The organism is Stenotrophomonas thermophila, assembly GCF_001499715.1.
Classification (GTDB): domain Bacteria; phylum Pseudomonadota; class Gammaproteobacteria; order Xanthomonadales; family Xanthomonadaceae; genus Stenotrophomonas; species Stenotrophomonas hibiscicola.
Window position 1 is genome coordinate 1 of record NZ_CVIW01000003.1, and the last position, 112,959, is coordinate 112,959.

Consider the following 112,959-nt stretch of genomic DNA (forward strand, 5'->3'; position numbering starts at 1 on the left):
CTGGATCCGGTGTCGGACCCCGTTTCGCGTGCGGAGCGGGCTCTGACCCCATCTCAATCGCTTGGGTCGGAGCCCTTTCCTTCGGAAAGGAATTCGACCCCGCTGCTGGATTGCAGGCAAAAAAAATCCCCGCCGAAGCGAGGAGTTTTTTCGTTGGTGCCCAGGAGAGGACTCGAACCTCCACGGTTTTACCCGCTAGTACCTGAAACTAGTGCGTCTACCAATTCCGCCACCTGGGCGTTCCAGAGGCGCAATTGTGAAGATGAATCCGCAGGCTGTCAACGACTTCCTGAATATTTTTCACGCAAGGCCTTCAAGATGGCCACTGACCCGTTCTGCACGCCGTCAACGGCTACCATGTAGGGCGATGACTACCAAAAAACCAAGCAAGGGCGGGAGCACCTCCCGCAGCCAGGCCCCGAAGAAGGGCGCCAAGGCGGGCACGGCCCGCGCCACCAAGCCGGGCAAGCCGTTGCCGGGCTGGTTCCCCGAATTGAGTGAAGGCGGCGCACCGCCGCGTGGCCGCAAGGTCCGCAGCAACGACGTACCGGGCCCGGCCCCGGGCCGCAAGTTGCCGCCGACCGGCAAGGTGATCGACGATCCCTATGCCGCCCGCGAAGCCGAGAAGTACGAACAGCCCATCGCCAGCCGCGAAGCCATCCTGGCCCTGCTGGAGCGTTGCGAAGGGCCTCAGACGGCAGAGGAACTGGGCGCACGCTTGGGCCTGACCGCACCGGACCGGGCCGAGGCGCTGTCGCGCCGGCTCGGTGCCATGGTCCGTGATGGCCAGCTGGTGCAGAACCGCCGTGGCGGTTTCGCTCCGATCCAGACCCTGAACCTGGTCACCGGCGTGGTGATCGCCAACCCGGAAGGATTTGGCTTCCTGCGCCCGGTCGAGGGTGGCGACGACCTGTTCCTGCCACCGTATGAAATGCGCAAGGTCATGCATGGTGACAAGGTGCTGGCCCGTGTGACCGGCATCGACCACCGTGGCCGCCGCGAGGGCAGCATCGCCCGCGTGCTTGAGCGCGGCATGACCCGCCTGATCGGCCGTTTCAGTGTCGAGATGGGCATCAACTACGTGGTGCCCGATGACAAGCGCGTGCAGCGCAACGTACAGGTGCCGCCGGACCAGATCGGTGGCGCGCGCGACGGCCAGCTGGTGGTCTGCGAACTGACCCAGGCGCCGGACAGCCGCCGTCCGCCGATCGGCCGCATCATTGCCGTGCTCGGCGACAAGCTGACCGCCTCGCTGGTGGTGGAGACCGCCATCCACGGCCATGAACTGCCGTTCGAATTCCCGCAGGAAGTGCTGGACGAAGCGGCGTCGGTGCCGCTGGTGGTCGAACCGGCGATGATCGGCGACCGCGTCGATCTGCGCAGCATGCCGCTGGTCACCATCGACGGTGAAGATGCCAAGGACTTCGACGACGCGGTGTACTGCGAGCCGAACGTCGATGGCTTCCGGCTGGTGGTGGCGATTGCCGATGTCTCCAACTACGTCCGGCCCGGCACGCCACTGGACGAAGAAGCGCAGAAGCGCGCCACCTCGGTGTACTTCCCGGGCTTCGTGGTGCCGATGCTGCCGGAGACGCTGTCCAACGGCATCTGTTCGCTGATGCCGAAGGTCGAGCGCATGTGCTTCGTCTGCGACATGCAGATCGACCGCGACGGCCTGGTCACGCATTCGCGCTTCTACGAAGCGGTGATGAACTCGCATGCGCGCCTGACCTACACCCAGGTGTGGAAGGCGGTGGGTGAGGACGATGCCGATACCAAGGCCTGGATGGGTGACCTGCTGCCGCAGGTGCAGCGCCTGCACCAGCTGTACAAGGTCCTGTCCAAGGCGCGTGCCAAGCGTGGCGCCATCGAGTTCGAGAGCAGCGAAGTGCGCTTCGTGCTGGACAACCGCGGTGAAGTGACCCAGGCCGGCATGCTGGTGCGCAACGACGCGCACAAGCTGATCGAGGAATGCATGATCGCGGCCAATGTGGAGGCGGCGAAGTACCTGCTGTCGCGCCATGTGCCGGCCCCGTACCGCATCCACGAGAAGCCGCCGGAAACCAAGTACGCCGACCTGCTCGAATTCCTCAAGGAGTTCAAGCTGAGCCTGCCACCGTGGTCGAAGGTGCGCCCGGGCGATTACACCAAACTGCTGAAGAAGATCCGCGACCGCCCCGATGCCACGCTGCTGGAATCGGTGCTGCTGCGCAGCCAGAGCCTGGCCATCTACAGCCCGGAGAACCACGGCCACTTCGGCCTGGCGCTGGAGGCGTACGCGCACTTCACCTCGCCGATCCGTCGCTATCCCGACCTGCTGGTACACCGCGCGATCAAGCATGCGCTGTCCGGCAAGCCGCTGGACAAGTTCACCTACAACGCCCGCGAGATGGCCGCGCTGGCGCTGCAGTGTTCCGAGCGTGAGCGCCGTGCCGACGAGGCCGAGCGCGAGGTCGACGAGCGTTACCGCGCGGCGTGGATGGAAAAGCACGTGGGCGGCCAGTTCGACGGCGTGATCAGCGGCGTGACCAGCTTCGGCCTGTTCGTCGAGCTGGATGAGTCGAAGGTGCAGGGCCTGGTCCACGTGACCCAGCTGCCGCAGGACTATTACAAGTTCGACGCGACCCGCAAGACGTTGACCGGCGAGCGCCGCGGCGGCAGCTACCGGTTGGGCGACCGCGTGCGCATCCTGGTGCTGAAGGCCAGCATGGAAGAGCGCAAGATCGACTTCCGCCTGGTCGAGCACAAGGGTGAGGACGAGGGCGATGGCCTGCCGCCGCTGCCTGAGCGGGGCAAGCCGGCCAAGCGGAAGAAAGAGAAATATTGATGACCGTGGTAGTGCCGGCCGCTGGCCGGCATCCATGGCACCCTCGGCACCGACGGGTTGCCGGCCAGCGGCCGGCACCACCAGGAGACATCGCATGCAAGGCCAACCCGAATACAGCGGCGGCTGCCAGTGCGGCGCGATCCGCTTCCAGGCCCGTGGCGAGCTGACCCACAGCTCGATCTGCCACTGCCGCATGTGCCAGAAGGCCTTTGGTGCGTACTACGCGCCCTTGGTGTCGGTGCGGGGCGTGCAGTTCAGCTGGACCCGCGGCCAGCCGCGCTATTTCCAGTCCTCCAACGTGGTGCGGCGCGGGTTCTGCGCCGACTGCGGCACGCCGTTGACCTACGAAGCGCCCGATGGCGTGGCGGTGGCTGCCGGTGCGTTTGACGAACCCGAACGCCTGCCGCCGACGATCCAGTACGGAGTCGAGCGCAAGCTGCCCTTCGTCGACAGCCTGGCCAGCCTGCCGGCGCGACGTACCGAGGAAGACATCGCCGCGCTGGATTTCCTGGCCACGATCGTGTCCCACCAGCACCCCGACCACGACACCCCGCACTGGCCGCCGCGCAGCCGTTCAGCCGGGGGATGAACGGCCGGTAGCGCCGGGCCATGCCCGGCGAGCGCGAAGCGCGGCCGCCGCCGATGCTCTACCATAGCCACCCCCTTTCCGGTCCCCGCCCGCATGAGCAAGAACAGCCAGTGGATTGTCGGCGTCAACGCCGTCGCCTCCTCCATCGAGAACGACGCCGAGAACGTCCGCGAAGTGCTGGTCGAGGCCGGTGCGAAGAACCCGCGCCTGACCGAGATCGAGGAAAACGCCCGCCGCAAGGGCATCGACGTGCGCAAGGTGAACAGCCAGGCGCTGGACGGTGTCGGCGGTTCGGTACGCCACCAGGGCGTGGCCGCGCGCTATGCCGCCGCCCGCACTTACAGCGAGAACGAGCTGGAAGGCCTGGTCACCGCAGCCGAGGGCAAGGCCCTGCTGCTGGTGCTGGACGAAGTGCAGGACCCGCACAACCTTGGCGCCTGCCTGCGCTCGGCCGCTGCGGCCGGTGCAACCGCAGTGATCATCCCCAAGGACAAGTCGGCCACGGTGAACGCGACCGTACGCAAGACTTCGGCCGGTGCCGCCGATCTGATCCCGGTGGTGGCGGTGACCAACCTGTCGCGCTGCCTGAAGGACCTGCAGAAGCAGGGCGTGTGGATCTACGGCCTGGCCGGCGAAGCCACCGCTTCGCTGTACCAGCTGGACCTGAAGGGCAACATCGCCCTGGTGCTGGGGGGCGAGGCCGATGGCCTGCGCCGCCTGACCCGCGAGAACTGCGATGGCCTGGTCAAGATCCCGATGCCGGGTGAGATCGAGAGCCTGAATGTCTCTGTCGCCGCCGGCGTCAGCCTGTTCGAGGCCGTGCGCCAGCGCGGCTGATCTGTAGAGCCGAGCCCACGCTCGGCGATCGCATACCCGATCAAGGAAGCAGCCGAGCATGGGCTCGGCTCCACAGTAGCCGCTACCCCGCGCTGCCGCCCAGCGCCTTGAACAGGGTCACATCGTTGTTCAGCTGGCCCTGCCGCGCGCGCGCCAGTGACAGCTCGGCATCGCGCCGGGTCTGCTGCGCTTCCAGCCAGGTGCGCAGGTCGGTCGCGCCCACGCGGTAACGCACTTCCTGCGCGCGTTCCACTTCCACCGCTTCGTCATACGACGCCTGCGAGGCCGCCACCTGCCGCGCCAGCTGCTCGCGTGCCGACAGCGCGTTGTCCACTTCCGAGAGCGCGGTGTACAGCGTCTTGCGGAAGTTGGCCGCGGCGATCTGGTAGGCGGTGCCGGCGATGTCGGTATCCAGCTGCGCGCGCTGCAGGTTGAGGAACGGCAGTGACAGGCCCGCGCCCAGCGTGGCCACCGGATTGCGCAGCACATTGCCCAGTGAGGTGGCGCTGGAACCGAGGCTGCCGGTCAGGCTCAACGCCGGGTAATACTGGGTTGCCGTGACCTTGATCGTCTTCAGGCTGTTGCGCAGGCGCAGCTCGGCCGCGCGCAGGTCGGGACGGCGGCCCAGCAGGTCGGCCGGCAACCCCTCGACGATGTCCGGGCTGCGTGCGCCCAGCAGGTCCTGCGGTTCGTCCTGCTGCGGCCAGGGCGTGCCATCCAGCAGTACGGTCAGTGCATTGCGCACTTCCACCCGCTGCTGTTCCAGCGCGCTCTGCGCCGAGCGCTGCGACTGCAGGTTCTGCAGCGCCTGGCGCACTTCCAGGCGCGATACCGCGCCGGCGTCGAAGCGGGCCTGCACCAGTTCGCGGGTACGTTCCAACCGCTCCAGGTTGGCCTGGCCGGTGGCGATGGACTGGTTGAGATAGGCCAGGTTCCAGTACTGGGTGATGGTGTCGCCGATCACCAGCAGCGCGGTGTTCTGCCGGTCTTCCTCGCTGGCTTCGGCTTCCCAGCGGGCGATGTCGCGCTGGGTGCGCAGGCGCCCCCACAGGTCCACTTCCCAGCCCAGCGAGACGCCGGTGGAATAGCTGCGGCGCCAGTCATCGGCCTGGTCGGTGGCGCGGCTGGCACTGCCGCTGACGCCCGATGACGAAGGCTGCGGCCACAGCGCATTGCTGGCCAGGCCGGCCTGCAGGCGTGAACGCTGCACGGCCAGGCCGGCGGCGGCCAGATCGCTGTTGGCGGCCAGCGCCTGCGCCACCAGACGGTCGAGGCGTTCATCGCCGAAGCCGGTCCACCAGGTGTCCTGCCGGATGTCGCGGCCGGGTGTATCCAGGCTGCTGCGCGGGCCGTCGGCCGGTGCATTGAGGGTGGCATCGCCACGCCCATACTGCGCCGCCACGGCCGGGTCATGCACCGGATAGCGGCCGACGGAGGCGCAGCCGGACAGGGCGAGTACAACCGCACCGGCCGGCAGCAGGTGCCGGGGAGCGGGGAAGGGCAGTCGGATCATCTTCTTCATTCGCGGGCCAGGGCCTCCACCGGATCGAGTTGCGCGGCGTTGCGTGCGGGCAGGAAGCCGAACGCCACGCCGATCAAGGTCGAGCAGGCGAACGCGGCAACGATCGAGGCGGTGGAGAACAGCACCTGGAAATCGCTGGCGAAGCGGCCGATCATCGAGCCCAGCAGCAGCGCCAGGCCGATGCCGAGCACGCCGCCGAGCAGGCACACCAGCACCGCCTCGATCAGGAACTGCTGGCGGATATCACTCTGCCGTGCACCCACCGCCATGCGCACCCCGATCTCACGGGTGCGCTCGGTCACCGACACCAGCATGATGTTCATCACGCCGATGCCACCGACCAGCAGTGCGATGGCGGCGATGGCACCGATCAGCAGGGTCATCGTGCGCGTGGTCTGCTCGATGGTCTGGCGGATCTCCGCGCTGTTGCTGAGGAAGAAGTCCTCGGTGCCATGGCGCAGGGTCAGCAGGCGGGTGATTGCTTCCTGCGCCGCATCCATCGGTGTGTCGTCGTCCACACGTACGGTGATGCTGGAGACGTGGCTCTGGCCGAGCATGCGCGACATCACCGTGGTGTACGGCACCCACACGCTGAGGCTGGTACTGCCACCGAAGCCGAAACTCTGGCGCTTGGCCACGCCGACCACGCGTGCCGGCACGTTGCCGAGCAGGATCACCTGTCCGACCGGGTCGACATCGGGGAAGAACTGGGCCTGGGTGTTCTCGTCGATCACCGCCACCTGGCCCAGGCCCTTGACTGCATCGGCATCGAAGAAGCTGCCGCTGAGCAGAGTCACGCCCTTGACCCGGAAGAACTGCTCGCCGACGCCGCTGACCTGGGCGGTCGACGACTGGTTGCGATAACGCGCGGTGACCGAGGTCGATACGCTGGGGGTGGCGCTGTCCACGTAGCTCTGCTTTGCCAGTGCATCGGCATCGCTGGCCTTGAGCGTCTGCACCCGGGCCGAGCGCATGTCGCCGAAACCACGGCCGGGATAGACGTCGATGGTGTTGGTGCCGAGCGCGCTGATGTTCTGCAGGATCTGCTGCTGCGAGCCGTTGCCCAGCGCCACCACCGACACTACCGAGGCGATGCCGATGATGATGCCGAGCATGGTCAGGAAGGTCCGCAGCCGATGGGCGTTCATCGCCAGCAGCGCCATGCGGAACGCTTCGGTGAAGCGGTCTCGGGCCGCCCGCCAGCTGTTGCCGTGGGCGGCTCCGGTACTGGCTTCGCGCTGCGCACGGTAGGCCGGCGCATTCGGGTTGGCGCGGTCGGCGATGATCTCGCCATCGCGGATCTCGATGATGCGCTGTGCGTGCTGGGCCACGCTCATGTCGTGGGTGACGATGATGATGGTGTGGCCTTCGGCATGCAGTTCGCCGAGGATCGCCATCACTTCCTCACCGGATTTCGTATCGAGCGCGCCTGTGGGTTCGTCGGCCAGGATCACCTCGCCGCCGTTCATCAGCGCGCGTGCGATCGACACGCGCTGCTGCTGGCCACCTGACAGCTGGCCGGGCTTGTGATGCATGCGGTCGCCCAGGCCCAGGCGTTGCAGCAGCTGCTCGGCACGCGCATTGCGCACTGCGCCCGGGCTGCCGGCGTACACCGCCGGCACTTCCACATTGCCGCGCGCGTCGAGGTCGCCGAGCAGGTGGTAGCGCTGGAAGATGAAACCGAAATGTTCGCGGCGCAGTTCGGCCAGTTCGTCCGGCGCCATCTTTCCGGTCTCGCGGCCGGCCACCTGGTAGCTGCCGCGGGTGGGGCGGTCGAGGCAGCCGAGGATGTTCATCAGTGTCGACTTGCCCGAGCCGGACTGGCCGACGATGGCCACCATCTCGCCAGCATGGATGTCGAGATTGACGTCGCGCAGCACGGCGATCACATCATCACCGGCCGGAAACTCGCGTCGCAGGTCGCGCAGGCGCAGCAGCGGCGCCGTCGTGCTCATCGGCGCCCCATGCCCGGGCCACCGACCCGCATCGGCATGCCGCCGCGGTTGCCGCCGCCGGCACCGGCACCGGCGGCGCTGGCCTCGCCGACCACCACGCGCTCGCCTTCCTTCAACCCGGACAGGATCTCGGCGGAGGCGCCATTGTTGATGCCCACCGTGACCTTGCGCGGCTGCGGCTGGCCCTTGTCGTCCAGCACTCGCACCATGCGCTCGTCGCCACGGCGTTTCGGCCCCAGCGCCACCGCCGGCACCATCAGCACGCCCTTGGCCTGCTCGAGCAGTACTGAGACCTGCGCGGTCATGTCGATGCGCAACGTGCCGTCCGGATTCTCCACGTCGAACAACGCGTTGTAGTAGACCGCGCTGCTGGAACTGGAACTGGACGAACTGCTGGAGCTGGAGGAGCTTTCGTTGGCGATCGAGGCCGGCGCCGGATTGATCTGGCGCAGCGTGGCGTGGTACTTGCGGTCCGGGTCACCCAGCGTGGTGAAGTACACCGGCATGCCGGGCTTGATCTTGACCACGTCGGCCTCGGAGATCTCGGCATTGACGGTGACCACGTCCAGCCGTGCCAGCATCACGATGGTCGGTGCGGTCTGGTTGGCGTTCACGGTGCGGCCTTCCTCCGCCACCACCGCCACCACGGTGCCGTCCATCGGCGCGGTGATGCGGGTGTAGGCCAGGTTGGCGCGGGCGGTGCCCAGTTCTGTTTCGCGGCCCTTGATCTGCGCCTCGTAGGACTGCAGCTGGGCCCGGGCGGTCTTCAGCTGTGCTTCGGCGGCATCGTATTCCTGGCGCGAGGTGGCCTCGGCCGCCAGCATCTGCTGCTGGCGCGCGAACTCCAGTTCGGCCTGGCGCAGGGTGGCCTGCTGCACGGCGCGCTGCGCGGTGACCTGGTCCAGCGAAGCCTGCGCGTTGAGCACCTGGTTCTGCTGGGTGGTGGCATCGATCTCGGCGATCAGGTCGCCTTCCTTCACGGTGTCGCCCAGCTGTACCTTCAGCGACTTGATCTGGCCCGAGGCCTGGGCGCCGACGCTGACCAGCTTGTAGGCGTCGATCACACCGGTGGCCTCCACTGTCTGCTCGATGTCACCACGGCTGACGGGCGCGGTCGCCACCGCCGGGACGGCCGGCTTGCGCAGCAGCCACCAGGCGGCTGCAACGACGGCAAGGGCAAGCAGGGCGACCAGTATCAGGCGACCCCGGCGGGTCGCGGGCAGCAGGCGGAACGTCACGTCGTGGCTTCACTCTCGGGGCCGCGCGGGCGGCGTTGGTGGGCATTGTGAAGACCGGGCGACAGGCGGCTCAATCCTCGGGGTATGTCTCTATGTAACACTGTCGGCAAACAGGCGTAACCACAGGTATCCCGACCATCGGTGGATACACTGGTACGCATTGCCCCGGATGCGGTTCAGCTGCCGACACGGGATGATCGCGACATGGAGACTGAAAACACGATGCATCGACTGCTGATCGTCGACGACGACAATGACATCCGCACCCTGCTGGCCGAGCAGCTCGGCCGCGCCGGCTACCAGGTGAGCACTGCGGCTGATGGCACCGCCATGCGCCAGCTGCTGGACCGTGAGCACGTGGACCTGATCGTGCTCGACCTCAACCTGCCGCGTGAGGATGGCTTGACCCTGTGCCGCGACCTGCGCGCGCGCTCGAACACGCCGGTGATCATGCTGACGGCTCGTGCCGAGCCGATTGACCGCGTGCTGGGCCTGGAGATGGGCGCCGATGACTACCTGGCCAAGCCGTTCGAGCCGCGCGAGCTGCTGGCGCGCATCCGCAATGTGCTGCGCCGGACCGAGGCGCTGCCGGCCAACCTGGAGCCATTGGCGATTCGCCGTGCGCGCTTCTCGCGCTGGGTGTTCGACCTGGAACACCGCCATCTGGTTGACCCGGACAACCGCGTGGTGGTGCTGTCCGGCGCCGAGTTCCGGCTGCTGCGGGTGTTCATTGCCCATGCCAACAAGGTGCTGTCGCGCGAGCAGCTGGTCGCGCTCAGCAGCGGGCGCAATTACGAGGCACAGGACCGTGCCATCGATCTGCAGGTCAGCCGGCTGCGCAACAAGCTGGGCGACGACGGTGGCCCGGATGGGCTGATCAAGACCGTTCGCAACGAAGGCTATGTACTGGCCTCCTCGGTGAACCTGGAATAGGCCGCGATGAAACGCCTGCGCCATTTCCTGTCCTCGATGGTCGGGCGGTTGTTCGTGATCCTGCTGCTGGGCATGAGCGTGGCCGCGATCGGCGCGACCATGCTCGCCACCTCCAAGCGGCAGCAGGAGTTCGAGCGGCAGAACCTGAACCGCATCGCCGACCGCCTGCAGGGTTACGTCAACCTGCTGGACGGCAATCCGGAACTGCGCGAGCGCCTGCTCGAGATCGGTGGGCCCAGCGTCCGCGCCCTGCAACCCGGCGCGCGCCTGGGGCGGGCCGATACAGCTCTGATGGAAGTGCTGGATGACCGGCCAGGCCCGGTCGCACGCGCGCACGTGCACTTCGCTTCATTCCGCTCCTGCATCCCCAAGCTGCAGGAACTGCTGCCGCCGCCGCCGCCCGGGCATCGCAAGCACCCGCGCGAGCGTGATCCGGCGTTCATTCCGCCCAAGTGCCGCGCGGTGGACGTAACGCTCACCGATGGCACGCTGCTGAAGCTGGCGCTGGATTCGCCGGCGGTAGCGCACAACGGCATCCTCGCCGTTGACCCGTGGTTCCTGACCCTGCTGGTGTTGGCGATCGCGGTGCTGGCCTATATCGTCGCGCGCATTGCAAGCGCGCCGCTGCAGGAGTTGGCCGCTGCCGCCGAAGACCTGGGCGACGACCTGCAGCGCGATCCCTTGCCGCTGCGCGGGCCGCGCGAAGTGCAGCGCGCCGCCGAAGCCTTCAACGCCATGCAGCACCGGCTGCAGCGGCACCTGGCCGAGCGCACGCAGATGCTGGCAGCGATCACCCACGATCTGCAGACGCCGCTGACGCGGCTGCGGCTGCGGCTGGAGAATGTCAGCGACGAGGCCCTGCGTGAGCGCCTGATTGGCGATCTGGCCGCGATGCAGGCACTGGTACGCGAGGGCCTGGAGCTGGCCCGCAGTGCCGAGAGTGCCGAGCAGCGTGCAGCACTGGACCTGGATTCGCTGCTGGAGAGCATTGTCGAGGACACCGCCGAAGGCGGCGCCGATGTGGTCTTCGAAGGCGTCAGCGGGGCGGTGCTGATGCTGCGCCCGCTGGCCATGCACCGCCTGTTCTCCAACCTAGTGGACAATGCGGTGATGTATGCGCAACGGGCGCGGGTACGGGTCGAGCGCAGTGGGGGTGCGATCACCGTGGTGGTGGCCGATGATGGCCCGGGCCTGGCCGAGGAGCAGCTGGAGGCGGTGTTTGATCCCTTCGTGCGGGTGGAAACCTCGCGTTCGCGCCAGACCGGCGGGGCCGGGCTGGGCTTGACCATCGCCCGCGCCCTGGCCGAGAAGGATGGGGCGCGGCTGTGGCTGCGCAACCGTGCCGAAGGCGGGCTGGAGGCGGTGGTGCAGTGGCCGGCCAGCGCCCAGGTGACGCCGCCGGGGCGCGCCGGCTGAGCCTTCGCAGCTGGCGATGGTGACGCGGTGGGCCGGCTTTGGCCTATCATCTGCCCAACTTCCCAGTTCCCCCCCGATGAGCCAGCCCGTTCCCGCCGGCATGCCGCTCCGCGCTGCCCGGCTGTTCCCGCACGCTGCCAGGCACGGCAGCCCTGCCTGGCCGCCGCCGCTGCACTGATGGCCGCACAGGGGGACATCCGGCGCTGGGCGGAGCGCCGCGGATCAGATATCGGTCGATGGCTGCGACAGGGCCTGCTGTGCCTGCTGCTGGCCCTCGCGCTGCCGGTGGCTGCGCAGGAAGGGGCGCCGCCGCTGCGCGACTATGCCATTGATGTATGGACCTCGCGCAATGGCCTGCCGCACAACTCGCTGCGTGACATCGCGCAGACCCCCGAAGGCCACCTGTGGTTCGCGACCTGGGAAGGCCTGGTGCGCTACAACGGCCTGGATTTCACCGTGTTCGACCGCAGCACCCGCCCGGGCCTGCGCGACAACGGCATCGGCGCGCTGTTCGTCGACCGCCAGGGTGGCTTGTGGATCAGTGATTCGCGCGGCAACGTCAGCCACCGTGGCAGCGATGGCCAGTGGCGCGTCTGGGAGCACCAGGCCGATACGCCGCAGGTGCTGATCCAGTCCATGCAGATGGACAGCCAGGGCCGGCTGTGGCTGCTGTACGAGGGCAAGGGCATCGGCTATCTGACACCGGACAATGGCATCGTCTACCAGGCGCCGGCGGCCGACCTTCCGATGGCGATGAGTTTCACCAAGCTGGTGGTCGATGCGCAGGACCGGGTCTGGGTCGGTACGCTGGACGGCCTGGTGCTGCGCGACAACGACGGCGTGCTCAAACGCGCGCCCGCAGCCTGGGGACTGGGGGCCGGCAGTGGTCTTTCATGGCCCTACCGTGCGCCGGATGGTGCGCTGTGGATCGTCGCCGGCGAGCGCCTGTACCGGGTGGAAGATGACCAGCTGGTGCTGATGCACCGTCTGCCGGGACAGCTGCACATGACCTCGATGCTGCAGGATCGCCATGGTGACCTGTGGCTGGGCACCGAGAACCAGGGCCTGCTGCGCATCTCCGCCCATGGCCTGGAGCGGCTGCCGGCAGGCCTGAACCTGCCGGGCGGACGCGTGGTCAGCCTGCGCGAGGACGCCGAGGGCAGCATCTGGGTGGGCGCCAACGGCGGGCTGTACCGCCTGCGCGAAACGCTGTTCAGCAGTTACACCGAGCGCGATGGGCTCAGTGGCGACTATGTGCGCACCGTGTTCGAGGACCGCGACCGCCAGCTCTGGGTGGGCAGCGCCAGCGGCCTCGATCTGCAGACGGCCGACGGCCGCTTCCGTGCGATGCCCCTGCACAACCGCGGTGGCAAGGCACCTTCGGTGCTCAGCCTGGCGCAGGGACCGGACGGTGACCTGTGGGTCGGCACGTTCGGCGATGGCGTCTACCGTCTTGGTCCCGACGGCCGGCTGCGGCACAACTACGCCGCTGCCGATGGCATGCCGGGCGGCAACATCCGCGCGATCAGCGTAGACCCGCAGGGCGTGGTCTGGGCCGGCACGCAGAAGGGCGTGGTCCGCATCGACGGCGACCGTGTGCAGGTATCAAGCATGGCGGGCATGCCCGGGGGCCTGATCACCGCGCTTGAGCACGATCATCAGGGCAACCTGTGGATCGGCACCATCGAGGGAATCCGCGTGCTGCGCGGCGACCACGTGCAGTCGATCGACCTCGCGCCGATGGGCGGTGGCCGCAGCGTGTTCGGCTTCCACCAGTTGGGCGACGCGATGTGGATCAGCAGCGACCGTGGCCTGTACCGCTGGCGGAACGGGATGCTGGCGCGGGTGGGGCTCGAGCAGGGTATGCCGGTGGACGCGGTGTTCCAGCTGGTGCCTGATCGTCTTGGCAACGTGTGGGTCAGCAGCAACCGAGGCGTGCTGCGCACCGACATGGCTACCCTGAACGCGGTGGCCGATGGCCGAGCACCCCGGGTGATGGTGGAGCGCTACAACGAGATCGACGGCATGACCAATGCGCAGGCCAACGGCAGCTCGGGGCCTTCGGCGATCCTGCGCCAGGACGGCACGTTCTGGGTGGTGACTGCCGGTGGCCTGAGCACGGTTGATCCGCAGCGCCTGCAGCGCTTCCGCGAGCGGCCATCGCCGCCCGCCGCGATCGAGAGCGTGCAGGTGGATGGCGCGCCGGTGCATTGGGAAGGACCGGATCGCAACGCCATTCCCGGCGGCCGCCGCCTGGCGGTCAGCTATGTCGGCCTGAGCTACCTGATGTCTGACCGGATCCGTTACCGCACGCGGTTGGATGGGCTTGATGCCGGCTGGGTCGAGCGCGGCCCGCAGCGCAGCGTGGAGTTCGTCGGCCTGCCGCCGGGCGAATACACCCTGCACGTGGCGGCGGCACATCCCGGTGGCAGCTGGGGCCAGCAGGAGGCGGTGTGGAGCTTCACCGTGGAGCCGTTCTGGTGGCAGCGACGCAGCGTGCAGGTGCTGGGGGCACTGGTGCTGCTGGCCGGGCTGGTGGCGCTGTACCGCTTGCTGCTGCAGCAGTTGAAGGCCAGCAACCTGCGCCTGGCACGGCGGGTGGACGAAGCAACTTTCGACCTGCAGGCCAAGACCGTGCACCTGCAGGCGCTGAACCAGGAAAAGACCGAACTGGCCGAGCGCCTGGCACGCCAGGCTGAGGCATTTGAACGGCAGGCCCGCGAGGATGCACTGACCGGCCTGCCCAATCGCCGCGCCTTCGACGAAACCCTTGCCCGCGACTTCGCCCGTTCGCAGCGCAGTGGTCATCCACTGTGCCTGGTGGTGCTGGATATCGACCACTTCAAGGACGTCAACGACCGCCACAGCCACAGCATCGGCGATGCCGTGCTGGTGCAGGTGGCGCGCTTGATCGCTGCGGCCTGCCGCGATTCGGACCTGCCGGCGCGCACCGGCGGTGAAGAGTTCGCGCTGCTGCTCAACGACACCCGCCTGGAAGAGGCCGCACAGCTGTGCGCACGCCTGCGCGGCCTGTTCCATGACCACCCGGACTGGGCCGGTGTGGAAGGCCTGCGCGTGACCTTCAGCGCGGGCCTGGTGGAGCTCGATGCCGACGACCGCACCCCGGCGCTGCTGTACCAGCGCGCAGACCGTGCACTGTACCGCGCCAAGAGCGATGGCCGCGATCGTACGAGTATTGGTTGATCGCATCCACGCATGGCGTGGATCCACCGTGCGGTGAGTGGTGGGTGCGGACCGTTGGTCCGCACTGCGTGGATGCGGTTGCGCCGTTGGCTGCCTTACCGCGGCCAGGCGTTGGCGATGGTGCAGAACAGCCGCGCGGTCTGTTCGGTGTCATACACCGCGCTGTGTGCCTCGTTGGCATCCCAGCCCAGCCCGGCGGCCGTGGCGGCGCGCGCCAGCACGGTCTGCCCGTAGGCGATGCCGGCCAGGGTGACCGTGTCGAACACGCTGAACGGATGGAACGGGTTGCGCTTGTGACCGGTGCGGGCCACGGCGGCGTTGACGAAGCCAAGGTCGAAATGGGCGTTGTGGCCGACCAGGATCGCGCGCTGGCAGCCGTATTTCTTCATTGCTGCGCGCACCGGGGTGAAGATGTGGTCCAGTGCGGCCTTTTCTTCCTTGGCCAGCCGGAACGGATGGTCGAGGATGATGCCGGTCACTTCCAGCGACTTCGGGTCGATCTCCAGGCCTTCGGCCGGCACTACATGGGCGCTGGCGGTCTGGCCCGGGTACAGCAGGCCGTTCTCGTCCATCTCGATCGGCACTGCGGCTATTTCCAGCAGGGCGTTGCGCTGGCTGTCGAAGCCGCCGGTTTCCACATCCACCACCACCGGCAGGAAACCGCGGAAGCGTTGTGACATCGCGCGCTGCGCCTGGGATACTGCGGAATCGGGAGCGGCGGCAGGTGCGGGAATGGGGTCGGTCATGCGTGAATTCTAGCAGAGCGACCCTGAGCGCCCGGCCACGCAGCCCATGCCCGCCACCGTGGCAGAACCCGGTAGGTGCCAGCCTTGGTTCGCACGCGATGCGCCGACCAAGGTCGGCATCTACCGGACCGCGGGACGTGCCGTCGTACCCGACGGATGCCACCGCCACAGCAACGCATCCACGCTCAGCCTGCCTGCGCCGGTGAAGACCAGCGGCAGCAGCATCGCCATGAACAGCACCGGCAGCTTGAAGTTGCCGAAGCCCTGGTCAGTGATCGCATAGCCCATGGCGAGGTCGCCCAACGAGTTCCATTGCATTGGCCAGTGCACGGCGTAGGTGGCCACCACGGTCAGCACCAGCAGGCTGGCAGCGGCAAAACGGGTACCAAAGCCGAACAGCAGGCAGGCTGCGCCGAGCAGTTCAAACCAGGTGGCCAGTTGCCAGTTCAGGGCAGCGGGCAGCTGGTTGAACGGAAACGGGAAGGCGTCCTGCAGATCGGCGAACCAGTTCTGGCCTTGCAGTTTCTCGCGGCCGGATTCGAAGTATTCCCAGGCCAGCAGCAGCCGCAGGCCGAGCGGGGCCAACCAGGGGGCGAGACGGTCCAGCTGGCCACGCGCGGTGGCCAGGGGCGGAAGCTTCATCGGTGCATCTCCGGGGCGGGGAAGGGAGGCGTCAGGCAGGTGCGGTCAAAGGGCCGATCACGCCGGCCCGCAGGAACTGCTGCAGCAGCGCGGCACCGGGTTCGGCCAGCGTTTGTTCGGCCAGGCCATGCGCGGCGGCCAGTTGCTTCAGATAGGCATGTCCATCGAGGCCGGGCTGCTCCCCGATGCTGGACAGCAGGTACACCGCCAGCGGGCTGAGTACGGCGAAGCGCACCTCGCCATCGGCCTCGCGACGCACCAGCAGGCCGGTCGGCTCGGCCGGCAACTGGGTAGGTGCGTCCTCGGCGCCGAGGCGGTGCACCGGCCATTGGTACAGCAGCGGCCACGCCAGCGGTGAGCGCTGCAGCGGCACCCGCAGCGGGTCGATGTCCGCTACGACCGGCAGCGGTTCGGCGTCCAGTTGGTACAGCGCGGTTTCCACCCACTCGTAGTGGGCCAGTTCGGCCAGCGCAGGGTGTGGCAGCTGCGGCTGTGCCTGCAGCCACTGCACGAATTCGGCGGCCAGTTCGGTGAACAGCGGCGTCTGGCAGCGATGGGTTGCGAAGTAGTGGCGCACCAGTCCGCTCCAGGCTGATACGCCGAGCAGGCGCACGCAGACCGGAAAGCCGTTGCTCAACAGGCCGAGCAGGTTGTTGAACAGCAGCCGCTGGTAGACCGCGACGCGCCGTGGCTCCAGCCCGCCCGGTGGCGGCACGCCCTGGGGATCTCGCAGATAGGCGGTGAATGCGTGCTGCTGCGCACGCAGCGTGGCGGGGGTATCAGCCATATGCCGCCTCCGCGTGCACGGCCTGCAGGCGGCGGATGGTCTGCAGTTCGCCGCGCAGTTCGGCATAGGGCGGGAAATTGAAATCGCGTTCGAGCAGGGTGGGGCGAGCGCCGATGCGCGCATAGGTGCGTGCCAGCAGCTCCCAGACCGGGTCGATCACCGCGCTGCCGTGGGTATCGATCTTCAGGTCCGGTGCCTCGTCCAGATGCCCGGCCACGTGCAGGCAGACGATGCGGTCTGCGGGCAGGCCAGCGATGAACGCGTCGGCGTCGTAACCGTGGTTGCAGGCGTTGACGTAGACGTTGTTGACGTCCAGCAGCAGGTCGCAGTCGGCTTCGGCAAGCACGGCGTTGGTGAAGGCCAGTTCGTCCATCGCTGGTTCCGGTGCCAGGTAGTAGGACACGTTTTCCACCGCGATGCGGCGACCCAGCACGTCCTGCACGCGGGCGATGCGTGCGGCGGTATGGCGCACCGCTTCATCGGTGAAGGGGATCGGCAGCAGGTCGTACAGGTGGCCGTCGTCGCTGCAGTAGCTCAGGTGTTCGCTGTACAGCGGCACGCGGTGTTTTTCCAGGAACTGGCCAACCTGCTCCAACAGCTGCGTATCCAGTGGCGCAGTGCCGCCCAGCGACAGGGACAGGCCGTGGCAGCTCAGCGGATGGCGCTGTGCCAGCTCGGCCAGTGCGTCACCGGCGGGGCCGCCGACATGGATCCAGTTCTCCGGCGCGCATTCGAGGAAATCGAAATCGCTAGCCGGTGCATCGCGCAGCTCCTGCAACAGCGCCCGGCGCAGCCCCAACCCGACGGCCGCCGCACGAAGCGGCGACCGCAGGTTGGCGATGCTGGCGCGGACCTCAGTGCTTGCCACCGCACTTGCCTTCGCCACACTTGCCTTCGGCGGCCTTCTTGTCGCCGGCCTGAGCCTTGGCGCCTGCTGCCGCACCGGCAGCCTTGCCCTTGTCGGCGCCGCACTTGCCTTCGGCGGACTTGCCATCTGCGCCACACTTGCCTTCGGCATGCTTGGCGGCCTCTGCGGAGGTCTTGGCTTCGGCGCCCTTGGCATCGGTGCTGGCCTTGGCAGCCTGGCCAGCCACCAGATAGCCCTGGGCCAGGTCGCTCATGCTCAGCGCCGAGGCATTGGCGGTGATGCCAAGGCCGGCGGCCAGGGCGGTAGCAGTCAGCAGGGACAGGGTCTTGTTGGAACTGCTCATCGGTCGTGCTCCTGGGTGGTGAGGGCGGGTGCCCGGGTGGCCGGCAGGGATGCCGGTGGAAACGATGGTGCAGCGATCCTACTCAACGAATCCTCGCCAAGACCTCAAATTTTCGTGAGGTTTGTTACAGAAGGGGAACACGGTTCCCGGTGGATCCACGCCATGCGTGGATGAATCGCCGGAACGCCCAGAAACAAGAAGGCCGCTGTCACCAGGACAGCGGCCACCTTGGAGTCGACTCCGGTGTTGCAGTGCAGCGTCAGGGCTGGCCGGTGCTGGAGGTCTCGTCGCGCTTCTCGCGCGGCGGCAGCGGCTGCTCCCCGTGCACCAGGAACCATACGTTCTCGGCGATGTTGGTGGCGTGGTCGCCCACGCGCTCCAGGTTCTTGGCCATGAACAGCAGGTGCGTGCACGGGGTGATGTTGCGCGGGTCTTCCATCATGTAGGTCAGCAGCTCGCGGAACAGCGCGGTGTACTGTGCGTCCAGGCGGGCGTCGTCCTCGCGCAGTTCCAGTGCGGCGTCGGCGTCATTGTCGCGGTAGGCGGCAATGGCACGACGGACCTGCTGCGCGGCCAGGCGGCCCAGCGCACGCAGGCCCTGGATCTGCGGCAGCGGCGGCACCTTGCCCAGCGCGATCGAACGCTTGGCCACGTTCGCTGCATAGTCGCCGATGCGTTCGATGTCGGCCGGGATGCGCAGGCCAGCGAGGATCTCGCGCAGGTCGCGCGCCATCGGGCCACGCAGGGCCAGGCGCATCACGTCATGGCTGATCTGCTGCTCCAGCGCATCAATGGCTTCGTCGTTGGCGATGATGCGATGGGCGGCGTTCTCGTCGCGCTTCTCGATCACGTCCATCGACGCTTCGAGCTGGGCGACGGCCATCTCGCCCATGCGCACGATTTCGGCCACCAGGCGCTGCTGCTCTTCGTCGTAGCTCTTGACGATGTGGTCGTTGGGAAGGTTCATGGTCTGCAATCCGGGTGGAGCCAGGCCGTGCCTGGCTGGGACATGTGGCGAAGGATCAGCGTCGATCAGCCGAAGCGACCGGTGATGTAGTCCTCGGTCTGCCGCTGCGACGGCTGCGAGAAGATCACTTCGGTGCGGTCGTGCTCGATCAGGTCGCCCAGGTACATGAAGGCGGTGTAGTCGGAAACGCGCGCGGCCTGCTGCATGTTGTGGGTGACGATGACGATGGTGTACTCGTGCTTGAGCTCTTCCACCAGCTGCTCGATGCGGCTGGTCGAGATCGGATCCAGCGCCGAGGTCGGCTCGTCCAGCAGCAGCACCGACGGGCGCAGCGCCACGGCACGGGCGATGCACAGGCGCTGCTGCTGGCCACCGGACAGGCCCAGCGCGCTCTGCCCCAGCTTGTCCTTCACTTCGTCCCACAGTGCACCCTGGCGCAGTGCCTGCTCGACGCGGTCGGCCATATCGGCCTTGCTCAGCTTCTCGTGGTGGCGGATGCCGTAGGCCACGTTCTCGAAGATGGTCATCGGGAACGGCACCGGCTTCTGGAACACCATGCCGACCTTGCTGCGCAGGCGGTTCATCGGGTACTTCGGCGACAGGATGTTCTCGCCGTCCAACAGCACCTCACCGCGCGCTTCCAGCTTCGGGTACAGCGCGTAGATGCGGTTGAAGATGCGCAGCAGGGTCGATTTGCCGCAACCGGAAGGACCGATCAGCGCGGTCACGCGCTTTTCCGGGATTTCCAGGTTGATGCCCTTCAGGGCGTGGAACTTGTCGTAGTAGAAGTCCAGTCCACGCGCAGCCAGCTTCACCGGCGACGGCGTGTGCAGGCTCTCGTGCGAGGACGGCACGGCGATGCGCTGCATCGGCACGGCGTTGGAAAGGTCGTTCATGGCGTTGTCCACGGAAAGGTCAGTCATGGGAGATACGGTTGCGCAGCAGGATGCCGCGGGCGGCAAGGCTGACCAGCAGCACGAAGACAGTCAGCACCAGGGCACCGGCCCAGGCCAGTACCTGCCAGGATTCGTACGGGCTGCCGGCGAACTGGTTCATCACCACCGGCACCGAAGCCATCGGCTGGAAGATGTTGTTGTTCCAGTACTGGTTGCCGAAGGCGGTGAACAGCAGCGGAGCGGTCTCGCCGGAGATGCGGGCCAGCGCCAGCAGGATGCCGGTGATGATGCCGGCCGAGGCACTGCGGTACAGCACCTGCACGATCACCTTCCACTGCGGGATGCCCAGCGACAGGGCCGCTTCGCGCATCTGCGAGGGCACCAGGCGCAGCATCTCGTCGGTGGTGCGCACCACCACCGGCAGCACGATGAAGGCCAGCGATAGGGCGCCGGCGAACGCCGAGAAATTGCCGCCGGTCTGCATTACATACAGCGTGTAGACGAACAGGCCCAGCACGATGGACGGCGCCGACAGCAGGATGTCGTTGACGAAGCGAACCACGGTGCCGGCCTTGCGGGCGTTGCCATACTCGGCCAGCCAGGTGCCGGCCAGCACGCCCAGCGGGGTGCCGATGCCGATGGCCAGTGCACACATCACGGCACTGCCGAAGAAGGCGTTGGCGAGGCCGCCGTCCTGCATCGGCGGTGGCGTCATCTTGGTGAACAGATCCCAGTTGATGCCGGCCAGGCCCTTGGCAGCCAGGGTGAACAGGATCCAGCCCAGGAAGAACAGGCCGAACAGGGCGGTGGCGCAGGACGCAGTGATCGCAACGACGTTGCCGATGCGGCGGCGCAGGTACAGCGAATCAGCGGTGGTGGACATCAGTTGCCCTCCTTGCGGGACAGGCGCATCAGCATCAAGCGGGCGATGGCGAGCACCACGAAGGTGACGATGAAGAGGACGAAGCCGAGCAGCAGCAGGGCCGAACGGTAGGTTTCAGTGGCTTCACCGAAATCGTTGGCGATCAGCGCAGCAATGGTGGTGCCCGGTTCCAGCAGCGACGGCGACAGGCGCACGCTGTTGCCGATCACGAAGGCCACCGCCATCGTCTCGCCGAGGGCGCGGCCGAGGCCGAGGAAGATGCCGCCGATCACCGCCGAGCGGGTGTAGGGCAGGACGATGTCCCAGCTCACTTCCCACTTGGTGGAGCCCAGCGCATAGGCCGATTCCTTCAGGCGGGTCGGCACGGTCAGGAACACTTCGCGCATCACCGAGGAGATGAACGGAATGACCATGATGGCCAGCACGAAACCGGCGGTGAGCATGCCGATGCCCAGCGGCGGGCCCTGGAACATCGGGCCGATCACCGGCCATTCGCCCAGGGTCTCGTTGAGGAACGGGGTGACGTACTCGGTCATCACCGGCACCAGCACGAACAGGCCCCACATGCCGTAGATGATCGAAGGGATGCCGGCCAGCAGTTCGATGGCGGTACCGACCGGGCCACGCAGCCAGCGCGGCGCGACTTCGGTGAGGAAGAAGGCGATGCCGAAGCTGACCGGCACGGCGATGACCATCGCGATGACGGCGGTGACCAGGGTGCCGTAGATCGGAGCCAGAGCGCCGAACTTGTTTTCGACCGGATTCCAGTCGGCGGAGAAGAAGAAGCTCAGTCCCTGCATCTGCAGGGCATGGCGACCGCCCCACAGCATCGACAGCGCGGCGCAGGCCAGGGCGATCAGGACGAAGATGACGGTGCCGACCAGCACCCATCGGAACAGTGTGTCGTTGCGGGCATCACGCGCATCACGCGTGGACGGGGCGGCTACAGGCTGGGCGATGGCATTCATGGGGACGGCTGGGCCAGGAAGGGGCGGGGCGGCACGGCGTGGAACAAGCGGTGCCCGCGCGGGGCGGGCACCGTCGAGTCCCTCACTTCAGGTCGGTCGCCCAGTAGGCCTCGATCTGCTTGACCAGTTCGGCCGGCAGCGGCACGTAGTGCAGCTCGTTGGCCTGCGCCTGGCCGTTCTCGAAGGCCCACTTGAAGAAGGCCAGGGTGTCCTGGTTGCGCTTGGCATCCTTCGGCTTCTTCTGCATCAGCATGAAGTTGGTGGCGGTGATCGGCCACGCCTGCTCGCCCGGGGCATTGGTGATGACCAGGTTGAAGTCCTTGGCGCTGGCCCAGTCGGCGCTGGCGGCCGCGGCGGCGAAGGTTTCCGCGCTCGGCTCGACCCAGTTGCCGGCCGCGTTCTGCATGGCGGTGTACGGCATGCCGTTCTGCAGCGCGTAGGCCAGTTCGACGTAGCCGATCGAGCCCTTGATCTGCTTCACATAGGAAGCGACGCCTTCATTGCCCTTGCCACCGACGCCGTCCGGCCACTGCACCGAGGTGCCTTCGCCGACCTTGCTCTTCCACTCCGGGCTGACCTTGGACAGGTAGTTGGAGAAGTTGAAGGTGGTGCCCGAACCGTCCGAACGGTGGACCAGAGTGATCTTGCCGTCCGGCAGCTTCACGCCCGGGTTGGCGGCGACGATGGCCGGGTCGTTCCAGGTCTTGACCTTGCCCAGGAAGATGTCGGCCAGCAGGGCGCCGCTCAGGCGCAGCTTGCCGGCTTCCAGGCCTTCGATGTTGACCACCGGCACCACGCCGCCGATGGCCGACGGGAACTGCGCCAGGCCGGCCTGGGCCAGCTCCTCGCTGCTCAGCGGCTTGTCGGACGAACCGAAGTCGACGGTGCCGGCCTTGATCTGGGCGATGCCGCCGCCGGAGCCGATCGACTGGTAGTTGATCTTGGCGCCGGTGCTGGCGTTGTAGTCGGCCGACCACTTGGAGACCAGCGGGAAGATGAAGGACGCGCCGGCACCGGACACTTCGGCGGTCACCTTGGCACCGGTAGCGGCCGGGGCAGCGGCACCGTCGGTGGCCGGCTGCTGCGCGGCCTGCTTGTCGCCACCGCAGGCCGACAGGCCCAGGGCGATGGCCAGGGAAAGGGCGGCAAGGCCGGCCGAGTGCAGTTTCATGGTCACTCCATAGCGGGGAAGAGCCGACGCGGTCGGCGGATGCGGCTATGAAATGATGTTTTTGTTACAGCCGTATTACGACCATGACAGAGGTGCCCTGGATCACGTTCTGACAAGGGTTTCACAGGGTTGGCGCCGATCCGGCAGTTGCCCGGAAACCCCGGATCTGCGCACTGATATGACGGCCGGTGCAAGGTAGAGCCGAGCCCGCGCTCGGTTGTTCCCTGCCCTCGGTAGCTGCGGACCGTTGGTCCGCACGCTCCAGAGCGCAGCCGAGCGTGGCTCGGCTCTACAGAGTCAGGCGCATCCCCAAGAACAAGAAGAGCGCGAGATCTCGAGGATCTCGCGCCCGGGTGGGAGCGGCGGGGGAGAGAGGACCCGCCGCCCCCGTTCCTGCGGGGGAACGCGCTTACTTCAGGTTCTGCGACCAGTAGGTCTCGATCTGGCGGACCAGGCTGTCCGGCAGCGGCACGTAGTCCAGCTGGCGGGCCTGGGCATCGCCGTTCTTGTAGACCCAGCGGAAGAATTCCTGGGTCGCCTTGCCATTGGCAGCATTCTTCGGCGTCTTCTGCACCAGGATGAAGTTGGTGGCAGTGATCGGCCAGGACTCGGCGCCCGGCGCATTGGTCATCACCAGGTAGAAGTCGCGGGCGTTGGCCCAGTCGGCACTGGCGGCAGCGGCAGCGAACGAGGTGTCGCTCGGCTGCACGAACTTGCCGGCGGCATTCTTCATCGCGGTGTAGGAGAGCTTGTTCTGCAGCGCGTAGGACAGTTCGACATAGCCGATGCCGCCCTTGATCTGCTTCACATAGGCGGCAACACCTTCGTTGCCCTTGCCGCCGATGCCGGCCGGCCACTGCACCGAGGTGCCTTCACCGACCGAGCTCTTCCACTCCGGGCTGACCTTGGACAGGTAATTGACGAAGTTGAAGGTGGTGCCCGAGCCGTCCGAACGATGCACGACGGTGACCTTGGCGTTGGGCAGGGTCACGCCCGGGTTCAGCGCGGCGATGGCCGGGTCGTTCCAGGTCTTGATCTTGCCCAGGAAGATGTTGGCCAGCACGGCGCCGTCCAGCTTCAGCGCGCCCGGCGCGATGCCGGCCACGTTGACCACCGGCACCACGCCGCCGATCACCGACGGGAACTGCGCCAGGCCCGCAGCAGCCAGGTCTTCCGGCTTCAGCGGCGCGTCGGAGGAGCCGAAATCAACGGTCTTGGCCTTGATCTGGGCAATGCCGCCGCCGGAACCGATGGACTGGTAGTTGACCTTGTTGCCGGTTGCGGCGCTGTAGTCGGCCGACCACTTGGACATGACCGGGTAGATGAACGATGCGCCCGCGCCGGTGATGTCGGCGGCGTTGGCGGCGAACACGGACGATGCAGCCAGGATGGCGACAGCGGCGCGCGATTTGAAGGCGTGGATCACAGGGAGACTCCTGGGGTGGTGGTCGAAGGGCGGTTGCCCGACGTTTCGGTGCACATTCCATAACGGTTGCGTGACACGCCCGCGTCTGTCATATGACGCGGGCGTGACACGCGTCATGAGGGATGTCACGTCCGCTGCGCCGGCAGGGCGGCACGGGTACCGCTGCAACGACGAAGGCACGGCCGGGGCCGTGCCTTCGCGGTTCAACGCAGGTGGCGGGACTTACCAGAAGAACTGCGCGCGGGCTTCCAGGATGTTGGGATCGTCGTTGACGAAACCGCGCGCCGTGGAGCTGTACTTCTTGCTGTCGACCATCACGTAGTTGAGCATCAGCTTGAAGTTGGAACGCAGGTACCAGTTCGCGCCTACGGTCCAGATGTCCATCTTGCCACCCAGCACGCCATCGACGATCGGCGGGCGACCGGCGACCGGGTTGGCGGCGAGGTTGCCGTCATTGAGGTCCATGTGGTCGTAGCGCACGCCCAGCTGCCACTGACCGCCGGCCGGGTTGTTCGGCAGGCCGGTGCCCGGGGTGCCGCCCTTGTAGCTCCAGGTCTCGCCGGTCACGTTCCACACGCCGCTGATGTAGTAGCCGTCGCTGGTGTAGTTGTCGTGGTCGTAGCGCTTGGCCTTGCTGGTGTAGTACTCGGCCTGGGCCTTGAAGGGACCCTGGAAGTACATCGCTTCGGCACCGATGGTGCTGACGCGGTCGGTGTCGGTCAGGTTGCCGCTGTCGACCAGGCGGGCAGTGGCGAGGTCGGCATTCGGACGCGCACGCACGCGCAGGGTGTCGGCGTCGGCGTCGTAGTTGACGTAGCTCAGGCCGAAATGCAGGACCTGGCCCTTTTCATTGATCGGGGCCCAGGTGCCACGCGCGCCGTAGCCGCTGCCGTGGGCCAGGTTGCGGGTCAGCTCGCGGCCGAAGGCGCTGGCGGTCACCGACCAGTTGTCCTGGCCGTAGCTGTACGCGCCGCCCAGGCGGCGGGCGATGGCATAGGTATTGGTGACCGCTGCCTTGGAAATGAAATCGTTGTTCTTGGTGCTGGACAGTTCTTCCAGGCTGTTGGGCTGCTTGAACTGGCCCAGCTGCAGGAAGTGGTTGGCGTTGCCCAGCAGCTTGTACTTCACGTTGGTGTCGAGGAACTTGTCGGCCTTGGCGTCATAGCCGACCACCCACTCCACGTTGCCCGGGCCCTTGCCCTTGAGCACCAGCTCGGCGCGACGCAGTTCGAATTCGCTGTTCTTGCCGTTGCCGGCGTCGCCACCGTTGAGGTCCACCACATCGTTGTGGAACCAGTTGCCGTCGGCCTGGACCAGGCCTTCGAAGGTGATTTCCGAACCGCCGATCACGTCGATGGCGACTTCGGCGTGTGCAGCCGGCACATACAGCGCAGCAGCCACGGCCACCGTCAGGAGTTGGTGATGCAGTTTCATGGAGAGGAGCCTTGCAGGCAGGTGGGAAGATGCGCGCAGGCTAGAAGGTAAAGATTGCGTAAATGTGACAGTTCACGCGCGGCAGACATCCACCGCAGGCCCCGTCACGGCAGGGCCTGCCATTGAAACCGTTTGCGTATGACGCCCGGATTGCGCCTTGGTTGCAGTCGATCCACGCCCTGCATGGATGCGGCCGTCACTCGGCCGCGGTCTTGTCCTTGAACCGGCACAGGTCGGCGATCACGCAGCCCGGGCAATCCGGCTTGCGCGCCTTGCACACGTAACGTCCGTGCAGGATCAGCCAGTGATGCGCGTCGAGCAGGAACTCGGCGGGGATCACCTTCACCAGCTTGTCTTCCACTTCGCGCACATTCTTTCCCGGGGCCAGGCCGGTACGGTTGGCGACGCGGAAGATGTGCGTGTCCACCGCCATTACCGGCTCGCCGAAGGCGGTGTTGAGCACCACGTTTGCGGTCTTGCGGCCCACGCCCGGCAGCGCTTCCAGTTCTTCGCGATCGCGCGGCACTTCACCGCCATGCTTCTCCAGCAGGATCGCGCAGGTGGCGATCACGTTCTTCGCCTTGGCATTGAACAGCCCGATGGAGGAGATGTACTGCTTCAGCCCGTCCTCACCGAGCGCAAGGATCTTTGCCGGGGTGTTGGCGACCGGGAACAATCGGCGCGTGGCCTTGTTGACGCCGACGTCGGTGGCCTGCGCCGACAGCGCCACCGCCACCAGCAGCTCGAACGGCGAGCTGTACTCCAGTTCGGTCTTCGGGTGCGGGTTGAGTTCGCGCAGGCGGGTGAACATCTCCACCACGTCGGCGCGCGGCATCGTGCCGCCACGCCGCGCCGGGGCGCGTGCGGTTTTCTTCGTGGTCGCCATCACTGCTCCTTGCCGCTGGCGCGGGCCTTGGCCCGGGCGAGGATGGCGGCTGCCGCGGCGGGCAGGGCGGGCTTTACGTCCGGCGCCGGGGCGGGCGTGCGCCGCGCGTCACGTTCGGCTTCGCGGCGGGCCAGGCGCACCGCTCGGGCGCGGTAGCGTTCGCGTGCCGCCCAGGCCGTGCGGAGCTGCTGCTGAGCCTGCTGCAGGCGTGAAGGAAGTTCCGGGTGGCCGGGCAACAGCTGTTCGTCGCCGGCACGGACGACGTAGTCCATCAGCCCCGCCTGCAGGGCGCCATCAAGATCGTCTGCCTGGACCCGGGCGAACAACTGCGCGGGATTGGGTCGGGAAGCCATGGCGTCAGCGGTTCTGGAACGCCGGCGGGCGGCGCTGCAGGAAGGCGCTGGTGCCTTCGCGCATGTCCTCGGTGGCGAACAGCAGGCCGAACTGCGCGCTTTCGTACTCCAGCCCGGCGTCCAGGCTGCATTCGCCGCCCACGTGCACCGCATCGAGCAGGCCACGCAGGGCCAGCGGGGCCGAGCGTGCCAGCTGGCGGGCAATGTCCTGCACGCGATTGTCCAGCGCGTCGGCGGGCACCACTTCGTTGACGATGCCCAGTTCCAGCGCACGCGCGGCGGTGATCGGCGCCCCCAGCAGGCACAGCTCCAGGGTGGTGGCGCGGCCGCACAGGCGCAGCAGCCGCTGGCTGCCGCCGAAGCCGGGGATCAGGCCGAGGTTGATTTCCGGTTGGCCGACCTTGGCGGTATCTGCGGCGATGCGCAGATGGCAGGCCATCGCCAGTTCCAGTCCACCGCCCAGTGCGAAACCATTCACGCGTGCGATGACCGGCTTCGGCATCCGTTCAATCTGGCGCATCAGGGCCTGGCCCAGCAGCGAGAAATCACGTCCCTGAACCGCGCTGAGTGTGTTCATCTCGGCGATGTCGGCGCCAGCCACGAAGGCCTTCGGACCGGCCCCGGTCAGTACCACGACGCGCACCTCCGGATCGGCGGCGGCGTCGCTGAAAGCCCCGGCAAGGGCCTCCAGGGTCGCGGCGTTGAGGGCGTTGAGCTTGTCCGGGCGCTGGACGGTCACGGTGCGGATGGCGCCGTCGTCGTAGACAGCGATCAGGGCATCGGCCACGGGGAAAACTCCTGAAACGTTAAAAAAAGTGATATTGAACTCTGCAAACGCAGGCGGGTCATAGCCTGCATCGTGAGTAGCGGTTACACGTTGCGCCCGTTATCCTAACCCGTCGCCTCAGGGCGGCGCAGAACGTCCCTGAGTTACCACCCCTGGAGAACTGTTTGATGAAGTTGCGTTCTATCGCGGTCGCCGTCGCGGCCCTGGCCCTGACGGGCAATGCCTTCGCCCAGGACGTCTCGTCCGAAAAGGGCAAGCTGAGCTACTACTTCGGTTACGACTACGGCAACAACCTGGCGGAGCTGACCGGTCGTGGTGAGCAGCTGGACATCAACTCGGTGGTGAAGGGCCTGCAGGATGCCTACGCCAAGAAGCAGCCGGCGATCACCGCCGAGCAGCTGAAGCCGGCCGTTGAAGCGTTCCAGAAGCGCGAGCAGGGCCGTGCCCAGGCTGCCAAGGCCGAGTACGAGAAGGCTGCTGCCGAAAACAAGACCAAGAGCGATCAGTTCATCGCGGCGAACAAAGCCAAGGCCGGCGTGCAGTCGCTGCCGAGCGGCGTCCAGTACCGCGTGATCGAAGCCGGCAAGGGTGCCAAGCCGACCCAGGCCAGCACCGTGCAGCTGGAAGTGGCCGGTCCGTTCCCGTACGGCCAGCGCCCGACCGAAGCCCGCCCGGCCCAGCAGATCCCGTCGATCAAGGTCAGCGAAGTCGAAATGAAGGCCATGCGCGAGACCCTGCTGCAGATGCCGGCAGGCTCGAAGTGGGAAGTCACCCTGCCGCCGGACCAGGCCTACGGTGCGGACCCGCGCACCCCGTTCCCGCCGAACGTGGCTGTGCAGTTCGAGATCAAGCTGGTCAGCGTCAAGTAAATCGAAGCAGTAAACCAAACGCGCCGGTGACCCCACCGGCGCGTTTTTGTTTGCGCAGTGCTGACGGTAGAGACGACTGTCAGTCGACCGCTCTTGGGTCACATCGGGGAAACGCCCGCGCTGCGCGCGCGAGTCGACTGACAGTCGACTCTACCGTCCGGCCGGGCCACCCGCGCAAATTCAGCCCGATCGCGCTACTGTTGGCGGGTGCAAACAATGGAAGAAACGGCGCGTGTTGTCGCAAGTCCCTGCATCGGAGTGTGCACGCTGGATCCGGACCGGCAATGCACCGGCTGCGGGCGGCATCTCGAAGAAATCGCGCGGTGGTCGTCAATGAACAACGAGGAACGCAGCCGCATCCTGCACCGCGTGCAACCGTTGCGTGCACAATTGCAGCAATCGCTACGCGGATCGCTGGCCGACCACGAGCGCTTGGTGCGCGCACTGCATCCTTTGGCCGAACCGCCGGCCGGCGACGGCTGGAACCGCAGCGAGCTGATCGACCTGCTGCCACCGGGGCCGCCTGTGGAGGCGGCGGTGCTGGCCGGCATCGTGCCGCGCGCCAACGGCGCGCAGGTCATCCTCACCCGTCGCACTGAAACCCTGCGTACACATGGCGGCCAGGTCGGGTTCCCCGGTGGCCGCACCGAACCCGATGACCGCGACGCGCTGGCGGCCGCCCTGCGCGAGAGCCAGGAAGAAATCGCATTGGCGCCCGGCCAGGTGCAGCCACTTGGCTATCTCGACCCCTTCGTGACGATCACCGGCTACCGGGTCACGCCGGTGGTGGCGGTGGTCGATCCGGAGTTCGTGCCGGTGCCGCAGCCCAGTGAAGTGGCCGAAGTGTTCGAGGTGCCGTTGGACTACCTGATGGCCCCTGACAGCCTGCGCCAGGTCGAAATCAATCATCGCGGCCGCATCCGCCACGTCCTTGAGTATGGCTGGCCCGGCCAGCGCATCTGGGGGGCGACCGCGGCCATCCTCTACAACCTGCGTCGCCGCCTGGAGCAAGTGCAATGAACCCGATCAAGCAGCCGTGGACCACCCTGGTCGATGTCGACACCCTGGCCGCTGCACTGGGCGAAGGCGTACGCGTGGTCGACGCCCGTGCGACCGCCAGTACCGCCGTGCGCGTGGTCGATGCGCGTGCTTCGCTGGCGGACCCGCAGGCTGCGGGCGGCCAGTACCTGGCAGGGCACATCCCGACTGCGGTGCATGCCGATCTCAATCGCGATCTGTCCGATCTCGGCCGCATCGGCCATGGCCGTCACCCATTGCCCGACAGCGATGCTTTTGCCGCGAAACTGGGGCAGTGGGGCATCGGCCTCGACACCCAGGTGGTGGTCTACGATGGCAGCGACGGCAGCATGGCCGCCTCGCGCCTGTGGTGGCTGCTGCGCCTGATCGGGCACACCAAGGTGGCTGTGCTCGATGGTGGTATCGCCGCGTGGCAGGCCGCAGGGCATCCGTTGGCGACGGGACAGGGTGAAGTGACAGCGCTGCCTGCCTACCCGGGCCGCTTCGACACCACCCAGGTCGCCAGCGCCGATGAAATCACCGCGCGCCTGAAACATGCACCGGGCTGGTTGGTCGACGCACGCGCAGGTGAACGCTTCCGCGGCGAAGTGGAGCCGCTGGACCCGGTCGCTGGCCACGTACCCGGCGCGGTCAACCGCCCGTTTGCGTTGAACGTCGCCGACGGCCGCCTGCGCGATGCACAGGAACTGCGCGCCGAATTGCAGGGCGTGATCGGCAACCGCGATCCGCAGCAGGTGGTGCTGATGTGCGGCTCCGGCGTGACCGCCTGCCACCTGCTGCTGGCGATGGAAAGCGCAGGACTGAGCGGCGCGCGCATCTATGCCGACTCCTGGAGCGGCTGGGTGAGCGACAGCAGCCGCCCGGTGGCGACCGGCGCCTGAGAAGCGCGGGGTCGGAGCCGTTTTCCAACGGAAAACGGCTCTGACCCTATCGAGCGTAAATCCGGGTCAGAGCCCGTTGCGTCGCCACGGGATCCGACCCCGTGCCGACCAAGGTCGGCACCCACCAACAGCGGCAGAAATCTGTCGAAGGCGGGGTGGGTCCGGTTGCGGGGGCGTGAGCCGCATGGATGCGGCGACCGAGCTTACATGGACGTACTTGCAGCGTCCCCCGCAACCGGACCCACCCCGCCATCCCCCGGAATGCCAGCTCTTGACGTTGACGTTGACGTTGACGTTGCTTCTGCGGGTGCAGGGCGCAGCCCTGCCACTTACCCAACCGGCTGCAGTGGCACCTTCGCCAGCACCCGCGCCCACGGGAACAACGGCCCCGGATCACGCTTGCGCGCCACCATCAGCGTCGGATCATCGCTGGCCGGCACCTGCTCCCGATCCAGCTGGTCATGCCCGGCAATCCGCTGCAGCGACGGATAGCGCACCACCAGCGCCTGCAGCAGCCGCTCCAGCGCTTCCAGTTGCGCCTCGGTGTAGGCCTCGTCCATCGCCTGGTGACGGCTGTCGAACCAGTGCGGGTAGCGCCCGGTATTGACCAGCTCGATGCCCAGCGTATGCGCGTTCATGCCGCGCACGTGGTGGGCCACGCGTTCGGGCGCAACGTACTGCACCACGCTGCCATCGCGGTCGATGTAGAAGTGCCCGCTGTTGCCGGCACCGCTGTCATACAGCACGCGCTCGCCGTACTCGCGGGCCATCGCCAGATCGGGCAGCTCGGTGCAGTGGATCACCACCATCTCCAGCGCGGCCGGATCGCGCAGCGGCAGTCGGTCGTGGTAGGGCAGGGGCTGCAGCTGCAGGCCGGGCAGGAGCGGGTTGGGCATCCGGCGATGCTAGCATTGCGGCATGAACCTGCCTTCTCTTTCCTGGTTGGCCCGCGCCCACGGAGCACGCGCATGAGCCGCGGCCACTGCATCCTCTCCCATGGCTTCGAGAGCGGCCCAGAGGCGACCAAGGTCACCGCGCTGGCCGAGGTGGCCCAACGCCTGGGCTGGACCCACGAGCGCCCCGACTACACCGACCTGGACGCGATGAGCGAGGTCAGCCGGGTGGGCGACGTGCCGACCCGCCTGCGCCGTCTGGTTGAACGCGCCGCCATCGCTGCCCGTCAGGGGCCGGTGGTACTGGCCGGCTCCAGCCTGGGCGCCTACATTTCCGCCATCGCCTCGCTGCAGGTGCCGGTAGCCGGCCTGTTCCTGATGGTGCCGCCGACCACCATGGGCCCGATGCCGGCGCTGGACGCCGCTGTGGTGCCGACCACGGTGGTGCAGGCCTGGCATGACGACGTGGTACCGGCTGCCGGCGTGATTGCCTGGGCGCAGGCGCGTTCGGCGCAGTTGCTGCTGGTTGACGATGGCCACCGCCTGGAGCGCCACGTGGAGGCCTCTGCGCAGGCCTTCGAGCGCCTGCTGCGGCAACTGTGAAGCCGGGGCGCACGGCGCGCCTGCCCGCATTGACTACAATGGCAGCCCCGCCGCCCCCGGCGCGGGCCTGCCGGCCGTGCCTACGGCCCTCCTTTCCGACCGGCCCGGCCCCTGTGCCGCGCCCGACCACCTGCGAACCGACCCCGTGAAATTCTTCGTCTCCTGCGCCAAGGGCCTGGAATACCTGCTTGCCGATGAACTGTCGGCCCTGGGCCTTGCCAAGGCCACCGCCACCATTGCCGGCGTCAACGCCGAGGGCGAACTGGCGCAGGCGCTGCGGATCGTGATGTGGTCGCGCTTGGCCAGCCGCGTGCTGTGGCCGATCGCCGAGTTCGACTGCCCGGACGAGCAGGCCCTGTATGACGGCGTGCGTGCGCTGCCGTGGCACGAGCACATCACGCCGGAGATGACCCTGGCGGTGGACGCACACGTGTCCGGTGACAAGATCACCCATGCGCGCTTTGCCGCGCAGCGGATCAAGGACGCCATCGTCGACCGGATGCGTGATGAAGGCCTGGAGCGCCCCTCGGTCAACACCGACCTGCCCGATGTGCGCGTCAACCTGTCGCTGCGCAAGGGCCGTGCTTCGCTGTCGATCGACCTCGGCGGTGGCCCGCTGCATCGCCGTGGCTGGCGCGGTGCCGCCCACGAGGCGCCGCTGAAGGAAAACCTGGCCGCCGCGCTGCTGCTGCGCGCGCAGTGGCCGCGCCTGCACACCGCCGGAGGCGGCCTGCTGGACCCGATGTGTGGCAGCGGCACGCTGCTGATCGAAGGTGCACTGATGGCCGCCGACGTCGCCCCTGGCCTGATGCGGCATGGCAGCCTGCCGCCGAGCCGTTGGCTGGGCTTCGACAAGGCGGCCTGGAAGTCCATCCAGAGCGAAGCACGCGAGCGCGAAGCGGCCGGCCTGGCCGCGCTGAAGCCGGTCATCCATGGCAGCGATATCGACCCGGCCGCGATCCAGGCCGCCCGCGAGAATGCAGAGGTTGCCGGCGTCGCCCACGCGATCCGCTTCACCCGCGCCGATGTCGCCGACCTGGCCGCGCCCGAACAGGAGATCGGAGCGGTGGTCTGTAACCCGCCGTACGACGAACGCCTGGCTGCCGATCCGGCGCTGTACCGCGCGTTGGGCAATGCCCTGCAGAAGGCCGTGCCGCAGTGGCGTGCCAGCCTGCTGTGCGGCAATGACGAGCTGGCCTTCGCCACTGGCCTGCGCGCCAGCAAGAAGTACCAGATGTTCAACGGTGCGCTGGAATGCGCGCTGATCGTCTGCGATCCGATTGCCGTGCCGGGTCGTGATCCGGCACAGCCGCGCGAGCTGAGCGAAGGCGCGCAGATGGTGGCCAACCGGCTGCGCAAGAACCTGAAGAAGTTCAAGAGCTGGCGTGCCCGCGAGGACATCACCTGCTTCCGCGCCTACGACGCCGACCTGCCGGAGTACGCGGCGGCCATTGATGTCTACGAGGAAGACGGGGGCAAGCGCCGCACCTTCCTGCATGTGCAGGAGTACGCGGCACCGGCGGCGATTCCCGAGAACGACGTGCGCCGCCGCCGCAACGAGCTGCTGGCCGCCGCGCGCGAAGTATTCGGCGTGCCGCCGGAGCAGGTGTCGATGAAGTCGCGCGAGCGCGGCAAGGGCGGCAGCAAGTACGGCCGCTTCGAGCAGCGTGACGAGTTCATCGTGGTGCGCGAGAACCATGCACTGCTGCAGGTGAACCTGTTCGACTACCTGGACACCGGCCTGTTCCTTGACCATCGCCCGCTGCGCCGGATGATGGCCGAGCAGGTGCGTGGCAAGCGTTTCCTGAACCTGTTCTGCTACACCGGCGTGGCCAGCGTGCAGGCCGCCGTGGCCGGTGCCGCCAGCACCACCAGCGTCGACCTGTCGGCCACCTACCTGCAGTGGTGCTACGACAACCTTGCGCTGAACGGGCAGGGGGGCAACCAGCACCTGCTGGTCCAGGCCGACGCGATGGCCTGGCTGGAAGGCGACCGCGGCCAGTACGACGTGATCTTCTGTGATCCACCGACTTTCTCCAACTCCGCCCGCGCCGATGATTTCGACGTGCAGCGCGAACAGGTGAAGCTGCTGCGGGCGGCGGTGGCCCGGCTGGCACCGGGTGGCGTGCTGTACTTCTCCAACAACTTCCGCCGCTTCAAGCTGGAAGAGAACGCCATCGCCGAATTCGCCCAGTGCCACGAGATCACCGCACGCACCATCGGTCCGGATTTCGAGCGCAACGCGCGCATCCACCGCGCATGGGAACTGAAGCGGCTGGGGTAAGCCCGGTAGTGCCGGCCGCTGGCCGGCAACGGTGTCAGATCCGCAAAGGGTTCATGAGGTGCCGGCCAGCGGCCGGCACTACCCCTGTCTGGCCGGTGGATCCACGCCATGCCTGGATGGTTGTTCAGTAGATCCACGCCATGCGTGGATGGCGGTTACAGCAACGCCACCACCAGCCCCAGCGCCGGCAGCGTGATCGCCAGCGGTGCGATCCACTTCGGCCGGTACGGATACAGCCCGAACGACAGTGCCACGCCGCACATGGTCATTGCGCCCAGCCACAGCACCGGGCCCATCGCCCAGCCGTGATCGGCCACGCACAACGCGAACGCCACCGTCAGCAGGGCCCAGCCCAGCACCCGCCACTGCGTGCGCCGTGCCGGGCTGGCCGCAGCCTTGCCGTGCAGGTCGTACTGGTGTCTTTCCATCGCCAGCGACAGCGCGGTGAACGCGGAAAACGACAGGGTCAACGCGAGCAGCATCATGCACTGGCCTCCGCTTCGGCGGTTTCGACCACAGTCACTGGCGCCGCCGCCGCCGCACGCTTCTTCTTCTCGGCCGCGCTCAGCGGTGGCGTCCAGCGCTGCATGCGCCAGCCGCACATCGCCAGCATTGCGCCGAAGACAATCATCGAAAGATCGACGCCGGCCAGTACCCAGTCGCCGTTGCGCAGGGTGTTGCCCAGGTGCGCATGCGTGGTCAACGCATTGACCACCGGCACCAGTGCGAACGCGGCCGCGCCCAGGTAGAGCTGCCACGCCCACATCATTCGCCTCGGCCAGATGAAGGCGGCCAGCAGCGCGCCGGCCCAAGCGTAGAAGAATACGTTGGCCTCCGCACTCGAGCGCTCGGCGATGTCCAGCGGCAGCAGGCGGTTGCCCCAGAAGTACGCCGCGAAGGCGATCGGCAGGCCAGCCACGGTGCCGATGTTGAGCGCATCGACCAAGCGAAGGCCGAAGCCGGTGCGTCCACTCTTGGCATGCTTCGGTCGTTCCTTCACCGCCCACAGCACCACGCCGCTGGCGACCATCAGGCAGCCCACCAGACCGGACAGGAAGAACAGTGCACGCAGGCCCCAGTCCGCAAAACGCGCCAGGTGCAGGCCGTACAGCACACCACGGGTGGCGGTGGCACCGCCCGATGGCGGCGTTTCCTCAAGCAGAGCACCGCTGACCATGTCGTAACGCACGGCCGGGGTGTCGATGGACAGGCGCTTGCCATCGCGCTGGCGGATGTCGATCACCGCATTGGCCGCCCCCGGATTGGACACGGTGAAACCGGCCACCTCCACGCCGTGCCAATGCGCGCGTGCGCTGTCCAGCAACTGTGCGATCGGCAGCGGCGTGGCGCGGCCCTCGGCGGGCGCGGTCACTTCCGGAAGGCCGCCGAAAGCCTCGCTGATGAATTTGTCCTCGTCCTGGGGGTAGGCGACCTTCACTCCCCACGGCAGGTACATGATCATCAGAGTGACGATGCCGGTGTAGGTGATCATCGCGTGGTACGGCAGCGCCATCACCGCGCTGACGTTGTGGAAGTCGAGCCAGGAGCGCAGGCCCTTGTCCTTGCGGAAGGTGAAGAAGTCCTTGAAGATCTTCTTGTGGGTGATCACGCCGGTGATGATCGCCACCAGCATGAACATCGCGCAGAACCCGACCAGGTAGCGCGCCCAGTACACCGGGATGTAGTGCAGGTCGAAGTGCAGGCGGTAGAAGAAGTCGCCTCCACGGGTCTCGCGCGCCTTCAGTGCCTGGCCGCTGTTCGGGTCCAGCGTGGCGTCGCCGAAGCCACCGCGGCGGCCACGGCTGGGGTCGGCCAGTTCCGGTGGCAGCCGCCAGAACATCTGCATGGCCGGGTTGCGCGGCTGCGGCAGGGTGACGAACCAGTTCTCGGCGTGGCTCGCATTGGCCTGCAGGTAGTCCACCGCGCGCTGCGCGGCCACGTCGATGCTGACGTTGCTGGACGGCAGCTCCGGGCGCATCCAGCGGCTGATTTCCTCGCGGTAATAGCTGGCGGTGCCGGCCATGAAGATCAGCAGCAGCAACCAACCGACCAGCAGGCCGGTCCAGGTATGCAGCCAGGCCATCGACTGGCGGAATCCGTTCTTCATGCCCAGGCCCCCAGCATGCGCGCAATGGCCGCCATCAGCAGGGTGGGGGCGAGGATGCCGACCCAGGCGCGCAGCGCGCTGCGGGTGGCGAACGCCCAGAGTGCGGCACCGGCGGCGACAAGGATCGCCAGCAGCATGCCGGTCAGCACGGTCTGGCCGCGCGCGCCGGGCAGCGCCACTGCGCAGAACACACTGGTCATCGAGGCCAGCGCATAGCCGCCGAAGATCGCGGCCAACGAACGTGACAGCACGCCCCAGCGCGGGTTGGAGAAGAAGGTGCGGGGGCTGGCGGTTGCGGGCGAGCGGTCCACGGCGTTCCTGCAGGTTTCAGTGGAAGAGGGCCGGCGCACCGCAGTGCGCCGGAGGAGGCCATCCCTGGCCTGGCACCGGTCGCAGAACCGGTGCCATCCATCAGGGTCAGAGCTTCCAGCGCAGCGTCACGGTGACATTGCGTGGTTCGCCCCAGTACACGCCGTTGTAGAAACCGACGTTGTTGAAATACTTCTTGTCCAGCAGGTTGTTGATGTTCAGCTGGGCGCTGAAGTTCTCGTTGAAGCGGTAGCCGCCGGCGAGGTTGACCAGGTAGAACGCGTCCTGGGTGATCCTGGCCTTGCTGCGGTCGGGTTTGGTGCTGGTGTTCCAGATGCTGCTCTGCCAGGTCACGCCACCACCCAGCCAGAAGCGGCCGTCGATACCGCCAGGGCGCCAGCTGGTGTTGAGCCGGAAGGTATCCTGCGGGGCGGTGGTCCGCTGCAGCACGCCGTCCTTGTTGCGGATGACGGTGTGGGCGAAACCGGCCGAGACATTCCACTGCTCGCCGATGCTGCCCTGGGTTTCGATCTCCCAGCCCTTGACCTTGTTGCCCTTGCCGGTGGAGCGGTAGGCCTGGCTGCCGTCGGGCAGCGAGTTCACCGGCACCGAATCATCGATCTCGGCGACGTTGTCCTGCTTGCCCTCGAACACGGCGGCCGAGGCATTGAGCAGGCCGCCGAAGAACTCGGCCTTGACGCCTGCTTCGTACATGTTGCCGACCACCGGCTCCAGGTAGTTGCCATTGCGGTCGCGGTAGTTCTGCGGCTTGAAGATGTCGGTGTAGCTGACATAGCCGCTGAAGATCGAATTGAAGTCGAAGACCAGGCCGGCATACGGGGTGAGCATGTCGTCCGGCCTGTAGCCGGTGCGGGTGGTGCGATTGCGGTTGCCATTGGCATCGTAGCCATAGGCCCAGCTGCGGGTTTCCCAGCTGCCGTAGCGCGCGCCTGCCACCGCCAGCAGCCGGTCGGCCAGGCGCAGCCGCGCGGCAACGTAGGCTGCGCGCTGGCGCAGTTCATTCTGCGAAGACAGCCTGCCCAGGCGGGTCACCGGCAGCACCGGCACATTGCCGGTCCAGTGGCGCCAGTCCGGCACCACGGCATAGGCATCGTCGTAGTCGAAGTCCATGCCTTCCGACTCGCCCTTGCGCACCGACTGGCCCAGGCCGAACACCAGTTCGTGCTCGCGACCGAACAGCTGGAACGGGCCGCCGACGTTGACGTCGAACACGTCCATCGTGCTGTGCTCGTTGAAGTGAGAGATGTAGGCGGTGACGCCGGTTCCATCGGCACGCGGATTGCCGGCGGCGCCGTACCAGACGCTGCCGTCGGTATCACGCACGGCGTGGCTGATATTGCCCTTCACCGACCAGCCGTTGCCGAGCTGCTGCTCCAGCCGCGCGAAGCTAGTCTTCTCCACGATCGGCCAGGCGCTCCACGAGGCCGACAGGTTGGTCGAGCGAGGCAGGTTGGCTGGCGTGCCATCGGCGCCCCAGTACGGCACCACGCCCCAGGTCACGCCGGTGGTACGCGGAGACTGGTATTCGTAGCCCACTTCGAACAGCGTGCTGTCGCTCAGGTCGGCCTGCACGATGCCGTAGAACACATCTTTGTCGAGCGAATAGACATCACGGAATGAATCGCTCTGCTGCTTGACCGCGACCACGCGCGCACGGATGCGGCCGTCCCAGGCAACCGGACCACCGAGATCGGCTTCCAGGCGGCGGTTACCCCAGCGTCCCACGGTGAGGTTGGCGCCCATCTGGAAGGTGTCGGTGGGGCGCTTGCGGATCATGCTGATGGTGCCGGAGGGATCGCCGGCGCCGGTGGTCAGGCCGGTGGCGCCACGGATCACCTCGATACGCTCGTAGATCACGCTGTCGGTGTTGGTCTTGACCGAGCCACCGAACGTGTTGAGCATGCCGTCGATCTGGAAATTGTCGATGGTGTAGCCGCGCGAAACATAGTTGATGCGCTCGCTGTCGGTGACCGACACGCTGACGCCGGTCACCTGGCCCATCACGTCCGACAGCGAGAACAGGCCCATGTCGTCCAGGCGCTGGCGGGTGATCACGGTCACCGACTGTGGCGTCTCGCGCAACGACAGGTCCAGCCTGGTCGCGCTGCGCGCGTTCTTCACCGTGTAGCTGTTCGGAATCTCGCCATCGGCGGTCACCTTCACGGTGTCCAGCGTGCGCGCGGAAGATTCAGCGGTGCCGTCGGCGTGTGCCAGCGGAGCGATCATCAGTGCGGTCACGGCCAGGGCCAGCAGAGAGGGACGAGGGAGGTTGAGCGGCATTGCCATCGGTGCGATTCCATGCAGGACGAAACAGGCGATGGAATGCGCAGGCGCAGCAACCGCGCGCTCCGCGCACGTCGCCCAGCGAGTCCCATCGACGGTGCGCCACCCGCGCAGTGCGGGCGACCCGGTAGTCGGGGGATGTACACGGGCGAAGGGGCGGGTGGGTGCGTGCTTCCGTGCCCCGCTTGGCTAAGCGTACAACCGATTGGCAAATGATAGGCATTCGCATTTCGTTAATCAAGCGTGACGGCACCCGCTCCCGTGCAGGGAGGCTTCAGAAGTGGAAAAGGACCGTCGCAGCGTGCAGCAGCAGGCCGATCAGCCCGCCGACCAGGGTGCCGTTGAAGCGGATGAACTGCAGGTCACGGCCCACGCTCAGTTCCAGCTGTTCGACCAGGTGCCGCTCGTCCCAGCCCTTCACGGTCTGCGCGATATGCGTGGTGACGCCCTCGCGCAGGCGCCCGGTCAGGCGCTGCGCACCTTCCATCAGATGCTGGTTCAGTGCCTCGCGCAGCGCCGGGTCGGCCTGCAGGCTGGCACCGAGCGAACCCAGGCTGCGCTGCAGGTGGCCGACCAGCGCCGAATCCTCGCGCTGCAGGTCCGCCCGCAGGCTGGCGTGGATGCGCGCCCACAGCCCCTGCACGTACTCCTGCAGGGCCGGGTGGTCGATCATTTCGTGCTTGAGCTGCTCGATGCGCTCGGCCAGCGCCGGATCCTCGCGCAGGCGCTGCACGTAGTTCTGCAACCAGGTCTCGTAGTCCTGGCGCAGCGGATGCTGCGGCTCGGCCAGCACCTGCTGCAGCTCTTCCAGCACCGCGCGGGCCAGGCGTTCGGCCAGGCTGTCGCCGATCTCGTCGATCGGCTTGACCCAGTTCACCGTGCTCGACAGCGTCGGCCATTCGCGCTGGATGTAACGCACGATCAGCTGCGAGGCGCGCTCCTTCACTTCCGGTTGCTCCAGCCAGCGCCCCAGGCGCTGCAGGCCCTCGTCCAGCACGCGCTGGTGGCGCCCATCGGCGGTCAGCAGGGCCAGCAGCTCACCGGCGGTGGCGGCGGCATTCCACTGCCGCAGCTGCTGCACCACAAAGGCGTGCAGCTGGCGGCGTACGGCGGTTTCGTCGAAGAAATCCAGTGCCTGCAGCGCCCAGCCGCGGGCCATGTCGGCCAGCATCCGCGAGCGCGCCGGGTCGGCCAGCCAGCTGCCGAGGCGGCTGGCCGGATCGAATACCTGCAGCTTGGCCAGCAGCACCCCCGGCTCCAGGAACTGGTCGCGCACGAACAGCGCAAGGCTGTCGCCGATGCGTTCCTTGCTGCGCGGGATGATCGCGGTGTGCGGGATCGGCAGGCCCATCGGCCGCCGGAACAGCGCGACCACAGCGAACCAGTCGGCCAGCGCGCCCACGGCCGCTGCTTCGCAGAAGGCCGAGACCCAGGCCCAGATGCCGCGCTCGCCCTGCCAGTGGCTGATCGCGAATCCGGCCAGCATCAACAGCAGCAGGCCCAGTGCGAGGGCTTTCAGGCGCCGCAGCTGGGCGCGGCGCGGATCGTGGGCAGGCGTCATTGCACGAGTCTAACCGCAGCCCGGTGATGCCTGCCTGTAGAGCCGAGCCCATGCTCGGCTGCCTTGCGCGCGGCAGACCGCAGCCGAACATAGGATCTCGGCTCTACATGAGAGGTTCGCGTTTTTTAAAGCGCTTCCAGCTGCTTGCGCAGCGCGGCCAGCTGCGCGCGCAGGGTGTCGTTCTCGCGGGTCAACGCGACCACGCGGCGGCGCAGGGCCGGGGCATCCTCGCCCAGCTGTTCCAGCGCCAACAGCACTTCGGCGTCGCGGCTGGCGATCTCGTCCTCATTTGCCTCCTCGAAATCCATCTCGGCTGCTTCCGGCTTCGGCGCGCGCGGCTTGCGCTTGGACTCGCGCACGCGCTTGGCGGCCTGCTTCAGCTCGTCCTTGCCACCGGCGGCGGCAGCGCGCTGCTCCTCTTCGGGCAGGTCGGCCACGGCCGCAGCGGCGCTGATCGAGATCACGCCGGCCTTCACCGCCTCCACCACTTCGGGTGCAGCCTGGGCATGGATGCGCTCGATCATGCCGACCTGGCTGGTGCTCAGCTTGGCTTCGCGGGCCAGCTCAGCACGGCTGAGCTTCGGGGCCGGCTCCCACGGCGGGCTGTCTTCGCCGCCTTCGTCGGTGATGTCCGCGGTGCCGTCGCTCTCGCGCTGCAGCTGGGCCTGCTCGACCTGCTTGCGGGCGGCCAGGATGTCGCGCTTGCGCAGCGCCAGCACGCCGCGCTGGAAGTCGGACACGCTGCGACGGCCCAGGTGCTGCTCGATCATCCACAGGTGCACGTCTTCCATGCTCTGGAAGCGGGTGTTCTGTACGGTGTTGAAGGGCAGGCCATGCTTCTGGCAGATGCCGAAGCGGTTGTGGCCGTCGACCAGTACGTTGCCCCACAGCACCAGCGCGTCACGACAGCCCTCGGCCAGGATGCTGCGCTCCAGCGCGTCATGTTCGTCCGCAGTCAGCGGGTCGATATAGGCCTTGAGTTCTTCTTTGACGACGATATCCATGGGCACGGCAGCGAGCAGGAGCGGAACCGCCCATTGTACCCGCTCGCCGCCGCCGGCCAGGGCTCAGGCGGTGGCCCGGATCATCTCGCCCAGCGTGCCGGTGATCTGGTCGATCTGCGCCTTGTCCACGATCAGCGGGGGCGACAGCGCGATGATGTCACCGGTACAGCGCACCAGCAGCCCGCCGTCGTGGAAGCAGCGCCGATAGACCTCGTAGCCCCGGCTGCCCGGCGCATCGCGGCGAGGCGCCAGCTCGACCGCGCCGACCAGCCCGAAGTTGCGGATGTCGATCACGTTGGGCAGGCCCTGCAGCGCATGCAGCCGTTCCTGCCAGTATTCGCCCAGTTCGATGGCCCGCTCGAACAGGCGCTCCTCGGCGTAGACCTCCAGAGTGGCCAGCGCGGCCGCACAGGCCAGCGGGTGACCAGAATAGGTATAGCCGTGGAACAGCTCGATGGCCTGCGGTGGCGCCTGCATCAGCGTAGCGTGCACCGCATCGCTGGCCAGCACGCCGCCCAGCGGCACCGCGCCGTTGCTGACCGCCTTGGCGAAGGTCAGCAGGTCGGGGGTGACCCCGAAGCGCTGTGCGGCGAAGGGCATGCCGACCCTGCCGAAGCCGGTGATGACCTCATCGAACACCAGCAGGATGCCGTGGTGATCGCACAGCTCGCGCAGGCGCTGCAGGTAGCCCGGCGCCGGCAGGATGACCCCGGCGGACCCAGCGATGGGCTCGACGAAGACCGCCGCGATGGTCGAGGCGTCATGCAGCGCGATCAGCCGCTCCAGGTCGTCGGCCAGTTCAGCGCCCTGGCGCGGCAGGCCCCTGCTGAATGCATTGCGCTGCAGGTCCAGGGTGTGGCGCAGGTAGTCCACGCCGCCCAGCTGCAGGCCGAACGCCCTGCGGTTGTTGGGCAAGCCGCCTAGTGCCATGCCGCCGAAGCCGACGCCGTGGTAGGCCTTCTCGCGGCTGATGAAGCGCGTGCGCTGGCCTTCGCCGCGCTGGCGGTGGTAGGCCAGCACGATCTTCATCGCGGTATCCACCGCCTCCGAGCCGGAGCTTGTGAAGAACACATGGTTCAGGGGCGTTGGTGCCAATGCGGCCAGCCGCTGCGCCAGCGCGAATGCCGGCGGCGAGCCCATCTGGAAGGCAGGGGAGTAGTCGAGCGTGCGCGCCTGCTCGACGATGGCCTCGACGATGCGCGGCCGGGCGTGGCCGGCGTTGCAGCACCAGAGCCCGGCGGTGCCGTCGAGGATCTGGCGGCCATCGACATCCTCGTAGTGCATGCCCTCGGCGCGCGCCAGCACACGCGGTGCGGCCTTGAACTGGCGATTGGCGGTGAACGGCATCCAGTACGCGTCCAGGGATTCCGGGCGCTGGGTGACCAGGTCGTGCAGGTCGCTCGCGGAACGTTTCATGCCAGCTCCGTCGGGTCCGATGGGGGAAATGTAGCGCAGCCACGTCACGGTGAAGTCGCGGTCGCGCCGGTATAACCGGGGAAACTGTTCCGTGGAGCCCGACATGGCCGACTTTCCCCACCGCAGCCACTGGCAGGCGTTGTCGCAGCAGCTTTCGATGCCCGGCCAGGCCTTCATCGATGGCCGCTACACCGACGCCGCCAGCGGCGCCCGCTTCGACTGCATCAGCCCCATCGATGGCCGTGTGCTCGCGGCGGTCGCCGACTGCGATGCACAGGATGTGGAGCGCGCAGTGCTGGCGGCGCGGCGTGCCTTCGATGCGGGCCACTGGTCGCAGGCCAGCCCGGCGCATCGCAAGCGCGTGTTGCTGGCGCTGGCCGCGCTGGTGGAGAAGCACGCCGATGAGCTGGCGCTGCTGGAAACCCTGGATATGGGCAAGCCGGTGCGCGACGCACGCCGTATCGACCTGCCCAGCGTGGTGCGCTGCCTGGCCTGGACCGCCGAAGCGGTGGACAAGCTGTACGGGGAAATCGCGCCGACCGGCCCACACGAGCTGGGGCTGGTCACGCGCGAGCCTGCCGGCGTGGTGGCGGCGGTCGTGCCATGGAATTTCCCGTTGCTGATGGCCTGCTGGAAGATCGCGCCGGCACTGGCGATGGGCAATTCGGTGATCCTCAAGCCGTCCGAGCGTTCGCCACTGTCGGCGTTGCGGCTGGCGGCGCTGGCGGCCGAGGCGGGCCTGCCGGACGGAGTGCTGAACGTGCTGCCCGGCCATGGTGCGCGCGTGGGCGAGCCCTTGGCGCTGCACATGGATGTGGACGTGCTGGCCTTCACCGGTTCCACCGCCACCGGTGCGAAGCTGCTGGAGTATGCAGGACGGTCCAACCTCAAGCGGGTCTGGCTGGAATGCGGTGGCAAGAGCCCGCACGTAGTGTTCGCCGATGCTCCCGATCTGGACGCCGCCGCCAAGGCCGTGGCACAGGGCATCTTCTTCAACCAGGGTGAAGTCTGTACCGCTGGCTCGCGACTGCTTGTGCAACGCTCGATCCGCGAGGACTTCGTGCACCAGGTGATTGCCTATGGCCAGCACATGCAGCCCCGCCATCCACTGGAGGCCGATGCACCGATGGGTGCGCTGGTCGACGCCGCGCACGTGGACAAGGTGCTGGCCGATATCGCCCGTGCCGAAGGCGAGGGCGCTCGTCTGCTGATGGGGGGCCATCGGGCCGAGGTGGAGTCCGGCGACTGCTACGTGCAGCCCACGGTGTTCGACCAGGTGCGTCCGGACCACGCGTTGGCACGCGAGGAAGTGTTCGGGCCAGTGCTGGCCGTGCTTGGTTTCGACGACGAGGCCGAAGCGGTGCGCGTGGCCAATGACAGCCGCTATGGATTGGCGGCGGGCCTGTGGACGCGTGACCTGGGCCGCGCCCATCGTGTCGCACGCCAGCTGCGCGCCGGCAGCGTCTGGGTGAACGGCTGGGACGGTGGTGACATGACCGCCCCGTTCGGTGGCTACAAGCAGTCCGGCAACGGCCGGGACAAATCGCTGCATGCATTCGACAAGTACAGCGAGATCAAGGCCACCTGGATCCAGTTGTAACGACGCGCCCGCCGAGCGCTTTTCGTAGAGCCGAGCCCACGCTCGGCTGCTGTTTGCTCTTTGTAGAGTCGAGCCATGCTCGACTGCTCTTCGCGAAATGCAGCCGAGCATGGCTCGGCTCTACAAAATGCGAAAAGCCGTCGAGCAAGCTCGACGCCACAGTAATGCAACTACCGGCAACGCGCGCTCACCTGCAGCACCGCCGCACGCAGCATGTCGCGGTCGGCTTCTTCGACGGCGTTCTGGAAATAGTCCATGTCCTGCTTGCCCAGCTCGCACGGGTCGACGATGTAGCCCGGTGGCCACAAACCCAGCAGTTGCGCGACGCCATGCACGATCTGCTCGGGGGTCATCTGCCGACGGATCGGGAAGTAGTTGCGGCGCGCCGCGAATGCCGGGTGTATCTCGCGGCGACCAATAAGACGCGGAGCGACACCCGCAGCGCTGATGCCGTCACCACCGTCGATGCTGCCCGCAGGCAGACTCAGGATCAGTGGCGCCACCGCAGCCGCGTTTTCCGCGGCAGGCTGGGCGCTGTCTGCCTGCGCAACCGGGGCAGGGCGGGGCATCACCGATGCGGCCGGACGCGTCATCTGTGCGGAGGGCAAGGTGGGCTGCTTGGCTACCGGCGTCGGCAGTTCCGGTGGCAGCCAACGCAGCAAGATCCGTGGGCCGTCGTCGCTGCGCAGTTCGATCCGGCCGCTGTCCAGCAGCCACAGAGCAAGCCCGCCATGCACCAGCAGTACCACCAGCCACGCCGCCATCCGCGGCAGCTTCGGCGAATCGGACCACGACAGCGCGACTGCAGTCATCGGCAAAGCGTCCATGCAGGGACCGGTGGCGCAGCCTAGCGGGTGGCCCGAAAAATTCCGTTGGCATCGGTGTCGGCTGAAACCATCGCCCCGTGCGGCCATCGGCCCGTGGCAGAATCGGGCGATCCGCCGTTACCCGTGCTGCCGATGTCGACGATCACCGCTGCCGCGCCGTCCGTGAATTCCCCCCGTCGTGTCCTGCTGGCCAGCCTGATCGGCACCACCATCGAATTCTTCGATTTCTACATCTACGCCACGGCCGCCGTGCTGGTGTTCCCGCACCTGTTCTTCCCGGACAGCAGCGAGCAGGCGGCGCTGCTGCAGTCACTGGCAACGTTCGCGGTCGCGTTCATCGCGCGCCCGGTGGGCTCGGCAGTGTTCGGCCACTTCGGTGACCGTATCGGCCGCAAGGCCACGCTGGTGGCCGCGCTGCTGACCATGGGCCTGTCCACGGTGCTGATCGGCCTGTTGCCCACCCATGCACAGATTGGCCTGTGGGCCCCCGCGTTGCTGGCGCTGTGCCGCTTCGGCCAGGGCCTGGGGCTGGGTGGCGAGTGGGGCGGGGCGGTGCTGCTGGCCACTGAGAACGCTCCGCCGGGCAAGCGCGCCTGGTACGGCATGTTCCCGCAGCTGGGCGCGCCACTCGGCTTCCTGTTGTCGGCCGGCATCTTCCTGGTGTTGGGCCGTTGCCTGAGCCAGGGTGACTTCCTGCAGTGGGGCTGGCGCATTCCGTTCGTGGCCAGCGCGCTGCTGGTCGGCCTTGGCCTGTGGGTGCGCCTGAACATCCACGAGACACCCGATTTCAAGAAGGCACAGGAGCGCAAGGCGCCGGTGCGGCTGCCGATGTGGACGGTGCTGCGTGACCATCCGGTGCCGATGCTGCTGGGCACCCTGGGCGCGTTCGCCACCTTCGTGCTGTTCTACCTGATGACCGTGTTCAGCCTCGGCCATGGCACGGCGGTGCTGGGTTACAGCCGCGAGCAGTTCCTGCTGATGCAGATGGCCGGCATGCTGTTCTTCGCGCTGGGCATCCCGCTGTCGGCGCGCTATGGCGACCGCTGGGGGACGCGCCGCACCATGATCGTCGCCAGCGTGCTGATTGTCGGCTTCGGCGTGCTGTTCGCACCGCTGTTCCAGCCGCACAGCCCATGGCTGGTCACTGCGTTCCTGTGCCTGGGATTGTTCCTGATGGGGCTGACCTACGGCCCCTGTGGCACCTTCCTGGCCGAAATCTACCCGGTGGAAGTGCGCTACACAGGCGCCTCGCTGTCATTCAACCTGGCCGGCATTCTGGGTGCGGCGCCGGCGCCGTACCTGGCCACCTGGCTGGCGGAACGCTTCGGCCTGGTCGCGGTCGGCTACTACCTGTGCCTGACTGCGGCAGCTACCCTGTGCGCGCTGGTAGCACTGCACCGGCGCGCCCTGCGGCTCAACCAAAGAAGCGCTTGAGCGTGCGCCCCAGCCAGCCGCCACCCTGGTGTTCGCGGGCAAAGTGGTTCAGGTGCGCCTTGACCTGTTCGGCATAGGCCTGGTCATCGCCGCGGATGTGGTTGAACAGCCAGCGCGAGAGCATGGTGCGCAGCTCATCGCTGATGTCCTCGCCGGCCTGGAAGCGCATGCGGTATTCCGAGACGCGCTTGATGAAGACCTCGTGCACGCGCTTGTGCGCGGCACAGAACGGATAGCCCGCCTCCTCCATCAGCTCTTCTTCGAAGGCGAAGTGCGACAGGGTGTAGTCCACCACCTCGTCGATCACTTCACCCACCGCCGCACGCTGCATGCTGGCCTGTGCCACGTGCAGGTGGTTGAGCATCTCGATGATGCGGCGGTGTTGTTGGTCGATCACATCGATGCCGATGTTCAGATCGTCCTGCCAGACCAGTAGTGCCATCCCCCGGCTCCCCTTCATGCGTATGTCGGGGCCGACTGTAGAACTGCCGCGCGGGTGCGGCGTTGATCTGGATCAAGGCGGGCCGGTCAGGGCAGAGCAGGCTCGCGGGGGCGCAGCGGGCTGGCCACCGTGGTGCAGCTGACCCGGTTGCGGCCACCGGCCTTGGCCAGGTACAGCTGGCGGTCGGCCTCGGAGATCAGCCGGTGCAGCGCATCGCGCTGCGGGCGCAGGCAGCACAGGCCGATGCTCACGGTCATGCGCAGGGTAGCGCTGCCGATGTCCACTTCCAGCGCAGCGATGCGCTGGCGCAGTTCCTCGAAGTACAGCAGCGCCTCGTCCTGTTCCATGTCCGGCACCAGCAGGCAGAACTCCTCGCCACCGAAGCGTGCGATCAGGTCCTGGCTGCGTGCATGTGCGGCCACCGCGCCGGCCACCGAGCGCAGCGCATCATCGCCGGCCTCGTGGCCGTGGGTGTCGTTGATGTGCTTGAAGTGGTCGATGTCGATCATCGCCACCGCCACGCACTGGCCATGCAGCTGCAGCTGTGGCAGCTGGCGCTGGCTCTGTTCCAGGAAGAAGCGTCGGTTGGGCAGCCCGGTGAGGAAGTCGCGGGTGGCCAGATCCTGCAGAGTGCCGATCAGCTCCAGCTGGTCCACGTTCTGCGAGACGCGGCAGAAAAACTCCTCGCGCGAGAACGGCTTGCGCAGGAAGTCGTTCGCACCGTTCTTAAGGAAGCGTGGGATCAGCGAGGCATCGGTATTGCCGGAGATGCCGATCACCGCCACCTTGTCGCGCGAGCGCAGGGTACGCAGGCGGCGGGTGAACTCCACGCCCTGCATGCCGGGCATTTCCTGATCGACCACCGCCAGGCGGATTGCCGGATGCGCCTCGATGGCAGCCAGGCCCTCGTTGCCGTCGGCGGCTTCATGCACCTCATGGCCGTACATGCGCAGCAGGGCCGCAGCGTAGCCACGCGCAGACGGCGAATCGTCCACCACCAGCGCGGCGATGCGGCGGTTGCGTTCCAGCCGCTGCCCCAGCCACACCAGGTAATCGATGCTGCCGGGGGTGTTCTTCAGCACGTAATCGATGATCTGCTGCTGCAGCACGCGCTTGCGCAGGTCCTCGTCGTACACGCCGCTGACCACCACCGTTGGCAGGTCGCGCTTCAGGAAGAACTCGACCACCGCATCACGGTCGCCGTCGGCCAGCACCAGCCCGGTCAGCACCAGGAACCAGCCGCCACCTTCGCCGAGCAGGCGATCGGCCTCGGCGAGGGTGGAAGCGATCACCACCGGCAGTTCCAGACGCTGTTCGATGGCTTCGCGCAGCATGCCGGTGAACGCACGGGAATTTTCGACCAGCAGGATCCGCTGTGGCAGGGGATCGGCCAGGTCGCCATCGACGGCGGCCTGCGGCAGGACGGGCATGATGCGGTGGCTCACGAAGGAGGGCTCGGCACGGATAGCGGCGGTTTCGGGTGTAACTTTAGGACGAAAACGTCCGTGCTCGTCGTTTGGCCCATTGCTCAGATGGGAAGCGGTTAGTATCAGCTGGAGGTTCTCGATTTCAACTTCGACCTGGAGGTCACTGTGCGATTTTCATGTTTTGGTGCGGCTACTGGATTTCTGATGATTGCCGCTGCCCCGGCAATCGCGGGCGGTCCCTCGGATTTTCATGGAAAGCCATTGGCTACGGCTGGGTTGGGGCAGGCCAGTCCGGCTGCGGTCAATCTCAGCCAGGACCCCAGCTGGCAGCTGTATGGATTCCAGCGTGATGGCATTACCTATTTGCAGGTGAACGACCTCCTCGGAAACGTGCAGCTGATTATCGGCAACGCAGGGGGGACCTACTGGGTGCTGCCGGCAGGCAACAATGCGACCAAGGTTTCGCTGCCCCAGCAGAAGATCCAGATACCGGCAGGCGCCAGCCGCTCGCAGATCTACAGCGGCAGCGATTTTTCGCTGGTGCGTTATCGTAGTGGCGGCGAGGTCATCTGGTCGGTTGAAACACCGTAAAGACGTAGAAGTGCGCAGCGGTGTCGGGATATCCTGCGCCGCTGCGCTTGCCGCGATGAACGCGGCAGAGGGCGATTATTGTAGGGCCGGCCCTCTGGCGGACACCGGCAATCAGATCTGGGTCTGCGAGTTTCCCTGCCCGGAGGTGGTCACGTGATCCATAGCGTTGAACGATGCAATGCCGATGGCGGCGGAGTCACCCGTCTCCACCATCGCCATCCGTATCCGATTCCGATGGCACTGCACTGTTCCGCCATAGGCAATCGTGCGGCCAGCCAAGCGCTCGACCGTGGCGGTGACGGTTGACGGTGACAGGCTGCGGTATGAATCCAGCAGTGCGACCGTCATCAGGATGCCGCGGCGTCCTCCTCTCCTGCCGCAACGCACGCGGATGCTGATCTGACCGGATTCCCTGTTGATCAACAGCGAAACGGCATCGGTGAGGGCGCGATAGGCGGCCAGCTGCAGGCCGACACTGAGCTGACAGGGATCGCCGAGCAATCGAGGGCGCATCACGCGATGGCTCAGGTCCCAGGTTTCGCGTACGCCGCCGGCCTGCAGGGCGACGTAGAGCCCAAGATGTTCCAGTGCTGCGGGATAGACCATGCTGGTTTGTTCGCGGAACTGTCGCGAATGGACCGAAGCCATATGCAGGAGACTGTTCGCTATCGTGGGATGGCCATGCGCATTGAGCCAATTCACCACCTCGCTGAGCGAGGTGTCGATGCCGTCCCCCAGCTTCCTCAGGTGTCGCGCGCGCTCACGGAGATCAAGCTCGCTTGCCACCAGTGAATTGCGCGCGTGCTTGAGCGCATCCCTTTCACCCACTTCGCCCAATCGCGAACGGTGGTAGTAGTGGGTGATGCGCGACCCTAACACCAGCAGTGCAGCGCCGGTGACCGCCATGATCTGCTGGGTCGCGAACGCAGCTGGATCGAACGCACCCGTGTAGGGGCTTGGGGTGGTCAGGCCAATGATCAGGTTGAGCGACGGTACTCCGATCGCCGCACCTCGCCAGCCATACAGACAGGTGAGAACGACGACCGGCAGCGCCATCAGCAGCTGCATCGATGTCTTGGCGTTGGCTTCGTCCAAGGGCAGCTGTGCGGCATACAGGCCAATTATGGCCATCAGCGTCAGGGCAGCGAGTGCAGGCGGGGCGAAACCTGATGTCCAACGGGCGTTGCCGGTCCGGCGTGTCCACAGCAACGCAAGCGGTGCAAGGGTCAGTATGCCGATGAAGTCGCCAACGACCAGGCGCGCGATGCTCGCAAGCACCGGCATCTCCGGTGGTGTCGGCCACAGGAGATGTGCCAACATCAGATTGAGCGCCGTGACCACCAGTGCCGAAGCCGCCGCGACTGAAATCAGCCATGCATTCTTCGTGGTCACCATCATTTTCCGGTGCAGATGCACGATCAGCATCACTGCAGGCATCAGCAGTGCCGAACCAAGCACTATCCAGGCCAGTCCATACTTCTCGATCATTGGCACGCGCATCTGCGCAAAGTAGGCGTATTCGCCCAGCAGCAGGTACGGCCACCATCGAGGCGGGAACAACAGCACCGCAGCCACGCGGACGCCGGCGGGCAGGTAGAACTGGTCGAGCGACAACTGGCGAGACGCCCAGCATGCGATGGCGTACAACAGCGCAAGGACCAGCCCCGCCGGGCGGATACGCAACTTCAACTGCAGGCCTTCATTCCACCAGTTCAATCGCACATCTCCCTCTAGTACGTTCCCTGTCAGCATCCATTCGCCGCGGGACCCGGTTCTGAGGGACGGTATCGGCATGAAATAGATAATGCAATTGCCGATGCGATCTGCCGATCAAATGAGAATTCCGTCACGCCCTTCTGGATGAGTGCTCTTCACATGCTGTGGAGGTCCGGGAATTGCCAGTTCTTCGGAATCTCTCCGTGTCAGCTCACTGTTTCACCACAACGCATCCCGCAGCTTGTACCACGACATCGCTGCTACAAGCAGCGGCGTGCGCAGCAGCCGGCCGCCAGGGAAGGGGGCATGCCGCAGGCGCTGGAACACGTCCAGGCGCTCACGCTGGCCTGCAATGGCGGCGGCGATCACCTCACCGGCCAGCCCGGCGGCGGCCACCCCATGGCCGGAGAACCCCTGCGCGAAGTACAGATTGCCGTCCAGCCGGCCCCAATGCGGGGCGCGGTTGCGGGTAATGTCCACATAACCGCCCCAGACCTGCTCCAGTGGCACGTCGGCCAGCTGCGGGAACACCTGGTGCATGCGCCGCTGCATCACCCCGCGCAGGCCGGGTGGGGGCAGTGCTGAATAGCTGGCACGGCCACCAAACAGCAGGCGATGGTCGTGGCTGAGACGGAAGTAATCCAGTGCCCAGGCGGTGTCGGCCACGGCCATGTTGTTGCCGATCAGGGCGCGGGCGCGTTCGGCACCCAGTGGTGCGCTGGCGCCGATATAGGTGCCGACCGGCATGATCCGCCGTTCCAGCTCGGGCAGCAGGCCCTGCAACCAGGCGTTGCCGGCCACCACCAGATGCGCAGCGCGCACGCTTCCCTGCGTGGTATGCAGGGTGGGCTGCGGTCCGCGCTGCACGCGGGTCACTGCGGAGTTCTCATGGATCACCGCGCCGGCCGCACGCGCCGCATCGGCCAGTCCGCGGGCATAGGCCAGGGGCTGCAGATGCGCGCTGAGCGGATCGAACATCGCGGCGCGGTAGCGTGGGCTGTCCAGCTGTGCGCGCAGGGCATCACGGTCCCACCACTGCATGGGGTAGTCGTAGTGGCGTTGCAGATGCTCGCAGTTGGCCTGCAGGTCGCGCTCATGGCGTTCGCGGATGGCGACGCTGGCGTGGCCTTCCACCCAATGACAGTCAATGCCGTGCCGATCGATGCGTGCGCGCATCGCCTGCACCGCGTCGCGTGACCAGTCGAACAGGTGGCGCGCATCATCACGACCGAGCTGACGCTCCAGTTCGTCCACCTCGCAGCCATAGCCGACCAGCGCCTGGCCACCGTTGCGACCGGACGCGCCCCAGCCGATCCGCTGCGCGTCCAGCACCACCACGCGCTGGCCGCGCGTAGCCAGTTCCAGGGCTGCGGTCAGGCCGGTATAGCCGGCGCCCAGCACCGCGACATCGGCCTGCACATCCCCCCGCAACGAGGGCAGTGCGGGCGGTTCGGGCAGGCTGGCGGCGTACCAGCTGGGCGGGAAGGCGGCGCTCACCGCAGGCCTCGCGGGCGCAGTGCGGGAGGGGGGAGCGGGGGAGGACGATCAGCATTCACCCGCGTAGTTTCGCCGATGCGTGACAGCCATGGTGTGACGGCGACGACTTGCCGCCTTCGCCGGGCGACGGGTAACGTGTCGGCACGTCAAGGAGTTTTTCCATGCGCCGCCTGCCCTGGGTGGGCCTGCCCACCGACAGTACCGTGCTCGGCCATCACCGCTTCGCGGCGGCCGGCGAGAAGTACGTGCACGCGCTGGCCGAGGCCGCCGAAGTGACCCCGGTGGTACTGCCGAGCCTGCAGCCTCCTTTGCCGGTTGGCGACTGGCTGCAGGGGCTTGATGGCCTGCTGTTGACCGGCGCGGTCAGCAACATCGAACCGCAGCACTACGAGGGCGGTCGCAGCTGGCCGGGCAATCTGCATGACCCGGCCCGTGATGCCAATGCGTTCGCGTTGCTGCGTGAGGCTTTGGCGCAGGATCTTCCGGTACTGGCGATCTGCCGCGGCTTCCAGGAACTGAACGTCGCGCTGGGTGGCAGCCTGCATCCGCAGGTACACGCGGTGCCTGGCCTGGCTGACCATCGCGAAGACCCGCAGGCGCCGGTGGAGGTGCAGTACGGACCGGCCCACGCGGTTACCCTGGTTGCCGATGGCTGGCTGGCGCAGTGGCACGGCAGCGACCGGGCGCAGGTCAATTCGGTGCACGGGCAGGGCATTGCCCGCCTCGCGCAGGGCCTGCAGGTCGAGGCCGTGGCCGACGATGGGCTGGTCGAAGCGGCACGCAGCCTGCACCATCGTTTCGTGCTCGGCGTACAGTGGCACCCGGAGTGGCGTGTCATGCAGGCGCCGTTCTATCACGCTATTTTCCGTGCGTTCGGCCAGGCTTGCCGGCAGCACCAACAGAACCGACTGGATTCCCGATGAGTTCCCGAACGCGCCCGCGCAAGACGGCCACGCCCCCCGCACCGCAGGAAAGCACGCTGCTGCGCTGGCTGAAGGAGCGGCGCATCACCGAGGTGGAATGCCTGGTGCCGGACATCACCGGCAACGCGCGCGGCAAGATCATTCCCGCCGACAAGTTCTCGCACGACTACGGCACGCGCCTGCCTGAGGGCATCTTCGCCACCACCGTCACCGGCGAGTTCCCTGACGATTACTACGAGCTGACCTCGCCGTCCGACTCGGACATGATGCTGCGCCCCGATCCGGACACGGTGCGCATGGTGCCGTGGGCGGCCGACGCCACCGCGCAGGTCATCCACGATTGCTACACCAAGAGCGGTGAGCCGCACGAGCTGGCGCCACGCAACGTACTGCGCCGCGTGCTGGCGGCCTACGCCGAGCTGGGCCTGCGCCCGGTGGTGGCGCCGGAGCTTGAGTTCTTCCTGGTGCAGAAGAACACCGACCCGGACTTCCCGCTGTTGCCACCGGCCGGCCGCTCCGGGCGCCCGGAAACCGCGCGGCAGTCGTACTCGATCGATGCGGTCAACGAATTCGACCCGATCCTCGACCTGATGTACGACTACGCCGATGCGATGAAGCTGGATGTGGACACGCTGATCCACGAATCCGGTGCGGCGCAGCTGGAGGTCAACTTCACCCATGCCGATGCGATGGACCTGGCCGACCAGGTGTTCCTGTTCAAGCGCACCATGCGCGAGGCGGCGATGCGCCACGGCGTGTATGCCACCTTCCTGGCCAAGCCGATGGAGAACGAGCCGGGCAGTGCCATGCACATCCACCAGAGCCTGGTGCGGATGAGTGACGGCAGCAACGTTTTTGCCGGTGATTCCGATGCCGAGGGCGCGTTCAGCCCAGTGTTCGGCCATTACCTGGGTGGCCTGCAGAAGTACGCGCCGCAGGCGATGGCGTTCTTCGCGCCGAACGTGAACTCCTACCGCCGCCTGGTGTTCGGCGAGGTCTCGCCGAGCAATGTGCACTGGGGCTTCGACAACCGTACCTGCGGGCTGCGCGTGCCGCTGGATACGCCGGAAAACATGCGCGTGGAGAGCCGTTTCGCCGGCTCCGACGCCAACCCGTACCTGGCAATGGCGGCGACCCTGGCCTGCGGCCTGCTCGGCATCCGCGAGCGGCTGGCGCCGGACGCGCCGGTGACCGGCAGCGCGAAGGAACTGGGCTACAACCTGCCGCGCTCGCTGGGCGAGGCGCTGGACGGGCTGGAGCAGTGCAGCGAGCTCCAGGCCCTGCTGGGCGAGCGTTTCTGCCGCGCCTACATCTCGGTCAAGCGCAAGGAATACGAGACCTTTTTCCGCGTCATCAGCTCGTGGGAGCGCGAGTTCCTGCTGCTGAACGTCTGAGCATCCGGAATAGAAAAATCCGCCGCCGGGGGGTAGGCTGGCACCCGTCGCCGGCACCACCGGCCCCCCTTCCCGCATTCTGGAGCACCCGATGAAGCTGCGTATCCTCACGCTCGGCCTGGCCTCCGCCATGCTTGCCGCCTGTGGCGGTGGCAACGGCGGCGCGCAGGACAGCCAGGTCCTGAACGTCTACAACTACAGCGATTACATCGCCGAGGACACCATTCCGACCTTCGAGAAGGAGAGCGGGATCAAGGTGACCTACGATGTGTTCGACAGCGATGAGATGGTCGAGACCAAGCTGCTGGCCGGCAACAGCGGCTACGACGTGGTGGTGCCGACGCTGAACTTCTTCGGCCGCCAGATCCAGGCCGGCGTGTTCCTGCCGCTGGACAAGAGCAAGATCCCGAACCTGGCCAACCTCGATCCGGCGGTGATGAAGCGCATCGCCACCCAGGATCCGGGCAACCAGTACGGCGTGCCGTACATGATCGGCACCACCGGCATCGGCTACAACGTGGACATGCTGAAGCAGCGTTTCGGTGGCAGCACCGACATCGCCAACAGCTGGGACCTGGTGTTCAAGCCGGAGAACATCAGCAAGATGAAGGACTGCGGCGTGACCATCCTGGACACGCCGGCCGACATGATCCCGATCGCGCTGCATTACCTGGGCCTGGACCCGCACAGCGGCGACCCGGCCGAACTGCAGAAGGCGGCCGACCTGCTGAAGTCGATCCGCCCTTACGTGCAGAATTTCCACTCCTCGCAGTACGTGGGTTCGCTGGCCAATGGCGGCACCTGCCTGGTGGTCGGCTGGTCGGGTGACATCATCCAGGCCCGCGACCGCGCCGAGGAAGCCAGCAATGGCGTGCACGTGGCTTATTCGATCCCGAAGGAAGGCGCCCCGCAGTGGTTCGACATGCTGGCGATCCCAAAGGACGCCAAGCATCCGGAAGCGGCGTACAGGTTCATCAACTACCTGCTGGAACCGAAGGTCGCTGCGGCCAACACCAACTTCATCCACTACGCCAACCCGATCCCGACCGCGACGCCGCTGGTGGACGAGGCGATCCGCACCGACCCGACCATCTATCCGCCGGCGGATGTTGCCGAGAAGATGTTCACCTACTCGATCAACACGCCGGAGACCGACAAGCTCTACACCCGGCTGTGGACCGAGGTAAAGACCGGCCGCTGAGCCGGTCTGGCGCCGTCGGGCCTTGCCCGGCGGCTCCCTTAACCTGCGCCGAAGCCGGTACTCCCGCTTCGGCCAAGGTGCTGCAGGATGGCCGGCAGCAGGTCGCGTGCGTCGCGGCCGCCGTTGCACAGGAACGACGAACTCATCCGCTGCAGGTTGTGCATGCCGATGAAGAACAGCCCCGGCTGCGGGGAAACACCGAAGTCGCCAAGCGGATAGCCGTGTGCATCCAGCACGCCCTGCACGTCGAGCCAGGGCCATTCGGCGACGAAACCGGTGGCCAGCACCACCGAGCGGATGCCTGCGGCCTGCAGATCCAGTTCGCACGGAGACGGTTCCGGCTCCCAGTGCAGGTAGACCTCTTCGGGAATGTAGCGGGCATCGTCGGTGCGCGGTTCGGGCCGCGTGGCGTAGTACGCGCTGGCCAGCGAATCGAGATAGGCATATTCGGCCCGCGTCGCCTCGATCGCGGTGTGCAGCTGCGGGCGGACATCGGCGAAGCGGGCGGTGTTTCCGCTGAATTCCTGCAACCGGCCCAGCAACCTGATGCCTGCGCGGTGCATCGCCAACAGGCTGATCGAACTGCCCAGGCCGGCGCTTCCCTTGCCGGATATCAGCGGGAACTCCGCAGTGCGGGCCTTGCGCAGCGCGTCCGGCCCACCCGCCAGTACTCCCGCCGATTCGCTCACGTGCTGGTGGATGCGCCCGGCCATGTCCCACCAGGTCATCGAGTCCTTGCCGCGCAGCCGGCGGGTGTGCGAATGCCGCTGGGCCAGTGACCAGTACACGCTGCGACCACCGTCGCGCAGGTCCTGGGCGATCTGCGCGCCGGACTGGCCGCCGCCGATGACCAGCACCGCGCCCTCGGGTAGCTGGCCGGGACTTCGGTAGTCGCTGGAGTGCAACACGGTGAGGCCTGGTGCGGGCGCGAAGGGGGCCCGGGGCAACCGCGCCCGGCGGTATTCACCGGTGGCGACCACCACCGCCTGGGCATGGATCAGCCCCCGGCTGCTGTCGATGGCATAACCCCCGGACTCGGGCCCGACCCGATGGACCACGCACCCCTCGCTGATCGGCAATGCGCGCTCGTCGGCATAGTCGCGCAGCCGTCGGATCACTTCCGGGGCCCCCATGAACCCTTCCGGGTCATCCCCGGCATAGGCATGGCCATGAAGGGCCATGGTCGCGTTGGCGGTGTTGGTCTGGAACGAATCCCAGCGCCGCCGCCAGCTGGAGCCCACGGTTTCGGCCTCCAGCACGCGATGCTCGACGCCGGCCTCCTGCAGGAGTGCGCTGAGCGACAACCCGGCCTGGCCGGCGCCGATGATGACCAGCGGCAGCCTCGCAGGCAGGGAACTCGGCAAGCGGGGCGGGAAAGGGGAGGGGCTGTCCGGGGAAATCACCAGGGTCGGTCCATGCAAGGCCTAGATCCGGGGCATTGCGCGGGGAATGTCCCGGGCTTTCAATGGATCACGCTCTGAAAAATGTTGCAGATCGGGCCGCCGCCCGTGGTGCCTGGCCGGGACAGCCGTCCGGGCGTCGAGGAGAGCCCGGGCCTTCCGGAGGACAGGCCACCATGGCGGGGGAAAACCGACACTGCTCTAGCCCCCGAGGCCGGCCAACGGCCGCTTCCGCCTGCCTCCGTCATATCCCCTGCAGCCCCCGGCCGTTAGAATGGTGGCCGCTGTCCACCGCCCGCTCCCGGAGCCCCCATGCCCGTTGAAGCCCAGCCGGTAGCCGCCGTCGTCGACACGACCGGTGCGCCCGGCTATCTCTCCATTCGTGATTTGCGCAAGGAATTCGACGGTTTCGTCGCCGTCGACGACGTCAACCTGGACGTGCGCAAGGGCGAGATCTTTGCCCTGCTCGGTGGCTCCGGCAGCGGCAAATCGACCCTGCTGCGCTGCCTGGGCGGCTTCGAGACGCCCACCAAGGGCAGCATCACCGTCGATGGCCAGCGCCTGGACGCGCTGCCGCCGTACCAGCGGCCGGTCAACATGATGTTCCAGTCCTATGCGCTGTTCCCGCACATGACGGTCGAACAGAACATTGCGTTCGGCCTGAAGCAGGATGGTTTGGGCAAGGACGCGATCGGCAAGCGCGTCGGCGAGATGCTCGACCTGGTGCAGATGGGCCACCTGGGCAAGCGCAAGCCGCACCAGCTCTCCGGCGGCCAGCAGCAGCGCGTGGCGCTGGCGCGGTCGCTGGCAAAGGGGCCGAAGCTGCTGCTGCTGGACGAGCCGATGGGCGCGCTGGACAAGAAGCTGCGCTCGCAGATGCAGCTGGAACTGGTCAGCATCATCGAATCGTCGGGCGTGACCTGCGTGATGGTCACCCACGACCAGGAAGAAGCGATGACCATGGCCACCCGCATCGCGGTGATGGATGCTGGCTGGATCCAGCAGGTCGGCAAGCCGGACGAGGTCTACGAGCAGCCGGCCAACCGCTTCGTCGCCGAGTTCATCGGTTCGGTCAACCTGTTCGACGGGGTGATCGACGAGGACCTGCCCGAGTATGTCACCGTGCGCTCGCCGCTGTTCCCGGCACCGATCTACATCGCCCATGGCATCACCTGTTACGAAGGGCAGCCGGTCGCGTTCGCGCTGCGCCCGGAGAAGGTGATGATCGGCAAGGACGAGCCGGAAGGGCACACCAACAAAGCGCAGGGCGTGATCGAGGACATCGCCTATTTCGGTAGCCATTCGGTCTACCACGTGCGCCTGCCCAGCGGCGCCAAGGTGCTGGCCAATTTCGCCAATTCGCAGCGCTGGGCCAGCGATGGCCTGACCTGGGGCGACAGCGTGTGGGTGCACTGGCGCGACAACGACGGCGTGGTGCTGACCTCATGAGCGTCGCCGGCCTGAAGCGCTGGCTGCCGGGGCTGCGTGCCACGGTGATCGGCATTCCGTACCTGTGGCTGCTGCTGTTCTTCGCAGTGCCGTTCCTGATCGTGCTGATGATCAGCTTCTCGCTCAGCCGGGTCGGCTCGCCGCCGTATACCTGGCTGCTGCAGTACGCCGACGGCGGTTTCTCGCTGAAGCTGAACCTGGAAAACTACCTGGCGCTGTTCCGCGATTCGATCTATGCCCAGGCGTTCCTGAGCTCGATCAGGATCGCGGCGATCTCCACCTTCTTCACCCTGCTGATCGGCTATCCGATGGCCTATGCCATCGCGCGCCTGTCGCCCGCCGCTCGCAACGTGGCGATGATGCTGGTGGTGCTGCCTTCGTGGACCTCGTTCCTGATCCGCGTGTATGCGTGGAAGGCGATCCTGGACCGCAATGGCCTGCTCGACCAGTTCCTGCAGTTCACCGGCCTGCAGACGCTGATGACGTCGATGGGCCTGCCGAAACTGCAGCTGATCGACACCCCGACCGCCGCCTACATCGGCATCGTCTACTGCTATCTGCCGTTCATGGTGCTGCCGCTGTACGCCAACCTGGTCAAGCATGACCACCGCCTGCTGGAAGCGGCCTACGACCTCGGTGCCAAGCCGTGGCAGGCGTTCCTGCGCATCACGTTGCCGTTGTCGAAGGCGGGCATCATCGCCGGCTGCATGCTGGTGATGATCCCGGCGGTGGGTGAATTCGTGATCCCGGAAATGCTTGGTGGTTCGGAGACACTGATGGTCGGCCGCCAGCTGTGGAACGAGTTCTTCAACAACCGCAATTGGCCAGGCGCCTCGGCGATGGCGGTGGCGATGATCCTGTTGCTGCTGGTGCCGATCCTGCTTTTCAACCGTTCCCAGCAGCGCCTGCTGGAAGGGAAGCAGGCATGAGTCCGCGCACCGCCAAGGGCCTGGGGCTGGGCGTGCTGCTGCTGGGCTTCGCCTTCCTGTACCTGCCGATCCTGCTGTTGATGTTCTATTCGTTCAACAGCTCGCGGCTGGCGATGGTCTGGGCCGGGTTTTCCACCCGCGCCTACAGTGACCTGTTCGCCGACCGCGCGCTGATGGAGGCGATGTGGACCAGCCTGGTGGTGGCGTTCTGGACCGCCTGTACCGCCACCGTGCTGGGCACGCTGGCGGCGATGGTGATGACCCGTTTCAAGCGCTTCCGCGGCAAGCCACTGTTCGGGGCGCTGGTCACCGCGCCGCTGGTAATGCCGGACGTGATCCTGGGCTTCTCGCTGATGGCGCTGCTGGCATCGATGGGCGCGATTCCCGGCTTCCCGGCGCGTGGCCTGGCCACCATCTGGATCGCGCACGTGACCTTCACCCTCTGCTTCGTCACCGTGGTGGTGTCCTCGCGCCTGCAGGAAATGGACCTGTCGCTGGAAGAAGCGGCGATGGACCTGGGCGCCAGCCGGTTGACCGTGTTCACCCGCATCACCCTGCCGATCATCGCGCCGGCGCTGGTGGCGGGTTGGCTGCTGGCCTTCACCCTGTCGCTGGATGACGTGGTCGTGGCCAGCTTCGTGGCCACGCCGGGCTCGACCACGCTGCCGATGAAGGTGTTCGCCTCGGTGCGCATGGGCATCAGCCCGAAGATCAACGCATTGGCCACGCTGCTGGTGTCGGCAGTGTCGATCGCTGCGGTGATCGGCTGGTACGTCAATGCCCGCGCCGAGAAACGGCGCCAGCGCGACCTGCAGCTGGCGCGGCAGGACAACGGCTGAGCACACGGTCCGTCGACAGCGCCGGCAACACCCGGCTCACGGACAGCGGCGCACAATGGGGGTCTTCCAGATGGAGATCCCCCATGACCGTCGAGATCATCGACCCGGCCAACGGCCAGGTGACCTACCGCCATGAACTGATGGGCGCTGCCGACATCGAGCAGCGCCTGCAGGCCGCCGCCGATGCCTTCCCCGGCTGGGCCGAGCGTTCACTGCAGGAACGCGGCGCGATCCTGCGCCAGATCGCCGCGCAGCTGCGCGCGCGCCGCGACGATCTGCAGCAGGCGATGACCCATGAGATGGGCAAGCTCAAGGCCGAGGCGCTGGCCGAGGTCGACAAGTGCGCTGCCGCCTGCGAGTACTACGCCGACCACGCCGCCGACTATCTCAAGCCGCAGCTGATCGACACCGAAGCCCAGCGCAGCTACGTGCGTTACGAGCCGATCGGCTGCGTGTTCGCGGTGATGCCGTGGAATTTCCCGATCTGGCAGGTGTTCCGTTTCCTCGCCCCGGCGTTCATGGCTGGCAACGTCGCCCTGCTCAAGCACGCCAGCAACGTGCCGCAGTGCGCCGACCTGATCCTGGCGGTGTGCCGTGACGGCGGCCTGCCTGATGGCGTGTTCGACGTGCTGCACATCGACAACGACCAGGCCGCCGACGTGCTGCGCGACGCACGGGTGAAGGCGGTGACGCTGACCGGCAGCGAGCGGGCAGGGCGCTCGATCGCCTCCAATGCCGGCAGCCAGCTGAAGAAGTCGGTGATGGAGCTGGGTGGCAGCGATGCCTTCGTGGTGCTCGACGATGCCGACCTCGACAAGACCGTGGCCGCAGCGGTGAAGTCGCGCTTCGACAACAGCGGCCAGACCTGCATCGCGGCCAAGCGCTTCATCGTGGTCGAGGCGGTGGCCGATGAGTTCACCCGTCGCTTTGTGCAGGCGGCGGGCGAGCGCCAGTACGGCGATCCCGATAAGCCGGGCACCACGCTGGCACCGATGGCTCGCGCCGACCTGCGTGACGAACTGCACAAGCAGGTGCAGGCCAGCGTGGCCAAGGGCGCGCGGGTGCTGATCGGTGGTGAGCCGATAGCCGGCACCCATGCCGGCTATCCGGCCACGGTGCTCGACCAGGCCGGCCCGGGCATGCCGGCGTATGACGAGGAGCTGTTCGGGCCGGTGGCCGCGGTGATCCGGGTCAAGGATGAGGCCGAGGCACTGCGCGTGGCCAACGACACCCGCTTCGGCCTGGGCGGCAGCGTGTGGACCGGCGATCCGGTACGCGGCGAGCGCTTCGCGCAGCGCATGGAATGCGGTGCGGCGTTCGTCAACGCCATCGTCAAGAGCGACGCGCGGCTGCCGTTCGGCGGCAGCAAGCAGTCAGGCTTTGGTCGGGAGCTGGCTGACCATGGCATCCATGAGTTCATGAACATCAAGACCGTCTACGTGGCTTGATCCCGAACGGTAGTGCCGGCCGCTGGCCTGCATTGCCCTGATTGCCGGCCAGCGGCCGGCACTACCAGAAGCGGGTCACGTGCCACCACCAACGGTCGGGGCCTGCTGATTCGGTGGCTATCGACCGTTGGTCGATGCGCTACAGCCAGCCCGAGCGCTTGAACAGCCGGTACAGCCCTACGCAGACGCCGCCCACGCCAACGATCATCAGTGGGTAGGCCCACGGTTGGCTCAGCTCCGGCATGTGGCTGAAGTTCATGCCGTACCAGCTGGTGATCAGCGTCGGCGCCGCCAAGAGTGCGGCCCACGCACCCAGCCGCTTGACCGTCTCGCCCTGCGCCAGTGTCACCAGCGAGAGGTTCACGCTCAGCGCGGTGCCCAGCATCTCACGCAGGGTGTCGATCACATCGCTGATGCGCACCGCATGGTCATGCACGTCACGCACGTACAGCTTCACTTCGTCCGGGATCAGTTCGCCCTGGTAGCGGCGCAGCTGCGCAAGCACGTCCTGCAGTGGCGCCACTGCCATGCGCATCTTGTTCAGTTCGCGCTTGAGCTCGTACAGGCGCACCACGGTGCTGCGCTTGTAATTCTCGGCGAAGATGTCCTTCTCCAGCAGGTCCAGGGTATCGCGGAAGCGGTGCACGATCGGCAGGTAGTTGTCGACCACGAAGTCGGTCACCGCATACAGGCAGTACGACGGGCCCATTTTCAGCAGCTGCGGCTCGCGCTCGACGCGTGCGCGCACTGGCGCGTAGGACAGCGAGGCGCCGTGGCGCACCGTCACCAGGAAGCGCGGGCCGAGGAAGGCATGGGTTTCGCCATACTGGATGCGCTCGTCGACCATCTGCGCGGTGGTCACCACCACGAACAGCGAATTGCCGTAGGTCTCGACCTTGGGCCGCTGGTGTGCGTTGCGCGCGTCTTCGATGGCCAGGTCATGCAGGCAGAATTCTTCCTGCAGTTTCAGCAGCACATCGTCGTTGGGATCGTACAGGCCGACCCACACGAAGCCATTGCCACTGGCGATGACATCGCTGATGGCGTCCAGGCTGATGTCGTGGCGCTTGCCCTCGTCATCGTAGTGGACGCAGTTGATGACGCAGGTAGGGTTGGCCGAAGCCGGGGCGGAAGCGGAGGCGGGCAATGACATGCCCGCCATCGTGCGTCAGGGCCGTGTTTCGGACAAGTGAGGACGGCGCCCCAGCACCCACGCCAGGGCCGCGTGCACCGGCAGCAGCAGCACGATCCACTGCACGTTGTACTGGGCCTGCAGGCTCAGCCAGTGCAGCACCAGTGCGGCCACCGCCTGTACCGCCAGCAGCCACAACATGATGCTGAACATGCGCCCCGGCAGGCGCCGGCGCAGCAGCGCGATCGCACCGGGCAGCAGCAGCACGGCCAGCGGCGAAAGCAGCAGCAGGTTGCGGTTTGCCCACGCGGCGTAGTGGATGCTGAAGCCCCACAGGAACACCAGCACGCCACCCAACAGAGCGCACAGCAGCCAGAACGGCAGTGCCAGCCCGGCCAGCAGGCGCGGGCGGTTGCGCAACGCCAGCACGCCAGCAGCGATCACCAGGCCGCACAGCAGCCACGGCCACCAGCGGCGTGCGAACTCCTTCGGCTCCGGATCGATGCGGTGCGGCAACAGTTCCTGTTCGGACTGCACCAGCGGCCGGCCATCGCTGTTGCGTGCCTGGCGCAAGGCATCGGCCAGGCGCATCGGGACGAACGCTTCCTGCCAGCGCGACAGCGGCTGGTCGGCGAACGGCCCCAGGCCCACATCGAAGCCCAGCCACATCCATGGTGCCGGCGAGGCCAGACGGACCGATTCACTGCGATAGGTGTTGCCACGCGAGCGCCCCGACAGCTGCGACTGCAGGCCACCACCCAACGCCTTGTCGAGGGTGTCGCGCACCATCGTGGCGCAATTGGCGGTGTAATAGTCGTAGTGGTAGCGCGCGTTTTCCGGCTTGGCCCGCTCGGCAAGGTCAGCGGCCAGCGCACGCGCCTGGTCCGGGCGCAGGTCCAGCCATTGCACGCTGGCACCGCGGCCGGTCTCGTCGTAGTACGACAGGTCCTGCTGCAGCGGCAGCGCCACCAGGTAATACATCATGTCGCCACGTGCGAAGCGACTGATGAAATCGTCCTCGGAGGGGTCGAAGTAGCCGAAGTTGTACGAGGTTGCGTCTCCGCTGAGCGGATCGACCACCACGATGGCGTCATGGCCGAAGCGTTCGAAGAACACCGTGCCCGGCTGCATGGTCACCACGCCGATGCGCGGAGCAGGGGCTTCAGCGCTGGCCGCGGGCAGGGCAGGTGTGGCCGGCGCCGGCTGCGCGAAGGCGGCCAGCGGCAGGGCCATGGCCAGCACGTAGAGTGCCAGCCACACCATAAGGATCAGGCCGCGGCGCTTCAAGCGTCGTCCTGCGCGTCCGGCGGCAGCACGGTCACGTGGAAGGCCTGTACCCGGCGCGCATCGGCGCGGGCCACGCGGAACATGAAGCGGTCCAGCGCCAGCTCGTCACCGACTTCCGGCAGGTGGCCCACGGCCTCGGTGACCAGGCCGCCGATGGTGTCGTAGTCCTCGTCGGAGAACGTCGCGCCGAAACGCTCGTTGAAGTCGCCGATCGGGGTCAGCGCGTCGACCACGTACTGGCCGTCGGACTGGATCGCGATCTGCGCTGACGGATCCTCGGCCTCGTCATGCTCGTCGTCGATCTCGCCGACGATCTGTTCCAGCACGTCCTCGATGGTGACCAGGCCGGCGACACCGCCGTACTCGTCCACCACGATGGCCATGTGGTTGCGCGACAGGCGGAACTCCTTCAGCAGCACGTTGAGCTTCTTCGCCTCCGGAATCAGCACTGCCGGGCGCAGCAGCTCGCGTACGTTGGCCGGGCCGTTGTCGGCGACCACGCCGCGCAGCAGGTCCTTGGCCAGCAGGATGCCAAGGATGTCGTCCTTGTTCTCGCCGTGTACCGGGAAGCGTGAATGGCCGGATTCGACCACCTGCTTCATCAGTTCCAGGAAGGGCGCTTCAACCGGCAGCGAGACCATCTGCGAGCGCGAGATCATCACGTCGCCCACGGTCAGCTCGGCCACCGAAATGGCGCCTTCCATCATCTTCAGGGTATCGGCGGCGATCAGACCCTCTTCCTGCGCGGTGTGCAGGACAGCGACCAGCTCGTCGCGGGTATGGGGTTCGCCGGAGAAGGCGGAGGTCAGGCGTTCAAGCCAGCCGCGCTTCTTTTCACTGTGCTCCGCAGGGGAGCTACTACTGTCGTCTTCTGACATCTCTGGAAAAAAGGCACCCGGCAGGCCGGGCGTTGACCCAAGTCTAGCAGGATGTGACGGCCTGTCAGTGACTGCCGGTGGCCGGGGCAGGGGCGGTCGGGGCCGGCTCCTCTTCGGGCAGGTCCAGGCTGTAGGTGCAGCCGGCCAGGGTCTTGCCCGGGTGGGAGGCTACGGTGGAGACGCTGAGGATGATCGACTCGATCTGGGCCTCGCCGGTCTTCGGGTCGGTCACGTCGCGGCTGACCAGCTCGCGGCCGGCCATGAACTTGCCGTCCTGGTCGTAGCCGGTCTCCAATTCCAGCCGTTTGGCCAGCGGGCGTGGGTCGGCCTGGTCGAGGACGGCCATGACGCTGGCGCCGGCCACCGCCACCCGATCGGTCTGTTGGCCGAAGACGGTGATCGGGCTGGCCAGCCGGAACTCGCTCATGAACTGGTTGCCCTGCGGCAGCGGCTGCAGGCCCTGGGCCACGGCCTTCAGCGGATCGGCCAGCAGCGGCGCCAGCGCGGCCTGCTCGGCCACGCCCTGGCGGCATTCGATCAGGGCCGGCAGGTCGACGCTGGAAGCGAAGGCGGATGGGACCGCAAGGGCACACAGCAGGGGCAGGCAGCAGCGCAGTGACACGGGCGGTTTCCGCAGGCGAAGGGCACCCATCATAGCTCCGGTGAGCGCCTGAACAGCCCGCTGAGAAGGCGCAGGAAACCGGTCATCGCCCGCCGCACGACCATCAGTGAGAGGGTAAACACGACCGCGAGCATGGTGATCTGCATCGATTGCCCCGCGATGCGCACCACCGCCGGCCACAGGCCCGGGCTGGTCAGCCAGGGCAACATTTCCGATGCGGCTGTCCTGGCCACTTTCACGTAGATCACGGCCAGCACGAACAGCACCAGCAACGAGGTGCGGCTGGCATGGAAGAACGGAAGCGCGTTGACCGGCCTGCCAAGCCGCTGCTGCAGCAGCGTTCGCCACAGCACCGGCAGGGTCAAGGCACCGACCAGTATCAGCACCATCGACGTTTCCCACAGCCCGGGCAGGTGGACGGGTTCTGCTCTACCCGTGAGGTGCGGGCCGATCATGCCGGTCGCCAGCCCGGCCAGCAGGCACAAGGGCGAGAGCAGGGCCAGGCTGCGCAGCAGCCAGTGCCTGCCGCTGGGGTCGCGGGCGCTGATGCGGCGCACGGTGTACGCGCCCAGCACCAGCAGGCCTGCGAACAGGCCCGCACTCATTGCAATCGCCGTGAAGCTGTTTCCCGAGGTCATCCTTGGTTTCCTTGTGCCGCCATGCCAGGCGGCAAACAATTGCGCAGCGCGCGGACCGGCACCTGCAGCCCGGCTGGGTCAGGGCGATCGGCGCTGCGATGCCGCTGGGTACCAGCGCAGCCTGACCGGGTAGCCCAGCAGCGCCTGCAGGTGGTCGCGCACGGTCGCCGCCGTTGCGCGCGCGCCAGCGGTATCCCGGAGTTCCAGCTCCAGTTCACCGGTCATGACGTCCAGGCCATAGCCGGTCAGACCGGGCAGCTGCGGGATGAACCAGCCCTGCTGCGCCTGAAGACGGCGCTGCATCTCCGCTTCGGTCATTGAAGCGCCGATGATATAGCGCACGCGTTGCGGGCCGTCCGCCCCTGGATGGGTCTCATCCGCCTCGGAGGCTGGGCCAGTCAATCGCACGACGACGGTCCAACCCGTCGCATTGTCCACCCACATGCCGGCCAGGCGTGCCGCGTGGCGCGCCCTCAAGCGTTCCATCAATGCGTGCTGCTGCGCCTCGGCGACCGCCTGGCGGGCCGTCTGTTGGCTGACGTCAAAGAAGGCCTGCACCTCGGCGACTTTGGCGGCAATGTCGGCCGCGCTGTCGCTGGCCGGGAACGGCGACGGTCGTTCCCGGTCGGGGTCGATGCCCGGGGCAGTGGTTACCTGCAGAAGAGCGGCGATGAGTGCGGGCAACAGCGCGATGGGGTTGTCCTCCGTGATGAACCCGGTGTGCGTGGTCGTCAGCGCTCGCCGGCGTAGGGATCGGCGATGCCGATCTCGGCCAGGATGTCGCGCTCCAGCTGTTCCATCGCCTCGGCTTCCTTGTCGTCCTCGTGGTCCCAGCCAAGCAGGTGCAGCACGCCGTGCACGGTCAGGTGCGCGTAATGGGCGTTGAGCGCCTTGCCCTGTTCGTCGGCTTCGCGGGCCACCACCGGTGCGCAGATCACCAGGTCGCCGAGCAGTGGAAACTTGACGCCCTTGGGCAGGCCTTCGGGCACTTCGGCCGGGAAGCTGAGCACGTTGGTGGCGTAGTCCTTGCCACGGTAATGGCGGTTCAGCGACTGGCCTTCCTTGGCATCGACCACGCGGATGGCCAGATCGGCCTCGCGGATGCGGCCCTTCAACGCAGCGGCCACCCACTTGCGAAAGCTCACGGCCGCCGGCAGGCCGGCACGCGGCAGGGCATAACTGACGGCGACGTCCAGTCGCACGGGACCACGGGTCATGGCGTCGCTCCAGGCTGGATCTGATGCAGGTCGCGGCGGTCGTAGGCGCTGACGATGCGCGCGACCAGCGGGTGGCGGACCACGTCGCGGGATTCGAAGAAGGTGAAGCTGACGCCCTCGACTTCACGCAGCACATCGATGGCGTCGCGCAGACCGGATTTCACGTGCTTGGGCAGGTCGGTCTGGGTCAGGTCACCGGTGACCACCGCGGTGGAGCCGTAGCCCAGGCGGGTCAGGAACATCTTCATCTGTTCGATGGTGGTGTTCTGTGCTTCGTCCAGGATCACGAATGCATCGTTGAGCGTGCGGCCGCGCATGTAGGCCAGCGGCGCGATCTCGATGACGTTCTTCTCCAGCAGCTTGACCACCTTCTCCACGCCCATCATCTCGTACAGGGCGTCGTACAACGGTCGCAGGTAGGGATCGACCTTCTGGCTCAGGTCGCCTGGAAGGAAGCCCAGCTTCTCGCCGGCTTCCACCGCCGGGCGCACCAGGATCAGGCGCTGCACCCGCGATTCGTTCAGTGCTTCGACCGCGCTGGCCACGGCCAGGAAGGTCTTGCCGGTACCGGCCGGGCCGATGCCGAAGTTGATGTCGTGGGTGGCGATCTGGTGCAGGTAGCGGGACTGATTGGCGCCACGGCCACGTACCGTACCGCGCTTGACCTTGATCGCGACCTCCTGCGCTTCGTAGGAGCGTTCGGCGATCTGCTCGACATTGGCCTGCGCCAGGCGCAGATGGATGGCGTGGTTGTCGAAGACGGTCTCGCCGGCTTCGGCGTACAGCGCTTCAACCAGCTTCTGCGCCTCCACGATGGCTTCATTGGGCCCGCTGATGCGGAACACGAAGCCACGGTTTGCGATCTCCACGCCGAGCTTCAGCTCGATCTGGCGCAGGTGCCCGTCGAAGGGGCCGCACAGGTTGGCCAATCGCTCGTTGTCTTCCGGCGACAGGGTGAAGTCTCGATGATCGATGCTTTTCATTGCTTGGGGTGGGGCGGGTTCGCCGTCCACCGCGATGGACTTGGGATGACAAGGTTACGCGCGTACCGGGCATGCGGCCAGCAGCGGGCCGATACGCGGTTTTCCACACCCGGTGTGGACGGGGGGCGCGAAAACCTGTGGATAGGCCTTCGCAGTGCTTGTGCCACAAGGCGTATGAGGCGGTGGTGAAAAAACCGTCACAGCCGGCCGGCTCCTGTGACGGCAGCGCATCTTCCGCTGCCAGGCACCCAGTACGGCCGCCCTCGTTCGGTTCTCCACACCAGCTGTGGAATGATGCTGAATCAAGCTGTGGATAGGTGGCGAGGAGCCTTGCAGCAAAAGGCTCGCCCGTACGTGGCGAAAAAACCGTCAGGGCTGATCGGAATCATTGAGGGTGCACGGGGCAGCTGGCACCGTGTCGCCGTCGCAGGAGGGATGGTATGGGCATCGGCAACGGGATGCGTGGACTCGGGCTGGCGGCCATCGGCCTGCTGGCAGGCTGTGGGCAGTCAACGCCAACGGCGCTGGGCACACTGGAGTGGGACCGGATCACGGTGCCGGCGCCGGCGGCCGAGGTGATCGCCACGTTGGAGGTGCGCGAGGGCCAGCGGGTCAAGGCCGGGGCCGTGCTGATGCAGCTCGACTCCGCCCGCGGCGACGCGCAGTTCGCGGTGGCGCAGGCCGACACGGCGCGCGCGCAGGCCCAGCTGGAAGAGCTGAAGCTCGGCCCGCGGCAGGAACAGATCGCACAGGCCCAGGCACAACTGGCCGCGTTGCGCGCGCAGTCTGCTGAAGCCACTGCCTACTATCGGCGCGTGCAACCATTGGCACGCCAGCGCCTGATCGCCGCCGCCGAGCTGGACCGTGCACGGGCGGCCGCCGGCATTGCCGCGGCCAGCGTGCGTGCCGCCGAGCAGGCCTGGCTGGAACGGGTGCACGGCAGTCGCGCGCAGGACATCGCCCAGGGCCAGGCGGCCGCCGACGCCGCACAGGCGCAGCAGGTGGTGCAGGGCGTCAACCTGCAGAAGCTGCAGCTGCGCGCACCGCGCGATGGCGTGATCGATGCCTTGCCGTACCGGCAGGGTGACCAGGCACCGATCGGGGCGCCACTGGCGGTGATGCTGGTTGGCGAGCGCCCCTATGCGCGCGTCTACCTGCCGCAGCCGCTGCGCCTGCAGGTCAAGGTCGGTCAGCCGGCGCAGATACAGCTGGAGGGAGGGCGCACCGTACTGAAGGGCCATGTGCGCGCGATCCGCAGCGAGCCTTCATTCACCCCGTACTACGCACTGACCGGCGATGACGTCGAGCGCCTGAGCTACCTCGCCGAGATCGAAGTGGATGAAGCCAGCGACATGCAGACGCTTCCGGCCGGGCTGCCGGTGCAGGTGCGCTTCTGAACACCGGTGCGGACATCGCAGTGCATGCGCAGGGCCTGACTCGTCGCTTCGGCGATCTGCTGGCCGTGGACAAGGTCGACCTGACCGTGCCCCGTGGCCAGGTCTATGGTTTCCTGGGCCCGAACGGGTCGGGCAAGTCGACCACCATCCGCATGCTGTGCGGCCTGCTGGAACCCAGTGCGGGGCAGATCGAGGTGCTGGGCCTGGCGGTTCCCGAGCAGGCCGAACCACTGCGCCGGCGCATCGGCTACATGACCCAGCGCTTCTCGCTGTACGAAGACCTATCGGTACGCGAGAACCTGGAATTCCTCGCCGCCATCCAGGGCCTGCCGCGCAACCAGGCCCGGCAACGGGTCGATGCGCTGCTGCAGCAGTACCGGTTGCAGGACCGGCAGCCGCAGCTGGCCGGTACGCTCAGCGGCGGGCAGAAGCAGCGGCTGGCCCTGGCCGGCGCCGTGGTGCATTCGCCCGAACTGCTGTTCCTGGACGAGCCGACCAGCGCGGTCGACCCGGAGTCACGCCGCGACTTCTGGGAGGCCCTGTTTGAACTTGCCGACGCCGGTACCACCGTGCTGGTCTCGACCCACTACATGGACGAAGCCGAGCGCTGCCACCGGCTGGCTATTCTTGATCGTGGCGCGCTGGTCGCCGATGGCACGCCGGCCGAACTGTGCGCGCAGCTGGACGGCCGCACGCTGCAGGTCACGTCATCGCAGCCACGCCAGGCCAGCCGCGTGCTGGCCGAGCTGCCCGGCGTGCTGAGCGTGGCGCAGATCGGCACCCATCTGCGCGTGCTGTGCAATGAGGGCGTAGCGGATGTCGCAGTGCTGCGGCGCGCGCTGGCCAGCCCCGACCCGCAAGCGCATATCGAAACCGTAGCGCCGAACCTGGAAGACGTGTTCGTCGCCGCCACCCGCGGCCGTGGCCGGGAGCCGGCGGCATGAACCTGCGCCGGCTGTGGGCGATCGTGCTCAAGGAGCTGCGGCAGCTGCGCCGCGACCGCATCACGCTGGCGATGATCGTCGGCATTCCGGTGATGCAGCTGCTGCTGTTCGGGTATGCGATCAACCTCAACCTGCGCCACCTCGATGCGGGTATCGCCGACCAGGCCAACAGCGCCGCCTCTCGCGCACTGGTGCAGGACATGGTCGCTACCGGCGTGATCACGCCGCGCAGCGAGGCCTACACGCCGGGCCAGCTGATGCAGGCACTGCGCCGCGGCGAGATCAGCGTCGGCATCGTGGTGCCGGCCGACTTCGAGCGTCGCCGCTTCGATGGACGCGAAGCGGTACAGGTGCTGGTCGATGGCAGCGACACCGTGGTGCAGAGTGCGGCGATCCAGCTGGCGCAGGTGCCACTGGATACGCGCCCGACCAGCAATACGCGGCCGCTACGCGAAGGCAGCATCGCAGCTGGTCCAATCAGCGTGACCAGCTTCTACAACCCGCAGCGGCGCTCGGCGGTGAACATCGTGCCCGGCCTTATCGGGGTGATCCTGACCATGACCCTGGTGATGTTCACGGCGGTGGCGGTGGTGCGCGAGCGCGAGCGCGGCAACATGGAACTGCTGATCGCCACGCCGGTATCGCGCAGCGAACTGATGGTCGGCAAGGTGCTGCCCTATGCAGCGATCGGCCTGCTGCAGACCACCCTGGTGCTGGCGCTGGGTACCTGGCTGTTCCAGGTGCCGATCCGCGGCAGCCTGCTGGACATCTACCTGGCCGCGGTCCTGCTGGTGCTGGCCAACCTGGCGCTGGGCCTGCTGATCTCCACGCGCGCGCGTTCGCAGTTCCAGGCGATGCAGATGACGCTGTTCCTGTTCCTGCCGTCGATCCTGCTGTCGGGCTTCATGTTCCCGTTCGCCGGCATGCCGCGGCCGGTGCAGTGGCTGGCCGAGGTGCTGCCGCTGACCCACTTCCTGCGCCTGGTGCGCGGCATCATGCTGCGCGGCGCCTCCCTATGGGAACTGTGGCACGACGCGCTGGCGCTGCTGGCCTTCATCGTGGTGATGATGACGCTGGCGATCCTGCGTTTCCGCAAGCGCCTGGATTGAGGCCTGTCATTCGGTAGTGCCGGCCGCTGTCCGGCATCATTTCCGGTGGGTGCCGACCGTTGGTCGGCACACCTTATTCCGCTACCACGCGCCCACGCAGCGAGTTGGTAAGCGCTTCGGTGATCAGCACATCCACGAACTGGCCGATCAACCGCGCCGGCGCCGGGAAGTTCACCGAACGCATGTTCTCGGTCTTGCCGGTCAGCTCGTTCGGATTCTTGCGCGACGGCCCTTCCACCAGCACGGTCTGCACGGTACCGACCATCTTCCCGGAGATGCTGGCGGCGTGCGCATTGATGCGCTCCTGCAGCCGCGACAGGCGAGCGTGCTTCTCGGCATCGCTGATCGTGTCCTCCAGATCGGCCGCCGGCGTACCCGGTCGACGCGAATAGATGAAGGAGAAACTGTGGTCGAAGCCGATGTCCTCGATCAGCTTCATGGTCTTCTCGAAGTCGGCATCGGTCTCGCCGGGGAAGCCGACGATGAAGTCCGAGCTGATCGAGATGTCCGGGCGCACCGCGCGCAGCTTGCGGATCTTCGACTTGAATTCCAGTGCGGTGTAACCACGCTTCATCGCCGACAGCACGCGGTCGCTGCCGGCCTGCACCGGCAGGTGCAGGAAGTTGGCCAGCTGCGGCACGTCGCGGAACGCATCGATCAGCGAATCGCTGAACTCCAGCGGATGCGAGGTGGTGAAGCGGATGCGGCCGACGCCGTCGATCTCGGCGATGGTACGGATCAGCAGGCCAAGGTCGGCGAATTCGCCGTCCCCATAAGGCCCTCGGTAGGCATTGACGTTCTGGCCGAGCAGGTTGATCTCGCGCACGCCCTGTGCGGCCAGCTGCGCCACTTCCACCACCACGTCCTCGAACGGGCGGCTGACTTCGGTGCCGCGGGTGTAGGGCACCACGCAGAACGAGCAGTATTTGGAACAGCCTTCCATGATCGACACGAATGCCGAGGGACCTTCGGCGCGCGGCTCGGGCAGGCGGTCGAACTTCTCGATCTCGGGGAAGCTGATGTCCACCTGCGGGCGCTTCTGTTCGCGTCGCGCGCGGATCAGTTCCGGCAGGCGGTGCAGGGTCTGCGGGCCGAACACCAGGTCAACGAACGGCGCGCGCTTGATGATCGCCTCGCCTTCCTGCGAGGCCACGCAGCCGCCCACGCCGATGATGACCTCGCGGCCCTTGTTCTTCAGGCCCTTCCACACGCCCAGCTGGCTGAACACCTTCTCCTGCGCCTTCTCGCGGATGGAGCAGGTGTTGACCAGGATGACGTCGGCGTCGTCCGGGCTGTCGGTCAGTTCCAGGCCATCGCTGGCGGCAAGTACGTCGGCCATCTTGGCCGAGTCGTACTCGTTCATCTGGCAACCGTGGGTCTTGATGTACAGCTTGCCCTTGACCTGGTCAGGCTTGCGCGGACCAGCGGGCAGGGCAACGAGCGGGGTACCGCCCGGCGTGGCGGGCGAAAAGACGTCTGGCGTCCCGGTCATGGCGCTTAATCCATTCGGGTGGCGGGAAAGCGGGCAATTCTACCCGCATCCCGCGCCAGCCGCCGCGCCCTTGTAGAGCCGAGCCCACGCTCGGCTGCTCTTCCCGCTTCCCATGGGGCAGCCTGGCATGGCCTGGCTCTACTGAAGCCAGCCGAGCGTGGGCTCGGCTCTACAAGGAAAGCCGGCCGGCGCTGCTCCGGCGCTGCTTACGCCGCCGCCAGCTCCGCGTCGATCTGCCGCGAACGGTCGAAGGCGGTCATCGCGCTCATCCGCGCAATGTAATCAGCCGTGGCCGGCGCAGGCTGCACCAGGCCGAAGGCCGTGGTCCAGGCCAGCGCATTGCCCCACAGCACATCCGCGGCACTCATCGTCCCGCCGAGCAGGTACGGCCCTTGTGCCAGCTGGGCCTCGACCACCTGCAGCACGGTGTCCGCATCGTTGTACGGTGACATCAGGCGCGGCGGTGGCTCGCGGTGCATCGCCTTGTCGATCATCGCTGGCTCGAAGCAGGCGCCGTAGAAGGCCATCCAGCGAAGGTAGGGCCCGCGCAGGGCGTCGCCGATCGGCGGTGCCAGCCCGGCTTCCGGATACAGGTCGGCCAGGTACAGATAAATGGCGACCTGCTCGGTCACCAGTGCGCCGTTGTGGACGATGGCCGGCACCTTGCCCATCGGGTTGATGGCCAGATAGGCCGGAGCCAGGTTGGCGCCGGCTTTCAGGTCCAGCACCTGCATGCGGTAGTCGGCACCCAGCGCTTCGAGCAGGGCCACGGCGCCGCTCGAGCGGGATCGGGCGGCGTGGTACAGGGTGATCTGGCGTGAGGTCATGGCATTGCTCCTTGCGGTGGGTGGTGAACTGGAAGCCATCCTGGGGCACTATTGCGGACGACTTCTGTCCTCGATTCTTCATGCGCCATACCGCCCATCGACTGCTGCGCCTGATCGCCCTGCTGCAGGCCCGCCGCCAGTGGTCCGGGGCTGAGCTGGCCGAGCGCATGGGCGTGGACCGGCGCAGCATCCGCCGCGATATCGAGCGCCTGCGCGAGCTGGGCTACCCGGTCCACGCCTCGTCAGGGGTGGGCGGCGGCTACCAGCTCGGGGCGGGGGCGCCGGTATTGCCGATGCTGCTGGACGAGGAGGAGGCAACCACCCTGGCCATCGCCCTGCGTGCCGCGTCTGCGACCGTCGCCGGCATCGACGACACTGCGCGGGGCCTGTTGTCCAAGCTCGACCCGCTGGTGCCGACCCGCCGCCGCCGGCAGGCCGGGGAGGTGCATGCGGCGACGGCCACCCTGTCCGACCTTCCGTCCACCGACGCACGCCTGCTCGGACGGCTGGCCCAGCACTGCCGGCAGGCGTCGCGGCTGGCCTTCGAATACCGCAGTGCGCAGGACGCGGTCACCCAGCGCGAGGTCGAGGCCCAGCACCTGGTTAATTACGGGCGGCGCTGGTATCTGCTTGCCTGGGATCTGGGGCGGCAGGACTGGCGCACCCTGCGCGTGGACCGCATGGGTGCCGTACGTGAGTGCTCCGAGCCGGGCCTCCACCGGCGCACGCCAGCGCCGCCCGATGTGATGGTGCGGCAGGCGGTCAGCCAGGCGCCGTTCGCACTGCAGGCCATCGTCCGCCTGGCCGGCAGCCGCACCGAGCTGGAAGGGCGCATCCCACCGTGGTGTGGTGTGCTGGAGGCTGATGGTGCCGGCCATTGCCTGTTGCGGATGGGCGCCGAGAGCTGCGGCATGATGCTGGCGCAGATCCTCAGCCTGGACCGGGTGCCGGTGGCGTTGTGGACCACGCCGCCGGGCCTGCGCGATGAGCTGGCACAGCGTTTGGCCGGATTGGGCCAGGTGCTGGCTGTGCCGCCGGTCACAGGCTGAGCCACGTCGCTTGGCAAGCCCCGGCGAAGCTGGGACACTCGCGGCATGAAGGGGATACTGGGGACAACGGCGATCATCATCGCTGCGCTGACCGCTGCGCCGGCCAGCGCCGGCACCCTGTACAAGTGCCAGGGCGCCGACGGGGTCACCAGCTACGTGAGCAAGCGAGTGGCCGGCGCGCGCTGCAGCAGCATCAGCTACAGCCGCGATACCCGGCCGGCACCGCGCCCTGTGGTGGTCGCGCCGAAGCCTGCGCCGACCACGGTGGCCAGCATCGAACGCAATCCGGTCGCCGTGGCGGCCAGCGCCGCTGCGCCCACTGCGGTCGCGTCGACGCCTGCTGCCCCCGCGCCTGCTGCGGCACCGACGGCCTCGCGGGCCGGGCGGATGGTCAGCGGCCAGGTCTATTCCTTCATGAAGGATGGGGTGCGCCACTACACCAGTGCGCGGCCAACCCAGGTCGCCAACCTCGGCCCGGTGCGTACCATCCGCTACAGTTTCATGGAGCGCTGTTATGCCTGTGGCGTCAACCCACGCGTGGACTTCGGTTCGGTGCGCTTGAACACCACCGCGTTCCAGACCGAGATCACCTCGGCCGCACGCGAGTTCGGCGTCGAAGAAGCCGTGGTGCGCGCCATCATCCACGCCGAGTCGGCCTACAACCCGACCGCGCTCAGCCGCGCCGGCGCGCAGGGCCTGATGCAGCTGATGCCGCCGACCGCGGCCCGCTTCGGGGTCAGCGATTCCTATGATGCCGGGCAGAACATCCGCGGTGGCGTGCAGTATCTTGCGTGGTTGCTGAAGCGCTTCAATGGCGACCTGACCCTGGCCGCGGCCGGCTACAACGCCGGCGAGGGCGCGGTCGACCGCCACGGTGGCGTGCCGCCCTACAGCGAGACGCAGTACTACGTGCGCCGGGTCGGGCAGCTGGCCGAGCGTTACCGCACCGCCCTGAGTCACCAGTAGGTGCCGACCGTTGGTCGGCACTGCTTTGAAAGGTAGTGCCGGCCGCTGGCCGGCAACCCCGCAATCAATGTTGTTGCAATGCGTTGTGTGGCGCGCGACGGTTCCGCTACACTCGACCGCGATTCAATGCGGCTCTGGCCCCCACCGGATCCGCTGGCAGCCTTAAAGCTACCTAATCAATATCGGAGTGCCGGATGGCCAACGATGGGGTACACGATCCAGTCAACACCGGACGTCGGCGTTTTCTTTCTGCCACCACAGCCGTGGTGGGCGCCGTCGGCGTCGGATTCACCGCCGTTCCTTTCATCAAATCCTGGAACCCCAGTGCCCGCGCCAAGCTTGCCGGCGCACCGGTGGTGGCTGACATCAGCGCCCTGCAGGAAGGCCAACGCCTGATCGTGGAATGGCGTGGCCAGCCGATCTGGATCGTCAAGCGGTCCAAGGCCATCCTCGATGCGCTGCATGGGCTGGACGGCCGTCTCAAGGACCCCGAGTCCGGCGAGAAGGACCAGCAGCCGGACTACGTGCTGAAGCAGAACCCCGAACTGCGCTCGATCAAGCCGGACATCTCCGTACTGGTCGGCCTGTGCACGCACCTGGGCTGCTCGCCGGAAATGGTCGCCGAAATCCGGCCTGAGCCCTACGACCCTCAGTGGAAGGGCGGCTACTTCTGCCCCTGCCACAAGTCGCGCTTCGACATGTCCGGACGCGTCTTCAAGGACGTGCCGGCGCCGATCAACCTGAAGGTGCCCGCGCACCATTACCAGGACGACAACACCATCATCATCGGTGTCGATCCGCAGGGGGCTGCCTGATGGCCAATATCCTCAGCCGTACCGCCAGCGGCGTGGCCGACTGGGTCAATGCCCGCGCGCCGGGCCTGATGCCGGTCTATCGCAAGCATGTGAGCGAGTACTACGCGCCGAAGAACTTCAACATCTGGTACTACTTCGGTTCGCTGGCGCTGCTGGTGCTGGTCAACCAGATCGTCACCGGCATCTTCCTGACGATGCACTACAAGACCAGCGCCGCCGAGGCGTTCGGCTCCATCGAGTACATCATGCGGGACGTGGAGTGGGGCTGGCTGATCCGCTACATGCACTCCACGGGTGCCTCGCTGTTCTTCATCGTGGTCTACCTGCACATGTTCCGTGGCCTGCTGTACGGCAGTTACCAGAAGCCACGCGAGCTGGTGTGGATCCTCGGCATGCTGATCTACCTGGTGTTGATGGCCGAAGCCTTCATGGGCTACGTGCTGCCGTGGGGCCAGATGTCATTCTGGGGCGCCAAGGTGATCATCTCGCTGTTCGGTGCCATACCGGTGATCGGCAACGGCCTGACCGAATGGATCATGGGCGACTACCTGCCCAGTGACGCCACGCTCAACCGCTTCTTCGCGCTGCATGTCATCGCCTTGCCGCTGGTGCTGTTGCTGTTGGTGGTACTGCACCTGGGCGCGCTGCACGAAGTGGGTTCGAACAACCCCGATGGCGTGGAGATCAAGAAGGGGCCGAAGGGCAACCGCTGGTCGCCGAACGCTCCGGCCGACGGTATTCCGTTCCACCCGTACTACACGCTCAAGGATGGTGTAGGCGCCGGCTTCCTGCTGATCATCGCCGCCTTCATCATCTTCTTCGCCCCGGGTTTCGGCGGCCTGTTCCTGGAGCACGACAACTTCACCGAGGCCAACCGCCTGGTCACCCCGGAGCACATCAAGCCGGTCTGGTACTACACGCCGTACTACGCGATGTTGCGCGTGGTGCCGAACAAGCTCGGTGGCGTGCTGGTGATGTTCTCGGCCATCGCGATCCTGTTCCTGGTGCCGTGGCTGGACAAGGCGAAGGTGAAATCGGTGCGCTACCGCGGCTGGATCTCGAGGGTGATGCTGGGCGTGCTGGCGGTGTGCTTCGTGTGGCTGGGCGTGATCGGCTCCGGCCCGGGCACCGACGTGCATGAAACCTACATCGGGCGGGTGCTGACCTTCCTGTACTTCGCCTTCTTCATCACCATGCCGCTATGGACACGGTTGGACAAGACCAAGCCGGTACCGGAGAGGGTGACCACGCATGACTGAGCGCTGGATGGTCCGGCTGGCCCTGGCGGCCACCCTGATGCTGGGCAGTTTCCTGGCCTCCGCCGCCGAGGGCGGCACCAAGCTGCTGCAGGCAGGCAACGATCTGGGTGACCGCGCCTCGCTGCAGCGCGGCGCACAGTTGTACATGAACTACTGCTCCGGCTGCCATGCGCTGAAGTACCTGCGCTATTCGCGGATGGCGCAGGACCTGGGCCTGACCGAGGAAGAGGTGATGAACAACCTCAACTTCACCGGCTCGGCGATCGGCGACCCGATCCCGGTGGCGATGCCCAAGGAGAACGCGGAGAAGTGGTTCGGCAAGATGCCGCCGGATCTCAGCCTGATCGCGCGCGTGCGCGGCAGCGACTGGGTCTACACCTACCTCAAGTCGTTCTACCTGGACAGCAGCCGGCCGCTGGGCTGGAACAACGCGCTGTTCGCCAACGCCTCCATGCCGAACCCGCTGTGGGAGATGCAGGGCCTGCAGCACGCCGTGCATGGCAAGGCCGAAGGCCCCGGCATGGACCCGCCGGTGACCGGCCTGAAGATTGAAACGCCAGGTTCGGTCGATGCCGGGCAGTACGACCAGGCCGTGCGGGACATCACCAACTTCCTCGAATACGCCGGCGAGCCGGCCGCGCTCAAGCGCCAGCAGCTGGGCGTGTGGGTCATCCTGTTCCTGGCCCTGCTGACCTTCCTGCTGTACCTGCTGAAGAAGGAATACTGGAAGGACGTCCACTGATTCGGCCGCCGGCCATCGCACGGGCCTATTGGCTTTTGTGATGGTCGGTTGCACACTCGGGGAGGAGTCGACCGTCGGCACGGTGCCGGCGGCGCCGATGCGGCAGGCGGTCTCCTGTCGTGGGAGAGCCTTTGATGGCGGCGAGCGTACGCATGCGCAATACACTGACGCTGTTTTCCTCGAACGACGATGTGCTGTGCCACCGGGTGCGCCTGGTCCTGGCGGCCAAGGGCGTCACCTTCGACTTCGTTCCGGTCGATCCGCAGAACCCGCCCGAAGACCTGATCGATCTCAATCCGTACCACTCGGTGCCGACCCTGGTGGAGCGCGAGCTGGTGCTCTACGCCGCGTCGGTGGTGAGCGAGTACCTGGACGAGCGCTACCCGCATCCGCCGCTGATGCCGGTCGATCCGCTGTCGCGTGCGCGCATCCGCCTGGCGATGCTGCGCATCGAGCACGATTGGGTGCCGCAGGTGCAGGCCATCCAGCTGGGCAACAAGACCCAGGCCGAGGCCGGGCGCAAGCGCCTGAAGGAACTGCTGACCGCCTCGCTGCCGCTGTTCAAGGCCAGCAAGTTCTTCCTCAACCCGGAAATGAGCCTGGCCGACTGCGCCATGGCCCCGATCATCTGGCGGCTGCAATCGCTGGATGTGCCACTTCCGAAGGATGGCAAGGCGATTGAGGACTACGGTAACCGCATCTTCCGCCACCCCGGTTTCGTCCGCAGCCTGACCGAGCAGGAAAAGAAGCTGCGCGACCTGCCGACCTGATCCGGCCCGCGTTACCCGTCTGCACGCCGACCGGCGTGCAGGCGATCCGCCCCGGCGGGGCGCCGGGCGCGTACACTTCACGCATGACCGAAGACTTCTTCCACATGACCAGCCACCGCCCGTACCTGCTGCGGGCGCTGGTGGAATGGATCAACGACAACCAGCTGACCCCGCACATCCTGGTCGACGCCGGCGTTCCCGGCGTGCAGGTGCCGCCTTCGGCGGTCAAGGATGGCCGGGTCGTGCTCAACATCGCCGAACGTGCCGTCGTACGGCTGATGATCGACAACGAGATGGTGAGCTTCTCGGCGCGCTTCTCCGGTACCAGCTACCCGGTGCAGGTGCCGATCAGCGCCGTGCTGGCGGTCTATGCCCGCGAGACCGGGCAGGGCATGGCGCTGCCGGATGACATCCCGGGCAGCGAAACCGCGCCGACCAGCGACGAACTGCTGCACGAGGAAGGCACGCCGCCGGACGATACGCCGCCAGCCAGCCCGCCGCCGAAGGGGCGGCCGAACCTGCGCGTGGTCAAGTAACCAAGTAACGGTGGGTGCCGACCGTTGGTCGGCACGCCTTCAGCCCTTACACATCCTCGGCATCGTCCACATCCGCGCGGATCTGGCTGATCCGCGCCGCGCCGGGGCCGGTGAACGAGATCAACTGGTCGCCACGCAGCACCATGCGACCCACGTGGCGATCGATGCCATCGTAGGAATACTCGAACTTGAAGGTGCGCTCGAACCCAAGCCGGCCATCCTCGCCGCGCGACAGGCGCAGGCCGGTGGCGTGCACCGCCTGGTCCAGCCATTGCACATCAGCTGCGCGGCAGGCATTGCGGCCCAATTCAACGGCGCGCTCTGCGGCCGAGCGTGCCGCGTTCCAGAAGAAGTAGATGATTCCGCCGGCAATCAGCAACAGCAGCAGGGTAGGCATGGCGTCAGCCGTCAGAGGTCGATCCCACAAAGATGGCGGCGAACGCGCGCCGGATCAAGCGCTGCACTCACCGCCGCGGCTGCGGTTCGCTGGACACCGGCTGCGCGGGCACGATGACCGGTTGCGGTGCCGGAGTGCGCTGCATCGGCGTCGCAGTGGGCGAGGGCATCACCAGCGGTGAGGTTGCAGTCAGCTGCAGCAGGGCTGCCCAGTCCTGGCGGTTGAAGCTGCATTCGTCCTCGCGCCCGGGCGTGCAGCTCGGGTCGATGCCGGTGCTGTTGCGTTCGCGCGCCGGTGGCAGCTTGATCAGCCCGGTCCGGTCCAGCGGCAGCAGCCGCATCGCTACGGTGTTCATCACGTTGCCACCGACCAGGTACAGGGTCTGGTCGCCCCCCAGGTTGGCGGCCACCACCACTTCGCAATGCGACTTCCAGTGGCCCACCGAGCCGTTGCCCAGCGCCTGCACCAGCCCGCTGTAGCTGAGCGTGGTGCTGCGGTCGCGCAGGAAGCACAGCAGGTCGCCCGGCGCGGGTTTGGCCGTGGCCGGGTCGACCAGCCGGTACGGCACGCCCGAGGGGCCGCCCTGGTATGCGGCACGGATGTAGTCGATGTGGCGAGGCGAGGTATTGAAGCCAGGAACGCCGGACTGCACCATCACCCAGGAGATGAACGCGGCCGACCACGGGTTGTCGATCAGGAACGCGCGGCAGTCACTGTCGGTGTAGCGCGTGCCCAGCGGCGCCAGGCAGCTGCTGGCGCCGGCGATGCTGCCCATCGCGTTGAGCGTGCCGCTGTTTCGCCAGTAGCCAGCCACGCGCTGCCAGGCGATCAGTCCGTTGTCGGCCAGGTGATCGCTTTCGGCCTCGGTGACGCTGAGGCTGGCGGCACGGCCTTCACGATCGATGAAGGGCCGGTACCAGAGCCGGTGCTCATTGCAGGCGGTGTTGCGGATGGCCACCGCCAACGGACTCAGGCCGAAGCGGGGCGGTACGTCGCAGGCTTCGGCGGCCGCTGCGGACAACGGCGCCGCGGCCAGCAGCAGGCAGGAAGGCAAGAGCATCCGGCGCATGCGCGGCTCCTGTGGGGGATGCCGGCAGCGTCGCAGAGGCTGGCGTAGCCGAGCCGTGAAGGCGTTCCGGTCGTGCAGAGCCGAGCCCACGCTCGGCTCATCGCGCAAAGCGGGTGCAGGGCGCGCCGCAGATCGAGAAGCAGCCGAGCGTAGGCTCGACAACGTCCCGCAGGCCTCAAGCCGGAGGCGGGCCCAGCTTCAGCGACAGATCGATGGCCTGCACATGCTTGGTCAGCCCGCCGATGGAGATGCAGTCCACGCCGTCTTCGGCGATCGAACGCAGGCCGCCCAGGCCGACGCTGCCGGAGACTTCCAGTGGAATGCGGCCGGCCGTGATGCGTACGGCTTCGCGACGCAGGTCGGGGCTGAAGTCGTCCAGCAGGATGCGTTCGCACCCGGCTTCCAACGCCTGGCGCAGCTGCGCCAGGTCTTCGACCTCCACAACCAGCGGCAGCGCAGGCCACTGCCGGCGTGCGGCGGCCACCGCTGCGGCCAGCGAACCGGCGGCACGGATATGGTTCTCCTTCAGCATCACCGTGTCGTACAGGCCGAAGCGGTGGTTCTCGCCACCGCCGCAGCGCACCGCGTACTTCTGCGCCAGGCGCAGGCCGGGCAGGGTCTTGCGGGTGTCGAGGATGCGCGTGCCGGTACCGGCCACTGCCGCTACGTAGCGGGCGGTGGTGGTGGCGGTGCCGGACAGCGTCTGCAGGAAATTCAGAGAGGTGCGCTCGGCACTGACCAGACTGCGGCTGCGCCCGTGCAGCAGGGCCAGCACGGTGCCGGCAGTGACCGGGTCACCTTCGGAGACACGCCATTCGATGCGCACCTCCGGGTCGAGTGCGCGGTGGGTGGCGTCGAACCAGGGGCGACCGGCGATCACTCCGTCCTGCTTGCACAGCAGGTAAGCGCTGTCGGCCTGGTCGGGCAGCAGCGCAGCGGTGACGTCGCCGCTGCCCAGGTCCTCGGCCAGCGCACGCGCGACATCGGCGGCGACAACGGCCGCATCCGGCGTCGGCAGCGCGCTCATGCGGCGGGGAAGTCGGCGATCTGGGCGGTGGGAATGGCTTCCTCGGCCAGCAGCACCGGAATGCCATCGTCCACGCGGAAGACCTGCTTGCGGTCGCGGGTGACCAGTGCCTCGCGCAGCGGCTGCGCCAGCGGGTTGCCATCGGCCTTGGTCACCGCGCCGGCGGAAATGGCCTTGTTGAGGGCTTCCAGGCCCTTGCCATCCAGCAGGGACAGGGGCTGGCGGGTGTCCGGCGACACCAGCAGGTCGAGCAGCTTGCGATCCATGGTTCTTCGTCTTGCGTGGAAGATGGCTAGAATACGTCTTTAAGGCAGGTGACGGCCAATGACCCCCAACCCGATCGCGCCGCTTGTCGGCATCGTCATGGGCTCCCGTTCCGACTGGGAAACCATGCAGCACGCCGCCCAGAAGCTTGAAGCCCTGGGTGTTCCGTTCGAAGTGAAGGTGGTGTCCGCGCATCGGACGCCGGATGTGTTGTTCAGTTACGCCGAGCAGGCAGGCCCGCGTGGCCTGCGCGCCATCATCGCCGGTGCCGGCGGGGCCGCGCACCTGCCGGGCATGATCGCGGCCAAGACCGCCGTGCCGGTGCTGGGTGTGCCGGTGCAGTCCAAGGCCCTCAACGGCATGGATTCGCTGCTGTCGATCGTGCAGATGCCGGCCGGTATCCCGGTCGCCACCTTCGCCATCGGCAACGCCGGCGCCTCCAACGCCGCGCTGTTCGCCGCTGCGATGCTGGCCAGCGACCAGCCGGCGATCGGCCAGGCGCTCGATGCCTTCCGTGCACGCCAGACCGAAGACGTGATGGCCCACGACGATCCGCGCCAATGAGTCTGACCGTCGGCATCCTGGGCGGCGGCCAGCTCGCCCGCATGATGGTCCTGGCCGGTGCGCCGCTGGGGCTGCGCTTCGAACTGTATGACCCGGCCGCTGATGCCTGCAGCGGCCCGCTGGCGCCGCTCACCGTGGGCGCCTTCGATGACCGCCAGGCCCTGGCGGACTTCGCTGCCAAGGTCGATGTGGTCACCTTCGATTTCGAGAATGTGCCGGCCGACAGTGCGCAGTGGCTGGCCGACCGCGTGCCGGTCTACCCGCCGCCGTCGGCGCTGGCTGTCGCACAGGACCGGCTCAGCGAGAAGACCCTGTTCCAGCAGCTGGGCATTCCGCTGCCGGCCTTCGCCGATATCCGCAGCCGCGACGAACTGGCCGCCAAGGCCGCCGAATTCGGCCTGCCGTGCATCCTCAAGACCCGTCGCCTCGGCTATGACGGCAAGGGCCAGTTCCGCCTGCGCAACGAGGCCGACATCGATGCCGCGTGGGATGCGCTGGGTGCACAGGTCGAGCGTACCGGCCTGATCCTGGAAGGCTTCGTGGCCTTCCAGCGCGAAGTCAGCGTGGTTGCCGTGCGTGGCCGCGATGGCAGCTTCGAGGCCTGGCCGGTCACCGGCAACTGGCATGTCGACGGCGTGCTGTCGGCCAGCGTGGCCCCGGCCGTGCTGTCCGACACCGAGCAGCAGGCCGCGATCGGCTATGCCCGCCGCGTTGCCGAGCACCTGCAGTACGTCGGCGTGTTCGCGCTGGAGCTGTTCTGCCGCGATGGCGAACTGCTGGCCAACGAGATGGCGCCGCGCGTGCACAACTCCGGCCACTGGACCATCGAAGGCAGCGAAACCTCGCAGTTCGAGAATCACCTGCGCGCCGTGCTGGGCCTGCCGCTGGGCAGCACCCGCATGCTGGGTCACGCCTGCATGCTGAACTGGCTGGGCGTGATGCCCGACCCGGCACCGGTACTGGCCCAGGCCAGCGGCCACTGGCACGACTACGGCAAGGAGCCGCGCGAGGGCCGCAAGGTCGGCCACGCCACGTTGCGCGACGATGATGCCGCTGCATTGGCCGATGCGCTGGATCAGGTTGGCCTGGAACTGGACCGCCAGGCCCAGGTGGCGCCGGCGGTACACGCGCTGCGCAATCGCTGAGCCCGGGCGTGCCGGCCAATGGCCGGCACAACCTTGTATGCCTGCAACGGTGTGGCGCGCCGGTGCAGGCATCGGCGCACCATTGCCGGTGGTAGCGTGGAGCTCCTTTCACAGGAGTCACGCCATGCTCGACTGGAATGCCTACCGCAAGGAACTGAAGGGCCGTATCGGCGAGATCGGCAAGCTCTCGCCGGACGCGGTCAAGGGCTACGCGACCCTGGCCAATGCCGGCGCCCAGACCAACCATCTGGATGCCAAGACCCGCGAACTGATCGCGCTGGCAGTGGCGGTGACCACCCGCTGCGATGGCTGCATCACCGTACATGTGGATGCAGCGCTGAAGCATGGCGCCAGCCGCGAGGAAATCGCCGAAGCACTGGGCGTGGCGGTGTCGCTCAATGCAGGCGCCGCGCTGGTGTATTCGGCACGGGTGATGGACGCGGTGGCCGCGCACGAGAACGCGTGAAGCCACGCTCTGCTTTCCGGTAGTGCCGGCCGCTGGCCGGCAGATTCGCCATCTCTGTACACCGATGGGGATGCCGGCCAGCGGCCGGCACCACCCCGGGGCGGAGCCGTTGCCTCAGCGTAGCTGGCTTTCGGCGAATTCCCAGTTGACCAGCTGCCAGAAGGCATCCAGGTAACGCGCCCGGTCATTCTGGTACTCGGTGTAGTAGGCGTGCTCCCAGACATCGCAGCACAGCAGCGGGGTGCTCTCACCGGTCAGGGGTGTGCCTGCGTTGCGGGTGGCCTGGATGCCCAGCTGCCCGCCCGGATGCTGCACCAGCCACACCCAGCCCGAGCCGAACAGGCCCAACGCCGTGCGGTTGAACTCCTCGCGCAGGCGCTGCGCGTCACCGAACTGTCGCTTGACCAGCTCGCCCAATCGGCCCTGCGGCTCCCCCCCGCCGCGCGGCCGCAGGCACTGCCAATAGAAGCCGTGGTTCCAGGCCTGGGCGGCCGCATCGAACAGCCTGCCCTGGGCGTGGCGGACGATCTCATCCAGCGACGCTTCCTCCCACTCGGTGCCGAGGATGCCGGCGTTGACGGCATCTACATAGGCGCGATGGTGGCGGCCGTGGTGCAGTTCCACGGTCTGCGCGGACAGGTGCGGCTGCAGGGAGCCGGGAAGGTAGGGCAGGGCAGGCAATTCAACAGGCATGGACAGGTTCGTGGCCAGAGGGGCGGCGGCAGCCGGTTCCATCCGCTTACAATGGCGGCTACCGTGGGCAGTCTAGCCGACCACCGCGGTCGGTTTGTCCGGCGAAGCAAGGAGTGTGGTTGTGGCGGTAATGCAGCAAATCCAGGCCGAGGTCGATCGTTACCCGCTCGTGCTGTTCATGAAGGGCACCCCGCAATACCCGATGTGCGGCTTCTCCAGCCGCGCGGTACAGGCGTTGATGGCGGCCGGCGCGGTCACCCTGCGCACCGTCAACGTGCTGGAAGAACCCGAGATCCGCGCCAACCTGCCGCGCTTTTCCAACCTGCCGACCTTCCCGCAGCTGTTCATCAACGGTGAGTTGATTGGTGGCTGTGACATTGTCCTGGAGTTGTTCGAAGCCGGCGAGCTCAAGCGCATCGTCGAAGAGGCGACCCAGGGATGAGTGCCTGGCCATCGACGTCACCGGCCGACGGGGCGCTCGATGGCCGCCCGTTGCAGGGGCGCGTAGTGCTGGTTGCCGGCGCCGGCGGTGGTCTGGGCAGTGCGGCTGCCGTTGCTGCCGCAGCCGCGGGGGCTACCGTGGTTCTGCTGGGCCGCAAGCCGCGCCGCCTGGACCGTGTCTACGCCCAGGTGCAGGCGGTCGGCCCGGAGCCGCTGCTGTATCCACTGGACCTGGAAGGTGCGGGCCCCGACGACTATGCCGAGCTGGCCCAGGCCCTGCAGCGCGAGCTGGGGGGATTGGACGGCCTGCTGGTCTGTGCCGCTCACTTCCCTGGCCTGACCCCGTTTGAACTGGCCGACCCGGCCAGTTTCGCCCGCGCGGTGCACGTCACCCTGACCGCGCCGGCCTGGCTGGCCCAGGCCTGCCTGCCGCTGCTGCGGCAGCGTGAAGATGCGGCGCTGGTGTTTGCGGTCGATGCTCCCGAACGGGTGGGGCAGGCTTACTGGGGCGGTTATGGCGTGGCCCAGCATGGCCTGCGTGGCCTGATCGCCAGCCTGCACGACGAACTCGGCCGCAGCCCCGTACGGGTCAGTGGCCTGTACCCCGGTCCGCTGCGCACAGCCCTGCGGGCCCGGGCCTATTCCGTCGACCAGGACCCGGCCGCCCAAGGCCCGGAGGCCGCCGCCGCCGCGGCCGTGACCCTGTTGTCGGGCGCTGGCGCCGCTTGGCGGGGCAAGATTCTCGATGCCAGCGAGGCGCCCCCCGCCGAGTGAGTGCCGGGGAAAGACGGAGTGAAGAGCCCGTCACGATTGCGTTGCGAACCGGTGCCGTTTGTCGCACAACCGTCACATTGATGGCGTAGCGTGTTAATCTAGTGTTAACCGTTAGGGCTGCCTTCAGCCGAGCGGTAGGGAACCCCAGATAACTCTCCGATCAGCCACCCGCAGGGCTGCTTGGATGCGCTTTTTTTCCGCCATCGCCAACTCGCATCGAGGCTACCGAAAAATGACCCACCCACTCCGGATGTCCAAGCTTACCCTTGGTCTCGTGGCTGCACTTGCTGCCGCTCCCGCCTTCGCCCAGAGCAGCACCTCCGCCGGTGTCGGCGGCCAGGTGATGTCCGCCGCAGGCCAGCCTGTTGCCGGCGCTGAAGTCACCATCACGCACACCGAGTCGGGCACTGTTTCGCGTGCCACCACCGATGCGTCGGGTCGCTACAACGCGCGCGGCCTGCGCGTGGGTGGTCCGTACACCATCACCATCACCAAGCCCGGTGAAGGCACCAAGACCGAAGAAGGTGTCTACCTGAACCTGAACCAGGTCAACACCGTCAATGCCAACCTGGGCGGTGATCTGGCTGCGACCAACCTGGACGCGGTGAACGTTGTCGCCACTGCCGGCGGCCTGGACCTGTTCAGCGCCAACAAGATGGGCACCGGCACCAACGTTACCCGCGAAACGATGGATGCATTGCCGTCGGCCAGCCGCAACATCCAGGACTACGTCCGCCTGGATCCGCGCATCTCGCAGGTCAGCAAGGCTGACGGCGCGATCTCGGCCGGTGGCCAGAACACCCGTTACAACGCCATCCGCATCGACGGCATCAGCGCCTCCGATCCGTTCGGCCTGGGCTCCAACAACCTGCCGACCGAGCGTCAGCCGGTTTCGATGGACGCCATCCAGGAAATCAACATCGACCTGGCCAACTACGACACCACCATCGCCGGTGGTACCGGTGCGGTGATCAACGCCGTGACCAAGTCGGGCACCAATGAATTCCACGGCACCGTGTACGGCTCGTACCGCGACAAGGACATGGTCCGTTCGCGCCTGGAAGGTGACAAGCAGGACTTCAACGGCTTCGAGGACGAGAAGACCTACGGCATGACCTTCGGCGGCCCGATCGTCAAGGACAAGCTGTTCTTCTTCACCAACTACGAAAAGTACGAGCGCTCGGCCGCGGGCGTCGCGCTGAGCGACACGCCGATCGGCCGTGGCACCATCACCCAGCAGCAGATCACCGACGTCCAGAACTTCCTGGGCAAGCTGGGCTACGATCCGGGCAGCCTGACGGCGCCGAACAGCAAGACCGAGATCGAAGAGTATGCGGTCAAGCTGGACTGGAACATCAACGAGAACCACCGTGCGGCCCTGCGCTACAACAAGATGGAGCAGAACGTCGTTCGCTTCCCGCAGGTCAGCAGCAGCGCCATCTCGCTGAGCAACTTCTGGTACCAGCAGCCCACCGAGTACGAAACCTGGATGGGCGAACTGTTCAGTGACTGGTCCGAGAACTTCTCGACCGAGTTCAAGGTCTCGCACAAGGATTACTCGGCCAACCGCGTTCCGCTGGTCGACATGCCGCAGATCCGCATCAAGTCGGGCAACGATTCGCTGTACGTCGGTACCGAACAGAACACCCACGTCAACATCGTCGAGTCGAAGGAACTGAGCGCCTTTGGTGCCGGTACCTGGTACATCGGTGACCACACTGTCAAGTTCGGCTTCGATTACTCGAAGAATGACCTGATGAACTTCTACGGCCGCAACCTCAACGGCGTGTACGAATTCAACAGCGTCAACGATTTCCTGGCGGGCAAGGCTTCGCGCTACCAGCTGCGTGCTCCGCGCGCCGATGGCAGCCGCAGCGACATCCCGGCCGACTTCACCCTGAAGAACACCGGCGTGTTCGTGCAGGACACCTGGGCAATCAACTACAACCTGAACCTGATGTTCGGCGTGCGCATCGACATGCCTGACTTCAGCACCCAGCGCCTGTACAACCCGCGCATCGAGCAGCTGTACGGCTTCAACAACACCAAGCTGGTCGACAAGAACCTAGTGCAGCCGCGCGTCGGCTTCAACTACACCTTCGACAGCGATCGCCCGACCCAGCTGCGCGGTGGCGTGGGCCTGTTCGGCGGCGCCGCCCCGAACGTGTGGCTGGCAGGTGCCTACCAGAACACTGGCCTGAACTACATCGAGTACGACGAGCGCAGCATCCCGGCCGGTGCCTTCACTCCGGACGGCAACAACCCGTACATCCCGGCCGGTGGCCCGGCTTCGGCCCGTCAGAACGTCGACATCATCGCGCCGGGCACCCGCCTGCCGTCGGTGTGGAAGGCCAACCTGGCGTTCGACCATGAGTTGCCGTGGTACGGCATCGTCGCGTCGGCCGAAGTGCTGTTCACCAAGGTCAAGGACGGCATCTACTTCGACCGTCTGGATGTGTCGGCGCCGACCGCCTTCGGTCAGGATGGCCGCGCGATCTACTGGAACGATGCTGGACGCAACTCGGCTAACACTCGCATCGATAAGGGTGTCGACTACGGCATGTCGACCGGTACCAAGGGTGCGGTTGACCGCGCCAACCGTCCGTCCGACATCGGCGATGTGCTGGTCCTGCGCAACACCGACAAGGGTCGCGGCACCCAGGCTACCTTCTCGCTGGCCAAGCCGCTGACCGAGAACTGGGGCTGGTCGCTGGGTTACACCTACACCAAGTCGACCGAGGTCAGCCCGCTGTCCAGCTCGCAGAACACCTCGAACTGGAACAACACGCTGATCTTCAATGCCAACGAGAACGTGGCCTACAACTCGCGCTATGCGATGAAGGACCGCGTCACCGGCACCCTGGAGTGGAAGCACAACTTCTTCGGTGACAACGCCACCCGCGTCGGCCTGTTCTACGAAGGCCGTTCGGGCCGTCCGTACAGCTACATCTTCTACAACGATGCCAACGGCGACGGTGCTGCCACCAACGACCTGTTCTACGTGCCGAAGGGTCCGGGCGACGTGCTGTTCACCGGTGGTGCCGCGATGGAGAAGCAGTTCTTCGATTGGCTGGCGCAGAATCCGGAACTCGATGCCTACCGCGGCAGCGTGGTCCCGGCCAACCGCCACCGCGCCTCGTGGGTCAACAGCTTCGATGTCCGCGTCAGCCAGGAATTCCCGGGCTTCATGAAGGGTCACAAGGGTGAAGTCGCCCTGGACATCATGAATGTCGGCAACCTGCTGAACAAGAAGTGGGGCCTGATCGACGACTACGGCTTCTACTCCACCCGTCGCGTTGCCAACTACGCAGGTATCGACCCGGCCACCGGCAAGTACGTGTACTCCTTCACCGGTTCGACCGACAACCCGTCGGTGCAGGAAAACAACAACGACAAGGGCAACACCGCCGTGTCGCGTTGGTCGATGCAGCTGACCCTGAAGTACAAGTTCTGATGCGTCAGAACCTGAAGCAGTAAGTGAAAACGGCCGGGGAAACCCGGCCGTTTTCCTTTCATGCGAAAGTCCTTGCAGGTCCCCTGGCATCGGCGTAGCATGCGGAAATGTGCGCGGTGCCAACGCCGCCGATGCGGTGCCGGAAAGGCGAACGCAGGAAGCACACATCCAACGGTCGGGCTTCCCGGCCGTTTTGCTTTTTAAGGGGGCGGCAGTACAGTCGGAAACCTTGAAGGAAGCGAAAAATTGGATATGACCACGAACGAAAAATCAGCCCGCGCACTGCCGGTGCAGGACGCGCGGATCTACCCGCGCGGTGGGCTGGATGTGCTGTCGCGGGCCGAAGTGGCCCGCCTGCGCGATGCGTCTGCCGGCGGCATGCACGAGCTGCTGCGCCGCTGCGCGCTGGCCGTGCTGACCAGCGGCAGCGCCTCTGACGATCCGCGCGCGGCGCGCGATCTGTACCCCGATTTCGACATCCAGGTGGCGCAGCAGGATCGCGGCGTGCGCATCGATCTGGTCAACGCACCGGCGATGGCCTTCGTCGACGGCGAGATCATCCGCGGTGTCGCCGAACTGCTGTTCGCAGTGGTGCGCGACCTGGCCTACATGGCCATCGAGATGGGCCCGGCCTACGCGGCCGAGCTGGAGTCGTCCGAGGGCATCACCAACGCGGTGTTCGGCCTGCTGCGCAATGCGCGCATCCTCAACCCGGGCGACCCGAACCTGGTCGTGTGCTGGGGCGGCCACTCGATCTCGCGCGATGAATACCTGTACACCAAGCAGGTCGGTTACGAGCTGGGCCTGCGCGGCCTGGACATCTGCACCGGCTGCGGCCCGGGCGCGATGAAGGGCCCGATGAAGGGCGCCACCATTGCCCACGCCAAGCAGCGCCGCACCGTGACGCGCTACATCGGCCTGACCGAGCCGGGCATCATCGCGGCCGAGTCGCCGAACCCGATCGTCAACCACCTGGTGATCATGCCGGACATCGAGAAGCGCCTTGAGGCCTTCGTCCGCATCGGCCACGGCATCATCGTGTTTGCCGGTGGCGTCGGCACCGCCGAGGAAATCCTGTACCTGCTCGGCATCCTGCTGCGCGAAGAAAACAAGGACCTGCCGTTCCCGCTGATCCTGACCGGCCCGACCGTGGCGGCGCCGTACTTCGAGCAGATCGACCGCTTCATCCGCCTGACCCTGGGCGATGCTGCCGCCGAGCGCTACGAGATCATCATCGGTGACCCGGTCGCGGTGGCCAAGAAGATGGCCAACGGCATCAAGCGCGTGCGCGAGCACCGCCTGGCGCAGAAGGACTCGTTCTTCTTCAACTGGTCGATTGAGATTCCGTGGGAGTACCAGCAGCCGTTCGTGCCGACCCATGAGGCGATGGCCGCGCTGGACCTGCACCACGGGCGTGCGCCGCACGCGCTGGCGGCCGACCTGCGCCGGGCGTTCTCGGGCATCGTGGCCGGCAATGTGAAGGAGGACGGCATGCGCCGCATCGAGCAGTTCGGACCGTTCCAGATCCATGGCGATCCGGACATGATGCAGGCCCTGGACGCATTGCTGCGCGCCTTCGTCGAGCAGCGCCGGATGAAGATCTCCGGCGAATACCAGCCCTGCTACCAGGTGCTGGCCTGAGCCTGCGCCGGCGCGATGGGGATCGCGCCGGCACGGGTAGGGAGGGCGGGTCGTCAAGGCTTTGACGCCCGTCGCCCCGGATTGACCGTTCATCCTGCCGCCGCTTGCCGGTGACGGGGCGATGGCCCATCGTGGCCACCAACACGCTGGGGAGCGTCCAATGTCTTTGCGCCGGCAAAACGGCTTCACGCTGGTTGAGTTGATGGTCACGGTTGCCGTGCTGGCGATCGTGGCCGCGATCGCCTTTCCGAGTTTCCAAGGCACTCTCCGCTCCAATCGGGTTGCGTCGGCAAACAATGAAGTCCTGGGCCTGCTCAGCCTGGCGCGGAGCGAGGCAATTCGCAGCAACCGCGGCGGTGGCGTGTGTGGCAGCAGCGACGGCGCGAGCTGTGACGGTAACTGGTCTGCCGGCATGCTGGCCTTCACTGACACCGATGGTGATGGCTCGATGTCCTCCGAGGAAACCGTACTGCGGTTCGTCAGCGGCAGCCCCAAGCTGCAGCTGAGTGGGCCGTCGGAAGAGATCGCCTTCGATGGGCGGGGGCGCCGCAGGGCCGCCAGCGATCAGTCGATCCAGCTGGAGCCGGATGTGTGCAGCAAGGGCGCACTGGACAAACGCACTCTTACGGTAAATGCCTCTGGGCAGATCCGCAGCGCCAAGGAAACCTGCTCATGAACCCGCGTTCCATCCGCGCACGCCAAGCGGGCGGCTTCACTCTGCTGGAAGTGCTGATTGCAATTATCGTTCTGGCATTCGGCCTGCTGGGATTCGCCCTGCTGCAGACCATGAACGTCCGCTTCGTACAGAGCGCCAACTATCGTACCCAGGCAACCAATCTCGCCTACGACCTGACCGAGCAGATGCGCAGCAACCGCTATCAAGCGGCGTGGTACACCGCCGCGTCGTTTGAGGCAGGCAGCAAAACCGCAGAGAAGGCGTGCACGGCCGATACCGGCGACGTCGCTATTGCTGCAAAAATTGAACGTTGGCAATGCCAGGTTGTAAAGGCGCTGGGTGACGATGCCGGCGCCGAGGTGACCTACAAGGGGGGCGTCGTGAACGTCGCGATCACCTGGGGCGACCAGCGCTGGGATCCGGATGATCCGGACAAGGCCACTACCTTCGCGCTGGCGACGGAACTGTGAGCATGACCATGAAACATCGTACCGCCATGGCTGGTCTATCGCTGGTCGAACTGATGGTTGCGCTGGTGATCAGCCTGGTGTTGATGCTGGGCGTGGTCCAGGTGTTCATTGCCTCACAGACGGCTTCGCGCCTGTCTGAGGGGGCCTCCCGCGTCCAGGAAAATGCACGATTCGCGTTGGACTTCCTGGAGCGGGACATCCGGATGGCCGGGCACATGGGCTGCGTCAACGACCAGGCCCATGTAGTGAAGAATCAGGGAGACCCGGTATCGCATCTCGGTGCGACCTCCGGTGATGGCAGTCCATTGGATTTCAGTGTTTCCATCCAGGGCTTCGACGCTCCCGACACTGCTCCCGGTGGCAGTCTGGCGCTGGGCGCGGACTGGTCGGCGCCCCAGGGCCTGCCGGCCGCGATCGCCGGATTGAGCCCGGCACCGGCCGGCGGCAGCGATGTGCTGCTGCTCCGGTTCTTCGCCCCGATGGGGGCGCCGGTCACGGCGATCTCTTCCAATGGCGGCGATGCACTCCTGGACGTGGATAGTGACCACGTCGCGCGCCTGACCAGCGATGGCATCAGCACGCCTACTCTGTTCGGCATCGCTGACTGTGGGCATGCCGATGTGTTCGCAGGCACGTTGAGCGCTGCGCGGGTGACTGCGACCTCTCTGGACCTGTCGCGCTACGTGGCCCAGCCAACCGGGCAGACGATGCTCTATCGCGCCGAGTCGATGGTCTATTACGTGGGTATCAATCCGGAGACGAAACAGCCTGGCCTGCGGCGAGCGCGTGCCGACAGCGATGGGGAGTACACGATCAATGAAGAGTTGGTGGAAGGCATCGAAAGCCTGCAGCTGATGTACGGCCTGGACAACACTGCCAACATCAGTATCAGCACTCCGCCGGCCGGCAACATCACCCAGCTCGACGCAGCCGGCGGGGTCAGCACGGATGCCAATGCCGAGGGTGCTGCACAGTGGTTGCGCGTGGGGCAGGTGCAGGTTGGATTGCTGGCGCGCAGCCCATCGCCGTCGTCCTCGGCCCAATCGGCCAATGCGCTATCGGTGCTCGGCGTTGAGTTCACCAACAGTGACAAGCCCGACGGTCGCTACCGGTCCAGTTATGAAGTGTCGATTGCCTTGCGCAATCGCTTGTTCGGAAACTGATCATGCCCCATTTCCAGCGTTCATTCAGACCCGTCACCGCCCCCCGCCAGCAACGCGGTGCGGTGTTGTATGTCGCGTTGATCATGCTCATCCTGCTGGCATTGCTGGGTATCGCTGGCATGCAGGTGGCGGGCATGCAGGAGAAGATGGCAGCCAACTACCGAGCCGCCAACCGGGCGTTCCAGAATTCAGAAGGTGTGGTGCGTGCAGCCGAGCGCACGGTGGAACAGATCGCCAATCGCCAGGATGTCGGCGACGAGAGCCTGGTACAGGCCAGCGATGTGACGCGGGTCTGCGATGACGGATTCGACCCGGCCGATTGGGCCGTGGAGCGCCGCGACGATACTCGCCCTGCCGTCAACGTAAGGCAGATCGACAGTTGCGTCATTGGTGAATCGGCGCTGGAGATGGGGCGGCCACTGGAAGACATCACACCGATCTACCAGATCACCGGATTTGCCACTGACGATGCGGATGCCAGCTCGTCCGCAGTGGTCATCGATACCGTATTCAAACTCTGAGGACGCAGGCCATGGCTTCGCGCAAATTCCGCTTCATGGCCGCAGGTGGCGCCGCACTGGCGCTGGGTGGGGGCTACTTCATCTATACCCTGATGGCGGCCCAGGGCCAGGGTACGCTGGCGCAGGCGCCGCTGAACATCCAGGTGCAGACGGCACCGGCCTTCCTGATGGCGCTGGATGATTCCGGCTCGATGCTGTGGGAGGTGCTGAACAATACCCGCGACGGTGTCTATCGCTGGAGCGGGACGAGCTTCTACAGTGGCAATGTGGCGTACGGCTATGTCGATTCCGGGAACATGTATCACTATGTTTTCCCCAGCTACGGCCGAGATTCAAATCTGGCAGTTCCGCCATTGGATGCCTATGGCTTTGTGCGATCTCCGGATGTCAACGGCTCCTACTTTGATCCTCGCGAGACCTATGATTCCTGGAAGACCGGGCTTACGGGTTCGGCTGCCAATTTCCCAAGTGTTCCGATTGATCCGGCCGCAGCGCCCCTGGATCCGCGACCGGGTACGCCAGACGGCAAGAAGACCGGCATCCTTAATCTCGCTGCCAATTCGACAATGACGTCCATTGTTGTGAGCGGAAAAGCCGCAAACTGGCGTTTTCAGTTCTATAGCGGTATGGAACTGCCGAAAGATACGAGGATTGAAAACAATCGATGCAGCGATATTACCAGCCGGAACAGCAGTGTGAAGGACGGCTTCGCTGTGCTGAATCAGAAGGTGACGCTGAGCAGAAGCTGCAGTGCCGCAATGGTGTTCTATCCAGCCACGTTCTACCTGGAAAACCCGGCCTCGCTGCCGGCCGATTACGGCTATACCGCATCCCCGGTGGCGGTGACCAACCCCGTTGGCGGGCGTCCGGGTACGCTCTACAGGTATGAGATCAAACTGGATAACTTCAACAAGGACCAGGCCAAGTACAACAAGGCGATGCAGAACTTCGCCAATTGGTTCAGCCTGTATCGGACCCGTCGCGAAGCGTTGATCGGTGCGGCCACCAATGCGCTGCATGGCACTACGAACCTGCGCGTGGGCTGGTTCCGAATCAATGATCGTGAGCAGGTCAAGATGCACAACATGACCGACGAGACCGAAAAGTCGAAGTTGCTTTACGACATCATGAGCAGAATGCGAGCCAGTGGTTCCACGCCTAACCGTTCTGCCGCAAAATACCTTGGCCAGCAGTTCCAGCGCACGGATGAAGGTGCGCCTGTGCTGCTGGCTTGCCAGAAGAATGCGGGCATGCTGTTCACTGATGGGTACATCAATGAAAGCGGTAACAATACTCTGATGAAGGACCTGGTGGCGCCTTACTACAAGGGCCCACTAGTCGAAGACCTTGATAACGGCTCTGTGCCGGTTCCTGCAGAGTGCAGCAGTTCCAGTCCGGACCCGTCATTGGACTGCAACAAGAAACTGCACATGAACTTCTACGGTGTGACGCTGGGTACTCAGGGCAAAGAGTTCGGCGTCAAGTACCTTCCGGACCCGAAGAGGCCCTGGGTGCTCAGCCCAGATCCGTATGTTGTCAAGCCCAATTTCCCGACCACGACGCAGGATCTCAAGCCGGAAGCGGTCGACGAGCTGTGGAACGCGGTGTATGACACCCGCGGCGAGATGGTCAACGCCACGCGCCCGGGCGAAATCACCGCTGCCATGCGCCGGATCATCAGCAATGTTGCCCAGGGGGCCACGCCGTCCGGCTCGCGTTCGTTGACGGGGGCTCGTATCGGCGTGGGCTCGCTGTCGGTGGAGCCGTTCTACGAGGCGACCAACAACGGCACCGACTGGTACGGCAGGCTGCATGCCTACTCGCTGAAAGTGGACGAATCTACGCGCGGGATTGTCTCGGAGGAGGCATGGGAAGCGTCGGCGAAGATGCCAGCGGCCGCATCACGCCGCATCCGCTTCTGGCGCAACGGTGAACTGGTTGATTTCACCGGCAGTAATGTCAGCCTGGCCAACCTGTGCGACAAGTCGAGTGTGATGTATCCGGGCATGCTGATCTGCAGTGCCTCGGAACTCGAAGGGCTCGCCACGAATTCGGCTACCGCCGTTGCGTACCTGCGTGGAGACACAACCAACGAAAAGCGCAGCGGCGGCAAGCTGCGCGACCGTACCACAGTGCTTGGGGACATCATCACCTCTACGCCGGCCCTGAGCTCGCCGCTCGATGACTACGGCTTCCGTCGCCTGCCAGGCGCGATGGGCACCAGTTATGCCGACTATATGGTCACCAAGCGCAATGACCGACGCTACATGGTCTACGCGGCTGCCAACGACGGGATGCTGCACGCCTTTGATGGCGGCATGGGCGCGGATGGCGAGATGGACAGCGATGGTGGCAAGGAGCTGTTTGCCTATATCCCATCCACATCGTTGGGTCATATGGGCAATCTGTTGCTGCCCAACGATCCCACCAACCAGAACGTCCAGCGCTTCCAGCATCGCTACTATGTCGATGGCCCGGTGACGATCAGTGATACCTACAGCGGCGGAAGCTGGACGACCTCGCTGGTCGGCACGGCGGGTGCCGGTGGGCGCAGCGTGTTCGCGCTGGATGTGTCTGATCCGGCCAGCTTCGGCGGCACCGGTTCGCTGCTGTGGGAGATTAGTGATCTCAATGCCTCGCTGGATGAGGACGTAAGGAACAATATCGGCTACGTGCTGGGCAAGCCGGTGATCGTCCCGATGAAGAACTCTGACGGCTCGGTGGGCTTCCGGGCGATCTTTGGCAATGGCTATGAAAGCAAGAGCGGAAAAGCCGTGTTGTTCGTGGTCGACATGGCGGCTGGCAATACGCCGACCATCCGCATGATCGAGGCGGTCGAGTCGGGTACGGATCTGCCTGCCGGCAGCAATGGGCTGGGCAACATTGTGGTGGTGGATCGTTGGGGTGGGGCTGGACAGAACGAACGGGTCCGCGATGGTCTTGCTGATACCGTCTATGGTGCTGACAAGCGCGGAGCGGTCTGGAAGTTCGACCTGCGTGCCGACGCGGCACCGACGGTTCCGCTGTTCACCACCGATACCCATGTCGATCGCAGTGACAAGCGAACCTATCGCCAACCCATCACCGGCGGCTTGACGGTAACCACAGGCCCATCCGGTGGCGTGATGCTGATCTTCGGCACCGGCAGCTTCTCGTACTACGGCGATGAGAACGACGCTGCGGTGCAGGCGCTGTATGGCATCAATGACGTTGAAACCGGGCAGCCCAGTGCTACGCTGACGTCGGCCAATCTGCGCCCGTTCGCGGCGCAATTTGAGAATGGCGTTCGCACCCTGCTTCCGGGCACTGTTCCGGCGCTGAGCCGCGGCTGGACCGTAACGCTGTCCAACAAGGAGCGTGCGGTCGGCAATCCGCGCATCGTTTCCGGAGTGGTGTTCATGCCCACCTATATCCCGTCCGAGGCCAAGGGCTGCTCGGTGGATGGCGCGAACTGGGTGTTTGGCCTGCAGGCCGGCAGTGGCGAAGCGGCAATGTCGCAGGTGCGCTTCGGTGCGCCGGACGGCACGTCGCCGGGGGCAGGTACGGCCGGTGTACCCCTGGAAACGGGCGGCAACGCACCGGTCAGGGATGTCACGACCTCTGTTGTCCCTCGCCTTGCGCCGCCGGATCCGGGTGAACCAGGAACTCCTCCACCGACGCCGCCGGGCGAGGCCTGCCTGATGCAGATTTCGGTGGCAGGTGCAAAACCGATGTACTTGCCTTACCCGTGTGGTCGCCAGTCGTGGAGGCAGATCCAGTGAGTAGTGTCCGTGCTTCGTCGATCAATGGAGTTGCTGCAATGCACACGACGTTCGCCCCTGGCCGCCTGGCCCGCGGATTCACTCTCATTGAACTGATGATCGTGGTGGCAGTCGTGGCGATCCTCGCTGCGATCGCGTACCCGAACTACAGCGAACATGTGCGAAAGTCGCGGCGTGCGCAGGCCAAGGCCGATCTGGTGGAGTATGCGCAGCTGGCCGAGCGCTACCACACCATCAACAACACCTATGTGGGCTTCACCTTCCCGGGCGGAGCTGATTCCATCAACTCGCCACGCGAGGGCGGCACTGCGGCCTACACCTTGTCCATGGAAACCGCGCAATCGACGTTTACGTTTACGGCGACGGCTGCCAATGCTCAGGCCGAAGACAAGTGTGGTGACCTGTCCCTCAACCAGGCCAATGTGAAGACATCCAAGGGCACGCTGTCCGAATGCTGGTGATGTGGAAAAGCGCGCCGGCGGGCGTCGTGGGCAGGAGTGTTGCACTCTCTGATCGAGGTGATTACAATGCGCCTCCCCGCCCGAATAGCTCAGCCGGTTAGAGCACTTGACTGTTAATCAGGGGGTCGTTGGTTCGAGTCCAACTTCGGGCGCCAGGTTATACGCATCAAAGGCTTGCGGTCATCCGCAGGCCTTTTTTGTTGTTAGCAGGGTCGATCGGTCCTGGTCCGTGTTGATCGGACGCGCCCGCTGTTGCTGACGATTATCCGGGAGTGCTCACGGCCGTCCGCGCAGATGCGCAGCGTCAGATTGGCTCCAGGGCTGCGGCCATCCGGTTGGAAGTAAAGCTGCGGCCGGCCACTGCTGGTGGTTCCCCGGATCTTGATGTTCGGAAAGCCTGCCTGGTGCATCAGAATAGCGTCGGCAGAAGAGGGGGGTTCGCGCCGGCCGCTTGTCCTGTAGATGACCCACCCCTGGCTCCAGTCGTCGCCGCAGTGGTGGCCATCGGTACTTGCGCAGATGCCGATCAAGTTTCGGCGCATGATCGCCTGGTAGCGCGCAGCAGCGAGTCCGGTCTGCAGGTTGATACGGGTGGCGTCCGCACGCTGCCGCAACAGCATCGAATGCAGGGTGGGCCATCCGGCGGCCAGCAGCACGGCCAACACCGCCACCACCGCCATCAGTTCGACCAGGTGCATGCCTCGCGGCGCCATAGGGCTGGGGATTGGGCAGTGGCGCATGAGTCCAGCCTCCCTCGTCCAGCGTCGCCGGCGCCATCAGGCACTGCCGCGCCCGCCTGCCCGGAAACCCCTCAGCTGGCCGTCACCGCTTGCCCCGTATACTCACCCTTCCCGGGAACTGGCAACACCATGAGCGACCGTTTTGAACTCGTCTCGCCGTATTCGCCGGCAGGCGACCAGCCTGATGCCATCGCAAAGCTGACCAGCAACTTCGAAGCGGGCATCGCCAAGCAGACCCTGCTGGGCGTCACCGGTTCGGGCAAGACCTACACCATCGCCAACGTCATCCAGAACGTGCAGAAGCCGACGCTGATCATGGCGCCGAACAAGACGCTGGCGGCGCAGCTGTACGGTGAGTTCAAGGCATTCTTCCCGCACAACGCGGTGGAGTACTTCGTCAGCTACTACGATTACTACCAGCCGGAAGCCTACGTGCCGTCGTCGGACACCTTCATCGAGAAGGACAGTTCGATCAACGAGCACATCGAGCAGATGCGGCTGGCGGCGACCAAGACCCTGCTGTCGCGCCCGGATGCGATCGTGGTGGCCACGGTGTCCGCGATCTATGGCCTGGGTGCACCCGAGGACTATCTGTCGCTGCGCCTGATCCTGTCCAAGGGCGAGCGCATCGACCAGCGCGACCTGATCAATCACCTCACCCAGCTGCAGTACACGCGCAACGAGTACGAGCTGCAGCGCGGTACGTTCCGCGTGCGTGGCGAAGTGATCGACGTGTTCCCGGCCGAGTCGGACAGCGAGGCGCTGCGCCTGGAACTTTTCGATGGCGAGGTCGAGAAGATCACCCTGTTCGACCCGCTGACCGGCGAGACGCTGCGCAACATGCAGCGTTTCACTGTTTATCCGAAGACACACTACGCGACCACGCGCGAGCGCGTGCTGGCAGCGATCGAGACGATCAAGGTGGAGCTGAAGGAGCGGCTGGAGCAGCTGTACGCGCAGAACAAGCTGGTGGAGGCGCAGCGCCTGGCCCAGCGCACCCAGTTTGACCTGGAAATGATGGCCGAGGTTGGCTACTGCAACGGCATCGAGAACTACTCCCGGCATCTGACCGGCAAGAATGCCGGCGAGCCGCCGCCGACCCTGTTCGATTACCTGCCGCCGGATGCACTGCTGGTGATCGACGAATCGCACGTGACCATTCCGCAGATCGGCGCCATGTTCAAGGGCGACCGCTCGCGCAAGGAGACCCTGGTCGAATTCGGTTTCCGCCTGCCGTCGGCGCTGGACAACCGCCCGCTGCGCTTCGAGGAATGGGAGGAGCGCTGCCCGCGCAGCATCTACGTGTCGGCCACGCCCGGGCCCTACGAACTGCGTGAAGCCGGTGACGAGATCACCGAACTGGTGGTGCGCCCGACCGGCCTGATCGACCCGGTGGTGGAGATCCGCCCGGTCGGTACCCAGGTCGACGACCTGATGAGCGAGGCCAACGCGCGCATCAAGGCGGGCGACCGCGTGCTGGTTACCACGCTGACCAAGCGCATGGCCGAGAATCTCACGGAATACCTCACCGAACATGGTATCCGCGTGCGCTACCTGCACTCGGACGTGGACACGGTCGAGCGCGTGGAGATCATCCGCGACCTGCGGCTGGGCAAGTTCGACGTGCTGGTCGGCATCAACCTGCTGCGCGAAGGCCTGGACATGCCCGAGGTATCGCTGGTGGCGATCCTTGATGCCGACAAGGAGGGCTTCCTGCGTTCCACCGGTTCGCTGATCCAGACCATCGGCCGTGCCGCGCGCAACGTGCGTGGCAAGGCGATCCTGTATGCGGACAAGATCACCCGTTCGATGCAGGCCGCGATCGATGAGACTGACCGCCGTCGTGCCAAACAGGTCGAGTACAACGAGGAACATGGCATCGTGCCGCGCTCGGTGGCGCGCCCGATCGTCGACGTACTGGAAGGCGCGCGTTCGGATGCGGCAGAGAAGGAAGCGAAGAAGGGCAAGGGCAAGGGCAGGCCTGGCGTGGCCGAGGACGGGGGCGACTATCGCTCGCTCAGCCCGGCCCAGCTGGCGTCCCGTCTCAAGGCGCTGGAACAGCAGATGTACCAGCATGCGAAGGACCTCGAATTCGAGGACGCGGCCCGCGTGCGCGACCAGATCAGGCAGCTGAAGGAGGCGAGTCTGGGCTGAACGCGGCAGTGCAGCATCTTCTTCACGAAAGTATTGCACTTCACGGCGGGCATACGTAATATACGCGGCCTGCACCGACGCAATCGCGAACGTTCAGAAGCAAAAACGGGCGGTTAGCTCAGCGGTAGAGCACTACCTTGACATGGTAGGGGTCACAGGTTCGAACCCTGTACCGCCCACCACGAAGTCCTCGGGAGAGGGCTGTCGTGAAATGCAAAGCCCGGCCCTGGCGCCGGGTTTTTACGTAGCAAAGGCCAGCTTTCGGGCGGCAAGAACAAGATGGGCGGTTAGCTCAGCGGTAGAGCACTACCTTGACATGGTAGGGGTCACAGGTTCGAACCCTGTACCGCCCACCACCTGGCTCCCGGCACTGCCGGTGCAACGGTGGATCAGAATGAAAGCCGGCCCCGGGCCGGCTTTTTTCGTTTGCGCCAGTGGGCTGCAGCCAGCGGTCAGCGTTGGGCCACCCATTCGTCGATGCTGATCATGCGCTGCAGCCGCCAATGCCCGTCCACGCGTTCCCAGACCTGCGCAACGCGTGCCGAGCCGGTGCGCTGCTGCGGGGTGTCCGCCCGCAGGGGCTGGTTGCCCACGCGCAGCACGCGATCCTGGCGCAGCCGGTAAAGCTGAAGGGTGGCCGGGTCTGCTTTCTCATCCGGCATTGGAGATGCTCCTGCCTGCCCAGCCTCGGCCTGCAGGATCTGGCTGCGCAGGGAAGCATCCCCGGCGTCGGTATCGCGGCCGAACAGGCCAGCGCACAACAGCAGCAGGGCAAGCATCGGCATGGCACGGTGCTCCGGAGAAGGGAGTCCAGCGTGGCACTGCCCCCTGCGGTGTGAAACCGGTATGCGACGAAAGCCGGTAAAGCGCGCGCCAAGGCGCCCGGGGAAGGATGAATCCGGGGCCGGAAGTGCCGGGCCGCCCCAAGAGACGGCCCGGCGCGATGCCCGATGCGGGTGGGCGCCGATCAACACCGCTGCGCTGGGTCAGCGCTGCCGACCCGCAGCTCGGCTTCGATTACAGCGGATCACAGCACAGCACCTGGCCAGGCTTGCCGGAGTTGCCGAACGGGCAGCTCGGATGCGGCTCGCAACCGGGCGCATAGCCGGTCTTGGGCGCAACGGCAAAGGCCTGGCTGGTGCCGAAGGCCATGGCCGCGACAACGACGATACCGGCGACAGACGAGAACAGCTTCTTCTTACCGATCATGCGTGGCTCCTTCAGGTGTGGAAATGCACGGTGTAGGCCGTTTGCGGGACGGCCTTGCACAGGTCAGTTCGGCTGGCAGCAGATGCGGGTACCACCGATTGTCCCGTTGCCGCCGAAAACGCAGCCCGGCGTGTAGGTGCAGCCCGGCGCGAAGCCAGCCTTGGTTGGCTTCGCAAAGGCCTGGGACGCGCCGAACGACAGCGCGGCGACAACGACGATACCGGCGACGGACGAAAGGACCTTCTTTCCGATCATGTGTATCTCCTTGGTTGGCGTTGGTGTTGCAGTTGCCGAAGGCACCGGAGTGCCGGTTGTGGCGCGAATCTGGTGGCGAGGGCGGGCGCGCGGATCGGGCGCGTGGCGCCTCAGTGCAATGCAAGGCGAGGCGCCAGCGACTTCATGGCGGCCTGCACGACCTGCTCATCGAGTTGGCCGACGTGTTTGTAGGCCACGCTGCCATCTGCAGCCAGCACCACCAGCATCGGTGTGACCGTGGCGCGGTAGCGTCTGGCGGCCTCGCCGTCGCTGTCGATGGCAATCGGGAAGCGCAGATCGTGCTTGCCGGCGTAGTCGGCCAGTTCATCGTAGGGAGGAAGCCCCACGCCGACCAGCTCGCTGGTGCCACGTCCGCCAGCAATCTGCTGCAGCTGCGGCATCGAGGCCAGGCAATAGCGGCAGGCGGTGGAAAAGAAGTACAGGATCTGGGCAGTGCTGCGTTCGCCGCCGATCATCACCCGGGTGCGCTGGGTGGTTTTCAATGCCAACGTATCGGCACGCGTGCCCAGCGCCAGGCCATGCGCCTCATGCTGCATGGCCTGCAGCTGGGCGGCCATCTGCTCGTTGATCTGCCGCAACTGGCGGTTCTGCCATCCCAGCGCGATGATCAACGCCGACAGCAGCAGGGCAGCAACAGGAACCAGGGCGCGCTTGAGCATTGATCATCCTTGAACGCAGCGTTGTCCGGAACATACCCGAACTGCGGCGCGAGTTGTTAAGCAGACGTTCCGCGCGTCGCCGTCAATGCCCTGCCCGTACTGGACTGCCTCCTGCGCAGGCGTGCGCGTCCCTACCACTCTCAGGATCCGTCTCAGATGAGCGAGCATGTTCCGGCTCCCCGGACCAATCCATTCGTCGAGCTGCTGTTCGGCGGCAACATGCTGGAAGGCACCTTCAAGGCCGTGGTCTGGGTAGCTCTGCTGGCTGCGGTGCTGGCCTGGGCCACCTTCCGCTGAGCCATCGTGCCCCTGCGCTCAGGCGTTGAAGACCTGCCGCAGGCTGTGCAGCGTAGCCTGGCGGTGCTCCTTTGCGGTCGCTTCGCTCATCTCAAGTTCCTGCAGGCGCAGCCCGACCAGGGTCATCGACAGCGCGTAGGTGCGTGCCGCATCGGCGACGCGCGAAAGCCCGAGTGCGCGGCGGGCCAGCGCATCCACATGCTCCAGATCGGGCATAAGGCCCAGATACGCACGTTCTGCGCTGTCCAGGTCGGGAGCACACAGGATCGCATGGGCTTCGAGGGGGGCGGAGACGCAGGCCATGAGGGGTGTCCTTGTCTGTAACGGGCGCTCGCTCAGAACGAGCGCATCAGGGAAACGAAGGCCGACGTCTGTGTCCCACGCCGCGCCATCGGGCTGTCCTTTACTGCATCGCCGAACCGCTGGTTGGCGGCCAACGGACGGCTGATGGCAGCGGAGAACAGCAACAGGCGCAGCAGGGTCGGGGGCAGCAACGGCATCGATCAGCCACTTTGCGGAGGATGGCTGTGCATGGTGCGGGCGCAACATTGTCAGAACATTGCGCGTCGGCAATCGGCACGCGAAGGCGCCCAAACCCGGCGCAAGGCACTATGATCGGCAGCGTTTCCGGTAGCCGAGCCCCCTGATGCGCATCCTCCTGGTCGAAGACGATCCCGATCTGTCCCGAGCCCTGCAATCGGGCCTGGAGCGGCAGGGCGTGGTCGCCGACGTCGTCGGAAGCCTGGCCGAAGCTACGATCGCGCTGCGTGAACCGGTACACCAGTTGATGTTGCTCGACCGCCAGCTGCCCGATGGCGATGGCGCGGCGTTCGTCGCCACCGCGCGTGCACTGCGGCCTAACCTGGCGGTGATCATGCTGACCGCCAAGGGCACGTTGTCAGACAAGGTCGAGGGCCTGGATGTGGGGGCCGATGACTACCTGGTGAAGCCAGTGGCGATCGAGGAACTGATGGCGCGGATCCGTGCAGTCTCACGGCGGCCCTCCGCGATGGTGACGCCGCGCCTGCACCTGGGGCGGCTGGAATTCGACTTCGAATCGCTGCAGGCGCAGGTGGGAGGCCAGCCGCTGGCACTGCCCCGGCGCCAGGTGCTGGTGCTGCAGGCGCTGGCGATGCGCCAGGGGCGCACGGTCACACGCAGCGCGCTGGAAGCGGCGGTGTACGGGTTTGATGACGAGATCCAGTCCAATGCACTCGACGCGCACATTTCCAAGCTGCGCAAGGCGCTGCAGCAGGCCGGGGCTGGTGTGGAGATCCATGTGATCCGCGGCGTCGGCTATCTGCTGGCGGAGGCGTGAGATGACCCGACCGATCCGCTCCATCACGCTCGGCCTGGCCTGGCGGTTGTTCCTGGCGCAGGCCTTCACTGTGTTGTTCGCGGTGGTCGCGTTGATCCTGACCTGGGGCGACAAGGACACTTGGGGAATGGACATGTTCACGGCCGAGGCGGTAGCCAAAGCCGTGCACAGCGAAGGCGGCCGGCTGGTACTGGACCAGGCGCGCTGGGACAGGCTCAATGCCGGGGCGGGGGGCAACCTCTGGTTCGCGGCGGTTGATGACAGGGGCACGTGGCTGGAGCGCGGCACGATCCCTGCGGTCCACGCCCCATTGCTGGCACGCTTGCCGACAGTGGGCGCCACCGAACTGGGTTCACTGGTGCCGCCCTATCTGGACGTTGCGCGGGTGATGATCCGCAACGAGGATGGGCGGCGCATCACGGTTATGGTGGGCGGGGCGCCGAAGGGCGGGCTGCTGGACGGCGCACTGATGGTGCTGCGCCTGATCGGCCTGTGGTTCTTCCTGCCGCTGATCGTGATCACGCTGCTGGTGATGCCGACCGTGATCCACCGTGCGATGCGCGGCGTGCGTCGATCCGCACAGCAGGCCAAGGAGCTGGATATCGGCCAGCCGGGTGCGCGGCTGGATGCGCAGCTGGTATCGACCGAGGTCGCGCCGCTGGTGGAAGCTTTCAACGACGCGATCGACAAGGTGCAGCAGGGCTATGCAGCACGTGACAAGTTCCTCGCCGATGCCGCGCACGAGCTGCGGGTGCCGATTGCAGTGGTACAGGCGCGCTTGTCGCAGCTGCCGCAGGGTGAGCTGAAATCGCAGCTGCTGACCGACGTGGCGCGGCTCGGCAACGTCGCCGAGCACCTGCTTGACCTGCAGCGGCTCGATCGCAATGTCGGCGCACTGCAGCGGCTGGATCTGGCGCTGCTGGTGCGTGAAGCGGCCGCCGATCTGGCGCCACTGGTGGTCGGCGCCGGCTATGGCTTCGAGGTGGATGCGCCGGAGTCGCCCGTGTGGATCCATGGCGACAGCCTGGCGCTGGGGCGGGTGATCGCCAACCTGGTGCACAACGCCATCGTCCACGGCGGCGGGCGCGGCACCATCTGCGTGCGCCTGGATGCACGTGGCCTTCTGGAAGTCAGCGATCAGGGCGCCGGTATTCCGGTGAGTGACCGTGAAGCGATCTTCGAGCCGTTCCATCGCCTGCGCGCGGCGGGCAGCGGCAGTGGCCTCGGCCTGCATCTGGTGAAGGAAATCGTGCAGCATCACGGCGGCTCGGTCAGTGTCGGCGAGGCCACCGGCGGTGGTGCCAGCTTCCGGGTCAACTTCCATCGCGGCACCGTCCGGCGCTGACAGCCGCGCGGGGGAAACCCCGATAGGCAGCCTGTAGCGCCTGGCGGCAGGCTGATGGAATGGCTTCCGAACGTTCCGCGCCGGCCCTGTTCGGCCCCGGCTGCGCTGCCGGCCTGGTGCTGGGCGCGCTGGCCTGCGTGCAGATGCCGGCGCTGCTGCCGCTGTGGCTGAGCGCGCCGATGGCGGTTGCCGGCGGCGCGGGCTGGCTGCTGCGCTGGCGCGGCCGCCCCTGGGCTGCAATCGTGCTCGGCCTGGCATGGGCAACATTGCACGGGCATTGGGCGCTGCACGGCCAGCTGCCACCCGGCGCGCCGCCGCAGGATGTGCGGGTGAGCGGACGGGTGGCCGATCTTCCGCAGCGGGGGCCCGGCTACACCCGTTTCGTGTTGCACGTGGACGAGGCCGATGCGCTGCCAGCGCTGCGCGGCAAGCGCCTGCAGGTCACCTGGAACGATCCGTGGCGCGGGTCGTCAGCGCACGAGGCCGAGGGTGGGCGGCATGCGGTTCGTGCGGGATCGCATTGGCAGTTGCCGCTGCGCGTGCGTGCGCCACGTTCGCGGATCAATCCCGGCGGCTTCGATGGCGAACGCCATGCTTTGCTGCGCGGCATCTCCGGCAATGGCACGGTACGCGACCCGGGGGCTGCGCGTGAGCGCGCGCCTGCGCAGGGCCTGCCAGCCTGGCGCGAGCGCAGTAGTGACGCCATCGCTACGCAGGTGGCACATCCTGCCGCGCGGTTCGTGCAGGCCTTGGCGCTGGGCGATACCCGCGGGCTGTCCGATGCCGACTGGGAACACCTGCGCGCGCTGGGCCTGACCCATCTGGTCGCCATTTCCGGTTTTCACGTCGGCGTGGTGGCGGGCTTCGGGGTACTGCTGTGCCGCTTGCCGTGGTGGCTGTGCCCGGTGCTGGGACGTTGCTGGCCACGGCCACAGGCGGCGGCATGGGGTGCAGCGCTGGCCGCAGCCGCCTATGCCGTGGCCGCCGGCGGCGCGCTGCCAACGGTGCGCGCGGCGCTGATGATCGGGCTGGTGGCACTGGCCCGTGCCGGACGTCGCCCGGTGGGTGCGGGGCAGGGGTTGGCCCTGGCCGCGATGGTGATGCTGCTGCCGGCGCCGCTGTCGGTGTTGTCGGCCGGCTTCTGGCTCAGCTTTGGCGGGGTGCTGTGGCTGCTGTGGTGCCTGCCGCGAACCGGGCCGGAGGGCGCCGGTGGGGGCCTGCGTGGCTTCCTGGCCGCCCAGGGCGTGGCCAGCCTCGGCCTGTTGCCGCTGTGCGTGGCCCTGTTCGGCGGCACCGCGCGGTTGGGGCCGCTGGTCAACCTGCCGATCATTCCGTGGTGGACGTTGCTGGTGGTGCCGTTGTCGTTGCTGGGTACGGGGCTGCATGCGCTGCACGAGGGAGCCGGCCGCTGGTCCTGGCGTGCTGCGGCCCGGCTGTTCGAGCTGAGCTGGCAGGCGCTGCAGCCACTGGCGCTGCACCCGCAGGCCATGTGGTGGTTGGCCGAGGCGCCGCGCTGGGCCGTACCGGCGGCATTGGCGGGGGTGTTCTGGTGGCTGCTGCCACGCGGCGCCGGCGGTGGCCTGGCGGGCCTGCTGCTGTGCCTGCCGCTGTTGTGGCCGGCGCGGCATGCACCGGCCGAGGGGGAACTGGAGCTGCTGGTGCACGATGTGGGGCAGGGCACAGCGGTGCTGGTGCGTACAGCGCGGCACGCACTCTGGTACGACGTAGGGCCTCCGACCGGCGGCGAGGGCAACGAGCGCATTCTGGTCCCGGCCCTGCGCGCGCTCGGCCAGGCGCCGCCCCGGCAGGTGATGCTCAGCCATGACCATCTGGATCACACCGGCAGCCTGTCCAGCCTGCGACGGCAGCTGCCCGGACTGCAGCTGCTGGCGCCGCCGGGCAGCACCATCGCTGGCGCCACGTCCTGCCACCACGGGCTGCGCTGGCAGTGGGACGGGGTAGATTTCCAGGTCCTGCACCCGGCGCCGGGCAGCCGTCAGGCCGAGAACGAAGACAGCTGCGTGCTGCGCATCGCCAGCCACCACGGCGTGGTCCTGCTGCCGGGTGACATCGGCCGGCCGGCCGAGCGGACGCTGCTGCAGGCGTCTCCGGCCGCGCTGAAGGCGGATGTGGTGCTGGTGCCGCATCATGGCAGCGGTGGCAGCTCCAGCGCGCCGTGGGTGGCCGCCGTGGCGCCACGGTTGGCGGTGGTTTCGGCCGGCCACCGCAACCGTTTCGGCCATCCACGCCAGGACGTGGTCCAACGCTGGCAGGCGCAGGGGGCGGAAGTGCTGGCCACGGCCGACTCCGGAGCGATCCGCGTATGGCTTGGTGCACAAGGGCTGCAGCTGCGTGAACAGCGTATCCACGCATCCCGGTGGTGGGATGCCGCTGGGCGGGCGCGGTCGGCTGCTATCCTATCGCCGAACGAACAAGCGGCCGTTGGGCCGGAGGGTTGAAACGTGTGGGAACTGGTCAAGGCCGGTGGCTGGCCAATGGTGCCGCTGCTGCTGTTGGGCGTACTGGCTTTGGCGATCATCCTGGAGCGTTTCTGGTCCCTGCGGCGAACGGAAGTGCTGCCGCCCGGGCTTGGCCAGGAAGTGCGCAACTGGGCCGCACGCGGCAAGCTTGACCCGGCGCACCTGCAGACCCTGCGCGCCAACTCGCCGCTGGGCGCGCTGCTGGCCGCTGCGCTGGAAGCGCGCAACCGCCCGCGCGACCAGATCCGTGAGCGGATCGAGGACACCGGGCGCCACCTGGTGCACCGCATGGAGCGCTTCCTCAACGCGCTGGGCACCATCGCCTCGGCCGGCCCGCTGCTGGGCCTGCTGGGCACCGTGATCGGCATGATCCAGATGTTCCTGGGCATCCTCGACCATGGCGTGGGCGACGTGAACCAGCTGGCCGGCGGCATCGGCAAGGCGCTGGTGTGCACCGCCACCGGCATGATCGTGGCCATCCCGGCGCTGATGTTCCATCGCTATTTCAAGGGCCGGATCCACAGCTATGTGGTGGAAATGGAACAGGAAGCCAGTGCACTGCTGGATACGCTCGACGGCCGCCCCGGGGTGATGAACCCGGCCGCGCCGGCGCGGCCGGCCCACGCTGCCACGGCGAAGGTCTGATCGATGCGTATCGGCAATGACCGATCCCAGGATGAGCCGCATATCGATCTGGTGCCGCTGATCGACGTCATCCTGGTGCTGATCATCTTCTTCGTGGTCACCACCACCTTCGATGCGCGCTCGACGCTGCAGGTGCAGCTGCCGACCGCCAGCCAGCAGCCCAGCAACGAGCCGCCGCGCTCGCTCAGCGTGCTGATCAACGCCGAAGGCCGCTATTTCATCAATGACCAGGAAGTGCTGCGCAGCGATGTCGAGTCGGTCAAGCAGACCATCGCATCGGTCGCCGGCAGCGATCGCAGCCAGCCGGTGCTGCTGCGCGCCGACGCACGCACCCCCTACCAGGCCGTGGTGACTGCGCAGGACGCGCTCGGTCAGCTCGGTTTCCGTCGTATCGCCATTGCAACTGCGCCAGAGGTGCGTCCATGAGTTCCCATCACGCGCCGGTGTGGCCGATCTACAAACGTCTGCTGGGCTACACCCGCACCTACTGGGTGTTCATGGTGGGCGCGGTCATCGCCATGGTGGTCGAAGCCCTGGCCGGCTATCACTTCACCAAGCTGATGGAGCCGCTGGTCAACGAGGGGTTTGTCGATCCGCAGCCGCGCGCGGCCGTGGTCCTGCCGCTGACCATCCTCGGCCTGTTCCTGATGCGCAGCGTGGCCACCTGGGTCAGCGACTATACGCTGGCCAAGACCGGCCGCAGCGTGGTCCGCGACCTGCGTGAGCAGGTGCTGCAGAAGTACCTGCACCTGCCGTCGTCGCACTTCGACACCGAAGCAACGCCGGTGATGGTCAGCCGCCTGAACTTCGATACCGAGCAGGTCACCCAGGCCAGCGCCGACGCGCTGAAGACCGTGGTGGCCGATACCCTCACCATCATCGCGATGCTGGCGGTGATGCTGCAGATGAGCGTCAAGGTAACCCTGGCGATGCTGCTGGTGGTGCCGCTGATCGGTGCCATCGTGTCCTACGTGGGCAAGCGCTATCGTCGCATCAGCCGCGGCATCCAGGACGGCATGGGCACGATGGCGCAGACCGCCGAGCAGTCCTTGGCGGCGCAGCAGGAAGTGAAGGTGCACGGCACCCAGCAGCATGAGATCTCGCGCTACTCGCGCCTGGCCAACCGCATGCTGGCGCTGAACATGAAGGTCGAGGTCACCCGCGCGGCGGCGTCCAGCGTGGTGCAGTTCCTGGCCGCACTGGCGCTGGCGGTGATCGTCTGGGTGTCGACCCGCGAAGCCCTGGCCGGCCGCCTCAATGCCGGCCAGTTCATGGGCCTGATGACCTCGATGATGGCGATCATTCCTTCGCTGCGGCGCCTGACCAGCGTGCAGACCTCGATTTCGCGCGGCGTGTCCGCCGCCGAGCGCCTGTTCGGCATCCTCGACATGCCGGTGGAGCGCGACGAAGGCCAGCACCGCGTGCAACGCGTGCGTGGCGAACTGGCGTTCGACCACGTCATGCTGCGCTACCGCGAAGACAGTGGCGTCGCCCTGGACGACATCAGTTTCGTTGCCAGGCCGGGTACGGTGACGGCCATTGTCGGCCGTTCCGGCAGCGGCAAGACCAGCCTGATCCGGCTGGTGCCACGCTTCTACGAGCCCAGTGGCGGCGTCATCACCCTCGATGGCGTGGCGCTGGATGACTATCCGCTGGCTGACCTGCGCCGGCAGGTGGCGATCGTCGGGCAGAAGGTGATGCTGTTCGATGACACCATCGCCGCCAACATCGCCTATGGCATGGAAGCGACCGACGAGCAGATCCGTGCGGCGGCCGAGGCCGCCAACGCCTGGGAGTTCATCGCGCGGATGCCGCAGCAGCTGCAGACGCCGGTAGGCGAGAACGGCGCGCTGCTGTCCGGTGGCCAGCGCCAGCGCCTGGCGATCGCCCGCGCGATCCTGCGCGACGCCCCGATCCTTATCCTCGACGAAGCCACTGCGGCGCTGGACAACGAATCCGAGCGCCTGGTGCAGGACGCGCTGCAGCGCCTGATGCCCGAACGCACCACGCTGGTCATCGCGCACCGGCTGTCGACCATCGAGCATGCCGACCAGGTGCTGGTGATGGACCATGGCCGCATCGTTGAACGCGGCACCCACAAGGAGCTGCTCGAGCTGGGCGG

At 66.6% G+C, this 112,959-nt stretch carries 105 protein-coding genes, 4 tRNA genes and 1 pseudogene (1 of these 110 only partly in view); 55 read left to right on the forward strand and 55 right to left on the reverse strand.

Going from position 1 to position 112,959, the window contains the following annotated elements:
• Nucleotides 1-154: 154 nt before the first annotated feature.
• Nucleotides 155-239, reverse strand: a tRNA-Leu gene (locus BN1263_RS02885).
• Between the two features lie 128 nt (nt 240-367).
• Here BN1263_RS02885 and rnr point away from each other — a divergent pair.
• The 3 genes from rnr (at nt 368) to rlmB (ending at nt 4,253) form a co-directional block, all read left to right on the forward strand.
• Complete coding sequence (gene rnr, locus BN1263_RS02890) at nt 368-2,827, forward strand: ribonuclease R (protein ID WP_058979456.1); 2,460 nt, start codon at nt 368-370, stop codon at nt 2,825-2,827.
• A gap of 94 nt (nt 2,828-2,921) precedes the next feature.
• Nucleotides 2,922-3,416, forward strand: a complete 495-nt coding sequence (locus BN1263_RS02895) for a GFA family protein (protein WP_019659092.1) — start codon at nt 2,922-2,924, stop codon at nt 3,414-3,416.
• 93 nt (nt 3,417-3,509) lie between these two features.
• Nucleotides 3,510-4,253, forward strand: coding sequence for a 23S rRNA (guanosine(2251)-2'-O)-methyltransferase RlmB (gene rlmB / locus BN1263_RS02900; protein ID WP_005408775.1), 744 nt, complete (start codon nt 3,510-3,512; stop codon nt 4,251-4,253).
• A gap of 82 nt (nt 4,254-4,335) precedes the next feature.
• On the opposite strand, the gene BN1263_RS02905 is transcribed toward rlmB, so the two are convergent.
• From BN1263_RS02905 to BN1263_RS02915, 3 genes are read right to left on the reverse strand one after another with little or no spacing between them, the layout of a single operon-like run.
• A complete protein-coding gene (locus BN1263_RS02905; protein ID WP_058979458.1) occupies nt 4,336-5,775 on the reverse strand; it encodes an efflux transporter outer membrane subunit in 1,440 nt (479 codons plus the stop codon).
• Entirely contained in the window at nt 5,772-7,730 is a 1,959-nt protein-coding gene (locus BN1263_RS02910) for a MacB family efflux pump subunit (RefSeq protein WP_058979460.1), read from the reverse strand. Before BN1263_RS02910 ends, BN1263_RS02905 begins: the two co-directional genes overlap by 4 nt.
• On the reverse strand, nt 7,727-8,968 hold the full coding sequence (locus BN1263_RS02915) for an efflux RND transporter periplasmic adaptor subunit (RefSeq protein ID WP_058979462.1): 1,242 nt from the start codon (nt 8,966-8,968) through the stop codon (nt 7,727-7,729). Before BN1263_RS02915 ends, BN1263_RS02910 begins: the two co-directional genes overlap by 4 nt.
• A 204-nt stretch (nt 8,969-9,172) precedes the next feature.
• Between BN1263_RS02915 and BN1263_RS02920 the strand changes: the two genes are divergently transcribed.
• From BN1263_RS02920 to BN1263_RS02930, 3 genes are all read left to right on the forward strand, one after another.
• Entirely contained in the window at nt 9,173-9,901 is a 729-nt protein-coding gene (locus tag BN1263_RS02920; protein WP_019659087.1) for a response regulator, read from the forward strand.
• 6 nt (nt 9,902-9,907) lie between these two features.
• Nucleotides 9,908-11,317: an ATP-binding protein gene (locus tag BN1263_RS02925; RefSeq protein ID WP_058979464.1), complete on the forward strand. Its 1,410-nt coding sequence runs from the start codon at nt 9,908-9,910 to the stop codon at nt 11,315-11,317.
• A 177-nt stretch (nt 11,318-11,494) separates the two neighbouring features.
• On the forward strand, nt 11,495-14,521 hold the full coding sequence (locus tag BN1263_RS02930; protein ID WP_058979466.1) for a ligand-binding sensor domain-containing diguanylate cyclase: 3,027 nt from the start codon (nt 11,495-11,497) through the stop codon (nt 14,519-14,521).
• A 95-nt stretch (nt 14,522-14,616) separates the two neighbouring features.
• Here BN1263_RS02930 and rnt read toward each other — a convergent pair whose 3' ends face one another.
• The 15 genes from rnt to BN1263_RS03005 all read right to left on the reverse strand — a co-directional run bounded on the left by rnt (nt 14,617) and on the right by BN1263_RS03005 (nt 27,678).
• Nucleotides 14,617-15,201, reverse strand: coding sequence for a ribonuclease T (gene rnt, locus BN1263_RS02935; protein WP_005408782.1), 585 nt, complete (start codon nt 15,199-15,201; stop codon nt 14,617-14,619).
• A gap of 186 nt (nt 15,202-15,387) precedes the next feature.
• Nucleotides 15,388-15,909, reverse strand: a complete 522-nt coding sequence (locus BN1263_RS02940) for an HvfX family Cu-binding RiPP maturation protein (protein ID WP_058979468.1) — start codon at nt 15,907-15,909, stop codon at nt 15,388-15,390.
• 31 nt (nt 15,910-15,940) lie between these two features.
• Nucleotides 15,941-16,696, reverse strand: coding sequence for an HvfC family RiPP maturation protein (locus BN1263_RS02945; protein ID WP_058979470.1), 756 nt, complete (start codon nt 16,694-16,696; stop codon nt 15,941-15,943).
• A complete protein-coding gene (locus BN1263_RS02950) occupies nt 16,689-17,564 on the reverse strand; it encodes an HvfB family MNIO-type RiPP peptide maturase (RefSeq protein WP_058979472.1) in 876 nt (291 codons plus the stop codon). Before BN1263_RS02950 ends, BN1263_RS02945 begins: the two co-directional genes overlap by 8 nt.
• Nucleotides 17,551-17,907 carry an HvfA family oxazolone/thioamide-modified RiPP metallophore gene (locus BN1263_RS02955; protein WP_058979473.1) on the reverse strand — a complete coding sequence of 119 codons (357 nt, stop codon included), beginning with the start codon at nt 17,905-17,907 and terminating at the stop codon, nt 17,551-17,553. Before BN1263_RS02955 ends, BN1263_RS02950 begins: the two co-directional genes overlap by 14 nt.
• 259 nt (nt 17,908-18,166) lie before the next feature.
• On the reverse strand, nt 18,167-18,874 hold the full coding sequence (phoU, locus tag BN1263_RS02960; RefSeq protein WP_005408787.1) for a phosphate signaling complex protein PhoU: 708 nt from the start codon (nt 18,872-18,874) through the stop codon (nt 18,167-18,169).
• Nucleotides 18,875-18,939: 65 nt separating this feature from the next.
• Nucleotides 18,940-19,770, reverse strand: a complete 831-nt coding sequence (pstB, locus tag BN1263_RS02965) for a phosphate ABC transporter ATP-binding protein PstB (protein WP_005408788.1) — start codon at nt 19,768-19,770, stop codon at nt 18,940-18,942.
• Between the two features lie 19 nt (nt 19,771-19,789).
• Nucleotides 19,790-20,653 (reverse strand): phosphate ABC transporter permease PstA, encoded by an 864-nt coding sequence (gene pstA, locus BN1263_RS02970; RefSeq protein ID WP_005415894.1) that lies wholly within the window; start codon nt 20,651-20,653, stop codon nt 19,790-19,792.
• Complete coding sequence (gene pstC, locus BN1263_RS02975) at nt 20,653-21,621, reverse strand: phosphate ABC transporter permease subunit PstC (protein WP_019659079.1); 969 nt, start codon at nt 21,619-21,621, stop codon at nt 20,653-20,655. The genes pstA and pstC overlap by 1 nt, the downstream gene beginning before the upstream one ends.
• Before the next feature lie 82 nt (nt 21,622-21,703).
• On the reverse strand, nt 21,704-22,792 hold the full coding sequence (gene pstS, locus BN1263_RS02980) for a phosphate ABC transporter substrate-binding protein PstS (protein WP_058979476.1): 1,089 nt from the start codon (nt 22,790-22,792) through the stop codon (nt 21,704-21,706).
• A gap of 409 nt (nt 22,793-23,201) precedes the next feature.
• Nucleotides 23,202-24,218 (reverse strand): phosphate ABC transporter substrate-binding protein PstS, encoded by a 1,017-nt coding sequence (pstS, locus tag BN1263_RS02985; protein ID WP_005415897.1) that lies wholly within the window; start codon nt 24,216-24,218, stop codon nt 23,202-23,204.
• 222 nt (nt 24,219-24,440) lie between these two features.
• The gene (locus tag BN1263_RS02990) at nt 24,441-25,652 is read right to left on the reverse strand and encodes an OprO/OprP family phosphate-selective porin (protein ID WP_049411264.1); all 1,212 of its coding nucleotides are present in this window, start codon (nt 25,650-25,652) and stop codon (nt 24,441-24,443) included.
• Nucleotides 25,653-25,848: 196 nt separating this feature from the next.
• Nucleotides 25,849-26,538, reverse strand: a complete 690-nt coding sequence (gene nth / locus BN1263_RS02995) for an endonuclease III (RefSeq protein WP_058979478.1) — start codon at nt 26,536-26,538, stop codon at nt 25,849-25,851.
• Nucleotides 26,538-26,891 carry a hypothetical protein gene (locus BN1263_RS03000; RefSeq protein ID WP_019659074.1) on the reverse strand — a complete coding sequence of 118 codons (354 nt, stop codon included), beginning with the start codon at nt 26,889-26,891 and terminating at the stop codon, nt 26,538-26,540. Before BN1263_RS03000 ends, nth begins: the two co-directional genes overlap by 1 nt.
• 4 nt (nt 26,892-26,895) lie before the next feature.
• On the reverse strand, nt 26,896-27,678 hold the full coding sequence (locus BN1263_RS03005) for an enoyl-CoA hydratase/isomerase family protein (protein ID WP_058979480.1): 783 nt from the start codon (nt 27,676-27,678) through the stop codon (nt 26,896-26,898).
• Between the two features lie 167 nt (nt 27,679-27,845).
• Here BN1263_RS03005 and BN1263_RS03010 point away from each other — a divergent pair, with 167 nt between their 5' ends.
• From BN1263_RS03010 to BN1263_RS03020, 3 genes are all read left to right on the forward strand, one after another.
• Complete coding sequence (locus BN1263_RS03010) at nt 27,846-28,547, forward strand: FKBP-type peptidyl-prolyl cis-trans isomerase (protein WP_005408797.1); 702 nt, start codon at nt 27,846-27,848, stop codon at nt 28,545-28,547.
• Between the two features lie 216 nt (nt 28,548-28,763).
• Nucleotides 28,764-29,567, forward strand: coding sequence for a CoA pyrophosphatase (locus tag BN1263_RS03015; protein WP_058979482.1), 804 nt, complete (start codon nt 28,764-28,766; stop codon nt 29,565-29,567).
• Nucleotides 29,564-30,466, forward strand: a complete 903-nt coding sequence (locus tag BN1263_RS03020) for a sulfurtransferase (protein WP_058979483.1) — start codon at nt 29,564-29,566, stop codon at nt 30,464-30,466. Before BN1263_RS03015 ends, BN1263_RS03020 begins: the two co-directional genes overlap by 4 nt.
• Before the next feature lie 329 nt (nt 30,467-30,795).
• Here BN1263_RS03020 and BN1263_RS03025 read toward each other — a convergent pair whose 3' ends face one another.
• Nucleotides 30,796-31,362 carry an N-acetylmuramoyl-L-alanine amidase gene (locus BN1263_RS03025; RefSeq protein WP_058979485.1) on the reverse strand — a complete coding sequence of 189 codons (567 nt, stop codon included), beginning with the start codon at nt 31,360-31,362 and terminating at the stop codon, nt 30,796-30,798.
• Nucleotides 31,363-31,434: 72 nt separating this feature from the next.
• Here BN1263_RS03025 and BN1263_RS03030 point away from each other — a divergent pair, with 72 nt between their 5' ends.
• Both BN1263_RS03030 and rlmKL read left to right on the forward strand, forming a co-directional pair.
• Entirely contained in the window at nt 31,435-31,962 is a 528-nt protein-coding gene (locus tag BN1263_RS03030) for an alpha/beta hydrolase (protein WP_019659068.1), read from the forward strand.
• A gap of 145 nt (nt 31,963-32,107) precedes the next feature.
• Nucleotides 32,108-34,246 carry a bifunctional 23S rRNA (guanine(2069)-N(7))-methyltransferase RlmK/23S rRNA (guanine(2445)-N(2))-methyltransferase RlmL gene (rlmKL, locus tag BN1263_RS03035; protein WP_058979487.1) on the forward strand — a complete coding sequence of 713 codons (2,139 nt, stop codon included), beginning with the start codon at nt 32,108-32,110 and terminating at the stop codon, nt 34,244-34,246.
• 155 nt (nt 34,247-34,401) lie between these two features.
• On the opposite strand, the gene BN1263_RS03040 is transcribed toward rlmKL, so the two are convergent.
• The 7 genes from BN1263_RS03040 to aptA form a co-directional block, all read right to left on the reverse strand.
• Nucleotides 34,402-34,731 carry a DUF3325 domain-containing protein gene (locus tag BN1263_RS03040; RefSeq protein ID WP_019659066.1) on the reverse strand — a complete coding sequence of 110 codons (330 nt, stop codon included), beginning with the start codon at nt 34,729-34,731 and terminating at the stop codon, nt 34,402-34,404.
• The gene (locus tag BN1263_RS03045; RefSeq protein WP_058979488.1) at nt 34,728-36,353 is read right to left on the reverse strand and encodes a PepSY-associated TM helix domain-containing protein; all 1,626 of its coding nucleotides are present in this window, start codon (nt 36,351-36,353) and stop codon (nt 34,728-34,730) included. The genes BN1263_RS03040 and BN1263_RS03045 overlap by 4 nt, the downstream gene beginning before the upstream one ends.
• Entirely contained in the window at nt 36,350-36,664 is a 315-nt protein-coding gene (locus BN1263_RS03050) for a DUF3649 domain-containing protein (protein ID WP_058979491.1), read from the reverse strand. Before BN1263_RS03050 ends, BN1263_RS03045 begins: the two co-directional genes overlap by 4 nt.
• A gap of 106 nt (nt 36,665-36,770) precedes the next feature.
• Nucleotides 36,771-38,969: a TonB-dependent siderophore receptor gene (locus BN1263_RS03055; RefSeq protein WP_058979493.1), complete on the reverse strand. Its 2,199-nt coding sequence runs from the start codon at nt 38,967-38,969 to the stop codon at nt 36,771-36,773.
• A 271-nt stretch (nt 38,970-39,240) separates the two neighbouring features.
• Nucleotides 39,241-40,527: a DUF445 domain-containing protein gene (locus tag BN1263_RS03060; RefSeq protein ID WP_058979496.1), complete on the reverse strand. Its 1,287-nt coding sequence runs from the start codon at nt 40,525-40,527 to the stop codon at nt 39,241-39,243.
• Between the two features lie 125 nt (nt 40,528-40,652).
• Complete coding sequence (locus tag BN1263_RS03065; RefSeq protein ID WP_019659062.1) at nt 40,653-41,531, reverse strand: hypothetical protein; 879 nt, start codon at nt 41,529-41,531, stop codon at nt 40,653-40,655.
• Between the two features lie 63 nt (nt 41,532-41,594).
• On the reverse strand, nt 41,595-42,947 hold the full coding sequence (aptA, locus tag BN1263_RS03070; RefSeq protein WP_058979499.1) for an omega-aminotransferase AptA: 1,353 nt from the start codon (nt 42,945-42,947) through the stop codon (nt 41,595-41,597).
• A 103-nt stretch (nt 42,948-43,050) separates the two neighbouring features.
• Between aptA and BN1263_RS03075 the strand changes: the two genes are divergently transcribed.
• Nucleotides 43,051-44,547, forward strand: coding sequence for an aldehyde dehydrogenase (locus BN1263_RS03075; protein ID WP_058979500.1), 1,497 nt, complete (start codon nt 43,051-43,053; stop codon nt 44,545-44,547).
• Between the two features lie 170 nt (nt 44,548-44,717).
• Here the strand turns inward: BN1263_RS03075 and BN1263_RS03080 are convergent, their stop codons facing one another.
• The gene (locus BN1263_RS03080) at nt 44,718-45,359 is read right to left on the reverse strand and encodes a hypothetical protein (protein WP_058979502.1); all 642 of its coding nucleotides are present in this window, start codon (nt 45,357-45,359) and stop codon (nt 44,718-44,720) included.
• Between the two features lie 147 nt (nt 45,360-45,506).
• Here BN1263_RS03080 and BN1263_RS03085 point away from each other — a divergent pair, with 147 nt between their 5' ends.
• Nucleotides 45,507-46,808: an MFS transporter gene (locus tag BN1263_RS03085; RefSeq protein ID WP_058979504.1), complete on the forward strand. Its 1,302-nt coding sequence runs from the start codon at nt 45,507-45,509 to the stop codon at nt 46,806-46,808.
• Here the strand turns inward: BN1263_RS03085 and BN1263_RS03090 are convergent.
• Both BN1263_RS03090 and BN1263_RS03095 read right to left on the reverse strand, forming a co-directional pair.
• Nucleotides 46,789-47,250, reverse strand: coding sequence for a bacteriohemerythrin (locus BN1263_RS03090; protein WP_021203550.1), 462 nt, complete (start codon nt 47,248-47,250; stop codon nt 46,789-46,791). The genes BN1263_RS03085 and BN1263_RS03090 overlap by 20 nt on opposite strands.
• A gap of 86 nt (nt 47,251-47,336) precedes the next feature.
• On the reverse strand, nt 47,337-48,680 hold the full coding sequence (locus BN1263_RS03095) for a diguanylate cyclase (RefSeq protein WP_058979506.1): 1,344 nt from the start codon (nt 48,678-48,680) through the stop codon (nt 47,337-47,339).
• Between the two features lie 201 nt (nt 48,681-48,881).
• On the opposite strand from BN1263_RS03095, the gene BN1263_RS03100 reads away from it, so the two are divergent.
• Entirely contained in the window at nt 48,882-49,268 is a 387-nt protein-coding gene (locus BN1263_RS03100) for a hypothetical protein (protein WP_227199817.1), read from the forward strand.
• Between the two features lie 111 nt (nt 49,269-49,379).
• On the opposite strand, the gene BN1263_RS03105 is transcribed toward BN1263_RS03100, so the two are convergent.
• Nucleotides 49,380-50,990: an MASE1 domain-containing protein gene (locus BN1263_RS03105; RefSeq protein WP_080112490.1), complete on the reverse strand. Its 1,611-nt coding sequence runs from the start codon at nt 50,988-50,990 to the stop codon at nt 49,380-49,382.
• Nucleotides 50,991-51,203: 213 nt separating this feature from the next.
• Nucleotides 51,204-52,481: an NAD(P)/FAD-dependent oxidoreductase gene (locus BN1263_RS03110; protein ID WP_058979510.1), complete on the reverse strand. Its 1,278-nt coding sequence runs from the start codon at nt 52,479-52,481 to the stop codon at nt 51,204-51,206.
• Nucleotides 52,482-52,642: 161 nt separating this feature from the next.
• Here BN1263_RS03110 and BN1263_RS03115 point away from each other — a divergent pair, with 161 nt between their 5' ends.
• The 3 genes from BN1263_RS03115 (at nt 52,643) to BN1263_RS03125 (ending at nt 55,999) form a co-directional block, all read left to right on the forward strand.
• Nucleotides 52,643-53,404 carry a gamma-glutamyl-gamma-aminobutyrate hydrolase family protein gene (locus BN1263_RS03115; RefSeq protein ID WP_058979512.1) on the forward strand — a complete coding sequence of 254 codons (762 nt, stop codon included), beginning with the start codon at nt 52,643-52,645 and terminating at the stop codon, nt 53,402-53,404.
• Complete coding sequence (locus BN1263_RS03120) at nt 53,401-54,798, forward strand: glutamine synthetase family protein (protein WP_058979515.1); 1,398 nt, start codon at nt 53,401-53,403, stop codon at nt 54,796-54,798. Before BN1263_RS03115 ends, BN1263_RS03120 begins: the two co-directional genes overlap by 4 nt.
• 91 nt (nt 54,799-54,889) lie before the next feature.
• On the forward strand, nt 54,890-55,999 hold the full coding sequence (locus BN1263_RS03125; RefSeq protein ID WP_019659050.1) for a polyamine ABC transporter substrate-binding protein: 1,110 nt from the start codon (nt 54,890-54,892) through the stop codon (nt 55,997-55,999).
• A gap of 38 nt (nt 56,000-56,037) precedes the next feature.
• On the opposite strand, the gene BN1263_RS03130 is transcribed toward BN1263_RS03125, so the two are convergent.
• The gene (locus tag BN1263_RS03130) at nt 56,038-57,363 is read right to left on the reverse strand and encodes a flavin-containing monooxygenase (RefSeq protein ID WP_260832898.1); all 1,326 of its coding nucleotides are present in this window, start codon (nt 57,361-57,363) and stop codon (nt 56,038-56,040) included.
• A gap of 348 nt (nt 57,364-57,711) precedes the next feature.
• On the opposite strand from BN1263_RS03130, the gene BN1263_RS03135 reads away from it, so the two are divergent.
• The 4 genes from BN1263_RS03135 (at nt 57,712) to BN1263_RS03150 (ending at nt 62,064) form a co-directional block, all read left to right on the forward strand.
• The gene (locus BN1263_RS03135) at nt 57,712-58,848 is read left to right on the forward strand and encodes an ABC transporter ATP-binding protein (protein WP_058979519.1); all 1,137 of its coding nucleotides are present in this window, start codon (nt 57,712-57,714) and stop codon (nt 58,846-58,848) included.
• The gene (locus tag BN1263_RS03140; RefSeq protein ID WP_021203561.1) at nt 58,845-59,777 is read left to right on the forward strand and encodes an ABC transporter permease subunit; all 933 of its coding nucleotides are present in this window, start codon (nt 58,845-58,847) and stop codon (nt 59,775-59,777) included. The genes BN1263_RS03135 and BN1263_RS03140 overlap by 4 nt, the downstream gene beginning before the upstream one ends.
• Nucleotides 59,774-60,616: an ABC transporter permease subunit gene (locus tag BN1263_RS03145; protein ID WP_058979521.1), complete on the forward strand. Its 843-nt coding sequence runs from the start codon at nt 59,774-59,776 to the stop codon at nt 60,614-60,616. Before BN1263_RS03140 ends, BN1263_RS03145 begins: the two co-directional genes overlap by 4 nt.
• An 83-nt stretch (nt 60,617-60,699) precedes the next feature.
• The gene (locus BN1263_RS03150) at nt 60,700-62,064 is read left to right on the forward strand and encodes an NAD-dependent succinate-semialdehyde dehydrogenase (protein WP_058979523.1); all 1,365 of its coding nucleotides are present in this window, start codon (nt 60,700-60,702) and stop codon (nt 62,062-62,064) included.
• A 139-nt stretch (nt 62,065-62,203) separates the two neighbouring features.
• On the opposite strand, the gene BN1263_RS03155 is transcribed toward BN1263_RS03150, so the two are convergent.
• From BN1263_RS03155 to BN1263_RS03190, 8 genes are all read right to left on the reverse strand, one after another.
• Nucleotides 62,204-63,226, reverse strand: a complete 1,023-nt coding sequence (locus tag BN1263_RS03155; protein ID WP_058979525.1) for a magnesium and cobalt transport protein CorA — start codon at nt 63,224-63,226, stop codon at nt 62,204-62,206.
• 6 nt (nt 63,227-63,232) lie between these two features.
• The gene (locus tag BN1263_RS03160; RefSeq protein WP_058979527.1) at nt 63,233-64,483 is read right to left on the reverse strand and encodes a lipoprotein N-acyltransferase Lnb domain-containing protein; all 1,251 of its coding nucleotides are present in this window, start codon (nt 64,481-64,483) and stop codon (nt 63,233-63,235) included.
• Nucleotides 64,480-65,361 carry a CorC family transporter gene (locus tag BN1263_RS03165; protein WP_005408827.1) on the reverse strand — a complete coding sequence of 294 codons (882 nt, stop codon included), beginning with the start codon at nt 65,359-65,361 and terminating at the stop codon, nt 64,480-64,482. Before BN1263_RS03165 ends, BN1263_RS03160 begins: the two co-directional genes overlap by 4 nt.
• Before the next feature lie 64 nt (nt 65,362-65,425).
• Complete coding sequence (locus tag BN1263_RS03170; RefSeq protein WP_186008948.1) at nt 65,426-66,013, reverse strand: hypothetical protein; 588 nt, start codon at nt 66,011-66,013, stop codon at nt 65,426-65,428.
• Complete coding sequence (locus BN1263_RS03175) at nt 66,013-66,621, reverse strand: hypothetical protein (RefSeq protein WP_058979531.1); 609 nt, start codon at nt 66,619-66,621, stop codon at nt 66,013-66,015. The genes BN1263_RS03170 and BN1263_RS03175 overlap by 1 nt, the downstream gene beginning before the upstream one ends.
• Nucleotides 66,622-66,699: 78 nt before the next feature.
• Nucleotides 66,700-67,305 carry a hypothetical protein gene (locus tag BN1263_RS03180; RefSeq protein ID WP_019659040.1) on the reverse strand — a complete coding sequence of 202 codons (606 nt, stop codon included), beginning with the start codon at nt 67,303-67,305 and terminating at the stop codon, nt 66,700-66,702.
• Between the two features lie 47 nt (nt 67,306-67,352).
• Entirely contained in the window at nt 67,353-67,838 is a 486-nt protein-coding gene (ybeY, locus tag BN1263_RS03185) for an rRNA maturation RNase YbeY (protein WP_058979532.1), read from the reverse strand.
• A complete protein-coding gene (locus BN1263_RS03190; RefSeq protein WP_019659038.1) occupies nt 67,835-68,821 on the reverse strand; it encodes a PhoH family protein in 987 nt (328 codons plus the stop codon). The genes ybeY and BN1263_RS03190 overlap by 4 nt, the downstream gene beginning before the upstream one ends.
• Nucleotides 68,822-69,261: 440 nt before the next feature.
• On the opposite strand from BN1263_RS03190, the gene BN1263_RS03195 reads away from it, so the two are divergent.
• The 3 genes from BN1263_RS03195 to BN1263_RS03205 are packed head-to-tail and all read left to right on the forward strand — an operon-like array spanning nt 69,262 to nt 72,271.
• A complete protein-coding gene (locus BN1263_RS03195; protein WP_058979534.1) occupies nt 69,262-70,218 on the forward strand; it encodes an HlyD family secretion protein in 957 nt (318 codons plus the stop codon).
• A gap of 20 nt (nt 70,219-70,238) precedes the next feature.
• Nucleotides 70,239-71,162: an ABC transporter ATP-binding protein gene (locus BN1263_RS03200; RefSeq protein ID WP_058979536.1), complete on the forward strand. Its 924-nt coding sequence runs from the start codon at nt 70,239-70,241 to the stop codon at nt 71,160-71,162.
• Complete coding sequence (locus BN1263_RS03205) at nt 71,159-72,271, forward strand: ABC transporter permease (protein ID WP_058979538.1); 1,113 nt, start codon at nt 71,159-71,161, stop codon at nt 72,269-72,271. The genes BN1263_RS03200 and BN1263_RS03205 overlap by 4 nt, the downstream gene beginning before the upstream one ends.
• 73 nt (nt 72,272-72,344) lie before the next feature.
• Here the strand turns inward: BN1263_RS03205 and miaB are convergent, their stop codons facing one another.
• Together miaB and BN1263_RS03215 are read right to left on the reverse strand one after the other, a co-directional pair.
• Nucleotides 72,345-73,763, reverse strand: a complete 1,419-nt coding sequence (gene miaB, locus BN1263_RS03210; RefSeq protein ID WP_058979540.1) for a tRNA (N6-isopentenyl adenosine(37)-C2)-methylthiotransferase MiaB — start codon at nt 73,761-73,763, stop codon at nt 72,345-72,347.
• Between the two features lie 206 nt (nt 73,764-73,969).
• Complete coding sequence (locus BN1263_RS03215; protein WP_058979542.1) at nt 73,970-74,590, reverse strand: glutathione S-transferase family protein; 621 nt, start codon at nt 74,588-74,590, stop codon at nt 73,970-73,972.
• A gap of 80 nt (nt 74,591-74,670) precedes the next feature.
• On the opposite strand from BN1263_RS03215, the gene BN1263_RS03220 reads away from it, so the two are divergent.
• The 7 genes from BN1263_RS03220 to BN1263_RS03250 all read left to right on the forward strand — a co-directional run bounded on the left by BN1263_RS03220 (nt 74,671) and on the right by BN1263_RS03250 (nt 80,727).
• Nucleotides 74,671-75,639 carry a helix-turn-helix transcriptional regulator gene (locus tag BN1263_RS03220; RefSeq protein ID WP_058979544.1) on the forward strand — a complete coding sequence of 323 codons (969 nt, stop codon included), beginning with the start codon at nt 74,671-74,673 and terminating at the stop codon, nt 75,637-75,639.
• A 45-nt stretch (nt 75,640-75,684) separates the two neighbouring features.
• A complete protein-coding gene (locus BN1263_RS03225; RefSeq protein WP_019659031.1) occupies nt 75,685-76,605 on the forward strand; it encodes a lytic transglycosylase domain-containing protein in 921 nt (306 codons plus the stop codon).
• Nucleotides 76,606-76,799: 194 nt separating this feature from the next.
• The gene (gene petA, locus BN1263_RS03230; RefSeq protein WP_004151998.1) at nt 76,800-77,420 is read left to right on the forward strand and encodes a ubiquinol-cytochrome c reductase iron-sulfur subunit; all 621 of its coding nucleotides are present in this window, start codon (nt 76,800-76,802) and stop codon (nt 77,418-77,420) included.
• On the forward strand, nt 77,420-78,679 hold the full coding sequence (locus tag BN1263_RS03235; protein ID WP_019659030.1) for a cytochrome b: 1,260 nt from the start codon (nt 77,420-77,422) through the stop codon (nt 78,677-78,679). The genes petA and BN1263_RS03235 overlap by 1 nt, the downstream gene beginning before the upstream one ends.
• Nucleotides 78,672-79,421, forward strand: coding sequence for a cytochrome c1 (locus BN1263_RS03240; protein ID WP_058979545.1), 750 nt, complete (start codon nt 78,672-78,674; stop codon nt 79,419-79,421). The genes BN1263_RS03235 and BN1263_RS03240 overlap by 8 nt, the downstream gene beginning before the upstream one ends.
• Before the next feature lie 134 nt (nt 79,422-79,555).
• Entirely contained in the window at nt 79,556-80,191 is a 636-nt protein-coding gene (locus BN1263_RS03245) for a glutathione S-transferase N-terminal domain-containing protein (protein WP_058979547.1), read from the forward strand.
• A gap of 83 nt (nt 80,192-80,274) precedes the next feature.
• Entirely contained in the window at nt 80,275-80,727 is a 453-nt protein-coding gene (locus tag BN1263_RS03250) for a ClpXP protease specificity-enhancing factor (protein ID WP_019659028.1), read from the forward strand.
• 46 nt (nt 80,728-80,773) lie between these two features.
• Here BN1263_RS03250 and BN1263_RS03255 read toward each other — a convergent pair whose 3' ends face one another.
• From BN1263_RS03255 to BN1263_RS03270, 4 genes are all read right to left on the reverse strand, one after another.
• The gene (locus BN1263_RS03255; protein WP_005408844.1) at nt 80,774-81,124 is read right to left on the reverse strand and encodes a DUF3301 domain-containing protein; all 351 of its coding nucleotides are present in this window, start codon (nt 81,122-81,124) and stop codon (nt 80,774-80,776) included.
• A 67-nt stretch (nt 81,125-81,191) separates the two neighbouring features.
• Nucleotides 81,192-82,193, reverse strand: a complete 1,002-nt coding sequence (locus tag BN1263_RS03260; RefSeq protein ID WP_058979549.1) for a DUF2272 domain-containing protein — start codon at nt 82,191-82,193, stop codon at nt 81,192-81,194.
• Between the two features lie 175 nt (nt 82,194-82,368).
• Nucleotides 82,369-83,220, reverse strand: a complete 852-nt coding sequence (gene nadC / locus BN1263_RS03265; protein WP_021203580.1) for a carboxylating nicotinate-nucleotide diphosphorylase — start codon at nt 83,218-83,220, stop codon at nt 82,369-82,371.
• Nucleotides 83,217-83,486, reverse strand: coding sequence for a Trm112 family protein (locus BN1263_RS03270; RefSeq protein WP_019659024.1), 270 nt, complete (start codon nt 83,484-83,486; stop codon nt 83,217-83,219). Before BN1263_RS03270 ends, nadC begins: the two co-directional genes overlap by 4 nt.
• A 58-nt stretch (nt 83,487-83,544) precedes the next feature.
• Here BN1263_RS03270 and purE point away from each other — a divergent pair, with 58 nt between their 5' ends.
• The 3 genes from purE (at nt 83,545) to BN1263_RS03285 (ending at nt 85,659) form a co-directional block, all read left to right on the forward strand.
• Nucleotides 83,545-84,048, forward strand: a complete 504-nt coding sequence (gene purE / locus BN1263_RS03275; RefSeq protein ID WP_005412808.1) for a 5-(carboxyamino)imidazole ribonucleotide mutase — start codon at nt 83,545-83,547, stop codon at nt 84,046-84,048.
• The gene (locus BN1263_RS03280; protein WP_058979551.1) at nt 84,045-85,193 is read left to right on the forward strand and encodes a 5-(carboxyamino)imidazole ribonucleotide synthase; all 1,149 of its coding nucleotides are present in this window, start codon (nt 84,045-84,047) and stop codon (nt 85,191-85,193) included. The genes purE and BN1263_RS03280 overlap by 4 nt, the downstream gene beginning before the upstream one ends.
• A 124-nt stretch (nt 85,194-85,317) precedes the next feature.
• A complete protein-coding gene (locus BN1263_RS03285) occupies nt 85,318-85,659 on the forward strand; it encodes a carboxymuconolactone decarboxylase family protein (protein ID WP_058979553.1) in 342 nt (113 codons plus the stop codon).
• 114 nt (nt 85,660-85,773) lie between these two features.
• Here the strand turns inward: BN1263_RS03285 and BN1263_RS03290 are convergent, their stop codons facing one another.
• A complete protein-coding gene (locus BN1263_RS03290; protein WP_058979595.1) occupies nt 85,774-86,352 on the reverse strand; it encodes a superoxide dismutase in 579 nt (192 codons plus the stop codon).
• A gap of 121 nt (nt 86,353-86,473) precedes the next feature.
• On the opposite strand from BN1263_RS03290, the gene grxD reads away from it, so the two are divergent.
• From grxD to BN1263_RS03345, 11 genes are all read left to right on the forward strand, one after another.
• Nucleotides 86,474-86,794, forward strand: coding sequence for a Grx4 family monothiol glutaredoxin (gene grxD / locus BN1263_RS03295; RefSeq protein WP_005408852.1), 321 nt, complete (start codon nt 86,474-86,476; stop codon nt 86,792-86,794).
• Nucleotides 86,791-87,567 (forward strand): SDR family NAD(P)-dependent oxidoreductase, encoded by a 777-nt coding sequence (locus BN1263_RS03300; protein WP_058979555.1) that lies wholly within the window; start codon nt 86,791-86,793, stop codon nt 87,565-87,567. The genes grxD and BN1263_RS03300 overlap by 4 nt, the downstream gene beginning before the upstream one ends.
• Before the next feature lie 232 nt (nt 87,568-87,799).
• Nucleotides 87,800-91,021 carry a TonB-dependent receptor gene (locus tag BN1263_RS03305; protein WP_058979557.1) on the forward strand — a complete coding sequence of 1,074 codons (3,222 nt, stop codon included), beginning with the start codon at nt 87,800-87,802 and terminating at the stop codon, nt 91,019-91,021.
• A gap of 252 nt (nt 91,022-91,273) precedes the next feature.
• Nucleotides 91,274-92,662: a nucleotide 5'-monophosphate nucleosidase PpnN gene (ppnN, locus tag BN1263_RS03310; protein ID WP_005408855.1), complete on the forward strand. Its 1,389-nt coding sequence runs from the start codon at nt 91,274-91,276 to the stop codon at nt 92,660-92,662.
• 160 nt (nt 92,663-92,822) lie between these two features.
• Nucleotides 92,823-93,338, forward strand: coding sequence for a GspH/FimT family pseudopilin (locus BN1263_RS03315; RefSeq protein WP_058979559.1), 516 nt, complete (start codon nt 92,823-92,825; stop codon nt 93,336-93,338).
• Nucleotides 93,335-93,808 carry a type IV pilus modification protein PilV gene (gene pilV, locus BN1263_RS03320; protein ID WP_058979561.1) on the forward strand — a complete coding sequence of 158 codons (474 nt, stop codon included), beginning with the start codon at nt 93,335-93,337 and terminating at the stop codon, nt 93,806-93,808. The genes BN1263_RS03315 and pilV overlap by 4 nt, the downstream gene beginning before the upstream one ends.
• 2 nt (nt 93,809-93,810) lie before the next feature.
• Complete coding sequence (locus tag BN1263_RS03325; RefSeq protein ID WP_058979563.1) at nt 93,811-94,971, forward strand: PilW family protein; 1,161 nt, start codon at nt 93,811-93,813, stop codon at nt 94,969-94,971.
• A 2-nt stretch (nt 94,972-94,973) separates the two neighbouring features.
• Nucleotides 94,974-95,492 (forward strand): PilX N-terminal domain-containing pilus assembly protein, encoded by a 519-nt coding sequence (locus BN1263_RS03330; RefSeq protein WP_058979565.1) that lies wholly within the window; start codon nt 94,974-94,976, stop codon nt 95,490-95,492.
• A gap of 11 nt (nt 95,493-95,503) precedes the next feature.
• On the forward strand, nt 95,504-99,253 hold the full coding sequence (locus BN1263_RS03335; RefSeq protein WP_058979567.1) for a pilus assembly protein: 3,750 nt from the start codon (nt 95,504-95,506) through the stop codon (nt 99,251-99,253).
• Between the two features lie 38 nt (nt 99,254-99,291).
• On the forward strand, nt 99,292-99,714 hold the full coding sequence (locus BN1263_RS03340; RefSeq protein ID WP_019659012.1) for a type IV pilin protein: 423 nt from the start codon (nt 99,292-99,294) through the stop codon (nt 99,712-99,714).
• 78 nt (nt 99,715-99,792) lie between these two features.
• Nucleotides 99,793-99,869, forward strand: a tRNA-Asn gene (locus BN1263_RS03345).
• A gap of 48 nt (nt 99,870-99,917) precedes the next feature.
• On the opposite strand, the gene BN1263_RS03350 is transcribed toward BN1263_RS03345, so the two are convergent.
• Complete coding sequence (locus tag BN1263_RS03350) at nt 99,918-100,454, reverse strand: GspH/FimT family protein (RefSeq protein ID WP_080398767.1); 537 nt, start codon at nt 100,452-100,454, stop codon at nt 99,918-99,920.
• Nucleotides 100,455-100,583: 129 nt separating this feature from the next.
• On the opposite strand from BN1263_RS03350, the gene uvrB reads away from it, so the two are divergent.
• From uvrB to BN1263_RS03365, 3 genes are all read left to right on the forward strand, one after another.
• A complete protein-coding gene (uvrB, locus tag BN1263_RS03355) occupies nt 100,584-102,608 on the forward strand; it encodes an excinuclease ABC subunit UvrB (RefSeq protein ID WP_021203591.1) in 2,025 nt (674 codons plus the stop codon).
• A 107-nt stretch (nt 102,609-102,715) separates the two neighbouring features.
• Nucleotides 102,716-102,790: transfer RNA gene (locus BN1263_RS03360), tRNA-Val, on the forward strand.
• 99 nt (nt 102,791-102,889) lie between these two features.
• A tRNA-Val gene (locus tag BN1263_RS03365) sits at nt 102,890-102,964 on the forward strand.
• Nucleotides 102,965-103,060: 96 nt separating this feature from the next.
• Here BN1263_RS03365 and BN1263_RS03370 read toward each other — a convergent pair.
• The 4 genes from BN1263_RS03370 to BN1263_RS03385 all read right to left on the reverse strand — a co-directional run bounded on the left by BN1263_RS03370 (nt 103,061) and on the right by BN1263_RS03385 (nt 104,752).
• On the reverse strand, nt 103,061-103,393 hold the full coding sequence (locus BN1263_RS03370; RefSeq protein ID WP_021203592.1) for a hypothetical protein: 333 nt from the start codon (nt 103,391-103,393) through the stop codon (nt 103,061-103,063).
• Nucleotides 103,394-103,625: 232 nt separating this feature from the next.
• Entirely contained in the window at nt 103,626-103,817 is a 192-nt protein-coding gene (locus tag BN1263_RS03375) for a hypothetical protein (protein ID WP_019659008.1), read from the reverse strand.
• A gap of 63 nt (nt 103,818-103,880) precedes the next feature.
• Nucleotides 103,881-104,072, reverse strand: a complete 192-nt coding sequence (locus BN1263_RS03380) for a hypothetical protein (protein ID WP_019659007.1) — start codon at nt 104,070-104,072, stop codon at nt 103,881-103,883.
• Nucleotides 104,073-104,182: 110 nt separating this feature from the next.
• Entirely contained in the window at nt 104,183-104,752 is a 570-nt protein-coding gene (locus BN1263_RS03385) for a peroxiredoxin family protein (protein ID WP_058979570.1), read from the reverse strand.
• Nucleotides 104,753-104,908: 156 nt separating this feature from the next.
• Between BN1263_RS03385 and BN1263_RS20665 the strand changes: the two genes are divergently transcribed.
• Nucleotides 104,909-105,049 (forward strand): hypothetical protein, encoded by a 141-nt coding sequence (locus BN1263_RS20665; protein WP_021203593.1) that lies wholly within the window; start codon nt 104,909-104,911, stop codon nt 105,047-105,049.
• Nucleotides 105,050-105,067: 18 nt separating this feature from the next.
• Here BN1263_RS20665 and BN1263_RS03390 read toward each other — a convergent pair whose 3' ends face one another.
• Both BN1263_RS03390 and BN1263_RS20990 read right to left on the reverse strand, forming a co-directional pair.
• Entirely contained in the window at nt 105,068-105,352 is a 285-nt protein-coding gene (locus tag BN1263_RS03390; protein ID WP_019659004.1) for a hypothetical protein, read from the reverse strand.
• 32 nt (nt 105,353-105,384) lie between these two features.
• Nucleotides 105,385-105,486, reverse strand: a pseudogene (locus tag BN1263_RS20990) (MipA/OmpV family protein); the annotation flags it as partial.
• A gap of 209 nt (nt 105,487-105,695) precedes the next feature.
• Between BN1263_RS20990 and BN1263_RS03395 the strand changes: the two are divergent.
• The 6 genes in view from BN1263_RS03395 to msbA are tightly spaced (at most 59 nt apart) and all read left to right on the forward strand, a layout consistent with a single transcriptional unit that may run on beyond the window.
• Nucleotides 105,696-106,367 carry a response regulator transcription factor gene (locus tag BN1263_RS03395; protein WP_019659002.1) on the forward strand — a complete coding sequence of 224 codons (672 nt, stop codon included), beginning with the start codon at nt 105,696-105,698 and terminating at the stop codon, nt 106,365-106,367.
• Nucleotide 106,368: 1 nt separating this feature from the next.
• On the forward strand, nt 106,369-107,712 hold the full coding sequence (locus tag BN1263_RS03400; protein ID WP_021203594.1) for a sensor histidine kinase: 1,344 nt from the start codon (nt 106,369-106,371) through the stop codon (nt 107,710-107,712).
• Between the two features lie 59 nt (nt 107,713-107,771).
• Nucleotides 107,772-110,171: a DNA internalization-related competence protein ComEC/Rec2 gene (locus BN1263_RS03405; protein ID WP_058979572.1), complete on the forward strand. Its 2,400-nt coding sequence runs from the start codon at nt 107,772-107,774 to the stop codon at nt 110,169-110,171.
• Nucleotides 110,172-110,174: 3 nt separating this feature from the next.
• Nucleotides 110,175-110,837 carry a MotA/TolQ/ExbB proton channel family protein gene (locus BN1263_RS03410; protein WP_058979575.1) on the forward strand — a complete coding sequence of 221 codons (663 nt, stop codon included), beginning with the start codon at nt 110,175-110,177 and terminating at the stop codon, nt 110,835-110,837.
• A 3-nt stretch (nt 110,838-110,840) separates the two neighbouring features.
• Nucleotides 110,841-111,263 carry an ExbD/TolR family protein gene (locus BN1263_RS03415; RefSeq protein ID WP_019658998.1) on the forward strand — a complete coding sequence of 141 codons (423 nt, stop codon included), beginning with the start codon at nt 110,841-110,843 and terminating at the stop codon, nt 111,261-111,263.
• Nucleotides 111,260-112,959: the 5' portion of a lipid A export permease/ATP-binding protein MsbA gene (gene msbA, locus BN1263_RS03420; protein ID WP_058979578.1), read on the forward strand. 49 nt of this gene lie beyond the right edge of the window; the window shows 1,700 of its 1,749 coding nt (coding positions 1-1,700); the start codon lies at nt 111,260-111,262; its stop codon lies off the right edge, out of view. Before BN1263_RS03415 ends, msbA begins: the two co-directional genes overlap by 4 nt.

Coding starts and splice junctions, on each gene's coding strand:
- rnr (WP_058979456.1), top strand. CDS start 368: ATGACTACCAAAAAACCAAGCAAGGGCGGGAGCACCTCCCGCAGCCAG.
- BN1263_RS02895 (WP_019659092.1), top strand. CDS start 2,922: ATGCAAGGCCAACCCGAATACAGCGGCGGCTGCCAGTGCGGCGCGATC.
- rlmB (WP_005408775.1), top strand. CDS start 3,510: ATGAGCAAGAACAGCCAGTGGATTGTCGGCGTCAACGCCGTCGCCTCC.
- BN1263_RS02905 (WP_058979458.1), bottom strand. CDS start 5,775: ATGAAGAAGATGATCCGACTGCCCTTCCCCGCTCCCCGGCACCTGCTG.
- BN1263_RS02910 (WP_058979460.1), bottom strand. CDS start 7,730: ATGAGCACGACGGCGCCGCTGCTGCGCCTGCGCGACCTGCGACGCGAG.
- BN1263_RS02920 (WP_019659087.1), top strand. CDS start 9,173: ATGGAGACTGAAAACACGATGCATCGACTGCTGATCGTCGACGACGAC.
- BN1263_RS02925 (WP_058979464.1), top strand. CDS start 9,908: ATGAAACGCCTGCGCCATTTCCTGTCCTCGATGGTCGGGCGGTTGTTC.
- BN1263_RS02930 (WP_058979466.1), top strand. CDS start 11,495: ATGGCCGCACAGGGGGACATCCGGCGCTGGGCGGAGCGCCGCGGATCA.
- rnt (WP_005408782.1), bottom strand. CDS start 15,201: ATGTCACAACGCTTCCGCGGTTTCCTGCCGGTGGTGGTGGATGTGGAA.
- BN1263_RS02940 (WP_058979468.1), bottom strand. CDS start 15,909: ATGAAGCTTCCGCCCCTGGCCACCGCGCGTGGCCAGCTGGACCGTCTC.
- BN1263_RS02945 (WP_058979470.1), bottom strand. CDS start 16,696: ATGGCTGATACCCCCGCCACGCTGCGTGCGCAGCAGCACGCATTCACC.
- BN1263_RS02955 (WP_058979473.1), bottom strand. CDS start 17,907: ATGAGCAGTTCCAACAAGACCCTGTCCCTGCTGACTGCTACCGCCCTG.
- phoU (WP_005408787.1), bottom strand. CDS start 18,874: ATGAACCTTCCCAACGACCACATCGTCAAGAGCTACGACGAAGAGCAG.
- pstB (WP_005408788.1), bottom strand. CDS start 19,770: ATGAACGACCTTTCCAACGCCGTGCCGATGCAGCGCATCGCCGTGCCG.
- pstA (WP_005415894.1), bottom strand. CDS start 20,653: ATGTCCACCACCGCTGATTCGCTGTACCTGCGCCGCCGCATCGGCAAC.
- pstC (WP_019659079.1), bottom strand. CDS start 21,621: ATGAATGCCATCGCCCAGCCTGTAGCCGCCCCGTCCACGCGTGATGCG.
- pstS (WP_058979476.1), bottom strand. CDS start 22,792: ATGAAACTGCACTCGGCCGGCCTTGCCGCCCTTTCCCTGGCCATCGCC.
- BN1263_RS02990 (WP_049411264.1), bottom strand. CDS start 25,652: ATGAAACTGCATCACCAACTCCTGACGGTGGCCGTGGCTGCTGCGCTG.
- nth (WP_058979478.1), bottom strand. CDS start 26,538: ATGGCGACCACGAAGAAAACCGCACGCGCCCCGGCGCGGCGTGGCGGC.
- BN1263_RS03000 (WP_019659074.1), bottom strand. CDS start 26,891: ATGGCTTCCCGACCCAATCCCGCGCAGTTGTTCGCCCGGGTCCAGGCA.
- BN1263_RS03010 (WP_005408797.1), top strand. CDS start 27,846: ATGAAGTTGCGTTCTATCGCGGTCGCCGTCGCGGCCCTGGCCCTGACG.
- BN1263_RS03015 (WP_058979482.1), top strand. CDS start 28,764: ATGGAAGAAACGGCGCGTGTTGTCGCAAGTCCCTGCATCGGAGTGTGC.
- BN1263_RS03020 (WP_058979483.1), top strand. CDS start 29,564: ATGAACCCGATCAAGCAGCCGTGGACCACCCTGGTCGATGTCGACACC.
- BN1263_RS03025 (WP_058979485.1), bottom strand. CDS start 31,362: ATGCCCAACCCGCTCCTGCCCGGCCTGCAGCTGCAGCCCCTGCCCTAC.
- BN1263_RS03030 (WP_019659068.1), top strand. CDS start 31,435: ATGAGCCGCGGCCACTGCATCCTCTCCCATGGCTTCGAGAGCGGCCCA.
- BN1263_RS03040 (WP_019659066.1), bottom strand. CDS start 34,731: ATGATGCTGCTCGCGTTGACCCTGTCGTTTTCCGCGTTCACCGCGCTG.
- BN1263_RS03045 (WP_058979488.1), bottom strand. CDS start 36,353: ATGAAGAACGGATTCCGCCAGTCGATGGCCTGGCTGCATACCTGGACC.
- BN1263_RS03055 (WP_058979493.1), bottom strand. CDS start 38,969: ATGGCAATGCCGCTCAACCTCCCTCGTCCCTCTCTGCTGGCCCTGGCC.
- BN1263_RS03060 (WP_058979496.1), bottom strand. CDS start 40,527: ATGACGCCTGCCCACGATCCGCGCCGCGCCCAGCTGCGGCGCCTGAAA.
- BN1263_RS03065 (WP_019659062.1), bottom strand. CDS start 41,531: ATGGATATCGTCGTCAAAGAAGAACTCAAGGCCTATATCGACCCGCTG.
- aptA (WP_058979499.1), bottom strand. CDS start 42,947: ATGAAACGTTCCGCGAGCGACCTGCACGACCTGGTCACCCAGCGCCCG.
- BN1263_RS03075 (WP_058979500.1), top strand. CDS start 43,051: ATGGCCGACTTTCCCCACCGCAGCCACTGGCAGGCGTTGTCGCAGCAG.
- BN1263_RS03080 (WP_058979502.1), bottom strand. CDS start 45,359: ATGACTGCAGTCGCGCTGTCGTGGTCCGATTCGCCGAAGCTGCCGCGG.
- BN1263_RS03085 (WP_058979504.1), top strand. CDS start 45,507: ATGTCGACGATCACCGCTGCCGCGCCGTCCGTGAATTCCCCCCGTCGT.
- BN1263_RS03090 (WP_021203550.1), bottom strand. CDS start 47,250: ATGGCACTACTGGTCTGGCAGGACGATCTGAACATCGGCATCGATGTG.
- BN1263_RS03095 (WP_058979506.1), bottom strand. CDS start 48,680: ATGCCCGTCCTGCCGCAGGCCGCCGTCGATGGCGACCTGGCCGATCCC.
- BN1263_RS03100 (WP_227199817.1), top strand. CDS start 48,882: ATGATTGCCGCTGCCCCGGCAATCGCGGGCGGTCCCTCGGATTTTCAT.
- BN1263_RS03115 (WP_058979512.1), top strand. CDS start 52,643: ATGCGCCGCCTGCCCTGGGTGGGCCTGCCCACCGACAGTACCGTGCTC.
- BN1263_RS03120 (WP_058979515.1), top strand. CDS start 53,401: ATGAGTTCCCGAACGCGCCCGCGCAAGACGGCCACGCCCCCCGCACCG.
- BN1263_RS03125 (WP_019659050.1), top strand. CDS start 54,890: ATGAAGCTGCGTATCCTCACGCTCGGCCTGGCCTCCGCCATGCTTGCC.
- BN1263_RS03135 (WP_058979519.1), top strand. CDS start 57,712: ATGCCCGTTGAAGCCCAGCCGGTAGCCGCCGTCGTCGACACGACCGGT.
- BN1263_RS03140 (WP_021203561.1), top strand. CDS start 58,845: ATGAGCGTCGCCGGCCTGAAGCGCTGGCTGCCGGGGCTGCGTGCCACG.
- BN1263_RS03145 (WP_058979521.1), top strand. CDS start 59,774: ATGAGTCCGCGCACCGCCAAGGGCCTGGGGCTGGGCGTGCTGCTGCTG.
- BN1263_RS03150 (WP_058979523.1), top strand. CDS start 60,700: ATGACCGTCGAGATCATCGACCCGGCCAACGGCCAGGTGACCTACCGC.
- BN1263_RS03155 (WP_058979525.1), bottom strand. CDS start 63,226: ATGGCGGGCATGTCATTGCCCGCCTCCGCTTCCGCCCCGGCTTCGGCC.
- BN1263_RS03165 (WP_005408827.1), bottom strand. CDS start 65,361: ATGTCAGAAGACGACAGTAGTAGCTCCCCTGCGGAGCACAGTGAAAAG.
- BN1263_RS03170 (WP_186008948.1), bottom strand. CDS start 66,013: ATGGGTGCCCTTCGCCTGCGGAAACCGCCCGTGTCACTGCGCTGCTGC.
- BN1263_RS03175 (WP_058979531.1), bottom strand. CDS start 66,621: ATGACCTCGGGAAACAGCTTCACGGCGATTGCAATGAGTGCGGGCCTG.
- ybeY (WP_058979532.1), bottom strand. CDS start 67,838: ATGACCCGTGGTCCCGTGCGACTGGACGTCGCCGTCAGTTATGCCCTG.
- BN1263_RS03190 (WP_019659038.1), bottom strand. CDS start 68,821: ATGAAAAGCATCGATCATCGAGACTTCACCCTGTCGCCGGAAGACAAC.
- BN1263_RS03195 (WP_058979534.1), top strand. CDS start 69,262: ATGGGCATCGGCAACGGGATGCGTGGACTCGGGCTGGCGGCCATCGGC.
- BN1263_RS03205 (WP_058979538.1), top strand. CDS start 71,159: ATGAACCTGCGCCGGCTGTGGGCGATCGTGCTCAAGGAGCTGCGGCAG.
- miaB (WP_058979540.1), bottom strand. CDS start 73,763: ATGACCGGGACGCCAGACGTCTTTTCGCCCGCCACGCCGGGCGGTACC.
- BN1263_RS03215 (WP_058979542.1), bottom strand. CDS start 74,590: ATGACCTCACGCCAGATCACCCTGTACCACGCCGCCCGATCCCGCTCG.
- BN1263_RS03220 (WP_058979544.1), top strand. CDS start 74,671: ATGCGCCATACCGCCCATCGACTGCTGCGCCTGATCGCCCTGCTGCAG.
- BN1263_RS03225 (WP_019659031.1), top strand. CDS start 75,685: ATGAAGGGGATACTGGGGACAACGGCGATCATCATCGCTGCGCTGACC.
- petA (WP_004151998.1), top strand. CDS start 76,800: ATGGCCAACGATGGGGTACACGATCCAGTCAACACCGGACGTCGGCGT.
- BN1263_RS03235 (WP_019659030.1), top strand. CDS start 77,420: ATGGCCAATATCCTCAGCCGTACCGCCAGCGGCGTGGCCGACTGGGTC.
- BN1263_RS03240 (WP_058979545.1), top strand. CDS start 78,672: ATGACTGAGCGCTGGATGGTCCGGCTGGCCCTGGCGGCCACCCTGATG.
- BN1263_RS03245 (WP_058979547.1), top strand. CDS start 79,556: ATGGCGGCGAGCGTACGCATGCGCAATACACTGACGCTGTTTTCCTCG.
- BN1263_RS03250 (WP_019659028.1), top strand. CDS start 80,275: ATGACCGAAGACTTCTTCCACATGACCAGCCACCGCCCGTACCTGCTG.
- BN1263_RS03255 (WP_005408844.1), bottom strand. CDS start 81,124: ATGCCTACCCTGCTGCTGTTGCTGATTGCCGGCGGAATCATCTACTTC.
- BN1263_RS03260 (WP_058979549.1), bottom strand. CDS start 82,193: ATGCGCCGGATGCTCTTGCCTTCCTGCCTGCTGCTGGCCGCGGCGCCG.
- nadC (WP_021203580.1), bottom strand. CDS start 83,220: ATGAGCGCGCTGCCGACGCCGGATGCGGCCGTTGTCGCCGCCGATGTC.
- BN1263_RS03270 (WP_019659024.1), bottom strand. CDS start 83,486: ATGGATCGCAAGCTGCTCGACCTGCTGGTGTCGCCGGACACCCGCCAG.
- purE (WP_005412808.1), top strand. CDS start 83,545: ATGACCCCCAACCCGATCGCGCCGCTTGTCGGCATCGTCATGGGCTCC.
- BN1263_RS03280 (WP_058979551.1), top strand. CDS start 84,045: ATGAGTCTGACCGTCGGCATCCTGGGCGGCGGCCAGCTCGCCCGCATG.
- BN1263_RS03285 (WP_058979553.1), top strand. CDS start 85,318: ATGCTCGACTGGAATGCCTACCGCAAGGAACTGAAGGGCCGTATCGGC.
- BN1263_RS03290 (WP_058979595.1), bottom strand. CDS start 86,352: ATGCCTGTTGAATTGCCTGCCCTGCCCTACCTTCCCGGCTCCCTGCAG.
- BN1263_RS03300 (WP_058979555.1), top strand. CDS start 86,791: ATGAGTGCCTGGCCATCGACGTCACCGGCCGACGGGGCGCTCGATGGC.
- BN1263_RS03305 (WP_058979557.1), top strand. CDS start 87,800: ATGACCCACCCACTCCGGATGTCCAAGCTTACCCTTGGTCTCGTGGCT.
- ppnN (WP_005408855.1), top strand. CDS start 91,274: ATGACCACGAACGAAAAATCAGCCCGCGCACTGCCGGTGCAGGACGCG.
- BN1263_RS03315 (WP_058979559.1), top strand. CDS start 92,823: ATGTCTTTGCGCCGGCAAAACGGCTTCACGCTGGTTGAGTTGATGGTC.
- pilV (WP_058979561.1), top strand. CDS start 93,335: ATGAACCCGCGTTCCATCCGCGCACGCCAAGCGGGCGGCTTCACTCTG.
- BN1263_RS03325 (WP_058979563.1), top strand. CDS start 93,811: ATGACCATGAAACATCGTACCGCCATGGCTGGTCTATCGCTGGTCGAA.
- BN1263_RS03330 (WP_058979565.1), top strand. CDS start 94,974: ATGCCCCATTTCCAGCGTTCATTCAGACCCGTCACCGCCCCCCGCCAG.
- BN1263_RS03335 (WP_058979567.1), top strand. CDS start 95,504: ATGGCTTCGCGCAAATTCCGCTTCATGGCCGCAGGTGGCGCCGCACTG.
- BN1263_RS03340 (WP_019659012.1), top strand. CDS start 99,292: ATGCACACGACGTTCGCCCCTGGCCGCCTGGCCCGCGGATTCACTCTC.
- BN1263_RS03350 (WP_080398767.1), bottom strand. CDS start 100,454: ATGCGCCACTGCCCAATCCCCAGCCCTATGGCGCCGCGAGGCATGCAC.
- uvrB (WP_021203591.1), top strand. CDS start 100,584: ATGAGCGACCGTTTTGAACTCGTCTCGCCGTATTCGCCGGCAGGCGAC.
- BN1263_RS03370 (WP_021203592.1), bottom strand. CDS start 103,393: ATGCCGATGCTTGCCCTGCTGCTGTTGTGCGCTGGCCTGTTCGGCCGC.
- BN1263_RS03375 (WP_019659008.1), bottom strand. CDS start 103,817: ATGATCGGTAAGAAGAAGCTGTTCTCGTCTGTCGCCGGTATCGTCGTT.
- BN1263_RS03380 (WP_019659007.1), bottom strand. CDS start 104,072: ATGATCGGAAAGAAGGTCCTTTCGTCCGTCGCCGGTATCGTCGTTGTC.
- BN1263_RS03385 (WP_058979570.1), bottom strand. CDS start 104,752: ATGCTCAAGCGCGCCCTGGTTCCTGTTGCTGCCCTGCTGCTGTCGGCG.
- BN1263_RS20665 (WP_021203593.1), top strand. CDS start 104,909: ATGAGCGAGCATGTTCCGGCTCCCCGGACCAATCCATTCGTCGAGCTG.
- BN1263_RS03390 (WP_019659004.1), bottom strand. CDS start 105,352: ATGGCCTGCGTCTCCGCCCCCCTCGAAGCCCATGCGATCCTGTGTGCT.
- BN1263_RS03395 (WP_019659002.1), top strand. CDS start 105,696: ATGCGCATCCTCCTGGTCGAAGACGATCCCGATCTGTCCCGAGCCCTG.
- BN1263_RS03400 (WP_021203594.1), top strand. CDS start 106,369: ATGACCCGACCGATCCGCTCCATCACGCTCGGCCTGGCCTGGCGGTTG.
- BN1263_RS03405 (WP_058979572.1), top strand. CDS start 107,772: ATGGCTTCCGAACGTTCCGCGCCGGCCCTGTTCGGCCCCGGCTGCGCT.
- BN1263_RS03415 (WP_019658998.1), top strand. CDS start 110,841: ATGCGTATCGGCAATGACCGATCCCAGGATGAGCCGCATATCGATCTG.